Origin of the sequence: Halosolutus halophilus (genome assembly GCF_022869805.1) — an archaeon.
Classification (GTDB): Archaea; Halobacteriota; Halobacteria; order Halobacteriales; family Natrialbaceae; genus Halosolutus; species Halosolutus halophilus.
This window is the reverse complement of record NZ_CP094974.1, coordinates 2,485,442-2,600,784: the sequence shown is the minus strand read 5'-3', so window position 1 is coordinate 2,600,784 and position 115,343 is coordinate 2,485,442. Positions and strand designations below refer to the sequence as shown.

The 115,343-nt window shown below is 63.6% G+C and carries 96 protein-coding genes, 2 tRNA genes and 1 pseudogene (2 of these 99 running past the window's edge); 48 read left to right on the top strand and 51 right to left on the bottom strand.

The genetic code is table 11. The annotated features are described in order from the left end of the window. Nucleotides 1-70 carry the 3' end of a prenyltransferase/squalene oxidase repeat-containing protein gene (locus MUG98_RS12720; protein WP_265107821.1) on the top strand. It extends 1,229 nt beyond the left edge of the window, so only the last 70 of its 1,299 coding nucleotides appear in the window; its start codon lies beyond the left edge, outside the window; its stop codon occupies nucleotides 68-70. Further along, complete coding sequence (locus tag MUG98_RS12715; RefSeq protein WP_265107820.1) at nucleotides 63-1,307, top strand: glycosyltransferase family 4 protein; 1,245 nt, start codon at nucleotides 63-65, stop codon at nucleotides 1,305-1,307. The genes MUG98_RS12720 and MUG98_RS12715 overlap by 8 nt, the downstream gene beginning before the upstream one ends. Before the next feature lie 70 nt (nucleotides 1,308-1,377). On the opposite strand, the gene MUG98_RS12710 is transcribed toward MUG98_RS12715, so the two are convergent. Then, the gene (locus MUG98_RS12710) at nucleotides 1,378-2,967 is read right to left on the bottom strand and encodes an alkaline phosphatase family protein (RefSeq protein WP_265107819.1); all 1,590 of its coding nucleotides are present in this window, start codon (nucleotides 2,965-2,967) and stop codon (nucleotides 1,378-1,380) included. 124 nt (nucleotides 2,968-3,091) lie between these two features. Then, on the bottom strand, nucleotides 3,092-4,066 hold the full coding sequence (locus tag MUG98_RS12705) for a nucleotidyltransferase family protein (protein ID WP_265107818.1): 975 nt from the start codon (nucleotides 4,064-4,066) through the stop codon (nucleotides 3,092-3,094). 484 nt (nucleotides 4,067-4,550) lie between these two features. On the opposite strand from MUG98_RS12705, the gene MUG98_RS12700 reads away from it, so the two are divergent. Beyond that, entirely contained in the window at nucleotides 4,551-5,474 is a 924-nt protein-coding gene (locus tag MUG98_RS12700) for a glycosyltransferase family 61 protein (protein ID WP_265107817.1), read from the top strand. A gap of 123 nt (nucleotides 5,475-5,597) precedes the next feature. Here MUG98_RS12700 and MUG98_RS12695 read toward each other — a convergent pair whose 3' ends face one another. The 5 genes from MUG98_RS12695 to MUG98_RS12675 all read right to left on the bottom strand — a co-directional run bounded on the left by MUG98_RS12695 (nucleotide 5,598) and on the right by MUG98_RS12675 (nucleotide 14,009). Further along, the gene (locus MUG98_RS12695) at nucleotides 5,598-7,178 is read right to left on the bottom strand and encodes a right-handed parallel beta-helix repeat-containing protein (protein ID WP_265107816.1); all 1,581 of its coding nucleotides are present in this window, start codon (nucleotides 7,176-7,178) and stop codon (nucleotides 5,598-5,600) included. 575 nt (nucleotides 7,179-7,753) lie between these two features. Continuing rightward, nucleotides 7,754-8,956 carry a sulfatase-like hydrolase/transferase gene (locus MUG98_RS12690; protein WP_265107815.1) on the bottom strand — a complete coding sequence of 401 codons (1,203 nt, stop codon included), beginning with the start codon at nucleotides 8,954-8,956 and terminating at the stop codon, nucleotides 7,754-7,756. Nucleotides 8,957-9,397: 441 nt separating this feature from the next. Beyond that, nucleotides 9,398-10,951, bottom strand: a complete 1,554-nt coding sequence (locus MUG98_RS12685; RefSeq protein ID WP_265107814.1) for an oligosaccharide flippase family protein — start codon at nucleotides 10,949-10,951, stop codon at nucleotides 9,398-9,400. A 787-nt stretch (nucleotides 10,952-11,738) separates the two neighbouring features. After that, a complete protein-coding gene (locus MUG98_RS12680; protein WP_265107813.1) occupies nucleotides 11,739-13,535 on the bottom strand; it encodes an MFS transporter in 1,797 nt (598 codons plus the stop codon). 216 nt (nucleotides 13,536-13,751) lie between these two features. Beyond that, a complete protein-coding gene (locus MUG98_RS12675; RefSeq protein ID WP_265107812.1) occupies nucleotides 13,752-14,009 on the bottom strand; it encodes a DUF1616 domain-containing protein in 258 nt (85 codons plus the stop codon). A 309-nt stretch (nucleotides 14,010-14,318) separates the two neighbouring features. Here MUG98_RS12675 and MUG98_RS12670 point away from each other — a divergent pair, with 309 nt between their 5' ends. Next, the gene (locus MUG98_RS12670; RefSeq protein WP_265107811.1) at nucleotides 14,319-15,329 is read left to right on the top strand and encodes a lipid II:glycine glycyltransferase FemX; all 1,011 of its coding nucleotides are present in this window, start codon (nucleotides 14,319-14,321) and stop codon (nucleotides 15,327-15,329) included. Nucleotides 15,330-15,430: 101 nt separating this feature from the next. Continuing rightward, entirely contained in the window at nucleotides 15,431-17,038 is a 1,608-nt protein-coding gene (locus MUG98_RS12665) for an alkaline phosphatase family protein (RefSeq protein ID WP_265112454.1), read from the top strand. Between the two features lie 35 nt (nucleotides 17,039-17,073). Here MUG98_RS12665 and MUG98_RS12660 read toward each other — a convergent pair whose 3' ends face one another. The 7 genes from MUG98_RS12660 to MUG98_RS12630 form a co-directional block, all read right to left on the bottom strand. Beyond that, nucleotides 17,074-17,871: a formyltransferase family protein gene (locus tag MUG98_RS12660; protein WP_265107810.1), complete on the bottom strand. Its 798-nt coding sequence runs from the start codon at nucleotides 17,869-17,871 to the stop codon at nucleotides 17,074-17,076. 326 nt (nucleotides 17,872-18,197) lie between these two features. Further along, entirely contained in the window at nucleotides 18,198-19,016 is an 819-nt protein-coding gene (locus MUG98_RS12655; RefSeq protein WP_265107809.1) for a formyltransferase family protein, read from the bottom strand. A 146-nt stretch (nucleotides 19,017-19,162) separates the two neighbouring features. Then, entirely contained in the window at nucleotides 19,163-20,263 is a 1,101-nt protein-coding gene (locus MUG98_RS12650) for a DUF354 domain-containing protein (protein WP_265107808.1), read from the bottom strand. Nucleotides 20,264-20,359: 96 nt separating this feature from the next. Continuing rightward, nucleotides 20,360-21,334: an NAD-dependent epimerase/dehydratase family protein gene (locus MUG98_RS12645; RefSeq protein ID WP_265107807.1), complete on the bottom strand. Its 975-nt coding sequence runs from the start codon at nucleotides 21,332-21,334 to the stop codon at nucleotides 20,360-20,362. Then, on the bottom strand, nucleotides 21,331-22,248 hold the full coding sequence (locus MUG98_RS12640; RefSeq protein ID WP_265107806.1) for a hypothetical protein: 918 nt from the start codon (nucleotides 22,246-22,248) through the stop codon (nucleotides 21,331-21,333). The genes MUG98_RS12645 and MUG98_RS12640 overlap by 4 nt, the downstream gene beginning before the upstream one ends. Next, entirely contained in the window at nucleotides 22,245-23,348 is a 1,104-nt protein-coding gene (locus MUG98_RS12635; RefSeq protein ID WP_265107805.1) for a Gfo/Idh/MocA family protein, read from the bottom strand. The genes MUG98_RS12640 and MUG98_RS12635 overlap by 4 nt, the downstream gene beginning before the upstream one ends. An 89-nt stretch (nucleotides 23,349-23,437) precedes the next feature. Further along, nucleotides 23,438-24,388: a polysaccharide deacetylase family protein gene (locus tag MUG98_RS12630; RefSeq protein ID WP_265107804.1), complete on the bottom strand. Its 951-nt coding sequence runs from the start codon at nucleotides 24,386-24,388 to the stop codon at nucleotides 23,438-23,440. A 278-nt stretch (nucleotides 24,389-24,666) separates the two neighbouring features. On the opposite strand from MUG98_RS12630, the gene MUG98_RS12625 reads away from it, so the two are divergent. Further along, nucleotides 24,667-26,259, top strand: coding sequence for an alkaline phosphatase family protein (locus MUG98_RS12625; protein ID WP_265107803.1), 1,593 nt, complete (start codon nucleotides 24,667-24,669; stop codon nucleotides 26,257-26,259). 374 nt (nucleotides 26,260-26,633) lie between these two features. Here the strand turns inward: MUG98_RS12625 and MUG98_RS12620 are convergent, their stop codons facing one another. Continuing rightward, nucleotides 26,634-27,974, bottom strand: coding sequence for a hypothetical protein (locus tag MUG98_RS12620; protein WP_265107802.1), 1,341 nt, complete (start codon nucleotides 27,972-27,974; stop codon nucleotides 26,634-26,636). Between the two features lie 296 nt (nucleotides 27,975-28,270). On the opposite strand from MUG98_RS12620, the gene MUG98_RS12615 reads away from it, so the two are divergent. From MUG98_RS12615 to MUG98_RS12600, 4 genes are all read left to right on the top strand, one after another. After that, nucleotides 28,271-30,073, top strand: a complete 1,803-nt coding sequence (locus MUG98_RS12615; RefSeq protein ID WP_265107801.1) for a hypothetical protein — start codon at nucleotides 28,271-28,273, stop codon at nucleotides 30,071-30,073. A 61-nt stretch (nucleotides 30,074-30,134) separates the two neighbouring features. After that, on the top strand, nucleotides 30,135-31,325 hold the full coding sequence (locus tag MUG98_RS12610) for a GNAT family N-acetyltransferase (protein WP_265107800.1): 1,191 nt from the start codon (nucleotides 30,135-30,137) through the stop codon (nucleotides 31,323-31,325). A gap of 312 nt (nucleotides 31,326-31,637) precedes the next feature. Continuing rightward, nucleotides 31,638-32,585: a hypothetical protein gene (locus MUG98_RS12605; RefSeq protein WP_265107799.1), complete on the top strand. Its 948-nt coding sequence runs from the start codon at nucleotides 31,638-31,640 to the stop codon at nucleotides 32,583-32,585. A gap of 605 nt (nucleotides 32,586-33,190) precedes the next feature. Beyond that, nucleotides 33,191-35,275 carry a hypothetical protein gene (locus tag MUG98_RS12600; RefSeq protein ID WP_265107798.1) on the top strand — a complete coding sequence of 695 codons (2,085 nt, stop codon included), beginning with the start codon at nucleotides 33,191-33,193 and terminating at the stop codon, nucleotides 35,273-35,275. Nucleotides 35,276-35,549: 274 nt separating this feature from the next. Here MUG98_RS12600 and MUG98_RS12595 read toward each other — a convergent pair whose 3' ends face one another. Continuing rightward, nucleotides 35,550-36,146, bottom strand: coding sequence for a DUF7344 domain-containing protein (locus MUG98_RS12595; protein WP_265107797.1), 597 nt, complete (start codon nucleotides 36,144-36,146; stop codon nucleotides 35,550-35,552). Nucleotides 36,147-36,879: 733 nt separating this feature from the next. Between MUG98_RS12595 and MUG98_RS12590 the strand changes: the two genes are divergently transcribed. Next, the gene (locus tag MUG98_RS12590; RefSeq protein ID WP_265107796.1) at nucleotides 36,880-37,830 is read left to right on the top strand and encodes a transcription initiation factor IIB; all 951 of its coding nucleotides are present in this window, start codon (nucleotides 36,880-36,882) and stop codon (nucleotides 37,828-37,830) included. Here the strand turns inward: MUG98_RS12590 and MUG98_RS12585 are convergent. Then, nucleotides 37,823-37,999 (bottom strand): hypothetical protein, encoded by a 177-nt coding sequence (locus MUG98_RS12585; RefSeq protein WP_265107795.1) that lies wholly within the window; start codon nucleotides 37,997-37,999, stop codon nucleotides 37,823-37,825. The two genes, MUG98_RS12590 and MUG98_RS12585, sit on opposite strands and share 8 nt — an antisense overlap. 413 nt (nucleotides 38,000-38,412) lie before the next feature. On the opposite strand from MUG98_RS12585, the gene MUG98_RS12580 reads away from it, so the two are divergent. Next, nucleotides 38,413-40,332 carry a DEAD/DEAH box helicase gene (locus MUG98_RS12580; RefSeq protein ID WP_265107794.1) on the top strand — a complete coding sequence of 640 codons (1,920 nt, stop codon included), beginning with the start codon at nucleotides 38,413-38,415 and terminating at the stop codon, nucleotides 40,330-40,332. Nucleotides 40,333-40,351: 19 nt separating this feature from the next. On the opposite strand, the gene MUG98_RS12575 is transcribed toward MUG98_RS12580, so the two are convergent. Further along, nucleotides 40,352-41,032, bottom strand: a complete 681-nt coding sequence (locus tag MUG98_RS12575) for a DUF4336 domain-containing protein (RefSeq protein WP_265107793.1) — start codon at nucleotides 41,030-41,032, stop codon at nucleotides 40,352-40,354. Nucleotides 41,033-41,129: 97 nt separating this feature from the next. Then, nucleotides 41,130-41,459 (bottom strand): hypothetical protein, encoded by a 330-nt coding sequence (locus MUG98_RS12570; protein ID WP_265107792.1) that lies wholly within the window; start codon nucleotides 41,457-41,459, stop codon nucleotides 41,130-41,132. A 634-nt stretch (nucleotides 41,460-42,093) separates the two neighbouring features. Between MUG98_RS12570 and MUG98_RS12565 the strand changes: the two genes are divergently transcribed. Further along, complete coding sequence (locus tag MUG98_RS12565; protein WP_265107791.1) at nucleotides 42,094-43,008, top strand: DNA-3-methyladenine glycosylase family protein; 915 nt, start codon at nucleotides 42,094-42,096, stop codon at nucleotides 43,006-43,008. 531 nt (nucleotides 43,009-43,539) lie between these two features. Here MUG98_RS12565 and MUG98_RS12560 read toward each other — a convergent pair. The 3 genes from MUG98_RS12560 to MUG98_RS12550 form a co-directional block, all read right to left on the bottom strand. Next, nucleotides 43,540-43,692, bottom strand: coding sequence for a phage terminase large subunit family protein (locus MUG98_RS12560; RefSeq protein ID WP_265107790.1), 153 nt, complete (start codon nucleotides 43,690-43,692; stop codon nucleotides 43,540-43,542). A 407-nt stretch (nucleotides 43,693-44,099) separates the two neighbouring features. Next, a complete protein-coding gene (locus MUG98_RS12555) occupies nucleotides 44,100-44,348 on the bottom strand; it encodes a hypothetical protein (RefSeq protein WP_265107789.1) in 249 nt (82 codons plus the stop codon). Next, nucleotides 44,348-45,340 (bottom strand): MBL fold metallo-hydrolase, encoded by a 993-nt coding sequence (locus MUG98_RS12550; RefSeq protein WP_265107788.1) that lies wholly within the window; start codon nucleotides 45,338-45,340, stop codon nucleotides 44,348-44,350. The genes MUG98_RS12555 and MUG98_RS12550 overlap by 1 nt, the downstream gene beginning before the upstream one ends. 464 nt (nucleotides 45,341-45,804) lie before the next feature. On the opposite strand from MUG98_RS12550, the gene MUG98_RS12545 reads away from it, so the two are divergent. Next, on the top strand, nucleotides 45,805-46,860 hold the full coding sequence (locus tag MUG98_RS12545; protein WP_265107787.1) for an enolase-like domain-containing protein: 1,056 nt from the start codon (nucleotides 45,805-45,807) through the stop codon (nucleotides 46,858-46,860). Between the two features lie 82 nt (nucleotides 46,861-46,942). After that, nucleotides 46,943-47,221 (top strand): acylphosphatase, encoded by a 279-nt coding sequence (locus MUG98_RS12540; protein WP_265107786.1) that lies wholly within the window; start codon nucleotides 46,943-46,945, stop codon nucleotides 47,219-47,221. A 56-nt stretch (nucleotides 47,222-47,277) separates the two neighbouring features. On the opposite strand, the gene MUG98_RS12535 is transcribed toward MUG98_RS12540, so the two are convergent. Beyond that, on the bottom strand, nucleotides 47,278-48,054 hold the full coding sequence (locus tag MUG98_RS12535) for an SDR family NAD(P)-dependent oxidoreductase (RefSeq protein ID WP_265107785.1): 777 nt from the start codon (nucleotides 48,052-48,054) through the stop codon (nucleotides 47,278-47,280). A 111-nt stretch (nucleotides 48,055-48,165) separates the two neighbouring features. Here MUG98_RS12535 and MUG98_RS12530 point away from each other — a divergent pair, with 111 nt between their 5' ends. Further along, a complete protein-coding gene (locus MUG98_RS12530; protein ID WP_265107784.1) occupies nucleotides 48,166-49,386 on the top strand; it encodes an acyl-CoA dehydrogenase family protein in 1,221 nt (406 codons plus the stop codon). 32 nt (nucleotides 49,387-49,418) lie between these two features. Here MUG98_RS12530 and MUG98_RS12525 read toward each other — a convergent pair whose 3' ends face one another. Then, nucleotides 49,419-50,570: a thiolase family protein gene (locus MUG98_RS12525; RefSeq protein ID WP_265107783.1), complete on the bottom strand. Its 1,152-nt coding sequence runs from the start codon at nucleotides 50,568-50,570 to the stop codon at nucleotides 49,419-49,421. Between the two features lie 140 nt (nucleotides 50,571-50,710). On the opposite strand from MUG98_RS12525, the gene MUG98_RS12520 reads away from it, so the two are divergent. The 3 genes from MUG98_RS12520 (at nucleotide 50,711) to MUG98_RS12510 (ending at nucleotide 53,824) form a co-directional block, all read left to right on the top strand. Continuing rightward, nucleotides 50,711-52,138, top strand: coding sequence for an NAD(P)H-hydrate dehydratase (locus MUG98_RS12520; protein ID WP_265107782.1), 1,428 nt, complete (start codon nucleotides 50,711-50,713; stop codon nucleotides 52,136-52,138). Beyond that, on the top strand, nucleotides 52,131-52,682 hold the full coding sequence (gene moaC / locus MUG98_RS12515; RefSeq protein WP_265107781.1) for a cyclic pyranopterin monophosphate synthase MoaC: 552 nt from the start codon (nucleotides 52,131-52,133) through the stop codon (nucleotides 52,680-52,682). Before MUG98_RS12520 ends, moaC begins: the two co-directional genes overlap by 8 nt. A 149-nt stretch (nucleotides 52,683-52,831) precedes the next feature. Beyond that, nucleotides 52,832-53,824 (top strand): DUF7351 domain-containing protein, encoded by a 993-nt coding sequence (locus MUG98_RS12510; protein WP_265107780.1) that lies wholly within the window; start codon nucleotides 52,832-52,834, stop codon nucleotides 53,822-53,824. A gap of 67 nt (nucleotides 53,825-53,891) precedes the next feature. Here MUG98_RS12510 and MUG98_RS12505 read toward each other — a convergent pair whose 3' ends face one another. From MUG98_RS12505 to MUG98_RS12475, 7 genes are all read right to left on the bottom strand, one after another. Further along, nucleotides 53,892-54,644, bottom strand: a complete 753-nt coding sequence (locus MUG98_RS12505) for an archaeal proteasome endopeptidase complex subunit alpha (protein ID WP_265107779.1) — start codon at nucleotides 54,642-54,644, stop codon at nucleotides 53,892-53,894. 1 nt (nucleotide 54,645) lies between these two features. Then, nucleotides 54,646-55,278, bottom strand: coding sequence for a proteasome subunit alpha (locus MUG98_RS12500; protein ID WP_265112453.1), 633 nt, complete (start codon nucleotides 55,276-55,278; stop codon nucleotides 54,646-54,648). A 289-nt stretch (nucleotides 55,279-55,567) separates the two neighbouring features. Beyond that, nucleotides 55,568-56,311 (bottom strand): beta-ketoacyl-ACP reductase, encoded by a 744-nt coding sequence (locus tag MUG98_RS12495; protein WP_265107778.1) that lies wholly within the window; start codon nucleotides 56,309-56,311, stop codon nucleotides 55,568-55,570. A 265-nt stretch (nucleotides 56,312-56,576) separates the two neighbouring features. Beyond that, on the bottom strand, nucleotides 56,577-58,145 hold the full coding sequence (phaC, locus tag MUG98_RS12490) for a class III poly(R)-hydroxyalkanoic acid synthase subunit PhaC (protein WP_265107777.1): 1,569 nt from the start codon (nucleotides 58,143-58,145) through the stop codon (nucleotides 56,577-56,579). Next, complete coding sequence (locus MUG98_RS12485; protein WP_265107776.1) at nucleotides 58,142-58,693, bottom strand: poly(R)-hydroxyalkanoic acid synthase subunit PhaE; 552 nt, start codon at nucleotides 58,691-58,693, stop codon at nucleotides 58,142-58,144. The genes phaC and MUG98_RS12485 overlap by 4 nt, the downstream gene beginning before the upstream one ends. Before the next feature lie 42 nt (nucleotides 58,694-58,735). Continuing rightward, on the bottom strand, nucleotides 58,736-59,221 hold the full coding sequence (locus MUG98_RS12480) for a hypothetical protein (protein ID WP_265107775.1): 486 nt from the start codon (nucleotides 59,219-59,221) through the stop codon (nucleotides 58,736-58,738). After that, a complete protein-coding gene (locus MUG98_RS12475; RefSeq protein ID WP_265107774.1) occupies nucleotides 59,218-59,538 on the bottom strand; it encodes an AbrB/MazE/SpoVT family DNA-binding domain-containing protein in 321 nt (106 codons plus the stop codon). Before MUG98_RS12475 ends, MUG98_RS12480 begins: the two co-directional genes overlap by 4 nt. Before the next feature lie 515 nt (nucleotides 59,539-60,053). Between MUG98_RS12475 and MUG98_RS12470 the strand changes: the two genes are divergently transcribed. The 8 genes from MUG98_RS12470 to cdd all read left to right on the top strand — a co-directional run bounded on the left by MUG98_RS12470 (nucleotide 60,054) and on the right by cdd (nucleotide 69,164). Then, complete coding sequence (locus MUG98_RS12470; RefSeq protein WP_265107773.1) at nucleotides 60,054-60,689, top strand: MaoC family dehydratase; 636 nt, start codon at nucleotides 60,054-60,056, stop codon at nucleotides 60,687-60,689. 101 nt (nucleotides 60,690-60,790) lie between these two features. Further along, complete coding sequence (locus MUG98_RS12465) at nucleotides 60,791-62,182, top strand: phosphohexomutase domain-containing protein (RefSeq protein WP_265107772.1); 1,392 nt, start codon at nucleotides 60,791-60,793, stop codon at nucleotides 62,180-62,182. 170 nt (nucleotides 62,183-62,352) lie between these two features. Beyond that, on the top strand, nucleotides 62,353-63,405 hold the full coding sequence (locus MUG98_RS12460; protein WP_265107771.1) for a BMP family lipoprotein: 1,053 nt from the start codon (nucleotides 62,353-62,355) through the stop codon (nucleotides 63,403-63,405). 6 nt (nucleotides 63,406-63,411) lie between these two features. Then, nucleotides 63,412-65,052: an ABC transporter ATP-binding protein gene (locus MUG98_RS12455; RefSeq protein ID WP_265107770.1), complete on the top strand. Its 1,641-nt coding sequence runs from the start codon at nucleotides 63,412-63,414 to the stop codon at nucleotides 65,050-65,052. Further along, nucleotides 65,049-66,293: an ABC transporter permease gene (locus tag MUG98_RS12450; RefSeq protein ID WP_265107769.1), complete on the top strand. Its 1,245-nt coding sequence runs from the start codon at nucleotides 65,049-65,051 to the stop codon at nucleotides 66,291-66,293. The genes MUG98_RS12455 and MUG98_RS12450 overlap by 4 nt, the downstream gene beginning before the upstream one ends. Further along, nucleotides 66,286-67,383, top strand: a complete 1,098-nt coding sequence (locus MUG98_RS12445; RefSeq protein ID WP_265107768.1) for an ABC transporter permease — start codon at nucleotides 66,286-66,288, stop codon at nucleotides 67,381-67,383. The genes MUG98_RS12450 and MUG98_RS12445 overlap by 8 nt, the downstream gene beginning before the upstream one ends. A gap of 142 nt (nucleotides 67,384-67,525) precedes the next feature. Continuing rightward, on the top strand, nucleotides 67,526-68,668 hold the full coding sequence (locus MUG98_RS12440) for a CaiB/BaiF CoA transferase family protein (protein ID WP_265107767.1): 1,143 nt from the start codon (nucleotides 67,526-67,528) through the stop codon (nucleotides 68,666-68,668). Nucleotides 68,669-68,774: 106 nt separating this feature from the next. Further along, nucleotides 68,775-69,164, top strand: coding sequence for a cytidine deaminase (gene cdd / locus MUG98_RS12435; RefSeq protein WP_265107766.1), 390 nt, complete (start codon nucleotides 68,775-68,777; stop codon nucleotides 69,162-69,164). 22 nt (nucleotides 69,165-69,186) lie between these two features. Here the strand turns inward: cdd and MUG98_RS12430 are convergent, their stop codons facing one another. Then, entirely contained in the window at nucleotides 69,187-70,365 is a 1,179-nt protein-coding gene (locus MUG98_RS12430; RefSeq protein ID WP_265107765.1) for a hypothetical protein, read from the bottom strand. 132 nt (nucleotides 70,366-70,497) lie between these two features. Further along, the gene (locus MUG98_RS12425; RefSeq protein WP_265107764.1) at nucleotides 70,498-70,929 is read right to left on the bottom strand and encodes a DUF488 domain-containing protein; all 432 of its coding nucleotides are present in this window, start codon (nucleotides 70,927-70,929) and stop codon (nucleotides 70,498-70,500) included. A gap of 59 nt (nucleotides 70,930-70,988) precedes the next feature. On the opposite strand from MUG98_RS12425, the gene MUG98_RS12420 reads away from it, so the two are divergent. Continuing rightward, entirely contained in the window at nucleotides 70,989-71,813 is an 825-nt protein-coding gene (locus MUG98_RS12420; protein WP_265112420.1) for a nucleoside phosphorylase, read from the top strand. A 26-nt stretch (nucleotides 71,814-71,839) separates the two neighbouring features. Here MUG98_RS12420 and MUG98_RS12415 read toward each other — a convergent pair whose 3' ends face one another. From MUG98_RS12415 to MUG98_RS12400, 4 genes are all read right to left on the bottom strand, one after another. Then, a complete protein-coding gene (locus MUG98_RS12415; protein ID WP_265112419.1) occupies nucleotides 71,840-72,607 on the bottom strand; it encodes a mechanosensitive ion channel family protein in 768 nt (255 codons plus the stop codon). Nucleotide 72,608: 1 nt separating this feature from the next. Next, nucleotides 72,609-73,421 (bottom strand): diadenylate cyclase DacZ, encoded by an 813-nt coding sequence (dacZ, locus tag MUG98_RS12410; RefSeq protein WP_265112418.1) that lies wholly within the window; start codon nucleotides 73,419-73,421, stop codon nucleotides 72,609-72,611. Between the two features lie 443 nt (nucleotides 73,422-73,864). Next, a tRNA-Leu gene (locus MUG98_RS12405) sits at nucleotides 73,865-73,949 on the bottom strand. Between the two features lie 53 nt (nucleotides 73,950-74,002). Next, complete coding sequence (locus MUG98_RS12400) at nucleotides 74,003-74,176, bottom strand: hypothetical protein (RefSeq protein ID WP_165874869.1); 174 nt, start codon at nucleotides 74,174-74,176, stop codon at nucleotides 74,003-74,005. Between the two features lie 255 nt (nucleotides 74,177-74,431). Here MUG98_RS12400 and MUG98_RS12395 point away from each other — a divergent pair, with 255 nt between their 5' ends. Then, the gene (locus tag MUG98_RS12395; protein WP_265112417.1) at nucleotides 74,432-74,740 is read left to right on the top strand and encodes a transcription initiation factor IIB family protein; all 309 of its coding nucleotides are present in this window, start codon (nucleotides 74,432-74,434) and stop codon (nucleotides 74,738-74,740) included. 164 nt (nucleotides 74,741-74,904) lie between these two features. On the opposite strand, the gene MUG98_RS12390 is transcribed toward MUG98_RS12395, so the two are convergent. Further along, nucleotides 74,905-75,375 carry a phosphopantetheine adenylyltransferase gene (locus tag MUG98_RS12390; RefSeq protein ID WP_265112416.1) on the bottom strand — a complete coding sequence of 157 codons (471 nt, stop codon included), beginning with the start codon at nucleotides 75,373-75,375 and terminating at the stop codon, nucleotides 74,905-74,907. A 151-nt stretch (nucleotides 75,376-75,526) separates the two neighbouring features. On the opposite strand from MUG98_RS12390, the gene MUG98_RS12385 reads away from it, so the two are divergent. From MUG98_RS12385 to MUG98_RS12375, 3 genes are all read left to right on the top strand, one after another. After that, nucleotides 75,527-77,782 (top strand): NADP-dependent malic enzyme, encoded by a 2,256-nt coding sequence (locus MUG98_RS12385; protein ID WP_265112415.1) that lies wholly within the window; start codon nucleotides 75,527-75,529, stop codon nucleotides 77,780-77,782. Nucleotides 77,783-78,176: 394 nt separating this feature from the next. Continuing rightward, the gene (hmgB, locus tag MUG98_RS12380; RefSeq protein ID WP_265112414.1) at nucleotides 78,177-79,514 is read left to right on the top strand and encodes a hydroxymethylglutaryl-CoA synthase; all 1,338 of its coding nucleotides are present in this window, start codon (nucleotides 78,177-78,179) and stop codon (nucleotides 79,512-79,514) included. Between the two features lie 79 nt (nucleotides 79,515-79,593). Continuing rightward, nucleotides 79,594-80,850, top strand: a complete 1,257-nt coding sequence (locus MUG98_RS12375; protein WP_265112413.1) for an AI-2E family transporter — start codon at nucleotides 79,594-79,596, stop codon at nucleotides 80,848-80,850. Nucleotides 80,851-80,863: 13 nt separating this feature from the next. On the opposite strand, the pseudogene MUG98_RS12370 reads toward MUG98_RS12375, so the two are convergent. After that, nucleotides 80,864-81,564: pseudogene (locus tag MUG98_RS12370) on the bottom strand (DUF2270 domain-containing protein). Between the two features lie 260 nt (nucleotides 81,565-81,824). Here MUG98_RS12370 and gcvPA point away from each other — a divergent pair. Continuing rightward, nucleotides 81,825-83,162, top strand: coding sequence for an aminomethyl-transferring glycine dehydrogenase subunit GcvPA (gene gcvPA, locus MUG98_RS12365; protein ID WP_265112412.1), 1,338 nt, complete (start codon nucleotides 81,825-81,827; stop codon nucleotides 83,160-83,162). After that, nucleotides 83,159-84,670, top strand: a complete 1,512-nt coding sequence (gene gcvPB, locus MUG98_RS12360) for an aminomethyl-transferring glycine dehydrogenase subunit GcvPB (protein ID WP_265112411.1) — start codon at nucleotides 83,159-83,161, stop codon at nucleotides 84,668-84,670. The genes gcvPA and gcvPB overlap by 4 nt, the downstream gene beginning before the upstream one ends. A 12-nt stretch (nucleotides 84,671-84,682) precedes the next feature. On the opposite strand, the gene MUG98_RS12355 is transcribed toward gcvPB, so the two are convergent. After that, the gene (locus tag MUG98_RS12355; protein WP_265112410.1) at nucleotides 84,683-86,473 is read right to left on the bottom strand and encodes an NAD(+)/NADH kinase; all 1,791 of its coding nucleotides are present in this window, start codon (nucleotides 86,471-86,473) and stop codon (nucleotides 84,683-84,685) included. A gap of 285 nt (nucleotides 86,474-86,758) precedes the next feature. Next, nucleotides 86,759-86,926 carry a DUF7838 family putative zinc beta-ribbon protein gene (locus MUG98_RS12350; protein WP_265112409.1) on the bottom strand — a complete coding sequence of 56 codons (168 nt, stop codon included), beginning with the start codon at nucleotides 86,924-86,926 and terminating at the stop codon, nucleotides 86,759-86,761. A gap of 100 nt (nucleotides 86,927-87,026) precedes the next feature. Between MUG98_RS12350 and MUG98_RS12345 the strand changes: the two genes are divergently transcribed. Further along, complete coding sequence (locus MUG98_RS12345) at nucleotides 87,027-87,560, top strand: cob(I)yrinic acid a,c-diamide adenosyltransferase (RefSeq protein WP_265112408.1); 534 nt, start codon at nucleotides 87,027-87,029, stop codon at nucleotides 87,558-87,560. Between the two features lie 131 nt (nucleotides 87,561-87,691). Here the strand turns inward: MUG98_RS12345 and MUG98_RS12340 are convergent, their stop codons facing one another. Then, a complete protein-coding gene (locus MUG98_RS12340) occupies nucleotides 87,692-89,467 on the bottom strand; it encodes an adenine deaminase C-terminal domain-containing protein (protein ID WP_265112407.1) in 1,776 nt (591 codons plus the stop codon). Nucleotides 89,468-89,479: 12 nt separating this feature from the next. Then, nucleotides 89,480-90,493, bottom strand: coding sequence for an MBL fold metallo-hydrolase (locus MUG98_RS12335; RefSeq protein WP_265112406.1), 1,014 nt, complete (start codon nucleotides 90,491-90,493; stop codon nucleotides 89,480-89,482). A 180-nt stretch (nucleotides 90,494-90,673) separates the two neighbouring features. On the opposite strand from MUG98_RS12335, the gene MUG98_RS12330 reads away from it, so the two are divergent. Together MUG98_RS12330 and MUG98_RS12325 are read left to right on the top strand one after the other, a co-directional pair. Next, entirely contained in the window at nucleotides 90,674-90,925 is a 252-nt protein-coding gene (locus MUG98_RS12330; protein WP_265112405.1) for a DUF7553 family protein, read from the top strand. Between the two features lie 55 nt (nucleotides 90,926-90,980). Next, nucleotides 90,981-91,055 (top strand) — tRNA-Val (locus MUG98_RS12325). A 98-nt stretch (nucleotides 91,056-91,153) separates the two neighbouring features. Here MUG98_RS12325 and MUG98_RS12320 read toward each other — a convergent pair. Beyond that, nucleotides 91,154-92,827, bottom strand: a complete 1,674-nt coding sequence (locus MUG98_RS12320) for an MFS transporter (RefSeq protein WP_265112404.1) — start codon at nucleotides 92,825-92,827, stop codon at nucleotides 91,154-91,156. A 349-nt stretch (nucleotides 92,828-93,176) separates the two neighbouring features. Between MUG98_RS12320 and MUG98_RS12315 the strand changes: the two genes are divergently transcribed. Beyond that, the gene (locus MUG98_RS12315; protein WP_265112403.1) at nucleotides 93,177-93,506 is read left to right on the top strand and encodes a hypothetical protein; all 330 of its coding nucleotides are present in this window, start codon (nucleotides 93,177-93,179) and stop codon (nucleotides 93,504-93,506) included. Nucleotides 93,507-93,704: 198 nt separating this feature from the next. Next, nucleotides 93,705-95,825 (top strand): ATP-binding protein, encoded by a 2,121-nt coding sequence (locus tag MUG98_RS12310; protein ID WP_425601091.1) that lies wholly within the window; start codon nucleotides 93,705-93,707, stop codon nucleotides 95,823-95,825. Between the two features lie 102 nt (nucleotides 95,826-95,927). Here MUG98_RS12310 and MUG98_RS12305 read toward each other — a convergent pair whose 3' ends face one another. The 4 genes from MUG98_RS12305 to MUG98_RS12290 all read right to left on the bottom strand — a co-directional run bounded on the left by MUG98_RS12305 (nucleotide 95,928) and on the right by MUG98_RS12290 (nucleotide 99,069). Beyond that, a complete protein-coding gene (locus MUG98_RS12305; RefSeq protein WP_265112402.1) occupies nucleotides 95,928-96,662 on the bottom strand; it encodes a hypothetical protein in 735 nt (244 codons plus the stop codon). A 272-nt stretch (nucleotides 96,663-96,934) separates the two neighbouring features. Further along, complete coding sequence (locus MUG98_RS12300; protein ID WP_265112401.1) at nucleotides 96,935-97,747, bottom strand: YihY/virulence factor BrkB family protein; 813 nt, start codon at nucleotides 97,745-97,747, stop codon at nucleotides 96,935-96,937. A 122-nt stretch (nucleotides 97,748-97,869) separates the two neighbouring features. Next, on the bottom strand, nucleotides 97,870-98,625 hold the full coding sequence (locus tag MUG98_RS12295; protein WP_265112400.1) for a CAP domain-containing protein: 756 nt from the start codon (nucleotides 98,623-98,625) through the stop codon (nucleotides 97,870-97,872). Nucleotides 98,626-98,760: 135 nt separating this feature from the next. Beyond that, on the bottom strand, nucleotides 98,761-99,069 hold the full coding sequence (locus tag MUG98_RS12290; RefSeq protein ID WP_265112399.1) for a lycopene cyclase domain-containing protein: 309 nt from the start codon (nucleotides 99,067-99,069) through the stop codon (nucleotides 98,761-98,763). 232 nt (nucleotides 99,070-99,301) lie between these two features. Here MUG98_RS12290 and MUG98_RS12285 point away from each other — a divergent pair, with 232 nt between their 5' ends. Then, the gene (locus tag MUG98_RS12285; RefSeq protein WP_265112398.1) at nucleotides 99,302-100,459 is read left to right on the top strand and encodes a CBS domain-containing protein; all 1,158 of its coding nucleotides are present in this window, start codon (nucleotides 99,302-99,304) and stop codon (nucleotides 100,457-100,459) included. Between the two features lie 199 nt (nucleotides 100,460-100,658). Here the strand turns inward: MUG98_RS12285 and MUG98_RS12280 are convergent, their stop codons facing one another. Continuing rightward, a complete protein-coding gene (locus MUG98_RS12280; RefSeq protein ID WP_265112397.1) occupies nucleotides 100,659-101,417 on the bottom strand; it encodes an AAA family ATPase in 759 nt (252 codons plus the stop codon). A gap of 184 nt (nucleotides 101,418-101,601) precedes the next feature. Between MUG98_RS12280 and MUG98_RS12275 the strand changes: the two genes are divergently transcribed. Then, complete coding sequence (locus MUG98_RS12275; protein WP_265112396.1) at nucleotides 101,602-102,366, top strand: hypothetical protein; 765 nt, start codon at nucleotides 101,602-101,604, stop codon at nucleotides 102,364-102,366. Nucleotides 102,367-102,467: 101 nt separating this feature from the next. On the opposite strand, the gene MUG98_RS12270 is transcribed toward MUG98_RS12275, so the two are convergent. Then, nucleotides 102,468-103,127, bottom strand: coding sequence for a hypothetical protein (locus MUG98_RS12270; RefSeq protein WP_265112395.1), 660 nt, complete (start codon nucleotides 103,125-103,127; stop codon nucleotides 102,468-102,470). A 410-nt stretch (nucleotides 103,128-103,537) separates the two neighbouring features. Here MUG98_RS12270 and MUG98_RS12265 point away from each other — a divergent pair, with 410 nt between their 5' ends. The 7 genes from MUG98_RS12265 (at nucleotide 103,538) to MUG98_RS12235 (ending at nucleotide 113,767) form a co-directional block, all read left to right on the top strand. Beyond that, nucleotides 103,538-104,521, top strand: a complete 984-nt coding sequence (locus MUG98_RS12265) for a glycosyltransferase family 2 protein (RefSeq protein WP_265112394.1) — start codon at nucleotides 103,538-103,540, stop codon at nucleotides 104,519-104,521. Then, the gene (locus MUG98_RS12260) at nucleotides 104,514-105,641 is read left to right on the top strand and encodes a glycosyltransferase family 4 protein (protein ID WP_265112393.1); all 1,128 of its coding nucleotides are present in this window, start codon (nucleotides 104,514-104,516) and stop codon (nucleotides 105,639-105,641) included. The genes MUG98_RS12265 and MUG98_RS12260 overlap by 8 nt, the downstream gene beginning before the upstream one ends. Nucleotides 105,642-106,006: 365 nt before the next feature. Further along, the gene (locus MUG98_RS12255; RefSeq protein WP_265112392.1) at nucleotides 106,007-106,963 is read left to right on the top strand and encodes a lysylphosphatidylglycerol synthase transmembrane domain-containing protein; all 957 of its coding nucleotides are present in this window, start codon (nucleotides 106,007-106,009) and stop codon (nucleotides 106,961-106,963) included. Further along, nucleotides 106,960-108,048 (top strand): Gfo/Idh/MocA family oxidoreductase, encoded by a 1,089-nt coding sequence (locus MUG98_RS12250; RefSeq protein ID WP_265112391.1) that lies wholly within the window; start codon nucleotides 106,960-106,962, stop codon nucleotides 108,046-108,048. Before MUG98_RS12255 ends, MUG98_RS12250 begins: the two co-directional genes overlap by 4 nt. A 695-nt stretch (nucleotides 108,049-108,743) precedes the next feature. Beyond that, the gene (locus MUG98_RS12245) at nucleotides 108,744-110,036 is read left to right on the top strand and encodes a phenylacetate--CoA ligase family protein (RefSeq protein ID WP_265112390.1); all 1,293 of its coding nucleotides are present in this window, start codon (nucleotides 108,744-108,746) and stop codon (nucleotides 110,034-110,036) included. A gap of 853 nt (nucleotides 110,037-110,889) precedes the next feature. After that, nucleotides 110,890-111,663 (top strand): LamG domain-containing protein, encoded by a 774-nt coding sequence (locus MUG98_RS12240; RefSeq protein WP_265112389.1) that lies wholly within the window; start codon nucleotides 110,890-110,892, stop codon nucleotides 111,661-111,663. Next, nucleotides 111,656-113,767 carry a glycosyltransferase family 39 protein gene (locus MUG98_RS12235; RefSeq protein ID WP_265112388.1) on the top strand — a complete coding sequence of 704 codons (2,112 nt, stop codon included), beginning with the start codon at nucleotides 111,656-111,658 and terminating at the stop codon, nucleotides 113,765-113,767. Before MUG98_RS12240 ends, MUG98_RS12235 begins: the two co-directional genes overlap by 8 nt. Nucleotides 113,768-113,776: 9 nt before the next feature. Here MUG98_RS12235 and MUG98_RS12230 read toward each other — a convergent pair whose 3' ends face one another. Then, a protein-coding gene (locus tag MUG98_RS12230) for a glycosyltransferase family 39 protein (RefSeq protein WP_265112387.1) crosses the window boundary here: on the bottom strand, nucleotides 113,777-115,343 show its 3' portion. It continues 158 nt past the right edge of the window; 1,567 of the gene's 1,725 nt are visible here — the last part of the coding sequence; its start codon lies off the right edge, out of view — the gene reads right to left on this strand; the stop codon is at nucleotides 113,777-113,779.

The window sequence follows — 115,343 nt, the reverse complement described above, 5'->3', positions numbered from 1 at the left end:
AGAGGCCGAACTCGACCGAAGCGGCCGCTCACGAGTCGACATCGGTCGATCGGCACCCGACGATGACTAGTTCCGAATCGATCGCCGACCCGACGACGGACGAGTCCGGCGGAACTGCCTCGACCAGCAGGAGCGATCGGTCGTCGATACCGTTCGGGTCTCGGCGGCGTCGGACGGAACGGGCCGAAGCCAGGGTGGCCGACGAGCAGCGAGTGCTCGTCCTGACGGGGCTGGGTCACAAAAACGAACAACACTACGGCCCACTCGCCGAGGTCGCCGGGGAAACGACCCTGGTTTGTCTCGATCCGGCGTACAAGATCGAATCGGCGACCTACGTCCGAGTACCGGACGTCGGGCCGCGACTCCTTCGAATCGTCCTCCTGTTTTTCCTCGCCCTCTACGAGGGGTACCGGAACGAGTACGACGCGGTTGTCTCTATTTCGCTCGTTCCCTACGGGTTCTACGCGCTCGCACTGAAACTGCTCTGTGGCTACCCCGCCCACCTGGGGATCATCGGTATCGACCTCGACCACCACGCACGACAGTGGTACGGTGCGGTGCCCCGGTGGGCGTTCGGGCAGTTCGACGTCGTCTCCGTGCCCGGCAGCGCCCACGCCGAAGCACTCGCCCGGTACGGCGTCTCCGAGCGTCGGATCGAGATCCTGACGAACGCGATCGATACCGACCGGTACCGCCCTCGGGAGGAGCACGCGGAGGCCGAGTACGACTTCGTGTGGATCGGTCGATTCAGTGACGAGAAAGATCCCGTTCGATTCGTCGAGTCACTGGCGATGCTCGACGACGCAGGGCACGAGATCCGGGCAGTCATGGTCGGCGATGGGCCGCTTCGTTCGACCGTCAGGACGACGCTCGACGACTACGGCCTGACCGATCGGGTCGACCTTCCGGGCTGGGTCGACGACCCGGCAGACTACTATCATCGGTCTCGAACGTTCGTGCTCACGTCCCGCCGGGACGCGCTCCCGCTGGTGCTGATCGAAGCGATGGCGACCCGACTGGCCCCGATCGTGCCGGCGGTCGGCTCGATCCCGGACGTCGTCGACGACGGCGAGAACGGGGTGGTCGTCGGAGATCGCGATCCGGCGTCGTTCGCCGACGCGATGGAACGCTGTCTGGACGACCCCGAGAACCGACGATCGATCGCAGCCGCCGCGACGGCGGTGCGTTCGTTGTTCTCGATGGACCAGGCGCGCGCCGACTGGCGGCGCATCCTCGCGACGATGACGGCGGAGGGACAGCCGGCACGGCCGACTGCGGTGTCACACGCCGATCGAACGAGCGGCTAATCGCGCCGGACGGAGAAGGCGGATCGACTCTCGGAGCCGTCCGCAGTCGGCCGGCAGCGACGTCGCGAACTCAACCCATGTATCCGAGTCCGCGGAGTCGCTCCTCCACGTCGTCGAAGTCGTCGTCCGCAACGTCGTCGCCGTCGTCGCCGTCGCGGTCCGCGAGAGATCGCGTCGTCGGCGATGCGTCGACGGCGAGCCGATCCGTTCGAACGGTTCCGTCGACGGCTTCCGGAACCGGCTCGCCGATGCTGTGCAGGAGTGTCGGTGCCACGTCCACGACGGACAGCTCCGTAGCGGAGTCTGACGTCGCTATTCCCGGTCCTCGAGCGAAGAACACGCCTCGACTCCGGTGCCCCGCCGCTTTTGCGCCGGCGGCGGTGAACACGTCGGCGGCGAGTTTCGTCTTTTCTTCATAGCCGTCCCGACCGAGGACGACGAGGTCGGGAGACGACTCGTCCGTCGGGAACAGGTCGTCCCCGTCGGAGACGGTCAGTACACGCTCCCCGGTTTCCGGATCGGTGACGGTCGAAAACAGCGATCGTAGCTCCCGTCTGACCGACGGCACGTCGGCCGGCGCCACGATCCCCCGATCGAATCGGTCGCTATCGTTAATGTACACGTGACCCGGTCCGTGTGCGAACGCGACCGTCTCCGAAAAGTCGACGTCGTAGAGTCCGTGGTCGCCAGGAACGTTCGTCGCGACCCGGTCGACGAGTGATTTCGGGAGGGCGTTGACCACCCGTCCGTTGTCGATACCGAGCGTTTTGATCGTCTCTAGCAGGGCGGACTTCGTGATCCCGAGTCGCTCGAGCGAGTGCTGCGCGGCGGTTCGACGCCGTCGCGAGAGGTGTCCGTTGTTCGAGAGGATGGTGTTGAGATTGACGAACGTCGAAATCGGACCGAAGCCGTGATCGGAGACGACGAAGAGGTTCGCGTCCCGACGATCAGTGTACTCGATCACGTCCCCGAGGATGTCGTCGAGGTGTTTGTAGTGTTCGAGCATGACCTCGTCGTCCCAGATCAGGTGCTGCAGTCTGTCCGGGGCCGTGTAGACGAAAAAGAACAACCGCCATTCTTCCGTCTTCATCAGCCTGTTCATCAGCGTTCGCCGAGCGTCGACGAGCGCGGCGAGGTCGTTCCTGAACGCCGTTTCCGCGCCGGAGTAGCGCTGCCAGTTCAATCCGATCTCGTACTCGGGGACGTGAGCGTCGATCTCGTCGGCGAGGGTCGCGGGATGCGTACTCCGTTCGTCGACTCGGGGGGACAGCATTCCCGAGACCATCGAGCCGTCGATCTCGCTAGCCGGGAACGTCATCGGGACGTTCCCGACGATCGCCGGCGAGAGCAGGTCCCACAGCGCCGGCTGCGTCCGATCGTCGCCCGTGTACATGCGCTGCGTGTAGTCGGACTCCAGCCGCTGGAACCCGTATATCCCGTGTTTGTCCGGCCAGACGCCGGTCGCGATGGACGGCCACGCGAGGGGAGTCGTCGGCGGGGTCGTGCTTCGGAGCGGCGAGCCGACGCCCTCGTCGACGAGCGTCCCGAAGTTGGGCAACTCTCCGGCCTCAATCCAGGTCTGCAGTCGATCCCAGGGGACTCCGTCGATCCCGAGAACGAACGCGCGGTCTGCCGCAGTTGGGGGCTCCGTACCTGACATTTGTGTGGTATTCTAACACGCTGTTTCAGTGCCGCTTCGTGTATTGTTATGCGATCGATTCTGTCGTCCAGTCACGACTTTCGCGAGCCGCTGTGAGACGGCTCCCACGGATCCGGCGGGTGGATCACCTCTCCCCTCCCGTGAGGATCCGCGTGTGAGCGCCGATGAGCGCATCCTGGAGGTCCAGCCCCACGAGCGTGTTCTCGCGGTCGACGATCGACGACCGGATCTCACAGTCGCGGATCGTCGTCTCCGGGAAGACGACCGAGTTGCGAAGGTTCGCGTCGACGATCTCGGCCCCCGCCATGATCTGGACGTTCTCCCCGAGCGTCGACCGTTCGACAGTCGCGCTTTCCGCGACGTGCGTCCGCCCGTCGAGGTACCAGGCGAGGGCGTCCAGATAGCTCCCCGGCGTGCCGATGTCGAACCACGCCCCTTCGAACGTGAACGCGTGGACGTCGGTCCGGTCGTGGAGCCATCTGACGAACCAGCCCGGCTCGTCGGGATTGTGTCCTCGCTCGAGGTACGTCCGGAGCTCGGAGAGGGTCTCCGCGGGGAACCCGTAACAGGCGATCGAGACCAACGTGCTCGACGGATCGTCCGGTTTTTCCTGGAACTCTGTGAGAACGGTCCCGTCGAGTTCGATGACGCCGTAGGACGTCGCTCGATCGACGCTGCCCACGTCGTACGCCGCGATCGTCGGTCCACCGGCCGACTGGAAGAAATCGACGAACTCACCGACGTCGAAGCTGAGCAGGTTGTCTCCGGCGACGACGATCGTGTCCTCGTCGATGCCCTCGCGATCGACGAGCTGTGCCAGCGCACCGACGACGCCGAGTTTCTCGTCCTCGCCAGTCGTCTCCTCGACGGTGAGCGTGAGTTTCTCGTACCGACTCGACTCGATGTACGCCTCGAATTCGTCCGCGAACCGCCGGTTCGTGCTCACGAACACGTCCGAAATCCTGTCGTCGGCCTCGAGCTCCGTGAAAGTCCGATCAATCACGGTCGTGTCCCCGATCGGGAGCAACATTTTCGGTCGGTGCTTCGTGACTGGCCACAATCGGGTCGCGTATCCGCCCGCCAGGACGATCGCGTTCATGTGTTCACCTTCAGGAATAGTTGGCATTGTTATTGGTATTCTACCGAGAAGGTGCGGTCGGGGATCGATCTGAGCGCCACTACGGGGCGCTCGGGCGGTTTCGAGACCGGGGGAACGGCAGCCTACCGAACGGACTCCCCCGGTCGTGTAGCAGTGTCGTTCCGCCGCGATCGTCTCGGGGGAGTCACCCTCCTGTAAGTCGGTATATAATTAAGTCCGAATGTATGGGTCGTGTGACTAAATGGCCCTCGAAGCGCTCGCGAATACGATCGAAGCACGTGGATTTTCGTGTGCCGTGAAAGTAACCACGCTCGAACGAAACCGAATAACGCGCGACGAGTTATTCGACCGGTGTTCGAAAAACGGCTCGTTGATCGAGTACGGCGAACCTGAATCGGTCACCGTTCCTGCCCCTGACGCGTATGCCAACGAAATTCCGGAGATGGAACGATGGGAGGGAACGTACTCGATTTCTAGACCGTTCGTGGGCAGTTTCAGCGACGCGCGTCTCGTCGGGTCGCCGCCGCTCGCGGTGACGGGGTCGAAGTACGTTGCCGACGCGTCCGTCAGTCCGAACGTCCAAACGCTCAACGTGATACGGTCGCTTCGGGAATCACCCAAGCGAATCGTCGCGGGAAACGGGCGCCGAGACGACATCGAGGAAGCGGTGTTACTACACAACAGTTGGGACGACGGCTACTTTCACTGGGTCGCCGAGACGCTTACTCGGCTGGAGGGCGTCGAACAGTACACGAACGAAACGGGTCGAACGCCGAAGCTGATCGTCGGCCCCTCGCTCAACTCCTTCCAGCGGGAAACACTCGAACTACTCGGCTACGACGACGATCTGGTTCACTGGGACGCCGCGTACTGCGAGGTCGAGCGACTCGTGGTGCCGTCGATGCGACGGGAAATCAACCCACCCGAGCCGTCCCCGTTTTCGTACCAGTGGCTTCGCGAGTCCCTCCGCGACCGGGCGCTTCGCGCGGTCGACACGAGCCGGTTTTCGAATCGCGTGTACATCAGCCGGGACGACGCGACGAGTCGACGGGTCCTGAACGAACAGGCGGTGCTCGAGCGCCTCGACGTGTACGGCTTCGAACGATACGAACTCTCGTCGATGTCGGTCCTCGAAACGATCGCGCTGTTCGCGCAGGCGGACTGCGTCGTCACGCCACACGGTGCCGGACTGACCGATCTCATCTACACTGACGGTGTATCCGTGGTCGAACTGATGCCGATCGATCGAGTCAACGGGATCTACTACATGCTCACGAAGCACGTCGGCGGGTGGTACGGATACGTCGGCTGCGAAACGAAAGATACCGATCTCGCGGTCGACCTTGGCCGACTCGACACTATTGTCCAATCTGCACTAGCACGAGAGGCGATTGGACAGCTGGCGTAGGCGGCAGTTCTGCAATCGATCACTGGAACAGTTTTTGGTCGATTGGTCCGCTAGCAGTCAAGAGTGAGCACCGGCCTGGATCGTCGATCAGTCGATTCTCACCGGTGTATTGATCGATGCGAACTATTGCTCTTGTGCTTCGTACTCGAGGGTGACGTCGGCTTCCCCTTTGAGCCAGAAGTCCGTAATGTCGCCGCTGAACAAGTACGCGTCGCGCCAGTTGGCAACGGTGCCACTGACCGACTGGCCGTCGATCACGTCGCCGTCGTCAATCGACGCGTCCCTGTGGTTGGCCTTGACGACCTCACCGCTAACCGAGAACGAGTAGGACGTCAGACCGGAAGCGTCGGTTCCGTCGATGACCAGCGCGTGAGATGGCATCGATTCTTCACTTCCGTCTTCTTTTCCACCGAACTCAGACGGGTCAATCTCTTCACCGTTCAGGTAGACGATTGCGGGGCCGTCCACCTCGAGTTCGAGAAGGTCGCCATCAAACGTGAATGCGTCCTTCCAGTTGGCAACGGTATGGTCGACGCTATTCGCACCGTCGTCGAGTTCGAGTTCGGGGTCGATCGCTGCACCGTCGTGTTCAGACGGTTCGATTCCTCCTTCCACTGCGAATCGATAGTCGGTTGCTTCCCAGTCATCGCCCTGGTTGCTACCGTCAAATACTAGAACGTTCTCCTGGGTTTTATCTTCGCTCTCGGACGGACCATCCGAAGCCGGCGCTGATGAAGTAGCTGATCCAGATGCAGCCTCTTCAGGCGACAACGGGACGCCGTCAACTTCACTCGGTTTGGTTCGAGGTGTTCGGTCGACAGGCATTCCATGGATGTTACTCGTGGATGCACCACCATGTGCAGCCTCGGTTTCCCAGTAGGAGTTTTTCGCTGTAACCTCAGCCCGGTTGCTCTTTTCCCATGAACTATCCCCGAGTACGATATCGCCGACACCGCTACGGTTGCTAATGTCTCCAGTCCCATCGGCGTTGCTTAGATCGCAGTCAATAACGTCGGTATGTTCGTAGAATGCCCAGTAGTTCCGGTAATTCCGGTACATGACACAGTTCTCGAGATACGAACCGCTGGTACCAAGTCGAAATCCGGTTGGTGTACAGTGTGAAACATACGAATTGCGGATGATCACCTTACCACCACCGCCTGGCGCCGGGTGAGCGTTCGAATTTCCAGGACTCGCCGCATAGACCCCGTTGTCGCCGAAGTCCTGTAAGTTCAGATTCTCCATCACGATCCGTCCGGAATGGCCAGCGGGGACGAAGATGCCAGTTGCGGCACCGCCGCGTGCAGTCCAGTTCGTTCCGTCAGCCCAGTAGAAATTCTCGATCTGACCGTTGCCCGATGCTATGAACGGTTCGTCCTTGGAAGGATCGTCCCAGATCCCTCGGATGCCGACGTTTTGGACTGTCCAGTCGTCACCCATCGCGTAAATTCTAAACTTCGCACCGGTTGCTGTGATGTCAATGACTACATTTCCCCACGTTTCACCGTCTTTGAGACGCTTCGTGTACGTCTCATTAGGCGAAACGATAATTTCGTCGTAATCATCGCTACTGTCCGCGCCGACGGCAGTCGAACTAGCAGCAATTGGAATAACGGCGCTTGTCGCAATACCTTTCAGGTAGGCCCGGCGATCGAACAATTGGTTCTTATCTGTATCGCCATCGCTTGGCTTTCTGTTGACCATACTATTCTGTTGGAGATAGTCTACTCCCAAAGAATATCCTATTAATCAGTGCATCCTTTATCACCACTATTGAGATTCTCGAAAACGTGTGATAGTAATATCAGCTACAGTTGTTCGCAGGAGAAGATCTCTGGTAGCGAATCGTTACCAGCCACCAATAACACTACTGTCCGCATCTCGTTCATTACCACTTATCCGTTCGACGTTACCTACCGCGTCCGTGATTCGATCCTATAGAATCTACAATCCTGTAGCGACCTCCACTGAGACTGCATTCCACTCACACAGTATCTAATCTTTCGAAAACTGCATCCGAATACCAAGCGGCTTTCCCTGAAGGAGCATCCCGTACGTGCACCTCCAGTTTCGTTTACTAGATATCGTTCAATAAAACCGATCTGATTTTATCTCTAGTGCAACAATTATGCGATCATTTTCCCACAATGCGGACGATCAATGATGTCTCTCCCCTACCGCTTCGTCTCTGTCGTCCTTTCTAGACGCAACTCTCAGGCCAACTTGTTTCTCGGTTTTCTCGGTTCGTACAACCTCCTGTCGTGTCATATCCACATCATCTACCGATAGCCGAGCATCTCTAAATGGTCTTTCGTCTCTTCGTCGAGCGATCTACTCTCCGTTTCAACCGAGATACTCGCGATTTGATCGACCATTCGTCGAGCTTCCGTTTTTGAAATTGATGGAGCGCCGAACATCTGCTCCGAGGAAAAATAATGTCTAAAGGAGTTCAGTAGTCTCGTGGAAATATGTTTATCGGAGTTGAACGAACCAGTGTATCCTGAGAAGAGTGCATCATACGTAGCCGTCATGGTTGTGATCAGTTTGTTTGTGTTGTTAAACACGTATCCACCGTTTTTCGTCCAGACGCTAGGTGCATCGTAATTCGGGTCAACGATCGTATCACGGTATTTGGCCTGTGGACGCATAATTCCCTGCGTGTACGCAGGTCTATTCGGATCGATTTCAGCGAGAAGCGACTCCCCATCGGAATCGATACGGGTGCCTGTATCGCCAACTATCGATTTTATCGTCGGGAGTAAATCAACGTGCTGTAGAAACGCATCTGCCGAGTCATTTGGTAGCGAATGGTGAATGAACACTGCGGGAACATAGGCGACTTCGGGGGTAGACGGTAGTCCATGCCCAACAAAGCCACCATGTTCCCCGAGCAGCTCACCATGATCTGCGAGATAGATTACGAGCGTATTTTTTAGCAATCCACGCTCCTCGAGGAGGCGAAGACGCTCTTCGAAACGAGCGGTACTCTCGTCAATCGTTTTCCGGTAGAGATTCCGGAGTTCTCTCTCATCTGAAATTTGTGAAAACATTTCTGCAGTAGATTGGTGTTTAAAACCGACGTATGGAGAATGACCTCCGTTATCGTGTTCGAGAACAACAAATGGCTCTTCGACTGTTTCAAGATTGGGTTCTCTCCGTGTCTTGATTACGTCCTGTATCGCTCGCCCCCTCCAGACGACCTCGTTGTAACCTGACGTCACGTCGAGATCGAAAAGCGTCGTCGTCGAATCATTGAGCGAGTCGTTAAACCACGTTACGCCGTGTCGTGGCGCGTACTGGCCAGTAGCGATGCTTGACATCGACTGTGGCGTACACAGTGCGGCTGCGGCCATTTTGAATAGTCGACCACGACTCGCTACCCGTTCGGGGACGAAATCATATCGTACTGCATCTGCTATGAAGAGATAGACGTTATCCACCGAACTAATGTTCAACTCGCCAAGGGGCACATCACCTGTCATTTATCAACCACTCCCGGACGTGTTTGGTGAACTCTCGATGGGGACTGACACCTCTTGTCCAAATTCTATCGTTGACCTTCTGAGCCAGACTGATCGGATCGCTATCTGTTGTGTTATCGACTGAAAACGATATTTCCAGTCGATAATTCGCCATCAAATACCGCATAGGCGCCACTCCACCTGTTGAGTTGACTGTATGCATGTTCTCGTATCGTATCTACGGAAGATCAGGTATAGTTATGAATTTTATAACGGCTATTCACTTTTGTCCGACGACCGAAAGCGGGGTTTTAGGAAGGCGGCGTAAGCACGTTGTCACCAGTACGACTATTGGTCACCGAGACGGCATACTATCGTACAATGACCTACAGCTATATTATTTCTGAACGATACAGTGATACTAGTCTCACTCGGGAGCCCGTACAGAAATTGTCCTTTCTGTCAATTTGCATAGAACGAATCGGTCGCCTCCTTATCCGAATTCGGTATCCACCGGCGAACCAGTGGAAGGGATACGCCTGTTTTGTCCTCTATGAGATTGATTACGACAGCGTCGTCGGGTTCAAGTCCACCAACAAGTCCGACGACGATGAGAGAAATGATTCCAGCGGTCACGAGAAACGGGAACAGCGTCACGATGGAAATTGAAATCCACGGCGAAAGAACGAATGCGAGCGGGAGCAATACGATTGGGAGGAATACGTAACAGCGAACTGCTTCCGGAGAGAGGGGCGTGATATTGTACTTAGCTGCAAGTATTCCGCAGATGACTGTGTGAACGATAAACAGTGATATAACGGAAGCAACACCGGCACCCATGTATCCGTATCGTGGAATAAGGACAATATTCAACAGTATATTGGCTATAATTCCCGTACCATTCCCAACGGCAATCCAGGTAGTCGCACCGACCGCAGACAACGTCTCACGGTCTCGACCGGCGGTCGCGCTCAGAAAGAAGCCAACAGCGAGGATAGGTAAAACTGCGGATGCATTCGTATAGGATGGTCCAAAAATAAGCATGATCACATCTTGTGGGAAGACCACGAGTAGAAGAAATGCAGGAAACGTAAGAATATATACCCACTTCGTCGACGTCGAGTAAATGTCGTTAACCACGTCCCGTTCACCATCGGCATCGAGCCGTGAGGCGATCGGAAGATAGAGAAAACCGAACGCAGAGAGAACGACGGTCAGTCCGGCAGCAATCGGATAAGCAGCATCGTACATGCCGACTTCGTAGGAACTGCGGAAGTACCCAAGCATTAGTGTATCCGTTCGAGAAAGCATGATGCCGATGACGGTCGAGACGACAAGCGGCATCGAGAAAGTAAGAAGTTCTCCTGTGTGCGTCCGATATCTCCCGCGCAAGTTCATGATTTGGTTGAGGAGTACGTGTGCAACGAGGGACGTCAGAATTGCAGCGAGAAAGTAGGCGATTCCCACTGCGATAATTCCGATTCCGGAAAGTAATAACAGCGCGATCAAGCCGGTGCGAAGGAATGGATCCAAGAAGCTTTGAATAGCGGTCTTGTAGATCGTGTTCTCGTATCCTCGGATACCAGCAACGGCAATCCGAAAGCTAACGATAAACGGTAGTGAGACTGCAAGAAACCGCACGAAAATTACCGCTTCGTCAGTCTCGAATAGTCGAGCAGCGATTGGTTCAGCGACGAGAAACATTGTTACTCCAAGAATCAGGGACAACGTCGTCGTGACGAGTAATCCGCTCACCCAGACCCCACGGCGATCTTCGACAGCCTCGTACCTTGGTATGAATCGTGATACGCCCTGCGTGCAGCCGGCAAGAGCGATCATCAAAATAAACATCAGTAGCGCGATACCGATACTCACCTCGCCGTAAGCAGCGGGTGAAAGCAAGCGTCCGATTACGACTCGTTCAGCCAGGTTCGCCGCTGAACTCATAATCCCGCCGAGCATCACTAAAGTGGCGCTCGAAAGCAAGGCCGATAGCTCGCGTTCTCGTTCTGCCATTAGCAGTTGTATTTATATATTTGTTGATTGATTACATTACTATCATTACTCAGACTTTTAGAAATGTCACCACACAAGCGGTGAGTCCGTACGGCTGGTTCGGTAGTACAGTCGCGATCCTCTTCGTCTGAGTAGCTTTGGTGCAGCTTAGCGGCCGCCTTCGTCCGCTTGTTGTGTCCTTCTGTGTGAGGCCTGCAGTCGTCTTCGATAACACGGTATCTCAAGAGTTGTTTCTTGTAATCACATATCGTGTTATTAATAATTTGTTCACCACTCATGAACGACGACTCCCTATCGAGAGGGATGTCAAGATGATTCATTGATTAAAGTTCCCAGTGACGGCGATCAATCGCACTTTTAGGCCACGTAAAAACGACCGACTCAATCTTTACCGGCTTTTCCCAATCCATCGCTCCGTCAAATCATGTTTTCTAACTTTGTTATGGAACGACTTCTGATCCGTTTACACAATTTTGGTTATATAATGTCGAATATAATTATAAATATTCTGGTATATGGTTCTTTGATAGGAATTCGGGTCGTGTATTCACATTCTACAAATCCATCACAATATCCTGCGGTCACTACCATTGTGCTATACAGGGACGGTGATATCGTGTCGGACAAAAGCAGTAAACACTCAACCACATCTCACGGCCTGTTACCCGCGATGACGACCACTCGAGTGCGAACAGTGTGGCGCATTTTGTCCGACGCTAAACTCAATAAACATAATCAGTATTTTGGGGGAGGAATATAAATTTTTAAAATAGTATGTGTCCGTATATTACGCGGTGGAATTTTCTGAATTGATATAATACATTTCAAATTCTCCATTTGATTGAACACGATACACTCTAGGCTCAGTCGTTATAGAACGCAGATCTTCTTGTGCGTATCGAAGTCCCCGATAGGCTCGCTGCTCTCGTTGGTAATCCGCAGATGTGAGTATAAGATACCGATCCGATTCATAATATGTAGTGAGCTCATCGTCGAACGCTGTTTCAGATGCGCTCTCGTGTAGCCGCATCCGGTCTGCGTTCCCATTTACCGCATCGTCGTACCGGTTGGCAGTGCCCCGTAATCCGACGATCCCGACATCTTCGTCTTGGTTCGTGAAAGCCGTTTCATACCCGCTAATCGCCCCTTCGGAGACGTGGGGTGATGCGTTATAGATATACGGCGAGGGGAATACGGCTGCAAGCGACAGAATCACTAGGAAACTAAAGCCCACAGTGAACAGCGCGTGGCCGGATCGGCCCACAGCGCTGGAACTGCGCCGACGAAGTTCTGTTAGAATCACAAAGAGGGAAATCGAACCGAGGATCGTGACGAACAGCATCACCAGCCCGAACGCGCGGAAGTACATCTTCGAACCCGGCGTGAGGAAGTAGACGACGAACAGACAGCCGAGACCGGACAGCCCAGCGACGAAGTACGTCGTCTCGGCGCGAACGCTCTCGAGTCGGTTCCAGTGGACGAGGGCGCCGAGACCGAGCAGACCGGCAAGCAGCGTGAACACGAGTTGCGGGAAGAAGAGCTTGAAGAAGATCTCGATCAGACTGCCGCCGATCGCCTGGAGCGATGCACCTTGCGTGGTGACGGATGACCCCGCGCCCATGCCGTCTCCGAAGACGACCTCGACGACGGAAATGAAGAAGTAGGCGATCGTATCGGAAACGAATCCGTGGTTCGAGATCCATAGCACGAAGACCGCGATCAGGAATAGCGTCTGACCGTACACGGGCGTCTGGCCGGCGATCCGATCGGCACTCGCCACGCGCCGAGCAAGGTACTGGACGGCGGCGATCCCGAGTAAGACGACGATCAGGTGGGCGGCGAGCTGTGGGTGGTACGTGACGATCGCGATCGACACGAGGGCGAACAAAATGCCGACGGCGGAGACCGTCGTCACGTCCCGACCGGCGTCGACGTACTTCGCGAACAGGTACACGAACAGCGCGGAGAACAACACGGCCTGTGACATCGCGTGGGCGGACATGTACATTGAGATCGTCGTGATCGGCAACAGCAGGAACGCGGAGAACGTGGCGACGACGACCGCCAGTCGTTTCGGAACGATCGCGCCGACACAGAGTGGCACGAACGCGAAGAACACGAGCGAAGCCAGCAACACGACGAACAGCATCGATCGCGAGAGCGAAATCCCGAGCGCGGAGTTGATCACGACCGTTACCGTGTGGATCCCGGGGTAGAATAGATCGAACGGCGTGATCGTTCCCTCGCTGATCGCTCGAGCCCATCCAAGGTGGGTCAGCGCGTCGTGCTGCCCGTAGAAGTGATAGCCACGGACGATCGGTAAGCCAACGAAGACGGTCGCTACCGTGCCTCCCAGCACGAGTGCGACGGAACGCAATCCGCGATCTCGGTGGGTCGTCGAGGCGAGCGCGACGAACAGCGAGACGACGAACGCGACGGTCAACCCCGCCCAGACCAGGTCGGGCGTCATCGAGTAGATCGAGATCTCGTACCCCGTAGCTGGATTCGCGTGTGCCACGAGCGCGGCGATTGCGACCGAGAGAAAGCCGACGGAGAGCGCGATCTTCAGTCGAAGTCGTCTCATTGATACTAATTGCTGTGACATTCCACTCGACTTTGAGGATCGGAAAATGCCGGATTGTTATTTCCTCTGTGACGCCAGTTAGCGCTCTACTACCTCGGCGGGATGGCGATGTGACTGACTGAAACTCGGGTCGGATCGATCGCTCGTCGTCCGCGCTGTCGTCACCGTCGCTATCCATGGCTTCCTCGCTTCCCACGTCACTCTCCTTGAGCACGTCTAGAGGTACGCGTTCTCGTTGGTCGGGGTCTCGGGGATGCCGGTGGCGTACAGCAACACGGAATGCGAACGGTTCCGTCCTCGGCCGTGGGCGTGACGTTCCGTTCGTCGCGTGCCGACGCCGAGCGTGTACTCGAGTCGCGGTCGCTCGGTCCGTTCGACCACCTCGACGTACTCGAGACGATCTTCGCGCTCGAGCCGATGCCGTCCCTGCTCGTCCGGGTCGGTGTTCTCGTGCGGACGGCGGTCCTCTGGCACGACGACGGCCGTACCGGCATGTGACTGTTTCGGATGGTGGTGGCCACGACGTACGCGATACTCGAACAGTACGGACCGCTTGAGCCCGGTTCACGTGAGTAACCAAAACGTCAGTAGTTGGTGACTACCCGGTCGTTCTTCGTCGGTGTGCCGACGCCCGATGTTGTCCCGTGACAGAAACAGGGAGATTACAAAGAGTACGTCGGCCGATCCGTGACCTATGATAGATCGGCCGAGTTTTCGCAACCGGGAGACGGCGAGCGCCAGCGACCGCCGACGATCGGCAGACGCGGAGGTCTGGAAGAGCGCATGAGCGTTGAAATTCGGATCGCGACGGACGACGACATAGAGCGATGGAACGGCTACGTCGATCGATCGCCCCAGGGAACGCTGTGTCACGAGTACGAGGCGCTCCAGGTGCAGGCCGAGCACGCCGACGCGACCCTGCATCCGCTGATCGGGTTCAAAGGACAGGAACCGGTCGGCCTCTTCCCGATTTTCGAAATCGAGAAAGGGTTCGTCACGACGGCGTTCTCGCCGCCGCCGCATCTCCGGGTGCCGTACCTCGGCCCCGCGTTCCTGAACATGGGGAAACTGAAACAGCGCAAGCGGGACAAGCGACAGGAACGGTTCGTGGAGGGCTGTTTCGACTGGATCGAGTCGGAACTCGCGCCGCGGTACGCGCACCTGCGGACCAGCACGGCGTTCGAGGATTCGCGTCCGTTCAAGTGGAACGGGTACGACGTAACCCCCGAGTACACGTACGCCGTCGATCTCTCACCTGACGAGGACGACCTCCTGATGTCGTTCAGTAGCGACGCCCGGAGCAACATCCGGAACGCCGACGATGACGCCTACGAGATCGAGGTCGGCGGCGACGAGGAGATCCGGCTCATCGTCGAACAGGTCCGCCACCGCTACGAATCCCAGGGGATCAGCTTCGGCGTCACCGAGGAATTCGTACTGGATCTGGCCGATCGATCCGCGACCGGAGCGGTGCGACCGTACGCGCTCCGGGTCGACGGCGAGTTCGTCGGCGGCATCCTGGCGCTGGAGTACGGTGACACGATCGGCCGGTGGCTCGGCGGCGTCCGCACCGACGCGGACGTCGACCTGCCGACCAACGACCTGCTCGACTGGGCGGTCATGAGCGACGCGCTCGATCGCGGACTGGCCGCCTACGACCTGATCGGTGCGGATACGCCCCGGATCAACCGGTACAAGGCGAAGTTTAACCCCGAACTGCGAACCTACTACAGCATCGAGTACGGGACGTGGGGGATGCAGACGATCGCGTCGCTGTACAACTCAGTCAAGTGACGCCACGGGACCCCGCGACGCGTGGGCGACGGCCGCCGAACGGACGGCCCTGCGCGTAATTCTCACCATAACGAAGGTACGACGTGGCGGAACTGTCGGCGATGGGTGACTTCTCCCTCCGGACGTTGCTGGTTGGAATCGACGCGGCCTGTGACCGGGTGCTCGATCCGTTTTTCGAAGCCGGCGACCTCCCGACGCTCGCATCGATCTACGAGCACGGCACGGGCGGCCCGCTCGAGTCCCAGATTCCACCGTGGACGGCCTCGGCGTGGCCGTCGCTGTACACGGGGACGAATCCCGGCAAACACGGCGTCTTCAGCTTCCTCACGTTCGAGGGATACGACTGGGACGTGGTCAACGCGACCGACGTGCGCGAGCGCACGCTGTGGGGACTGCTCGATCGACACGGGTTCACGAGCGTCGTCGTCAACGCCCCGGTGACGCACCCGCCGCGATCGTTCGACGGGGCGCTGATTCCGGGGTACACCGCCCCCGAGGACCCGGCGTGCCATCCCGACGGACTGCTCGACGACGTGCGGGACGCCGTCGGCGAGTACCGCGTCTACCCCGACGAGAACGAAGACCTCGGAACAGCCTACACCGACTGCGTGCGGATGCGCGGCGAGGCGTTTCGCTACCTCGCCGATCGGTTCGATCCCGAGTTCGGGTTCGTCCAGTTCCAGGCGACCGACTCGATCTTCCACGAGGACCCGGACGACGACGACGCGATCGCGTCGATCTACCGCGAGGTCGACCGCCAACTCGCCGAGACTCTCGAGACGTGCGATCCGGACACGGTGATCGTCGCCAGCGACCACGGGATGGGGCCGTACGACGGCTACGAGTTCCGCGCGAACCAGTTCCTCCGGGAACGGGGAGACGTCGAGACCGTAAACGGCGGCGACGGGATGCCGAACTGGGCGACGATTCGCGACGGAAACCTCAAGCAGGGGCGAGACGCCACCGATCGCGACCCGGGGATCACCGAGCGCGCGATGGCGGCTGCCGCCAGCGTCGGGCTCACGAGCCAGCGGATCGGGGCCGCCCTCGAACGGCTCGGAATCGACGATATCGTCGCGAGGCACGTCCCTGCGGGGCTGGTCAGCGCGGGCGCGACGCAGGTCGACTTCCCCGCTTCGCGGGCGTACGTGCGATCGCGAATCGAACTCGGAATCCGCATCAACCTCGCGGGGCGCGACCCCGAAGGCGTCGTCCCACCCGAGGAGTACGAGGCCGCCCGCGATCGGCTGATCGAGGACCTGCGACGCGTCAGGACGCCCGACGGAGATCCCGTCTTCGAGACGGTCACCCGCCGCGAGGAGTACTTCGACGGGCCGGAGAGCGATCGGGCCGTCGACGTCGTCACCGTTCCCGCCGACTTCGATCACTTCCTCTCGGCGACGCTGCGCGACGAGCAGTTCGGTCCGCCGGCGGAACCCTGGAACCACAAGCGCGATGGGACGATCGCGGCCCGGGGTGAGGCGATCGATCCCGACGCGAGCGTCGAGAACGCCCACCTCTTCGACGTCGCACCGACCGTGCTGTCGACGCTCGACGTCCCGTTCGACGAGCGGATGGACGGAACGCCGCTCCCCGTCGTCGACTCGCCCGGTTCGAGGGAGTACCCACGGTTCGACGGCCGCGAGTCGATCGAGACGGCGGACGAAGATGTCGAAAAACGACTCGCCGATCTCGGCTACCTCGAGTGATCGATCGACGAGCGCGTCTCACGCGGGAGCGGGTATCAATCGACGTCGAGTCGACGCGAAAATCCGTGTCGGATCTTGTTCGCGCCGTTCTTTCGGACGTACCGGAGGACTTCGAGAACGGTCGGTGCGGACCGGTACGTACCCAGTTCGTCCGGCGCAGTCGGTTCGAAGTCGTCGTCGCTCAGGTTTCTGATTCCCTCGACCAGCAACTCGCCCATCAGCGTCGTACGCTGTCGGCGTTTGATCCTGCCGTACGTATCGCGATCGTAGATCGGGACGTCGTCTGCGGCGACGATTCGTCCCCCGTCGACCTGCCGCGTGAGTTGCTGTAGGGTGACCCCGACCGAATCTTCGTCGTCGATGAACTCCCAGAGGGCACCGATTCGGCCTCTGTACTCCCTGATATCGCTGAAGTGGAAGGATAGGACGCCGTGTTCCGGCGCGTCGAGAATTCGCCCCGTGAGGAGACCGAAACCGAACCGCACGACGACGTCGGATCTGTCCGCAATCTCGTCGACGACCGGGTCCGGAATCGATCGCCAAACATCGCCCTCCCAGTTCGGGGAACACCGCACGACGTCTGCGTCGGCGAGCGCATCGACCGACGAGAAGGGGCGCGGGGTGTCGTAGGCGGGTGGACCGCGGACGGCACGCGTCAGTACGATGGCGGCCCCCACTGGGAGCCACGCCCCCCAGGTTCTGGCTCGACCGAACAGGTCGAACGGCGATCGGTCCCTGAGCCGATGCGTCTCGTCGTTGATGACGACGAGAGAGATATCGACGTCGGTCCGATCGACCAGTTCCTGGAGTACCATCGTCTGATAGGCGGGCACGAAATCGTCCTCGAAGAGTACGCAGATGGACTCACAACCCATTTCCGTTACCGTATACTGAGGTCCACCGTTAACGTTAGCCGTGGAGTGACTGCGTGTGACTGATGTGGGGGTTTAAGTAGAAGGATGATATTATCAAATACCTTTTTTCGCTGCGAGAGCCGATCGCGATAGGAAAACTCGGCCGGCACCGACGTCGTCTGTTCGTCGGCCGACACTCGATAGTCCGGTCCCGGTCGACGATCGATCTGCGTCTGGGAACGGTTCCAGTAGAACGTGGCGAGATGAGCCAGCGAAAAGTCTCGCGGCCCACGTCGTGGGACCCGTCAGGACCTGATGCGATCGAGCACGGTTCCCGTCGCGGTTTTGAACTCGATCCGCACCGTCTCGACCACTCCTGGCTCCGTGTACAACGGACCCAGTTCGTCCGGCGGCCGTGGTTCGAACGCGGGGTCCGCAAGTCGCGTGCACGCGGTTGCCAGCATGTCGGTCGACGCTTCGAACAGCGCTCGTTCGACGGCCTGCCAGGTCGGGTGGTCGGCGATGTCGATTTCCCGTTCGACGACGATTTCGCCTCCGTCGAGCGTCGGCGTCAGTCGCTGGAGCGTGATCCCGGCAGTTCGCTCGTCGTGTGCGAATTCCCAGACTGCGGGCGGGCGACCCCGATATTCCCTGACGTTTCCGTGGTGATAACTGAGCACGCCGTGGGTCGGCGTCCGGAGGACGTCCCCCTCGAGAATCCCGAACCCGCGGCGAAAGAGCACGTCGAGGTCCGCGGCCGCGATCCGATCGACGGTCGAGTCCGGGAACCGCCGGCCGATCCCGTCGGCGGGCTCGGTCCGCGTACGAACGCGATCGGCATCGTCGAGCCACGCGAGGTTCTCGATCGGGACCTTCTCGAGGTAGTCGGGCGCGGTCACGAGCCGGTGCCAGGCGAGCACGGGGGTCCACGCCCCGTACTCGAACACGGACGTCGCGTACCGTTTCCAGCGGTTCGAGGCGGCCGACTCCGACTCGATCGGGAGGATCACCTGTTCGACCGAGACGTCGGCGGTTCGGATCGCCGTCTCGACGGCCTCGACGGCCCACCGCTCCATCGCCGGTTCGGCCAGCAAGATTCCGAGAGCGAGTCCGTCGTCGCTCATCGATATCGTCGCTGAGTTACGCACCGCCGTAAGTATGAACGATATGAGAGCGGTAGACACTCCCTGTCGAGCGACAGCATCCAGCAGTTGTACTCGAAGGGCCCGAGGTCCCCGGAACGAGTCGACCCTGGAACGAATCGATCGTGTTACGGAGACGTCGATCGAGCCCGCAGCGATCCTCGCGTCGCCGAACTGAGCCGATCGATCGCGCCGCGGGATTCGGCGACGTCGACGAGCACGTCGGTCAGGTTCACCAGGCCGCCGACGTAGGCCAGTCGTCGCCGCTGCCAGCGGCGTTCGGCGTCGTCGTCCGCGAGGATCTCGAGCGATCGATCGCGGACGCGAGCGTAGGAATCGAACTGCTCGGCGAGGCCGGCGCGTTCGAGTTCTCGAAACTCGCCGTACTCGTGGTCGTCGGTGCCGCGATAGCGGTACGCCGGCGTGCCGAGCAGTGCTGCCTCGGTGACCATCGTCCCGGTGTCGGAGACGACGAGCGAGGCCTCGGCCATCGCGTCGTGGATCCGCGCCGGGTGGAGATCGTACGGCCGGGCCGGCAGTCCGTCGAAGTCCATCTCGTCGCCCTCGTCGGAGACGAAGACGGTCGCGCGATCGGCGAGCCGTTCGATCAGGTCCCGGCGCTGGCGAGGGGTGAAGCCCTCGAGATCGGCGTCGTGGAGGGCGTCGAGCGCGTTGAACCGGACGAGAGCGTACCGTTCGTCCGGGCCGACGCCGAGAGCGCCGCGGACGCTTTCGTCCCGTTCGAAGACGTCGGGGTGGAGATACGCACACTCTTTGAAGCCGTCGAACGTGTAGTGGGCGTCGCCGAGGTCCCGGCGGGTGACCGCGGGCGAGAGGATACAGTCGGCGAAGGGTCGGGAGACGGTGTGGTTGAAATCGAACGGTTCGTCGTCGAGGACGAGCACGACGGGGGTGCGGGAGATGGTTCCGGCGGCCGCCGCGTAGGGGCCGCGGCCGAAGACGACGTCCGGTCGAAATCGGATCGTCTCGGTGACGATCGAGCGCAGTTGGCTCCCCAGTTCCGTCGCGAACCCGAGCTTCGAGTAGCGGGCCGTTTCGTGGGTTCCGTACACCCGGTAGGGAAGTTCGAAGTACTCGAGTAACGCCGTCGTACAGGCGTACTCTCGGGTCAGGACGAGCACGTCGTGGCCGGCGTCCGTGAGCCGGGCGACAGCGTTGCGATACAGATGCACGTGGGCGGGCGTATTGGCGAAAACGAGAATCCGCATCGAGTGGGAGTATCCGTCGTCGACCCATTGTAATAGTACACGTACACCGGAACGAGGGCGTTCCAGAGAGAGCTCCGGTCCGACCGGCCGATCCTGCTACCGCAACTCCGATCGGTACCACGCCATCGTCTCGGGGAGGTGCGCCTCGATCGGCCGGTAGGTATAGCCTAGTTCCTCGTGGGCCTTCCGCGAGGTGTAAAAGAGCCGTCGCGTTGCGAGCCGTGCCATCTGCCGATCGAACGGGAACACGTGACGATCGGCGACGGCGCGTACGGCCTCTGCCACCGGGCCGGCGGCGTGGATCGCCGTCGCGGGAACCCGAACCCGGGCGGGAGAGCCGCCGGTGTACTCGGCGATGCGCGAAACGGCCCGATCGTAGGTGAGGTTCTCGCCGCCGAGAATGTAGTGCTCGCCGGTCGTGCCGTGCTCCGCGGCCGCCAGCAGTCCACCGACGACGTCGTCGACCCCGACGATGCTCAGGCCGCCCGGCAGGTGGGCGGGCATCGTCGGTTCGACCCCCATCGCGATCAGCTGCGCCGTGAACGCGTCGTCGCCGGGGCCGAAGATCGAGGTCGGATGGACGGTCACGGCGTCGCCGGTCGCGGCGTACTCGTCGACGAGTTCCTCCGCCGCCGCCTTCGCGGACTGGTAGGCCCCGATCGGGTCGGCGACGTCGCTCTCGTCGGCGACCGCACCCTCGGTCGGAGGGCGGCGCGTCCCGGCGGTGCTCGTGAAGACGAGTCGGCCGGTATCGCGCCCCCTGCAGGCCTCGATAACGGCCCGCGTGCCGTCCCGGTTGACGCGCGCGACCGTCTCGGGGCCGGCGCTCCAGAGCCCGACGCCCGCGAGGTGAAAGACGACGTAGGCCCCGTCCACGAGCGATCGTACCGCGTCGTCGTCGAAGAGATCGCCGACGTAACACTCGACGTCGTCGCGTCCGTTCCGGTCCGACGTCGGCCGGCTGAGCCCCCGAACCGTCCAGCCGTCCGCGAGCAGTCGATCGCAGAGGTGGGTGCCGAGAAAGCCGGTCGCGCCGGTGACGGCCGCGATCTTCGTCTCCACCGTGGTCACCTCCCGTCGAGTTGTGGCGGCACGGCGTCGCCGCTAACCGCCGCGTAAGTCCGGTAGGCGATCGACACGGCCGGATGGGGGTCGGTCGGCGGCGGTAACTCGCCGGACGGGCACCGATCGCGAAGCGACGCCACGTCGACGCCGTCGACCCGGATCGCGTCGGGGGCCGTCCGGAGCGCGTACTCGAGGGCCTCGTCGTCGGCGGGCGATCGATCGAGCAACCCGGCACCGACGGCGTCCACGGCCGCGATCGGCCCAACGAACAGCGTCTCCGCCGCGTAGGGCTCGCCTGCGTACGCGATCGTCGCGTCGAGCACGGCGAGTTCGGGATCGACGACGGCCGCAGCCGCGGCCCCGGCGACGCCTCCGTCGATCGAGCAGTCGACGTGGCGAGCGAGCGTCCGCAACCCGCCGGCGATCGGCCCGTCCCGGGTCGGTCGCAGCGTCGGGACCGGGATCACGGCCCCCGATGCCAGCCGTTCCGGGACCGCGAGCGCGACCGACTGGTCGCCGAGCCGAACGGTCTCGCCGGTCCGGGCAGCGTCAGCGGAGTCGAACAGCGACGCGTCGAACCGTTCGAGGACGTCGTCGTAGCCGAGATACTCGCTCGTGCGCTCCGCGGACAGGTACTCGCTCGATCCGGCGACGGCGACGTCGGCGCTCGTTTCGCGTTCGAGATAGGCGACGACCGCGCCGGTGACGGCCGGATCGGTGATCACGCCGGACGAGGGGTGAAACGGGTAGTGCGCGTCGGGAACGACCGTAATCTCGTCGGCGTCCGCGAGCGTCGCGGCACGCGGCTCGAGCAGGCGGCGAATCGGCGTCTCGAGGGCCGCCATTCGCGCGTCGACCGCGGGCGTCCAGCCGCCGCTACGCTCGGCTTCGCCGATCGTCACAGCGCGGACGGTGCTCACGGCATCACCTCCGACAGTTCCGTTTCCGTCCCGTCGTCCGTCCGCACGCGGTCGTAGGCCGTCTCTGCCAGTTCGAGGGCCCGCCGTCCGTCGGCACCGTCGATCGGCGGCGTCTCGTTCTCGCGGATCGCGTCACAGAAGTCGGCCAGCGCGTCGTAGTGGGCCTCGAGGTAGAACGTCGGGGCGTATACGTCCGGTCCGCTCCCGGTGAATCGCTTCGCGACGTTCTCGAGGGCGGCGCGAGCGGCACTCGCGTAGAAGTTCCCGGGGAGGAACTGGTCGTTGCTGATCGTCCCAGTAACCCCCTCGAGTCGGAGCCGGGTGTTCACTTCGGGGAGTTCCTCCCACTGGTAGGAGCCACAGTGCAGGGTGATCGTGGTCTCGGTCTCCGGCGATCGGAGGAGGACCGTGGCCGCGTCCTCGACCGGGACGTCGAGCGAGTGGCCGGTCGCCGCGTCGCGGATCTCGAGGTCGCCGAAGATCCACTCGAGGAGATCGAAGCAGTGGATCCCGAGTTCGTACAGCGAACCGCCGCCCGCGGCGGCGGGATCGTGCGGCCAGGCGGGCGGGTCGTCCTCGGCGGGCGGCCGACCGAGCGGGCTGTCGTTGAGCCGGGTCATCGAGACGTAGGGAACGTGGCCGACGCGTCCCTCCTCGTAGGCCCGCCTGACGCCGCGCATGTCCGACTGGTAGCGGAGCGTGTGATCGACGCCGACCGCGATCCCCCCACGATCGGCGACCGAGAGCAACTCGTCCGCCTCCTCGGTCGATCGAGCCAGCGGCTTCTCGACGAAGACGTCGACGCCGGCGTCGGCAGCGTGGCTGACGGCGTCGGCGTGGAGGAACGGCGGGAGGGCCACGATCGCCGCGTCGAGGGTCTCGGCTTCGAGGAGTTCGACGTAGTCGTCGTACGTTCGCGGCACACCGGCTCGTTCGGCCCGTTCCCGGTTCTCCGGCACGGTGTCGGCGGCCGCCTGGACCGCCACGTTCGGCATCGCGAGTGCCGACTGCAGGTGAACCATGCCGATGTTCCCGACCCCCAGCACGCCGACCGTGAGCGCGCTGGAGTCGGTCAACCGGCCGAAAAGTCGTGATGACATCTGGACGAGAACGGGGCGTCCGCGGGCTTTGTTATCATCGGCGTACAGCCAGCGTCGTCCCTGTAGCCCACCGTTCCCGTCTCAGGCGATCAATAACCGCTCATCGGCTGTCTGTTGACCGGACTTACGGTTCCGTCGGCCCCACGGGCGACGTTGATTCGATTCGCGATGCTGCCGATCGTTTCGACGGCGAGGTCGGTCTCGGCGCGCTTCCGATCGAGATACGAGAGGATCGTCCGCATCCGTCGATCGTCCCGCTCGTGCGTGAGATTGTTAGGATGGAGCCACATGTGGAAGATCCCGTCCGATCGCGCCGCCTCGTCGATCCCTCGTCGTGCGACCATCACCATCGGATCCGTCCAGATCGACTCGGCCACCGTCCGCGCCGTTCCCTCGAACCCGAAGAGGAACAGCGAGGCCGGCACGTTCACCAGCCCGTACTCGTCGACGATCGGTTCGACGAGGAACGATCGGTCGCGGACCGTCGAATCGAAGACGGCACGGGCACCGTGCCGGTTCGGCGTCCGGCCGCGGTACGCGGTGACCCCCTGTTCCACCAGGACGTCGCGGTGGCCGATATCGTTGCGCGGATAGATGAACGAGTCGATCGTCTGGTCCCACTCGGCCGCAATCTCGCGGCTCCGCTCGAGTTCGGCGTCCGCGAGTTCGCGGTCCGTCTTCGGGTGTCCGAACAGGACGTGGGAGAACGAGTGGCTGGCGAACTCGTGGTCGACGTCGGACTCGAGCAGTTCCTCGACGAGATCGGGACCGAACCGGAGGTCCTCCCGATCGCGCCAGTCGGTCCGTTCGCGCTCGAACCACCCCTCGGGAGCGGGGTGGTCGGCGTGGCGACGATCACAGGATGCCAGCATCAGGTGGCCGACGACGCCCCAGGTCGCGGGAATATCGAACTCTCCCAGCAACTCCAGCATGGTCGACCAGCCGCGACGACCCGCCTCGACCCGTCGTGGCGGTGGCGACGTGAAATCGTGAAACCCCCACCCGAGTTCGGCATCGAGCGAAATCACGACGCTACCCACAGCACCCACCCTGGTTACGGTGTGTCATACCCGTGTCGAATTCGGTTCGGTCGTTTTGTTATTGATCACTTTTCGATCCTGACGGCGAACGGAACTGTTCCAGTAAGGAGAAACAGATCCAGAAACGTACAGAAGACTAATATACACCGATCGGTAGGGTGACCGAACACGCCGACCCGGTGTGTCGCAGGGTGCTGTTACGTCTCTATAACAAAGCGCTCGTCTCGCCACCTGCTTTCCAGCAGGCAGTCTCCCGACTCGATACTCACTACTCAAACATGAGCGGATCTTCACAGACGACCGAGCGCGCGTTCGTGCTCGGTCTCGACGGCGTGCCGTGGCGACTCATCGAACAGTGGAGCGACGGCGGCGACCTGCCCAACTTCGCTCGGATGCGCGAGGAAGGGGCGTCCGGGACGCTAGAGAGTACCCGCCCACCGACGACCCCGCTGGCGTGGCCGTCGATCGCGACCGGCGTGTGGCCCGACAAACACGGCATCTACGGGTTCCAGAACCTCTCTCCGGAGTACTCCCACGAGATGTACACGAGTTACGACGTCCGGCAACCGACCCTCTGGGAGCGGGTCGGCCCCGCCCACGTCGGAAACGTCCCGATGACCTACCCCGCACGGGAGATCGACGGGACCGTGGTGACGGGGATGATGACGCCGTCTACGGATCGGGAGTTCACGCATCCGCCCGCCCTCCGCGACGAAATCGCCGACCGGATTCCCGACTACGAGATCAGTCTGGACTACCCCGACTACGCCGATCGACTCGACGAGTTCCGGGACGCCGTCGAGGAACTGCTCGCGAAGCGCCGGGAACTCCTCCGGCTACAGATGGAGGGCGCCGGCGACGACTGGCGACTGTTCTTCTTCGTCTTCACGGCCCCCGATCGCTTCCAGCACCTCGTCTGGGACGAGGAACTGCTGCTCAAACACTACAAACTACTGGACGACCTGCTGGGCGAGGTCATGGCCTACGCGGACGACCACGACGCAGACCTCTACGTGGTCTCCGATCACGGGTTCGGGCCGATCCACGAACTGGTCTACGTCAATCACTTCCTCGAGCGGGACGGCTACCTGTTCCGGGAGGAAGACGACGGCACGCGGGGGGCACTCGCGAGTCTCGGCATCTCGCGCGACCGGATCACCGATGCGCTCGATCGGGTGGGGATCTCCGAAGAACTGATCGTCTCGACGCTCCCGCGGCGACTGGTCGACTCGGTCGCCGAACAGATCCCGGGCGATCACGCGCTTTACGACGTCGACTACGATCGGACCACGGCGTTCGTTCACGACGCCGGCAACGTCTACATCAACGATACGGATCGCTTCGACGACGGGGTCGTCGACCCGGGCGACGTCCCGGAACTCAAGCGCGAACTCGTCGCCCTCTTCGAATCGGTCACCGACGATGACGGGACGGCCCTGCTCGAGGTCTTCGACGGCGACGAGCTGTTCCCCACCGACGACGCCTCTCCCGATCTCATCGTCAACGCCATCGACGGCTACGAGGCACGCAACTCGATCACGGACGAACCGTTCGGCGATACGGGATCGACCACGGCGAGCCACCGCATGGAAGGGATCGTCCTCTGTCGCGGACCGTCGATCGACCAGGGGGCGACGTTGCGCGGCGCACGCGTCGTCGACGTCGCCCCGACCCTGCTGCACGGAATCGGCGAACCGGTCCCGAAGAACGCCGACGGACGGGTGCTGTTCGACGCCTTCGACCCGGACGCGCCCCCGTCGACGACGAAAGTCGAACGCGTCGACGTTTCCCAGCGCGAGCAAGGCGATACGGTCGACGACGACTTTGCCGACGTCGAGGACCGGTTGAAGGGACTCGGCTACATGGAGTAGACGGAGTATCGTTCCGGCGCGATCGCACCGAATCGGATCGTGAACGGCCTCGACGGTCTGCCGATACAGTGTCCCACGGTTACACGTTCTACCCGCTCGGGGAGAGCGGCGGTCCGCCCGGCGGTGCTCGTGGTGTATCCGGACGGAGTCGTCCGTCAGGGCGCGGTTGATCGGTGCCGGGTTCGATCGAACCGGTGAGAAGACAGCGCCACCACGGGACGAACTCTCGAGTTCCGAAATCGTAACGCCCGTATCGATCGGTCGTAGAGAACGGCCGGGGAGTCGGTCCCGCTATCTTCACACTGTGTCACCGTTCAGTGTGGTGAACGAAACCAGGATCGCCCGCGACTACTGGAGGGCGACGCCGACGACGATCAGCGCGATCGAACGCGGTCGAACCCGGACTTCGCCGTCGAGTAAGCGGGATAGAGCGCGTTGTAGGCGCTATTCGGGGCGTTCCGCGCGCCCGCTCGGAGGAGTCGATCGAGAAGCGGCGGCGCAGACTCCGCGACGAGATCCTCGAGGTCGGCGTCGGCGAGCCACTCGAAGAACGCGCGTTCGGGCGGCGAGGTTGGCTCGGTCTCCCGGACTCGATCGCGGATGTCTTCCCACATGTACCGTTCGTCCTGGCCGAGCACCCACTCGCCGCGTTCGAGCGATCGGCGCAGGTCGTGGTAGTCCGCGTCGTCGAAGGGGTAGCCGTGATCGGTCGGATCGAGCCCCGAGAGCCGAAGCCCGACTGCGGTCCGGTAACACTTCTCGCACGCGCCGCAGTTGCCGTCCATGCGATCGTTGCAGGTCTGCAACTGGAGGTCGGGATCCGCGTCGCGAACGTAGTCCGCGATCACGTCCACCCGTTGTTGCCGGGTGAGGCCGTAGCCGTCGTGGTGGCACTGCGTGCCGGTCCACCGGACGTAGTCGTCGATGTCGGGCCGGGACCCCCACTCGAGGTCGATTCCCTCCCAGTGGGTCGCGGCGACGTAGATGTCGTCCATCGCGCGCGCGTAGGCCAGCGGCGCACAGAGGCCCAGCAGGCCGAGTCCGTGGCCGACGGAACTGTACCACGCGCCGTCGACGAACCGCTTGTAGTGGGCCAGCAACATCGGGTGATCGAGCGCGGCGAGTACGTTCGACTCGACGAACGCCGTATCGAGGCCGTGATCGTCGGCGAATCGCGTGACGCGCGCGCGCAACTGGTCCCACTTCTCGTCGTCGTCGCGATCGGGCGTGATCGTCCAGCCGCGAATACTGATCAGGGTCGGAGACTCCTCGCGGTGGCGAACGTACGAACACGTCGAGTCGACGCCGCCGGTGAACAGCAGACCGCTCTCGCCGTCCGCGTCCCCGGCACGGTCTGAATCGGGCGCGTCGGTCCCGTGAGCAGGTTCGGGATCGATCGTCCGACGGACAAAGAGTCGCCCGCCCTCCATGAAGTCGTACATCGAGAGCAGCGTGGCCTTGACGTCTTCGAGCGCGCGGGCGAACGTCGCGTCTACCTCGTCGACGTAGACGTCGGCCCCGTTGGCCCACGCGACGGGACAGAGCTGTGCGAGCGCGGGAACGGCGAGCACGCCTTCGGGAACGTCCTCGATCGGGACGTCGTAGCTGGTCCTGAACGGTTCGTCAGTGAGAAACCGCTGGAGATCGGGTGACGCCCGAACCGTACACTCGAGGGTCGTCCCGTCGGCGGTGAGATCGGTGATGGTAAAGGCCATAACTGGGGGTTCGCGTTCGCCCTGGACGGATCACGAACGCGTACAAAAATCGCCACCACCGTTGAACTGTCGGCGACGAAGAAACCGACTCGTAGCCACGCGCGCCTGACCGTCAGGGGTACCGTACAGTCGGTACCCGTCCGATCGGCGGGAGCGGTCGGTTGGGTGGCCAGGACCGTCGGATTCTGGCCCCTATCGTAGGAGCAATATAACAAACCGCACGATAGCCGTGGCTCTTCTCGACACATGCGTATGCGTATCGATTACCCATCGCAACGCGTCGGGAGGGAGACGAGATGAGGCGGGCGACGGTCGACGGAACCTTCGCCGTGGGGTTCGCCGCCGTCGCGATCGGGATTCTCGTCGCGCGGGCGAATCCGGCGACGGCCTACGAGGCGTCGCTGTACACTGCGACACCGACGGTGACGTGGGCCGCGTTCGCGATCGCACTGGCGATTGCCGTCAGTACGGCCCTGGCCTACCGGGGCCGCCCGCAGGCGATCGGGATCGGACTGGGTGCGCTGACGACGACGGCGATCGTGAGCCTGCCGCTGATCCGGAACTACCGCTTTTCCGGCATGGGTGACGCGCTGACGCATCTGGGCTGGACGCGCGACATCGTCGAGGGGCAGATCGCTCCCCACGAACTGTTCTATCCGGGGCTGCACTCGCTCGCGTCGATCTTCCACTTCGTCGGCGGCGTTCCGATCGAACGCGGCTTGCTCCTGTCCGTGGTCGCGCTGTTCGTCCCCTTCCTGCTGTTCGTCCCCCTCGTCGTTCGAGACGTGACCGGCGACGAACTGGCGATCGGCGTCGCGGCGATCGTCTCCTGGATGGTGTTGCCGATCAACAACATCGCGACGCACATGGGGGTACACACGAACTCGAACGCGCTCTTCCTGGCCCCCGTCGTCATCTTTGCGTTCGTCGCGTACCTCCGGCGGCGGGCGACGATCGAACGGCTGCCGTTCGGGCTGTCCCCCTTTAGCGTCCTCATCTACGTGACCGGGATCACGCTCCTGCTCGTCCACCCCCAGCAGATGCTCAACGTGGTCGTCCTGCTCGGAGCGATCGCCGGGGTCCAGTTCCTCGCTCGCAGACGGTACGACGACCACCCGATCGTGGAGCATCCGACGACCTACGCCCACACGGTCGTCCTCGGGTCGCTCTTCACCCTCTGGGTGATGAGCAGCGAGACGTTCAGACGCGCCGTCCGAGGCCTCATCTACGGACTGTTCGTGGCGGACATCGGCGCCGGCGCCGAGGTTGACCAGGCCGAGTCGTCGCTGACGGATATCGGTGCCAGTCTCGGCGAACTGTTCGTCAAACTGTTCCTCGAGATGGCGCTGATCGCCCTCGTCGTCGGCCTGTTCGTCCTCGCGACGTGGATTGGGCGGACGAAACTCGATCGGGAGACGAAGTCGTTCGTCACCTACTTCGGCCTCGCGCTGGTGCCGCTCGGCGGGATCTTCCTGGTCTACATCCTCGGCACGCCGACGATGGCGTTTCGCCAGGTCGGGTTCATCTTCGTCCTCGTGACGATCCTCGCGGGGATCGCCATCGCACAGGTGATCGGCGGCCTCTCGTCGCTCGTCTCGCGACCCGGTGCGAACGCGATCGCCGCGGTGGTACTCGGGGCCTGTCTCGTCCTCGGTCTGATGACGGTCTTCTCGTCGCCACTTATCTACGATCCCAACCAGCACGTGACCGACGAGAAGTACAGCGGCTACGAATCCGCGTTCGACCACGCCGCCGAGGAACGCCCACACGTCGGACTCGGCTACGATCCGTACCGGTACGATCACGGGATCAACGGCGTCGAACGCGAGGGAGTGCTGAGCGGCGCATCGGCCGCGAGCGGCGAGGTCAACGCCACCGAGTTCGAAGCCGGGAACTACAGCGGTGCGTACCACGGCACCGACTACTATCTCACCATCACCGAGTGGGACGAAACCCGCGAGGTCGGGGTCTATCAGGAACTCGACTACAGCGAGGACGCGATCGCCGGCGTCGAGACCGATCCGAGCGCGGACAAGGTGATCTCCAACGACGAGTTCCGGATGTACGCCGTCGACAGCGAACCGCCCGGCGAGTCGTAGTCGCTCCAAAGACGCTCCTAACAAAGCTCGCATCGGTCGTCAGGTCGGCTCACCGATCGCCATGGCACGGGACGAGTCAGCGAGCAGGTCGTCCGGTCGCGAGTCGACGACCGGGTCCTGGAGGAATCGATCGACCGAACGGACACCCGCTTCGAGGGACGACGAAGACGTCGTCGTCAGACCGTACACGACTGCCGATCGAGCGGACGTCCTCGCGCTGTACGAATCGAGCGGGAGACGACAGGTCGACGCGTGGTTCCGGTGGAAGTACGAGGAGAACCCGTACGCCGACGGCGTCCCGATGGTCGTCGCCGAGCGTGGCGGCGATATCGTCGGCGCTGTGCCGTGTTTCACGCTCGCGTTCGCGGCAGGCGATCGGCGAATCAGCGTGGGACAGCCAGCCGACGTCGAGATCCGGCCCGACGACCGCCACCGGGGGCTCGAGTCGCGGTTCCTCGAACGGCTCGAATCGCACTGCCGGAGCCGTGACTTCGCACTCTGTACGAACGTCGCGAGCGGCAGGGACGTCTCGACGCGTCGAGCACTGGGCTGGGAACCCGTCGGAGCGGTCCCGACGTACTATCGACTGCAGCGACCGACCGCGGTGCTCGACGGCGGGGGCGGGCGATCGACGCACCTCTCGCGCGTGGCCCGTCCGCCGGCTTCGATATATCACCGCGCACGCGAGACGCTGGTCGCGAGCCCGGGGGACGTGACCGTCAACCGGTTCGCCGACGTGCCGGTCAAGCAGTTCGTGACGCTCGCGGACCGGGCGACGCCGGGGGCGCTGCACGCTACCCGCGACGAGCGGTTCTACGAGTGGCGGTTCCGGAACCCGCTCTGGTCGATCGACGCGTACCTCGCGACTCGTTGGGGCGAACCGATCGCGGGAGTGATCGCGGGAACGACGACCGAACGTGACGGCACGGTGCTGACCCGTCTCTTCGACGTCGCACCGCTCGCGTCGACGCGACACCGGACCGACGGACTCCGCGCGATACTCGAGCGGGTCGTCGCGGATCGTCGGGACGCGGACCTCCTCTGTGCGAGCGGGAACGGGATGTCGGCCCTGGTGCTGGCCCAGTTCGGGTTCGTCTCGGACGCGTCGCCCCCGCTCTCGTGGGTCGCCTCGCCGACGACCCAACTGGCAGTTCCGCTCGCCACCGACGGCGGTCACGAGTGGACCGTCGCCGGGACGGCCATCGCCGACCCCTCGAACTGGACGCTCACGTTCGCCGATCGAGCCTGGTAACGATCGATTCCGTCGATCGTAATCCGTGACTGCCCGAACTGGTCGACTGTTTCTCGGAGGACCGTGACCCTACCGAGCGGGGTCCCTCAGGCAGTACGACCGCCGAAATCGAGCGGTAGTGGCGTATTTACTCGGGAAACGTGGAGTTTGTCGCGCCAGTCGACCGCTTCAGTTCAGCGTCTACAGTCATAACTTTGGCACTATTTCCCCGTACATTCTGACCGATTCTGTAGTGCGAGGAATACATTCTGTAAATTTAATCCATATTGGCAAGGAAAAGTTTATGAGTGTAAGCCGAAGTTACGGAACTGTATGGCGCAGAATCCCCGTACGTCCGAAGCGGACACCGCTCCGAACAACGGCCGTAACATACGATTAAGTCGCCGGAACTACGTGCGATCGATCGCGACCGCCGCAGCCGCGACGGTCACCGCCGGCGTGGCCGGTTCCGCGACGGCCGACGAGGAGTACGAGGAAATCCCGGCCGAGGGTCAGACCATCAACGTCGACGATGGAGAGACCTGGGAGAACAAACTGATCGACCTCACCACCGGGAAGGACATCGTCATCACCGCCCAGGGAACCGACTGGACGATCAGAAACATCGGGTTCAAGGGCAAGAACACCTCCGGGACCGGCTCCGCGACGTTCGGGGTCGCCGACACGGGTGGGAACACGAGTACCGTCGAGAACGTCTATCTCGGCGACGGTGCCGACGACCGCAACGCGAGTTCGAGCGGCCACGGCCAGACCGCGTTCTGGGTCCACCCGGACCACAGCGGCCACCTCGACATCCAGAACGTCAACATCCAGGGCTACGCGGACAACGCGATCTACGCGTCCGCGCCCGGGACCGGCGGCGGCGGGACGGTCCACATCGACGGCAGTTTCGCCGCCAACTGTTACGTCTCGCACTTCCGCCTCGCGACCGAAGGCAGCAAAGTCACCAACTCCAGCGTCTACGTCGATGACGAGGGGTACGCCGGACGTGGCATCTGGGCGTGGGCACCCGGCACGATCGAAGTCGAGGGCTGCCAGATCGAGATGAACGGACAGAACACGGCGATCGACGCCGGCGCGAACGGGAGCGCGACGACCGTCACCGTTCGCGACTCCGATTACGACGAGCAGGCCGGCATCGCCGAACACGCCGGTTCGACCGTTCAACTCGAGGACGACGTCGGAACCGATCCCGAGGCGTTCATGCCGGACGGCGTCCCGACCTCCGCCGAAGAAGCCGCCAGCGGCTCCAGCGAGTAGCGACGAGCCACTCCCTCCACCGGTCCCCGCTGACGCACCCGCCATCAGAGACCCCCGCTGACGCCGACCGGTCCTCCGGACCTCACCTTCGAACGCCTCCGCCCCGGTTGCCGCTGACGCTTCCCGCCCCGGCCGAAACGGCGTTCCGCTTTCCGTCACCGTCTCGATACTCCCGCTCTTCTCGTCGCCGCCGTTCCACCACTCGTTTTCCGATCCGATCGGTTCTGGCCCGGTATCGGGAGTCGATTGCCGTAGTGACTTCTCCGCGACTTCAGTCGCGGGCGTTCTCTCCGAGTGACGTGTAATAGCTGATCGTCCCCGGACGGACGATCGAGATTCCGGCCTTCGATCGTTCACGGAGCGATCGATGGAGCGGTCACCTCAGCGACAGGAGCCGAGCACCCGCTCCGCTGGTGCTCGATCGGGCCGTCAGGTTCAGGTAACCCGGAGTTACCCGTACGCCGTTCGAAATTTTCCATTCGTATAATTCCAGAGCAGAAAACTCATATAATACGTAACGAACACTACGATATCTATTATAGTCTGTAAAATTTAGGTTAAGTAGATGGGAAAGTTTATGCGGGTAGTCTCGGATTACCGTCTGTATGACACGCGACCCTTCAGTACCGAACGAAGAGCGGACCGTCGATACCGGCGCCGAGTCGGCCGACGAGCGCGGTAATAGCGGATTACTACACCGACGATCGTACATGAAGCTCGCCGGGGCGACGACCGCGGCGGCAGCGTTCACCGGCGCCGCCGGCGCGGACGACGACTACGACGTCGTGAAAGCGCACGGACAGGTCGTCAGGGTCGGTCGCGGCGAGACCTACGAGAACAAACTGATCGACCTCACGACCGGGAACGACTTCCTGATCCTCATCGAGGGGGGCGATTCCGCCGTCCGGAACATCGGATTCGAGGGTCTCTACCGCGGCGGCCAGTTCATGATCTCGATCACCGCCGGCAGCGGAGACATCCTCGTCGAGAACGTCTACCTCGGCGACGGGGCGACGAAAGAGGGCGCGAGTTTCGTCCACGGCCCCGGTGCCGTCTTCATGCACCGGAACAGTAATGCGGACGTGACGTTCCGCCGCTGCAACGTGCAGGGGTACCCGAACAACGGGTTCTACTGTTCCAACACCGCCTACGGCGGCAGCGTTCGTTTCGAGAACTGTTTCGGCAAGAACAACGGCGTCTCGACGTTCCGGTGTGCAGGCGGCAACGACGAGATCGTCAACTGCGTCGCGTACAACGATACCACCGACTACGGCCCGGGCTACGGCGGGTTCATCGAGACGAGCGGCCGCCCGGTCTGGGTCTGGAACGGCGGGACGGTCACGATCCGCGACTCTCACTTCGCCGACGGGCCGTACCCATACGCGATGGTCGCCGGAGCCAACGGATCGCCCGGCCGCGCAACCTTCGAGAGCGGCGGCTACCGCGGAACGATCCAGCGGGCGAGCGGATCGTCCGTGAACGTCGCCAGCGGCGTCTCGCGGGATCCCGACCTCTCGATCCCCGACGGGGTTCCCACGTCCGCAAAAGAAGCCGCATCGGGCGGTAGTTCCGGTTCGAGTGCCGGCTCCGCCGCCGAGGACGAGCCAGCCGACGACGCGGACCACGAACTCCCGAACGTGGTCGTCTTCGACGGCGACGGCACGGGCGACACGACGAGCTACGAGTTCGTCGTCAGCGACGCGGTCGAGCCGAGCACCGACGACGACGCGACGATCGACGACGCAGCCGAGGTCGACGGGACACACGCCAGCGGAACCGTTGCCGACTACCTCGACGCGTGGCGGTTCGCCGGCGAGATCGAACGGCTCAGCGTCGACGGCGACGCGGCCGTCCGCGTCAACGGCACCGAGGTCGACCCCGACGACTTCGACGACGTCCTCGAGAACGTCATCCTGATCGACGGCGACTCGTCGGACGCGACCCGCTACGAGTTCGCTGTCGACGGCGACGTCGAGAAGGCTACCGTCGACGGTGCCTCGATCGACGAGGAAGACACCATCGAGGACGGATTCGTCCACGGCGTGGTCGCCGACTGGAAGGACGCGTTCCGATTCAGCGGCGACCTCGAGCAACTGACCGTCGACGGCCCGGGTACGGCGGTGCAAAACGGTGAGGAACTCGACCCGGCCGAGTACGGGCCCGACCTGCCCCACGTCCTCGAAGTCGAGGGTCGGGGGACGCCGGCGAGCTACGAGATTACCGTCGACGGAACGATCGAACTCGACGCGGACGCGGACCCGGACGACGACGCCACGACGGTTTCGGGGTCGACCGTCCAGAGTTCGATCGCCGACACCACGCAGACGTTCCGGTTCTCGGGTGCGCTGACCGACGTGACGTTCACCGACGGGGAGGCCGACGTCTTCCTCGACGGGGAGGAGATCGACGTCAGCGAGTACGGCGAGCACGAGTTCCTGCCACACGCGCTGGTCATTGACGGCACCGAGTCCGACGACGTCTCGAGTTACGCCTTCGAAGCCAGCGGTTCGGTCGTCGCGTCCGACTACCAGGGCGCGTCGATCGACGACGAAGACGTCGTCGAGGGGGCGGCCGTTCGCGGCGTCGTCGGGGACTGGCTCGACGCCTACTGGTTCGAGGGGAACATCGAGGAGTTCACGCTCCTGGGTGACGCCGCAGTCGACGTCCAGCACAACGCTCGCAACCGGTAGTCTCCGGTTTCGTTTTCTGTGCCGGTCCCGCCGTCACGGATCGGTTCGTCCGTCGATCCGCTCGAGTGGCGACGATCGATCCCGTGGAATCGGTCACGCGGAGACGATTTCGCAGTTGCGTCGTACGACCGCTTCGGATACAGCGGTAACAGTCCTTTCCGGAAAAGATCTCTCAGGTAGAATCGAAGCCGCTCTATCGGCGACGCGGGGAGAGTGGGAGACGCGATCGACACCGGGCCGGCGACCGGTTCGCGAACGCGCCACCGACCGGCGGTCACTCGATCCGCGACAGTTTCCCGTCGACCGACTGTTCGCGTTGCCGGTTCGTCACGACGTGGGCCACGGACAGCAGGAAAAACGCGACGACGACGACGCCTGCGAGCGCGATCGGCGAAATCGCGGACAGCACCGGAACGCCGAGAACCGCGGCGCCGACGAGGGCCGCCCCGATCACGCTGAGCAGGGCGTACCACCGATCCCAGCGGTCCTGTCGGTGGGTATCCGTATCCAGGTACATCATCAGTAGATCGGCGTTGTCCGACAGCGAGATCAGCCCCCGATCCTGGTCGTACTCGACGATTCCGGCGTCGTCCATCTTGGGCAGGTGGGTCTGGTAGAGGGCGACGTACACCCGTTTACGCTGATCCGAACTGAGGGCGTTGACTTCCGTGTCGTTCTCCCAGGCGGCGATCTGTTCGGCGAGTTCACCGAGCGTGACCGTCTCGTCGGCCTCGAGCAAGTACGTGAGGACTTCTCGGCGGCGGCGGTTCTTCAGCAGTTCGAAAATGACGTCCTTCGAGAGTCGCTCTTCTTCGTCGGAATCCGCAACGGAGGCGATTTCGTCAGGTAACGATGTATCGATCGAAGACATTATCGCTGACCTCCGGACGCTGGTCGTCCACGCCAGCACTCCCAGAGTCGACGATCGAGAAGATCACCGGACTGCGGGACCGACAGTGACCGTTGTACGTTCGTTGGGCTCGCAATCACGATTGACACACCAAGTTGTACACCAACAGTGACACTCTTAAGCACGGCCACGTTTTGCACCGGCTGCAAACACGGTACGGATCGTCTTCGCGGCCAGCGTCTCCGCGGATCCCGCAGACTCCAGCGACGTCGCATCACATCGGACGCGACGACTGTTGGTATCGAACGGTTGTGTGGACGTATCGTTGGCGTACGTCGTTGGCGGACGCGGGGACACGGGCGTCGACCACGGTCCGGCGGGCAGATCGGCAACACGGCACTAGTACAGAACGTTCGACTGCAACGACATAAAAGCAAACGTCGGTTCGAACTGGAAACACCCATTTACGCGATGAACACGCGATTTACTTCGTGACCTCACCGAAACGATGGAAACGATTCATGTGGCGTGTTCACGTTGCTCACGCTGGGGCGTCGGATCGTCGATCGGTCCGTCGCGCCCGGACGTAACCGATGGGACACGGTTTCGGCACGAACGTCGTCCGCCCGAACGGGCGGATGGGACGGGAGTGTCGGTCATCTTCCTTCTCTCTTTGGGTTTCACAGTAAGTCGGGGTTTCCCGCGAAACCATGTGAACCCCTTACAGTGTCCGCACGGTTTGCTCCCGGTACTGATGACGCAGTCTATCATCGATACCAGGACCGATTCCCAGGAGGCGGAGCCCGGGCTGTGTCCCGACTGCGAAACCGACACGATCATTCACGACCCGGACCGCAGCGAGCGTGTCTGCGAGGAGTGTGGGCTGGTTCTCACGGAAGATCCGATCGACTACGGTCCGGAGTGGCGTGCCTTCAATGCACAGGAGCACGACGAACTCTCCCGCGTCGGTGCCCCGCTCACCCAGTCGATGCACGACCGGGGACTGACCACGACGATCGACTGGCGAAACCGGGACGCGAACGGTCACTCGATGTCGGCCGACAAACACGGCCAACTCCATCGGCTCCGCGTCTGGCAGGAACGAATCAGAACGAAAAACGCCGGGGAACGGAACCTCAAGTACGCCCTGTCCGAGATCGACCGGATGGTCAGCGCGCTCGGGGTCCCGAAACCCGTCAAAGAGACTGCGAGCGTCATCTATCGACAGGCACTCGAACAGGACCTCATCCGCGGCCGATCGATCGAGGGGGTCGCAACCAGTGCGCTCTACACGGCCTGTCGAAAGGAGGGCATTCCGCGCAGCCTCGAGGAAGTGACCTCCGTCTCCAGGGTCGACCAACGCGAGATCGGCCGCACGTACCGGTACATCGCCGACGAACTCGGCATCAACCTGGAGCCGACGAATCCCCGACAATTCGTGCCTCGGTTCTGCTCCGAACTCGACGTCGACAAGGACGTCGAGACCAAAGCGGTCGAAATCATCGACGAGACGACCGAACAGGGGCTACACTCGGGCAAATCGCCGACCGGGTTCGCCGCCGCCGCGATCTACGCCGCCGGCTTGCTCTGTGACGAGACGATCCCGCAGCGTGCCGTCGCCGACACCGCACAGACGACGGTCGTCACCGTCAGGAACCGGTATCGCGAACAGCTCGAAGCGATCGATCAGTCGCCGGCTACATGATCGATCGATCGTCTCCCAGGTAGGTGTCCTCGTCGACCAGCGCGTGGAGATTGTTGTACGGAACGAACGCGACGAACTGGTCGTTCTCGTCGTACAGTTCGACTCCCTCCTCCACCTGATCGTACCGCTCACAGACGATCTGTCCTTCCGGGAGAATCGCACGAAACATGCGAACACGTACACCGTCCACCGGGATATACTGTTGGGCGAGACGCCAGCAGACGAGGGGGCCGGTTCGTCCCCCGTCGATAGCGGCCGAATCGCGGTCCAGTGCCAGGACCAGGGGGACGGGCGATCGACGGCAGTCGGATCGGTGCTAGACAGTACTCTCGGACGGGTATCCGACAGTACTCGGGCCGGTCCTCGACGGGTCGGCTAGTCCACGCCGGCAGCCGAGTTTCGGACGGATTACCGCAATAGTTATCTAGTTTGCATCGCAACGCCCCCGTGCGGTATCCGCTCACCACTACCGCCTTCGTCCGGCCAACGGCCGGACGACGCGTCCTCGAACCCCGTTCCCGGATCGACACCACCAGCGCGCCGAGCGAAATCGGTTTACCCCCACCGGCGTTAGCCACGTCAGTGACTGACGACTGGTCCTCGCCAGCCGACCCCGACGAATCGATCGACGCCGAGCAGCCAGCGCCGAGCGAAGGCACCACGCCGACCGCGGATCGTGACGAGGACGCGGCCGATCGGTTCTCGCTCGCGGACTTTCACGACGCCTCACAGGAGGTCGGACGGCCGGTGCTGACCGCGGCCGCCGTCGCCCGCGCGCTCGACGTCTCCCACGAGACGGCCAGCGAGGCGCTCGAGGACCTCGCCGACGGCGGCGACCTCCAGCGGCTCTCCGTCGGGACCGATCCGGTCGTCTGGTACCCCAGCGAACTGGAGGACCTGACCGATCGGGAACGCGTGGTCGTGTTCCCGAAACGCCGCGAAATCGTCGTCGATCGTCCCGCCCAGTTCACGCGCGCACAACTCTCCCAGTTCGCCCACCTCGCAGACACCAACGGCGACCAGGGCTATCGCTACGTGGTCAGGCCCGAGGACGTCTGGCAGACGCCCCACGACAGCTTCGACGCCCTCCGTCGAACGATGCGACAGGCGCTCGGTCGTCGATCGGACGCGCTCGAAGACTGGGTCGAGAGCCAGTGGGACCGGGCCCACCAGTTCCGGCTCGCGACCCACGAGGAGGGCTACACCGTCCTCGAAGCCAACAGCGCCGAGATCATGGGGAACGTCGCTCGCCAGAAACTCGACGAAGAGCACGTTCACGCGCCGATCTCCGACACGGAGGACTGGGTTCGCGAGGGATCCGAGGCTGCGATCAAACGGATCCTCTACGAAGCCGGCTACCCGGTACGGGACCACCGCGACCTGGATGCCGGCGAGGCCTTGCCGATCGACCTCCAGGTTCGGCTCCGGGACTACCAGCGGACGTGGGTCGATCGGTTCGCCGAGGCGGGCGAGGGCGTCTTCGTCGGTCCGCCGGGCAGCGGCAAGACCGTCGCAGCCGTGGGCGCGATGGCCCACATCGAGGGCGAGACGCTGGTTCTCGTGCCGAGTCGAGACCTGGCCCGGCAGTGGGCCGATACGATCGTCGACTACACCTCGCTCGAGCCCGGCCAGATCGGCCAGTACCACGGCGGCCGGAAGGAGGTTCGCCCAGTGACGATCGCGACCTACCAGATCGCGGGTATGGACCGCCACCGGTCGCTGTTCGACGACCGCGAGTGGGGGCTCGTGATCTTCGACGAGTGCCAGCACGTTCCCTCGGACGTTTACCGCCGGAGCACCCACCTGCAGTCACGGCACCGACTCGGCCTCTCCGCGAGTCCGATCCGCGAGGACGATCGCCAGACCGAGATCTTCACCCTCGTCGGTCCGCCGATCGGAACCGACTGGGAGGCGCTGTTCGAGTCCGGGTTCGTCGCCGAACCGGAACTCGAGATCCGGTACGTCCCGTGGGGTGACGAGGAACAGGGCAACGCCTACGCGTCGGCGGAGGGCCAGGAGAAGTACCGGATCGCCGCCCGGAACCGGGGCAAGGTCGACGAGGTCAGGTACCTGCTGTCCGCCCACCCCGACTCGAAGGCGCTCGTCTTCGTCGACTACCTCGACCAGGGCCGGGACCTCGCGACCGCCCTCGACGTCCCCTTCCTCAGCGGGGAAACCCCACACCACGAGCGTCGACGATTGCTCGACGAGTTCCGCCGGAACGAACGCGACCTGCTCGTCGTCTCGCGGGTCGGCGACGAAGGGATCGACCTGCCGACCGCGGACCTGGCGATCGTCGCCTCCGGACTCGGCGGGTCGCGCCGACAGGGCACCCAGCGCGCCGGTCGAACGATGCGCCCCGCCGGCGGCGCGCTCGTGTACGTCCTCGCGACGCGTGGCACCCGCGAAGAGGACTTCGCCCGTCGTCAGCTCCAGCACCTCGGCCGCAAGGGGATGACGATCCGCGAAGAGACCGTCGATCGGGACGGAGACGACGAGTAAGGCCCCCCGAAGACGATTTCTACAGTACCCAGTCGAAGCCGTCGATGACAGCCGCTTTTCCACCGGTCTCGACGATCTCCCCGTGCCCCGGAATCACCCGATCGAAATCCCACGCGAGGACGTCCCGGATCGATCGGCGAAACGTCGACTCGTTGGTCACCGTGAGCCGGTACTCGATCGGCGGTGCGACCCGCTCGTAGACGCCGAGTGCCCGTGCGAGGAGTCGCGTTTGCAGCGGGCTCGTCTCATCGACGTGGAAGCCGACGTCCCCGAGAACGACCGTCCCGCTGTGCCGGTGACAGTACGCGATCTCGGTGAGCCATCGGTGGCCGAGGATCGCGACCTGGTCGATATCGGTGGCCCACCGGGGGTCGGGCGTATCGCCGAGAAGGTGGTCGAACGTCAGGTCGGCCCGCCGAACGTCGAGACCGGGCGCGGCGAGCAGTTCGGCTCGCGGGTACGCCGCCCGGTACTGTTCCATGTACAGGTGCCCGTGGAGTTTGCTCGCCGGGGCCACGAACCGGACGGCCCCGAGTTCGTCGAGCGCCTCCCGGAGTTCGACCGTCAACTCGGCCGGCGACTGGACGAAGAGACCGCCGCTCGAGAGACGAACGACCGTCATGATTCGCCCGATATCCACGCCGAAAAACCGGAGCGGCTCTTCGTACGTCCACAGCTGCCGCCCCCGCTCGTCGAGCATCGTACTTCTCATATCCGACGTGGCGCGTAATAAACGATCGCCGCAGCGAGAGGTCGACGGAATGGCGTCGATCGGCCCGCTGGAACGACGACTCGGGTCAGCCGACCTCGGCCTCGAGCGGGGGCGTGTCCGCATCGCCCGCCTCGAGGGCATCGACGCTGACGACGCCGGCACCGCACTCGAGTTCGTCCCGGAGGTCTGCCTCGTCGCCACTCCGATCGACGCCGTCGAGCGCGAGTCGGACGTGGAGGTCGACGGTCGTGTCGTTCAGGCCGGGCGAGATCCCTCGAACGGTCGCTGTCTCGAGTCGATCGACCGCGTCGAGTCGATCGACGACGCGTCGTGCGCCGTCGACGAGATCACCGGTGGCGCGTAGCGGGACGCGAACGGTGACCGTCGCCGCGACGACGGTACTGTGGTCGTTCATGAGGCCCCCGTCGAGAGTCGAACTCGACACCCGGGCCCGCGAACCCGGGAGCAGCGCCTGTTCACTGCGGGAATATCGCGCGCACGATCGACGTAGCCGGACCCGCCGAACACACCAGGCACACGCGTCGAACCGTGTCCGAAAAGGGTGTCGCCGTCCGGCCGGACGCGACGTCACGCGGCGCGGACGGGTGCGATCCCGACCGGCCCCGAAACGGAGCGAGCGAGATCCCGTCCACGACCACCGATCGCGAATCCAGCACCGGTTCGGCTGGACGCGAGACCGCGCGTCCCGGCGTTCGTCCGTGCCGGAGCGCGAGTCGATGGGGTGGTCGGGATCATCGGTCGGAACGTAACTCACACATCCGGCGTGGGTGACATAATACTTTCCGGGGTTTGTTCACAGGACACACACCGGGCGATCGAACCCTGAACGGCAGTCGCTGGATCGCGGACAGCGAACGGGTACTCGTTGCGGCCGCGAGAACCCCTTCGAAGGTATCTCAACCGCCGTCCGACCGGTAATCAGCCGGTAACGACGAGGTAGCGTGTTCGAACGCGGGCCGTTTCGAAGCACTCTCGGCCCGGATACCGGTTCGAAAGGCCCAAGCCATCCCTCGCCAACTCTCCGGCGAATGCAATCGGGTGCGATCCCTGTCGCCGAGCTTTCGGGTGGGTTCGACCTGTACCGAACGCTCGAGAGCGGCCAGAGCTACCTCTGGCGTCGATCGGACGGCGAGATGTACACCGGCGAACCGGCACCCGGGGCGTGGTATTACACCGTCGTCGACGGCTCGGGAGACGGGTCGTCTTCCGGCGGAGTGATACGCGTCCGCCACCGGAACGACGCGCTGGAGTGGCAGTCGTCGACCGACGCCGAGTCGGTCCTGCGGAACCTCCTGCGGCTGGACGACGACCTCGAAGCGATCGCCGCGGCCGCCCCCGACGACCCGCTCGTCCGGGAGGCCTACGATGCCCATCGGGGCATGCGACTCGTCGAGGATCCGCCCTTCGGGACGCTGATCTCCTTTATCTGTTCGGCCCAGATGCGCGTGAGCCGCATCCACGACATGGTCTCGACGCTGGCCCGCGAGTACGGCGACCCGATCGCGTTCGACGGGGAGACGTACCACGCCTTCCCGACGCCGGAACAGCTCGCGGCCGCGACCGAGGCGGAGCTCCGTGACCTCGGGCTGGGCTATCGCGCCCCCTACGTCGTGCGAACGGCCGAGATGGTCGCCTCCGGCGAGGCCCACCCAGCGGAGGCTCGCGACCTCGAGTACGAGGCCGCGCGGGAGTATCTGACCCAGTTCGTCGGCGTCGGCGACAAGGTGGCCGACTGCGTCCTCCTCTTTTCGCTCGGCTTCGACGAGGCCGTACCGCTCGACACCTGGATCCGGTCGGCGATCGAGGAGTACTACCCCGACTGCGATCGGGGCTCGTATGCGGCGACCTCCCGGGCGATACGCGACCGCCTCGGGGGTGAGTACGCGGGCTACGCCCAGACGTACGTGTTCCATTTCCTCAGAACTGGTGGACGAGACCCGTAGGGACACGATACCAGCACGTTCGCCCGTAGAACGAATTCGAGGAAACGGGACACTCCGATCGCGACCCGGGATCGCTCCCGTATCCTCATACGTGCGCTACGCGATCGTCCACGAGGCCGGTGCGCTCGGGGGAAGCGTTGCACGATCGCTACGCTGCAGTGGTCGATTCGACCTCCGGAGAGACAAGGCGAGCGCCTCGGGTCAATCCCGAGGCGGTTCACGAGGTGCCCGATCCCGACATCGAACCAGTCGTCGAGTTGCCGAACATTCCGTCACTCCCGGTAGTGCGATCGACTGCGCGTGTGCCGGATGGCCGCGATCGAGTTCCCGTCGCTCTGTTGTCGTCCTTCAGCTAGAGTAGCAACTGAAAGTCAGTGCACACCTAATCGCAGGACGGCTTTGCGATCAGTGTGTGAATCGTTTCAGTTGCTACTATAGGTATTTCAGTGAAAGAACTGCACGGGACGGATGCGAACTGAACGTATTTCTGTTTGAATTCGAGAGGCGATCAGCACGACCGGATCGCCGGTGTCACTTCGGCGCGACGACCTCGGAACACGATGGACACTCGGCGAAAACGCCGTCCGCTCCGTCCTCGCGTTCGTACTCGATTAGCTGCCAGCCGCTCGGGATCGAACTGCCGCACTCAGGACACCGACCGAGCGTCGACTGATCACCGTTCATAGACGTTGGAAGGGGGTGGGGCGTGTGACAAGAGAGCCCACCGGCTGTAGGTGAGTACTCAACTTATTTAAAAATTTGGTAGGTTAAATATTTAGAAATTGTAGCTATAACTACATCTATCGGCCTGAATCCGATTCACTGCAGAGGGATTTGAGACTATCGGCAGCTTCATAACTTTGACATTATTCGCCAGTTTCGGTTCGAGAGTTCGGAAATGCGAGGGGTTTTAAGCGGTTTTTAGCCAAACCAGCGACCGGTGTGGCGACGACTGACCGTCAACGTCGACATCGACATCGACCTTCGGCCCCGTCTCGGTGCTGGCATGCCCCGAAGCCGCCAGAACAGTTACGGTGGAGTTGACTCCGCGGCGAGTCCGGTGAGGATCCGGTGCGCGAGGCCGAGCACGGCTACTCGTCGTAGTCCCCGCGACCAGCACGGGCCCAGTAGGCCTGCGAAACGAGCATCGTTCCGAACACGACGACGAGCACTGCGGCGACGCCGATCGCGACGGTCTCGCCGAGCAGGTAGTACGCGAGCGCGGTCGCGACGAGAACGAACAGGATCGAACCGAACAGTAGTTCGAGGAGTTCCCGCAGCGTGGCTCGCCGACCCGAGACGTCGAGGAACTCCTCCTCGAATCGATCGATGAGGCCCATCAGCGGAACTCCCCGAGCGTCCGCTGGTCGCGCTTCAGCGGTCGTGCCCGGAAGCCGTACTCGGTCGCGAGCAGGTCCGCGAACTCCTCGTCGAAGCCGTGGTGGGTGTAGACGACCTCGGGGTCGATCTCGCGAACCGTCGCGACGAGTTCGTCGAAGTCGCAGTGGTCGGTCAGCGGGAAGGTGACGTCGTAGCCGCCCCGATAGCGGAACGAGTCGTCGACGGCCCAGCCCGAAAACCCCGCCTTCAGTCCGTCCTCGCGATCGACCACGGTTTCGACCCAGTCCGATCGGGCCTGGTTCGACGGCAGGATCACGATTTCGTCGGTCAGCCCCCGCAGGGAGTCGTACGGCTGGCCGGCGAACGCGAGTTCGGTCGCCGACTCGATCGCTCGCGTGACCTCGTGGATCGTGTCCGAGACGAGGATCTCGCGGTCAGTTGCGTTCTGTGCGATCCACTGGAGTTTCTGTGCGCGGCCGAGCGAGTAGCCGAACAGGAACAGCGGCCGATCGGCGGCGTCGCGTAGCCAGTCCGCGATCGCCGATTCGAGGTCGGACTGGGCGGGAAACCGGTACTCCGGGCTGCCGTAGGTGGTCTCGATCACGAGCACGTCGGCCTCGACGGCCGAGGGATCGAACCCCTCGAGGTAGCACCGATCGCGCGTCGAGACGTCGCCGGTGTAGCAGTAGCGGCGGCTGTCCCCGTCCTCCAGCAGGGCCGCACGGGAACCGACGACGTGGCCCGCCGGGACGAGTTCGATTCCCGCCGCGCGCTCGACGAATTCGAATTCGATCCCGGTCCGGGCCGCCGCGATCGCTGCCGTCTCGGCCGAACAGACGACGGTTTCGGGGGTCGATCGGAACGTGTGATCGGCGTGGGCGTGGCTCACGACGTTGATCTCGCCGACGGCGCTCCGCGCGTCCGCGACGATGCCGGCGTCGTCGGTGCCAGCGAACTCGAAGTGGATGCCGTCTCGATGGCGTACGGTCACTGCAGGCGGATAGGTGCTGGAACACCGTCGGGTTGTCGCTTCCGCGGTCCCGACGTCGCGGACGACCTCACGCCGGCCGGATTTCCGATCGAGACGCGTTATTACGCGACTCGAACAGCGAGGCAAGTACGCTACCGCGGCCTTCGGGCCGCGATACTCAACGTGAATTCTCGTTCTAACCGCTTCGCGTCGTAGGCGAATACTCGTGAGTGATATTCCCACTACTGCTCAATCACAAGGGGACTCCATATGCGATAATTATGCCCGTAATGGGGAACCGATAGGAACTAACGGCGGCCGTTGTAACCCAATAGTTATGTACCATTCGCACCATACTATCGCTCGATGGAACGCCAAGTGCAGCACCGTCGCCCGTCCCGTTCATCCTCGCCCGGGTTCGACCGTATCGACAGCTCCGTGGCCGTTCCGACGCTCGTCTGCGGCCTCGCTCGTCAGCACGCGCAATGACGCTGTACGATCGCGTCGCGGACCTCCCGCTGACGGTAGAGACTGAGGAACGGACCAGCCGTCGCCGGGAGACCTCGAACGGGTCCACCCGCGTCACGTCGACGTTCGTCCTGCTGGCGGGAGACGAGTTCGGCGCTGGCGAGGACGTTACCTACGAGGCCGTCGACCACGAGGCGTTGCCCGATCCGCCGGTGTTCGACTTCGCGGGCGAGTACACGTTCGACGAGTTCTCCCGGTCGCTCGACGACGTGGATCTCTTCCCGACGAAGCCGCCCGAGCGCGAGATATCCCGAAACTACCGGCGCTGGGCCGTCGAGAGCGCCGCGCTCGACCTGGCGCTCAAGCAAAACGACGCGACGCTCGCGTCGCTGCTCGATCGCGAGCGGTCTCCAGTTCGGTTCGTCGCCAGCGCGCGGTTACCGGACGGCGACCCTGCGCGAGTCGAAGAGACGCTCGCGGTCAACCCCGAGTGCGAGTTCAAACTCGATCCGACCGCGGAGTGGACCGAGGAGACGTTCGCGATGCTCGCGGAGACCGGCGCTGTCCGCGCGCTCGACCTGAAGGGCCAGTACGAGGGGACGGAGGTCGATCAGCCGGCAGACCCCGCGCTCTACCGACGGGTCTTCGAATCGTTCCCCGATGCCGTCGTGGAGGACCCGGCGGTCTCCGAGGACGTCCGGGACCTTCTCGCGGCGAACGCGGACCGCCTCTCGTGGGACGCGCCGATCCACGGCGTGGACGACCTGCGCGGGCGGCCGTTCGAACCGACCTGGTGTAACGTCAAACCGTCGCGGTTCGGGACCGTCCGGTCGCTGTTCGAGACGATCGAGTACTGTGAGGACCACGATATCGACATGTACGGTGGCGGGCAGTTCGAACTCTGCGTCGGTCGCGGACACGTACAGCTGCTCGCGTCGTTGTTTTACCCCGACGGCCCGAACGACGTCGCGCCGCGATCGTACAACGAACCGGAGGTCAGATCAGAACTGCGCGGGAGTCCGCTCGAACCGCCCGAAGACCCGGTCGGCATGGAGTGGAAACAACTCGAGTGACACGGGGCGATCGCCGTCCGGACGACACGCGCGATCGGACGGACGAGCATGATTTTTGCCGATCGCGATCGATGGCTCGTACATGACGGATCGAACCCGTGCCCACGTCTTCGTCTCGGGAAAGGTACAGGGCGTCTACTACCGGGCGACGACTCGCGACACGGCCCGCGAGCACGGCGTCGACGGCTGGGTCAAGAACTTAGACGACGGTCGCGTCGAGGCGGTCTTCGAGGGACCCGAGGACGCCGTCGAATCGATGGTCGAGTTCTGTCACGAGGGCAGCCCGGCGGCCGACGTCGACGACGTCGAGGTCGAGTACGACGAGCCACGGGGCGAGGACGGATTCGAGATCCGGTACTGATCGACGTGCTGTACCGTCCGACGTGACCATCGTCCCCGAGAAAACCGATCGCCGCGTCAGTAGGTGAACAGATCGACGCCCCCGGTGACGCCGACGACCTGTCCGGTGACGAACCCCGCCTGCTCGCTGGCGAGGTAGGCGACGAGGTTGGCCACGTCCTCCTCGCGGCCGAGGTGTCCCGCGGGGGTCGCACGGGCGATGTCCGCCCAGTGTGGATTGACGTCCTCGATATCGTCCGGGTCCATCTCCGCGAGTTGGCCGACGACGATCGATGGCGCGATGATATTCGAGGTGACGCCCTCGGGGGCCCCTTCCAGCGCGAGCGTCTTGCCGAAGCCGACGAGTCCGGATTTCGTCGTCGAATAGGATAACTGGCCGAAGCCGCCGTGAGTCCCGGCGACCGAGGACATCGAGATGACCCGGCCCCAGCCGCGATCGCACATCGCCGGGAAAATCCGTTCGGTGATGTTGTAGGTCCCGGTGAGGTTGATCTCCATGTCGCGATCCCAGAGGTCGTCGTCCAGGTCGCCCACTCGGCCGACGGCGTCGACCATCCCCGCGTTGTTGACGAGGACGTCGACGCCGCCGGTTTCCTCCCGCACGGCCTCGACGGTGTCGGCAACCTCGTCCCGATCGGTCAGGTCGCACCCGACGGCCATGGCGTCCCCGCCGTCGGCTTCGATCTCGTCGGCGACCTCCCGTGCGCCCTCCTCGTTCACGTCGAGGACGACGACCTCGGCGCCTTCCTCCGCGAGTACGTGACAGTCCGCGCTCCCGATTCGTCCCGCGCCCCCGGTCACGAGGGCAGTCCTGTCGTCGAGTCCGAACTCCATACCCGGTCCTATTCATGCCGGTGTGTGTTAACGTTTCGTGACCGATCGTCCGTGGTCGGTTCCGTTTTTTCGACCGGTGGATTGATGCGCGATCCGACAGTTCTCTGTGGTATGGTGACACAGGAACAGGTGTCCGGCGTCAGCTTCGGCGTCGACGAGGAGACGCGACTCGTGCTCGACAGCCTCGACGAGTTCGTCGCAAGGGAGGTCGACCCGATCGAGTCGGACCTGGGCGAGACGTGGTCGAATCCCCGGCTTCGCCACCGGCCCGACGGGCGCTACGTCGACGAGGTCGTCGACGCCATCGAACGGATCCGGAAGCGCAGCGCCGACGCGGGGTTCTACGCGATGAACCTCCCCGAGGAGGTCGGCGGCGAGGGCGTCTCGACCGTGACGTGGTATCGCGCCAAGCGCCACGTCGCCAGCCACGGCACGGGACTCACCAAGTTCGTCCTCGCCGGCCCGGAGGGACCGAAGCCGCTGCTCGCGGCCGCCGAGGGTGACCAGGTCGATCGCTACCTTGAACCGGCGATCGCCGGCGAGAAGTCGACCGCCTTCGCGCTGACGGAGCCCGGGGTGGGTTCGGACGCGCCGGACATGGAAACGTCGGCCGAAACGGATGGCGACGAATGGGTGCTGAACGGGCGCAAACAGTGGATCACGAACGCGCCCTACGCCGACTTCGTGCAGGTGTTCGCCCGGACGACGCCCCAGTCGGAGGCGGGTCGGTACGGCGGCATCACCTGCTTTCTCGTCGAGGCCGACGAGTACGACCTGGGCGCGATGAACAACGCGGTCGGGATGGAGGGGATGCAGGCCGAACTCGTCTTCGACGACGTTCGCCTCTCCGAGGATCGGGTGCTCGGCGAGGTCGACGCCGCGTTCTACACCGCCATGGAGTTCCTCTCGCTCGGCCGGCTGGAACTGGCCGCCGAGGCCGTCGGCTTCGCGGAGCACCTGCTCGAACGCGGCGTCGAGTACGCGAACCAGCGCGAGGCGTTCGGCCGATCGATCGGCTCGTTCCAGGGCATCTCGCACAAACTCGCCCGCGGCCGGGCGCGATCGTACGCGGCCGACGCGGCCGGATTACGCGCGGCGTGGGAACTCGAGCGGTCCGGGTCGGCGATCGAGGCGGCGTCGATCTGCAAGTGGTTCGCGACGAACGTGCTCTGGGACGTCGCCGACGACGTCGTCCAGGTCCACGGCAGCAACGGTCTCGCGGAGGAAAACCCCTACGTCGACCACCTGCTGCTCGGTCGCATTCTCCGGATCGTCGAGGGCACCGACGAGATCCAGTTGAACACGATCGCCGACCGACTCGGAATCGACTAAGGGGAACCGTCGTTGCCGGAACGGTCAGCCGGCTAGAGGCGCTCGACGATCGTCGCAATCCCCTGCCCGAACCCGATACACATCGTCGAGAGACCGACGTCGTCCCCGCGGCGCTCCAGTTCGTGGACGAGTTTCGTGAGCAGGGCCGACCCCGTCGCTCCCAGCGGGTGGCCGTGGGCGATCGCGCCGCCGTTGACGTTGGTATCCTCCCACGAAGCTCCGGTTTCCTCGAGCCACGCCGCGACGACGGACGCGAACGCCTCGTTGACCTCGAAGAGGTCGACGTCGTCGATCGTGAATTCGGTCTTCTCGAGGACGCCCTCGGTCGCGGGGATCGGCCCGGTGAGCATCGTAACGGGGTCGACTCCGACCACCTCGGTCTGGACGATCCGGGCCATCGGCTCCCAGCCGTGCTCTTCGGCCGCTTCTCGGCTCGTCACGAGCACCGCGCTCGCGCCGTCGACGATCCCCGACGAGTTGCCCGCGTGGATCACGCCGTCGCCCTCGCTCCTGAACGCGAGCGGGAGATCCCCGAGGTCGTCGACCGTCGACTCCGGTCGGGGGTGGCCGTCCGTGTCGACAACGCGCGTCTCGTCGTCGTCCTCGACCCGGACGGGTACGATCTGAGAGTCGTACCGACCGTCGTCCCACGCCGCCTTCCAACGGTGCTGGGACTCGACGGCGAGTTCGTCGAGTTCGCGCCGATCGAACCCCCACTGCTCGGCGATCCGTTCCGCGCTCTCGCCCTGCTGGACCAGTTCGTCGTAGTGATCGAAGTAGGTCTCCGTCACGCCGCCGAAGTCGCTTCCCATCGGGACGCGGGTCATGTGTTCCACGCCGCCGGCGACGATGACGTCGTGTGCTCCGGTTGCGATCGCGCCCGCGGCGAAGTTGATCGCCTGTTGTCCGGAGCCACACATTCGGTTCAACTGGACGCCCGGCACGTCGTCGCCCCAGCCGGCGACCAGCGGGGCGATCCGCCCGACGTTGCCGCCCTGCTCGTCGATCGGGCTCACGCAGCCGTAGATGACGTCCTCGATGGTCTCCTGCGGGTCGAATCCGAGCCGTTCCTCGAGCGCGATCAGCGGCTCCGCGGCGAGGTCCTGCGGGTGAACGTCCGCGAAAGCCCCGCCTCGCGCCCCGAACGGCGTCCGAACGGCGTCGACGATGACAGCCTCTCGCATACGAGTCCTGTCACCGACCAGCACGAAATATACTGCGACCGAGTCGGCCGCGGTCGGGCCCCGCTCGCGAGGCCGACGGGGCTGGAACCACGGGAGCGACCTCCGCAATCTTGAACGGTCGTCCGGTCGAACCCCTGCGTATGATTACAGGCGAGCGGATGGCCGCAGTCGACGAGAACGCCGCCGCGCTCGGCGTGCCGCGAAAGCAGTTGATGGAGTCGAGCGGGAACGCCGTCGCCCGGCGGATCAGGGAGATCGCCGACCCCGGCGATCGGATCGTCGTCGTCGCGGGGCGCGGGAACAACGGCGGGGACGCGTTCGTCGCCGTCCGTTTTCTCCCCGAGTACGACGTGACGACGCTCTTGCTCGGCCGATCGGCCGCGATCGGGACGGAGATCGCCCGAGAGAACTGGGACGCCCTCCAGCGGGCGGAGTACGACACCCGGGAAGTGACCGACTCGAGCGGGGTCGAACTGCCGGACTGCGACGTCGTGGTGGACGCCATGCTCGGGACCGGGATCACCGGCGAGTTGCGCGAACCCGCCGCCACGGCGGCGCGGGCGATCAACGGGTCCGACGCGACCGTCCTCGCGGTCGACGTCCCCTCCGGGTTCGACGCGGACGGCGGCGACCGCGCCGCAAACGGCGTGGCGGCCGACCACGTCGTCACCTTCCACGACGAGAAGCCGGGCCTCTCCGATCTCGACGCCGAGGTGACCGTCGCTGACATCGGCATTCCGGCGGCGGCGGAACGCTTCGTCGGTCCCGGCGACGTTCGACTCGCCCGGCCCGCGGATCGCGAGGGCCGTCCGTACGTCATCGGCGGCGGTCCCTACACCGGGGCACCGGCGCTGGCCGCACAGGCCGCGCTGCGGGCCGGTGCGGAACTCTCCTTCGTCGCCGCACCCGAGTCGGTCGCGGGCGAGATCCAGGGCTACGCCGAGGACCTGATCGTCCAGTCCTACGAGAACGACGTCCTCACGCCGGACCAGGTCGACGACCTCGTCGACACGGCCGAGCGATACGACGACGTCGTCGTGCTCGGTCCCGGCCTCGGCACCGCGGACGAGACGCTCGAGGCCGCCCGCACGTTCCTCTCGACCTACACGGGACCGGCGGTCGTGGACGCCGACGCGCTGGAAATCGTGCCCGAGATCGAGACCGACGCGACGCTCGTCTGCACCCCGAACCGCCGGGAACTCGCGGGAATGGGCGGTCCCGAGACCGACTCCCTGCGCGAGGCGGTCGACGAAATCGAGTCCTTCGCGGCCGACCTCGGTCACGTCGTCCTCGCGAAGGGGGCCGCGGACGTCGTGACCGACGGCGAGCGAACGCGGATCAGCCGATCGGGCACGCCCGGAATGAAAGTCGGCGGGACCGGCGATACGCTCGCCGGCATCGTCGCCGCGCTGCTCGAGCACGCCGATCCGCTCGACGCCGCGGCGGCGGCCGCCCGCGTGAACGGCCGCGCGGGCGAACGACTGGCCGAGCGGGACGCGCACGGCTTCCTCGCGTCGGATCTGCTCGCGGAACTTCCCGCGGTCCTGTGGGGTGAGACGGATGAGTGACGACCGATCGGAGCCGACGGCGGACGCGACCGACGACGGTCCCGAACGCGGTACCGCGGCCGACGACCTCACCCACACCACCGACGAGGGCGACGTCCAGATGGTCGACGTCGGCGACAAACCCGACAGCGAGCGCCGGGCCGTCGCGGCCGGCGAAATCCACCTCCAGCCGTCGACGATCGAGGCGATCAGGGAAGACCGGATCGGGAAGGGTGACGTGCTCGCGACCGCTCGCGTCGGGGCGATCCAGGCCGTCAAACACACCTGGGAGACGATTCCGATGTGCCACCAGATCCCGATCACGAACGTCGACACCGCGTTCGAGTTGCGAGACGATCGGGTCGAACTCGAGGTAGCGGTCGAGACCACGGGGAAGACGGGCTGCGAGATGGAGGCCCTCGAGGGCGTCACGACGGGGCTGAACGTCGTCTGGGACATGGTCAAGGCCGTCGAGAAGGACGACGACGGCCAGTACCCCGATACCGGGATCGAGAACGTGCGGGTCCTAGAGAAGGAGAAACGTCGCCGAGAACGATCGGGATGAACGACGCTGGAGACGCCACTCCGTACCGCGCTCGACGCCGCGTCCCCCGCCCGAGAGCCGATCGGTCGGGACCGGCCACCGTCTGACGCGGGACGCTCTCGATTGCTGCTGCCGGCACCTACTTTTGTTCGACCCTGAAAGACTGACCCATGTCGTTCGAGGACGTGGACGAGCCGACGATCGGATCTGGGGACGCCGGCGGTCCCGACTCGGGCGCGACGGTGCAGGGCCCGCTCGACGCGAACCCCGATCGAGCCGAGCGCGTCTCGGCACCCAGCGACGCCTTTCAGGCGCTCGGTAACGAGATCCGGCTAGAAATTCTCGAGACGGTGCTGGCGGAGACCCGGGGCACCGACGCGGAACGCGTCCAGTTCTCGACGCTGTTCGAGGAAACGGACGTCGACACGTCCGCCGGATTCGCCTACCACCTCGAGCAACTCGTCGGTCCCTACCTTCGAAAGCACGACGACGGGTACGAACTCACCTACGCCGGCCTGCAGGTCGCGAGAGCGATCGCGACCGGTGCGTACACGCACCGCGTCGATCATCCGCCCGTCCCCCTTTCGGACGCCTGTCCGTTCTGTGACCGGGAGGCCCTCGCCGCACGATCGACCGACAACGTCGTGACGATCGCCTGTCGCGAGTGTGAACGATCGCTGCTCCGACTCGGCTTTCCGCCGTCCGGACTCGATGCTCACGGCGAGACGTTTCCCGAGGCGTTCGATCGTCACCACCGGCATCGGCTCTCGCTCATGCACGACGGCGTCTGTCCGGAGTGTAGCGGCGACGTGACCGCCCGGCTGGTCACGCCCGCGACCGCCGTCGCCGACGAACTTCCGGCCGAACTCACGGATCACGTCCAGGCCGAATTCGAGTGTGGCTGCTGTGGCACCGAGGTCCGCTGTCCGGTGACGCTCGCGTTGCTCGACCATCCGGCGATCGTGTCGTTCTACCACGAACACGGGCAGGACGTCCGGAACCGGCCGATCTGGAACGTCGGTCACGAGTGGTCGGAAACGATCCTCTCGGAGGAGCCACTCGCAGTTCGCGTCACCGCAACGCTCGGGGACGACGTCCTCGCACTCTACGTCGGTGCGGGAGTGGACGTCGTCGACGTACAGCGATCGGCGGCCGACGCGTAGGTTCGAACGGGTCGATCGTCGGTAGCCGATCGCGCCGGACCGGAGCGATTCCCGTCGGTCGATGCGACTACGAGGCGATTTCCTCGAGGTGGCCCTCGATCTCGGCATCCGAAATTCTCTCGACCGTTGCCGATTCGGGATCGATCGAGCGGACGTCGAGCGCGGCCGGGTCGAGCGTGTCCTCGACCGTCGCCTGGAGCGCCTCGAGCGCCGTGTGGGTCCCCCACCGGCGATCGGCGCGTTCCGATCCCGCCGCGTCGCCGATCCGGTCCTCGAAGAACCGGGTTCGCTCGTCCCCGTCGGTCCCGATCGCGACCGCGTCCCAGCCGTAGGCGGTTCCGCTGGGATCGACCTCGAACAGACGCGGTCGGCTGCCATCAGTCCGCCGCTCGACGCCACCGACGAGCAACGCCGCACCGTACGGACGCGAGCCACCGCGCTGGGTGTTCGTCTGGATCCGATCGGCGAGCTGGTTCGCGAGCGCCTCGATCCCGATCGGCTCCCCGTATCGCACCCGGTGTTGCTGGCCCGTCCGGCGAGCGACGTCGACGAGCTGTCGAGCGTCGGCGGCGTGTCCCGCCGACGCGATCGCGACGTGATCGTCGACCAGGTGAATCTTCTCGACGGACGACGACTCGAGTAACGGCGATCGGAGTCGCTTTCGGGCCGCGAGGACGACCCCCGCGTCGGTCGTCACACCGACGCTCGGTGACCCCCGTTCGACGGCTTCCCGTGCGTACTCGACCTGGTAGAGCCGTCCGTCGGGCGAAAAGAGGGTACTGCCCCGATCGTATGCCTGCTGGTGACTGCTCGGCTCCATCTCAGGCTCCCTCCGCGCTCGAAACGGTCGTCGCCGCGACGGCGTCCCCTGGGGCGTCGAAGACCTCGATTTCGAGGTCGTCGCCGGTGATCGTCGCGATCGTCATCCCGTCACCGCTGGCGGTATCCCGTTCGGTCGCGCTGTAAACGGCTCTGGCAGCGGTCTCCCGGAGGTCGGCCAGCGGGAGGTCGGACTCGTAGGCACCTTCGAGGGCGCCGTACGCCAGTTGCATTCCGCTGCCACTCGCCGCGTACTCGGTGCGCATGACACCGCCGCCGGGGCCGATCTGGTACACCGCCGGTTCGTCGTCGACCCCGCCGAGGACGAGATCGAGGATCCGGTAGGTCCCCCGTCGAACCAGATCGCCGGCGACCGTCGCCGCCGTCTCGATCGACGCCGACCCGTCGTGGCGTAACGCGTACAGCCGGAGTTCGGCGCGCAACCCCCGAACGAACGACTGCGCGTCGCTGACGCTCCCCGCGAACGCGACGGCCGTCCGATCGTCGACGGGCGCGATCTTTCGAGCCGTTCGATTCGTCACGAACTGGCCGCCCAGGCTCGCTCGCGTGTCGGCGGCGAGGACGACCCCGTCCGCACCGACGGCGCCGAGCGTCGTGGTTCCGGTCGTGACGATTTCGCTCGTGTCGGCCGTACTGGCGTGTCCGTCCGTCCGTCCGGGAGCGAACGGTGGTTCGATTTGACTCCGTACCGTCGATCGATTCGAATCCTGGCCCGCTGACGGGCACGCCGTGGTCTGTCTGGTGCATCACCGGACAGGAGGGGGCTCGCGGGATTAACTGTTAGCTAAAATATATTTTAGCCGGGCGGGCGTACGAACCCGTTTCGACGGATCGTGTCCACCAGTCCCGCCTACACGTTCGGACCGAACTGCGCGGGTCGAGGGGACAGCGACGCTCTCTCCCCTAAAGGTCCATGCCGCCGTTGACGTCGATCACTTCGCCGGTGACGTACGAGGAGTCCTCGCTCGCGAGGAACTGGACGACCGCCGCGATGTCCTCGACCTCGGCGAGTCGCTCGAGCGGAATCCCGGCGATGATCCGATCGAGGACCTTGTCCGGGACGGATTCGAGCATGTCCGTGCGCGTGAAGCCGGGGGCGACGCAGTTGGCGGTCGACCCCCCTTTCGCGAGTTCGAGCGCGATCGTTCGGGTGAAGCCGAACATGCCGCTCTTGGCGGCGGCGTAGTTCGCCTGGCCGAAGTTGCCCTGCTTGCCGACGACGCTGGAGATGTTGATCAATCGCCCCTCGTGGGCGTTCCAGATGTCGTCGTAGAACACCTGGGTACAGTTGAACATCCCGCCGAGGTTGACGTCCATCACGCGATCCCACTCCTCGCGGGTCATATCCGTGAACTGCTCGTCCGCGGTGATGCCGGCGTTGTTCACCAGTACGTCGGCGGGCCCGAACGCCTCGTGGCAGACCTCGTGCATGTGTTCGACCTCATCGCGTACGGAGACGTCGGCCTGCGCCGCGACTGCCTGTCCTCCCGCCGACTCGATCGCGTCGACGGCTTCGTGGGCGGGCCCCTCAGACGATCGGTAGTTGACGACCACGTTCGCCCCCTCTTCGCCGAGGTACTCCGCGATACCCCGTCCGATGCCACGTGCCGAACCTGTGATGACACAGGTGCGTCCCTCCATAGACATGGTCGGAACGTTCCACGTCCGATGCTAAATAACGACCTGTGGGATAACAGAACATACAGCAAATCGAACGTGTTTTCCGCTCGGCCTCACCGGTTGCCAGCCGCCGACTCCAGTCTCGCCGGTGATCGTTCCCGGGGCCTGCCGCCGATCGGCGATATCACCGGCTGACGGGATTGTTCCGGAGAGCCGTGTCAAAAACCGACGTGACCACGACCGTGACCCTGATCCGAAGCCCGATCCCGATCGGACTCAGCCACCGAATCGGCTATCGGTTCGTCGCCTGCTCGATCCAGTCCTCGATCCGGCTCGGCGAGATTCCCGTTTCGGTCGCGAGTTCGGCGACGTCGGCGGCTGCGAGGTCGTCGAACGTCTCGATACCGGCCTCGGTGAGATCCTCCGCGTAGGCCTGGCCGACGCCGGTGAGGTCGGTGAGGTCGTCCGCGGACTCCTCGGTGATCTCCTCGTCGGTGACGTCCTCGGCGATGGCCTCGTCGACGGCCATCTCGCCCGGTTCCGCGGGCGCTTCCTGGACGTCGTCTTCCGCGCGTTCGGCGATCTCCTCGTCGGACCGCGCTTCACCGGGGAGGTCGTCGGCCTTCCGATCGACGGTCGCGCTGCCGTCGGTCAGGCCCTCGGCACCGCTCTCGTCGCCCGCGACGTCTTCGGCGAGGGCTGCGTCGGCCGTTTTGGGCTCCGACGTCTCCGGCGCGGCGTCGGATTCACGTGGCTCCGCCGGTGTTTCGCCGTCCCCGCTCGATCGGGCCTCGAACCAGTCACAGACGTCGGGCCAGAGTTCGGCGTGGCTCCGCGAGGAGACGGACATGCCGATGTGACCCGTCGCGAACTCCATGATCTCGGTGTCGTCGGAGGTGATCTTCTCGTTGAACGGCTTGGAGGCCTCCGGCGGGATGAGGTGGTCGTACTCCGCGACGATCTGGAGGACGGGCATGTCGATGTTGGTGATGTCGACGTGCTTGCCGTTCAGGTGGAGTTCGTTCTCGTACAGCTTGTTGTCCTGGTAGATGTCCTCGATGAACTCCTCGTAGGCGGCGCCGGCGACGTCGATCCCCTCGCCGAGCCAGCGCTCCATCCGGGCGAAGTTCTCGACGAAGTCCTCGTCCTCCACGTTGTCGTAGAAGCGGACGTACTTCGTCAGGTTGTTCGCGATCGGATCCATCAGCGCGAACCCGATGTCGAGGAACTCCGCGGGGACGTTGTCGAAGGTTTCGGTCACCTTCTCCGGGTCGTAGTAGTTCTCGGCCCCCCAGAGTTCGAGGACGCCGCCGTCGCCGGCGAAGCACAGCCCGGCGGCCATCAGGGCGAGATTCTCGACCTTCTCGGGGTTGAGCGCGGCGTACATGGCCGACTTGGTGCCGCCCATACAGTAGCCGAGGACGTTGATCGCATCCTGGCCTGAGCGCTCGCGCACGACGTCGACGCAGTTGTCGATGTACCGGGTAACGTAGTCGTCGAGGGTGAGCGATCGATCGAGCTTGGACGGCTCGCCCCAGTCGATCAGGTAGACGTCGAAGCCGGCCTCGAGCAGCGTCTGGACGACCGATCGGTCCGGCTGCAGGTCGAGGATGTACGGCTTGTTGATCAGCGCGTAGACGACGAGAATCGGGATGTCGTGTTGCTCCTCGGTCATCGGCTCGTAGTGGAGGAGCCGGAGCTTGTTCTCCTCGTAGACGACCTCGCTCGGGGTCTGGCCGACCTCGACGTTCTCGAGCGTTTCGGTTCGCTCGGGTGCGACGCGGCTCTTGTCGGCCAGGTCGGCCGCACCTTCCCAGGCCTGCCGCTGGATGTCCAGAACGGTTGCGTATGGGTTGTTCATTGCTCGTCTTCGATGTGTTCGAGGACGCGGTCGAGTTTTTGCTCGACGGCGTGTTGGCGACGCTCGAGTTCGACGAGACGATCGCCGACCTCCACGACGTCGCCCTCGGTCGCGAAGCCGAGGTTGTGCAGCGTCTCTTCGGCGGCTTCGTCGGCCTGCTGCTGGAGTTCGAGGACGTCGCCGACGGTTTCACCGGTCATCTTGGCGAAGGCCGTCGTCGACATGATCTCCTTGAACGCCTCGTTGGCCGTGTTGAGCCAGACGTCACGGAACTCCTCGATCTCGACGTCTTCGCCCTCGAGGGCGTCGTTCATTCGCTCGACCATCTGCTGGGAGGCGTTCATCCACGTCTCGTAGGCGCGGGCGTAGCCCTCGACGCCGTCCGAAATCTCGGTGTCCTCGCTGACCTCGCCGACGGCTTCCGACCAGCTCTCGACGAACCGGGCCTGGGCCTCCATGTTGTCCTCGAGCGTCTCGAGGAACTGTTCGTTCCACTGTTCGACGAATGCGTTCCAGTTCTGCGCCTGGGGCTGCTGTGAGTCTGCCATTGGCTAAAATTGGGGTGCTAGTGTGAAAAGACTGAGGGCTCTCTACGCCGAGACGTCGAACTCGTCGGCGGCCTCTTCGACGTTTTCGGCGACGGCCGTCACGTTCTGCTCGACCTGCTCGTGGGCCTCGAGGAAGGCGTCGAACGAGGAGTCGACGACTTCTGAGTAGTTGCCGGCGAACTCGTCGTAGGCGGCTTCGGATTCCTCGATCGCCTCGACGACGGCCTCGAGGGACTGCGACTGGGCCTCGGTGGCGGCGTCGAAGCCTTCGTCGACGAGTTCACGGGCCTCGTCGAAGTCGGCTGCCTCTTCGGGGAGCGAGGCTTCCATGGCGTCGAAGTAGGCGTGAATCGCGCCCTTCGTGAGTTCGGCGTTGGACTCGAACATCGCGCCCGACGTCTGAACGACGTCGGCGACGGCGCTGATCGAGGTCTTCTGGGCCTCGAGAGCGTCGTGGGTGAGGTTCTGGGACTGTTCAACTGCGGTGCGCTGTGCGTCGAAGATTTGCGTCATAGGGTTCTGAGTCATGATTGATCCTCTCGGTTGCGTTTGACGGGCACGACAATCGTCTGGACGATATCTCCCTCTTCGATGTCGAGGGCTTCCCGTTCCGGGCCGGGAATGCTGATCCGACCGCCGCTCTGGACGCGAGCCTTGAACGTCGCCGTTCCCATGTTCATCGGGCCGAGTGCCGACGTGCTCTCGAACGGGTTCGAGGAACTCGCCTGCATCAGCTTCCGCATCATCTCCTGCTGGGATTCGGCGACCTGCTCGCCTGCCTCCTGCATCTGTTCGGTGAACATCGCAGGCGGGAACCAGAGCGATCGGTCGGAGTCGTCCGTCATCAACTGTACGGAGGGCCCCGATCGTAATAAAGCTTGCCCTCAGATACCATCTGATACCATGAAATGGTGTACGTGGTATCTGGTAGTTCAGATAGCATCGGATGGCGTGTCCTGTACCGGGAGTATCGGATAGTGTCCCCGTACCGGATCACGAGGGCATCGCACGCCGGGGCGCGTTACGATAACGTCGACGCTGTATACGTCGACGATCGGCGGGATTCGCCGCTGATCGACGGAATCTCCGTGGGCCCGCGAGAGTGAATGCTCTATCCTGGCAACGTACAAGCGATGCACGCCGGCGAAATCAAGGTCGAGGGCTGGTAGGCGCGCGATCGCAACCGGCCGATCCGGAATCGGGACGACCTCGACCGCTCGACGAATCCATCTCGACCGTCCCACCGATCGAACGGCCCCACAGATTCGATCCGAAAGTCAGTAATACCCGATTTCGGACAGTAAGTGTGGATTGCTTCGGCCAAAGAAGTCATAACCCCCACACGCTTATGCGCGGGTAGATGTCACACCAGAACTCTGGGGGGAGTAACTTCGCTGCCATGACGAACGCGTGGACGGCGATGACCCGGACCCTCCTGCAGAGTGCGACGGCTGCGAACCGTGCTGCAGTCTCTGCCATGCTCCCCGCCTCCGAGGACACGAACTGTGCGGACAGCGACAGCGTTCCTGCGTCCATTCCCTCGATCGATCACTCGAGTCTCGACTGGCAGTTCGATCGGACCGTCGACGATCCGGATCAGATCAGCGTCGGCGACACCGTGACCTTCGAGAAGGTCCTTTCCGACGAGGACGTTCGCGCCTTCGCCCACGTCAGCGGCGACACGAATCGCCTCCACCTCGACGAGGGGTTCGCCGCCGACACGCGCTTCGGCGAGCGCATCGTCCACGGGACGCTCGTCTCCGGGTTGATCAGTGCGGCGCTGGCCCGACTCCCCGGACTCACGATCTACCTCTCGCAGGACCTCGAGTTCAGCGGGCCGGTCGGCATCGGCGATCGCGTCTCCGCACGCGTAGAAATCGTCGAGGACCTCGGCAACGACCAGTACCGTCTCGAGACGGTCATCCGCAACGAGGACGACGACGCGACGGTGATCAACGGCGAGGCCGTCGTGCTGATCGACGACCTGCCCGAGTAACTCGAGACGCCACCCCCCACTCTTCTCACTCTCGCCACGTCCCGGTTCTCGGCGACGATCCTTCTCGGACATATAAGTAGTTGCTTGCGGAACGGGCCACCATGACACTGTTCGGGACAGCAGGGATCCGGGGGCCAGTCGAGGAGGTTACACCGTCGCTCGCACTCGCGGTCGGGCAGGCGGCGGGCGACCCCGGAACGACGTTCGTCGTCGGCCGTGACGGCCGGGAGACGGGCCCAGCGCTCGCGGCTGCGATGGAAGCCGGCCTCGAGAGCGCCGGTGCGGACGTCCGCCGCGTCGGCGTCGTCCCGACGCCCGCACTCGCGTTCGCCTCGCGCGGTCGCCGGGGCGTGATGCTCACCGCGAGTCACAACCCGCCGACCGACAACGGGATCAAACTCTTCGCCGACGGCGTCGAGTACGACAGCGACGCCGAGCGGGCGATCGACGACCGCGTCACCGGCGAGGCCCGCGGACTCGCGCCGTGGGACGAGTGGGGCGAGGCACACCGGCTCGAAATCCTCGATCGATACCGCGACGCCGTCGTCGCGTATGTCCGCGATCGGTTCGGCGACGGGAGCGAGGCGGGGTCCCCGAACGAACGACCGCTCGCGGGGCTCTCGATCGCCGTCGACTGCGGGAACGGTGTGGGGTCGCTCGCAACGCCACAGGTCCTCGATCGGCTGGGAGCGAACGTGGTCGGCGTCAACGCGTCCGTCGACGGCCACTTCTCCGCCCGGCCGAGCAAACCGACTCCCGAGACGCTCGCCGAGTTCTCCGACTTCCTCGCGGCCGGCGCGTTCGACCTCGGACTGGCTCACGACGGGGACGCCGATCGGCTCGTCGTCCTCGGTCCCGACGGCGACGTGATCCACGAGGACACCGTCCTCGCCGCGGTGGCGGCCCACTACACGGCCGAGAGCGACGTCGACGATCCCGTCGTCGTCACCACCCCCAACGCCTCGGCCCGCATCGACGAGCAGGTCCGCGAGGCGGGCGGCCGCGTCGAGCGGGTGCGACTCGGGGCGCTCCACGAGGGGATCGCCAGAGAGCGCGGCGGCGTTGACACCGAGGTCGTCTTCGCCGCGGAGCCGTGGAAACACATTCACACCGCGTTCGGGGGTTGGATCGACGGCGTCGCGAGCGCCGCCACAGTCGCCGCGCTCGTCGCCGACGCGGGGGACACGGCGGCGCTCCGGGAACCGGTCACCGAACGTCCCTACCGGAAGGTTAGCGTCGACTGTCCGGACGCGGCCAAGACCGACGTCATGGCCACGCTCGAGACCGACCTGCCCGATCGGTTCCCCGAGGCGGCCGTCGACACCGACTACGGCGTTCGACTGGAGTTCGACGACGCGTCCTGGCTCCTCGTGCGCCCGAGCGGGACCGAACCGTACGTTCGGCTCTACGCCGAGAGCGACGATGTCGACGAACTGGTCGACCAGGCCCGTTCGGTCGTCGAGTCGGTGGTGACAGACGCCGATCCGCAGTGAGGTGATCCGTCAACGCCCCCGGATTCCCCGGATTCGCTCGGTCCGAACCGAACCGGAAATCGATCGTACCGGCCGTGAACGGAACAGATGTCGGATAGATCACCTGTTTCGTCGACGCACCATCGAGGATTCCGACGGGTATAAATCGATGGTGTACGCTAGTCGTGCCCATGTCACGAAATCGACGGACGTTTTTGAAAGGGGGAACGGTTGCTGGACTCGCGGCGATGGCCGGTTGCGTCGGCGGGTTCGGTGACGAATCGGGGGCGGACGTTAAGGTCGGAATGGTGTACGCAACTGGTGGACTCGGCGACAACTCGTTCAACGACATGGCACAGCGGGGCGTACAGGACGCCCAGGACGAGTACAACGTGGCCGTCGACGAAACCGAACCCGAGTCAGCGGGCGAGTTCGACGGCGCACAGCGCGACTTCGCCGAGTCCGGCGAGTACGACCTGATCAGTTGTATCGGGTTCGCACAGGAGGACGCGTTGTCCGGAAACGCGCCCGAGTACCCGGACCAGAATTTCATGATCATCGACGCCGTCGTCGAGGCGGACAACGTCCGGAGCTTCGTCTTCGGCGAGCCACAGGGGTCGTTCCAGGTCGGTCACCTCGCCGGACTGCTGACCGACATGGAGTTTGCGGCCGGCGACGGTGAAACGAATCCCGACGAGAACGTGGTCGGCTTCGTCGGGGGCGTCGAATCGCCGCTGATCGAATCGTTCGAGGCCGGCTTCACGGCCGGCGTCGAGTACGCGAACGAGGACGCCGAGGTCGTCTCGAGTTACGTCGGCGACTTCAACGACACCGCGGGCGGACAGGAGGCCGCGCGATCGATGTACCAGAATCAGGGTGCCGACATCATCTTCCACGCGGCGGGCGCGACCGGCGTCGGCGTCTTCCAGGCGGCCGAATCCGAGGGCCGGTTCGCGATCGGCGTCGACGCCGACCAGTCCCAGAGCGAATCCGACTACGCCGACGTCATCCTCGCGAGCATGGTCAAGCGCGTCGATACCGCCGTCTTCACCGCGGTCGAATCCGTCGTCAACGACGAGTTCACCGGCGGCGAGGTCGAACAACTCGGCCTCGAAGCGGACGGCGTCGAGGCGGTCTACGGGCAGACCCTCGGGGACGAAATCCCCGACGATGTCAAAAGCGCCCTCGACGACTCCAGGCAGGCGATCATCGACGGCGAGATCGACGTCCCAGACGAACTGTAATCGCTCATGAGCCAGCCGGGAGCGCCACCCGACGGTGGAACCGACGAGACGGCCGCGACGAGCGACGACGTCGCCGTTCACCTCGACGGAATCACGAAGCGGTTCCCGGGCGTCGTCGCCAACGACGACGTCGACCTCGTCGTCGAGCGCGGCACCGTTCACGCACTACTCGGCGAGAACGGTGCCGGAAAGACGACCCTGATGAACGTCCTCTACGGACTCTACCGGCCGGAGGAGGGCCGAATCGTCGTCGCCGGTGAGAGCCGATCGTTCGAGACGCCCCGGGACGCGATCGACGCCGGTGTCGGGATGATCCACCAGCACTTCATGCTGGTCGATCCGATGACCGTCGCCGAGAATATCGCGCTCGGGAACGAGCCCCGGAAGTGGTTCGGACTCGCGGTCGATCGGGAGCGGATCGATCGGGAGATCCGCGACCTCTGTGACCGCTACGGCTTCGACGTCGACCCCGGAGCCACCGTCGAGGACGTCAGCGTCGGCGTCCAGCAGCGGGTCGAGATCCTCAAGACGCTCTACCGGGGCGCGGACGTCCTCATCCTCGACGAGCCCACGGCGGTCCTCACGCCACAGGAGGTCGAGGGCCTCTACGACGTCCTCGAGGAACTCACCGCCCAGGGGAAGACGATCATCTTCATCACCCACAAACTCGGTGAGGCGATGCACGCCGCGGACGCCATCACCGTCCTCCGGGACGGCGAGTCCGTCGGCACGGTAGATCCCGCCACGACCAGTCGCGGGGACCTGGCGGAACTGATGGTCGGTCGTGAGGTCCTGCTCGAGGTCGACCCCGATCCGAGCGAGACCGGTGACGTCGTCCTCTCGACGTCCGATCTCACCGTCGAGAACGGTCACGGCGTCACCGACGTCTCCGGCATCGACCTCGAGGTTCGAGCGGGCGAAATCTTCGGGATCGCCGGCGTCGACGGAAACGGGCAGTCGGAACTGATCGAGGCGATCACCGGCCTTCGAACGCCGGACGACGGATCGATCGGGTTCGACGGCACCGACATCACCGAGTGGTCTCGCCGACGTCGAATCGAGGCCGGAATGGCGTACGTTCCGGAGGATCGACACGAACAGGGACTGGTGATGCCGTTCGATCTCGTCGAGAACGGCGTGCTCGGCAGCCAGCGGTCGCCGACGTTCACCGATTCGGGACGGATCGACTGGCCCGACGTGCGCGACCACACGGACGCGATCATCGACACCTACGACGTCCGGCCGCCGGACGCCGACGCCGACGCTCGATCGCTGTCGGGCGGTAACCAGCAGAAGTTCATCGTCGGTCGGGAGTTCGAACGGGACCCCGACCTCGTCGTGGCGACCCACCCGACGCGCGGCGTCGACATCGGGTCGACGGAGTTCATCCACGATCGACTGCTCGAACTCCGGCGCGAGGGCGTCGCGATACTCCTCGTCTCGTCGAACCTGGAGGAGGTCCGGGGGCTGTCGGACCGACTGGCCGTCATCTACGAGGGCGAGTTCATGGACGTCACCGATCCGGACGACCTCACCGAGGAAGAACTCGGGCTGTTGATGGCCGGCGAACGGCCCGGCACTGACACGGCCGCGCCGTCGGAGATAGACGGCATGGCCCGCAGCGAACGCGGAGGTGACGAGCGATGAGAGCGCGGATCGAACGCCTTTTCGATCGACTCGTTCGCGCATCGGTGTTCGAACGCGCCGTTATCAGCGTCGCCGCACTGATCGTCTCGATACTCATCGGCGGCGTCCTCGTGTTCGTCTCCGGTGCCTTCGCCTCCTGTCGAACCGGCCTCGACCTGGCCGGCGTCACCTTCTGTTACAACCCCATGCAGGTCTACTACGAACTGTTCTTCGGCGCGCTCGGGCATCCGCTGGAGGGCGGGTGGACCCCGCTGAATTTCAGCCTCGCGACGACGCTCCAGCAGACGACGCTGCTGATATTCACGGGCCTCTCGGTCGCAGTCGCCTTTCGCGCGGGACTGTTCAACATCGGCACGCAGGGGCAACTCGTCGTCGGTGGTCTCGCAACGGCGGTGGCGGTCCTCGCCGTCGCGGCGGTCGTCCCCGCCGGATTCGTCGGGACGATACTGCTCGTTCCCGTCGGCGTTCTCGCGGGCGCCGTCGCCGGTGGCCTCTACGGCGCGATCCCCGGTGCGCTGAAAGCGTACGGCGACGCCAACGAGGTGATCACGACGATCATGCTCAACTTCATCGCGGTCGGCGTCACCTCGACGCTGTTGTCCTGGCAGTTCCAGGATCCCGACAGCGCGAACCCGCAGACGGCCGCGGTCCCGGAGTACGCACAGATTCCGACGATTCCGTTCGTCGGCTTCAGCGGCCGGATGCGGTTCTCGCTGCTCGCGCTCGCGTTCGCCGTCCTCCTGATGGTCGGGATCGCCTGGCTGCTGGCCCGGACGAGTTTCGGCTACGAACTGCGCACGAGCGGCGTCCAGCCCGAAGCCGCCGCGTACGGCGGCGTCGACGACAAGCGGATGACCGTCGCCAGCATGACGCTCTCGGGCGCGCTCGGCGGCATCGGCGGCGCCTTCTGGGTACTGATGGTCCACGGCCGCTGGCTCGAGAACGTGCCGTCGCTGGGCTTCGACGGCATCGCGGTGTCGATCCTCGCTGGGAACAACCCGCTCGGCGTCGGCCTCGCGGCGTTTCTGTTCGGCGTCCTCCAGGGCGGTTCCCGATCGATCAGTACCGCGACCGACGTGCCGCCGGAACTGGTCGGCATCCTGAGCGGACTGCTCATCCTCTTCGTCGCGATGCCGGAGTTCTTCCGGATGATCGGCCAGCGCTACGTCGCGGTCGACGCGAACCGCCCGGTTCGCGCCGACGGTGAGGGCGAGCGGTCGGGAGGTGAGTCCGATGACTGAACGCCGCGACCGCCTGGAGGACCTCTCCGCGTCCCTCTCTACGCGTGCGATCGTCGGCGTCCTGCTCGCACTCGCGGCCACCTGGGTCGTGATCGGGGTCGTCTATCCCGACTCGTGGCTCGGCGTGCTCCTCTCGGTAGTGATCAGTCCGAGTACACACACGGCGACGCTCCGACTCGCGGTCCCGATCGCGCTGGCGGCGATCGGCGGCATCTTCGCGGAGAAGAGCGGTGTCATCAACATCGGGATCGAGGGACTGCTCATCGTCTCGGCGTTCGGCGGTATTCTCGTGACCCACTGGCTCGGCTCCGGCGAGTCGACGGCGTTCGTCTCGAATCACTGGTGGGGACTGCTGGCCGGCGTGCTCGTGAGCACGGCCTTCGCGCTGGTGTTCGCGATCGTCTGCATCGAGTTCAAGGCCGACCAGATCATCGCCGGACTGGCGGTCTGGCTCATCGCGCTCGGCCTCGCGCCGTTCGTCTCGCGCATCGTCTTCAACAGCCCGAACTCGGCCCGCGTCGGCACGTTCGACAAGGTGACGGTCCCGCTGCTCGCCGAGATTCCGATCGTCGGGTACTTGCTGTTCGACACGCCGCCGCAGGTCTGGATCATGCTGCTCGCGGCAGCTGCGGGCTGGTATCTGCTCACCCAGACGCGGTTCGGCCGATGGGTCGTCGCCAGCGGCGAGAACCCGAAAGCGCTGGACACCGCCGGCGTCGACGTCCGCAAGGTCCGATACGCCGCAGTCCTCCTTTCGGGCGTCTTCGCCGGGCTCGGCGGCGCGGGGTTCGCCCTGGGTCAACTCGGGACGTTCGCCGGCGGCGGCGAGACGGATATCGGGGGCCGCGGGTTCATCGCGATCGCAACTTACCTGTTCGCGAACTACAACCCGATCGGGGCCCTGGCCGGTTCGTTCCTCTTTGCGGGCCTCGACGCGCTGCAGATCCGTCTGCAGGCGGCCGGCTATGCCGTTCCGACGGAACTCATCCGTACCATCCCGTACGCGACGGTGATCGTCGTCCTCGTCTTCGTCGGCCGAACCCGCCTCCCCGAGGCCGCCGGCGAGAACTACGAATCCGGCGAGGACTGATCGCGACGCTCGGATCGCCGCGCATTCGTCCCTCCCGGTTGGCCACCGCAGCGGCGTCTTACTGTAGCCACCTCTTTCCACGGCGGTAACCGCGGGTTTCCACTCGCTAACTGTCAAGTGTCCAGCCGCCGTGGCCGCGTGTATGCATCTCGACGACGTACGCGTGCTCGACCTGACGCGGCTCCTGCCCGGTCCGTACGCGACCCAGTTGCTCGCGGATCTCGGCGCGGACGTGATCAAGATCGAGGATCCCGACGCGGGTGATTACGCCCGACACCTCCCGCCACGGACCCCGGACGGCACCGGTGCCGTCTTCGAAGCGGTCAACCGCGGGAAACGCAGCGTCACCCTCGACCTGAAGACCGACGACGGACGCGACGCGTTTCTGCGACTCGTCGAGGATGCGGACGTCCTGATCGAGAGCTTCCGGCCCGGCGTCGTCGATCGACTCGGCATCGACTACGAGACGGTCAGCGACCGCAATCCAGACCTGGTTTACTGCTCGATCTCCGGCTACGGGCAGGACGGCCCCTACCGCGACCACGCCGGCCACGATCTCGGCTACGTCGGCCTGGCGGGCCTGCTCGACGTGACTCGATCGGATACCGACGAACGGCCCCGGATTCCGGGCTACCCCGTGGCCGACATGGCCGGCGGGCTGTCCGCCGCGTTCGCGATCGTCTCGGCTCTGCTCTCGCGGGAACTCGGCGGCAGGGGCGGCACCTACCTCGACTGCTCGCTTTCCGACGCGGTGCTGTCGTTCTCGCAGGCGGTCGCCACGCCCGCCCTGTACGGCGACGAGCCGCGGCCGGGCGACGGGTTTTTCACCGGCGGTCACCCGTGGTACAACGTCTACGAAACCGCCGACGACCGGTACGTCACGCTCTCGGCGCTCGAACCCAAGTTCTGGCAGGCGTTCTGTGACGCCGTCGATCGACCCGACCTCGCGTCCGTCCACGGGACCCGCGACGAGACCGAGCAGGCGGCACTCCGGGCCGAACTCGAGGCCGTGTTCGCCGATCGGACGCGCGAGGAGTGGGTCGAGTTCGCGACCCCGCAGATCCCCATCGCGCCCGTGTTGACGCCGGCGGAGGCGCTCGACCACCCCCAGTTCGCGGACCGCGGGATGGTCAGGCGGGGCGACGATCCGGCGATCCTCTCGCCGATCAGGGGCGCGTCGCCCGCGCCGTCGGAGACGCCGGCCCACGGCGAACACACGCGAGCGGTCCTCGAGGCGATCGGCTGCGACGAGGCCGAGATCGAGGGCCTACTGGAGGGCGACTAGCGACGGTCGAGGCGCTGCGTGAGCGACTCGCGGCGCGAGCCGTCGATCGGGTCTGCTCGGCCGGTCGGTCGGTACTTTCTTCCCCGAACCGCGGATAGCCCATCTCATGACGGAGGAACTCGTCGCCGCCGCCCGGGAGATCCAGTCACAGTCACACGTCCCGTACTCCGAGTACCGCGTCGGGGCCGCCCTCGAGACGGCCGACGGCGAGGTGTTCGTCGGCTGCAACCTCGAGAACGCGAACTTCAGCAACAGCCTCCACGCCGAGGAGGTCGCGATCGCGGAGGCGGTCAAGAACGGCCACCGGGAGTTCACCAGACTCGCGGTCAGCTCCAGCCGCCGGGACGGCGTCACGCCCTGTGGCATGTGTCGCCAGACGCTGACCGAGTTCTGCGACGCGAACCTCCTCGTGCTCTGTGACGAGGGCGATTCAGTCAGCGAGTACACGCTCGGCGAACTGCTACCGAACACGATCTCAGAAGAGATGCTCGAGTGACGCGACGGCAGGACGTTCGTCGCTACTCGCTATCGGTCTCGGGTAGCGTCACGGTCTCCGTCGTGACGACTTCGCCGTCGAAGATGACTTCCACCTCGAGTTCCCCGTCGCTCTCCCGGTGGACCCGCTCGACGTCCTCGTCGGACAGGCCGACGACGTTCACACCGGACTGATCGGGTTCGATCACGATGTCCTGGACCGTAACGTACTCGCCGTCTCCGGTCATGAGTCTGGTGGCGAACCTGCCGGGGGCGTCGCCCTCGTTGGCGATCACGGTGACGATCCTGACCGCATCCGTGCCTGTTGGGTCTCTCACCGTCGCGTCGGCGGGAACGTCGACGTCGAATTCGTCGTCCGCCGGTACGACCTCGACCTGCCGAAGCGACGGCGTGGGCTCGGTCTCGATCGTGTACGTCGTCCGATCGACGGTTACCCCCGTCAGTGCCGACAACTCCACCTCGTACGTCCCGGCCCGCAGGGGTGCGTCGAATCGCCAGTACTCGAGTTCGACCGTGATCCTTCCGTCCTGCAGATCCTCGGCAGAGAGCCGCTCGATCGCCGTCGTCCCGTCGGGTGCGGTCACCACCAGTCGAAGCTCCGTTGGCTCGCCCTCGACGACGACGACCAGCCCCGTCCCGTCGGTTTCGTAGTTCGATCGTCGATCGATGACGTCGGCCTCGACATCCGAGATCGAGGCGGAACTCGCGGCGATAGTCACGTACGCGCCGCTCGCGGCCGACCCGAGCACGAGGACGGCGACGAGGCCGACGGCGACGGTCAGCGGTGCGGGACTCCAGCCGTCCCGCCGTGCGAACCGTTCGACTCCTCGCAGGAGTCCCACGGCCACGACGCCGGCGATCGTGTAGAACGCTGCGTACGCTCCGAGATCCTCGAACTCCCCGAAGAGGTACTGAAAACCGACGGGGTGTTCTCCCAGCGTGAGCGCCACGAATAGCACCCCGACGACACCGATCCACGGGAGGACGAGCGACGCGACCAGGAAGTTCGCGCGGTCTATATCCCGTGCTTCGAGGAGTACCCACGCGAGGAGGGCGAACGCGGCCGCACCGAGGGACGCGAACTGTCGGCCAGTCAGGTAGAGAGAGAGAACGTCGTGTACCGACAGCGCAACCACGATCGGGGGCGCCATACCGGCGACGAAGATAGCGCCGATCGCGGGCAAGTCCTCGTTCGTTATCATGGCACAATATTTTTCATTCTCCACTTCAGCCAAAAATCTATCTGATCGAGCCGCCTCGATCTGTGTACCCGACCTACCCCCGCTCACACGGGTTCTCAACTCGAGTCGCGCGTCCGCGCCGGAACGGTCCGTCTACGGGTCTCCCTCGAGGACGTCCCGTAGAATCGTCCGGTGACACTGCTTCTTGTCGGTGTTCTCGTAGCAGACCAGCGCCAGCGACTCGCCCGCCTCGAGCCGTTCTTCGAGGTCCGCGAGCGCCGCCGTCGCCTCGCTCGATTCCGCGAGGTGGTCGCGGTACCGATCGTCGAACTCGACCCGATCCCACGCGGCGTTGTGCGCGCCTTCCTCGCAGAGCCCTTGCATCTTGAACTCCTCCTCGACGTCTTTGATCGCGTCGAGCAGTTCGGCCGGCGGCCCGAGTTCGGGCACGTTCTCGTCGACGGCCGCGTGGAACCACCGCGTCGGACTCCGGACGACGCCGACGAGCGTCGCGTCGGGCGGTACGTCGGCCCGATCGTGCTGGATGGCGGCGACGTAGGTGTCGGAGAGCGTCGCGTCTCCCATACGCGGCCTACGCGCGCCCCGCATTTATATACAGTGTCGGTGCGAAACGCCGCTATTCCATGCCTGGGGACAGCGAAGATCCGAACGCCGACGTGCAGTATCACCTGGAGGTCGGTCCGGCGGACGTCGCCGATACCGTGCTCCTGCCGGGTAACCCCGAACGCCTCGAAAAGATCGTCGCCCACTGGGACGACCACGACGTCGTCGCCCACCACCGCGAGTACCGGACCGCCACCGGGACCGCCGAGGGGACGCCGATCTCCGTCACTTCGACCGGGATCGGCAGCCCCTCAGCCGCGATCGCCGTCGAGGAACTCGCCCGCGTCGGCTCCGACACGTTCATCCGGGTCGGCTCCTGTGGCGCGCTCCAGCCCGAGATGGCGGTTGGCGACCTCGTGATCACCACCGGTGCCGTCCGTCAGGAGGGGACGAGCGACGAATACGTCCGAGAGGACTACCCCGCCGCCGCTGACCACGAGGTCGTCTCGGCGCTCGTCGCTGCCGCCGAACGGCTCGGGTACGACTACCACACCGGCGTGACGATGAGCGCCGATTCGTTCTACGCCGGCCAGGGTCGGCCCGGTTTCGACGGGTTCGAGGCCGCGGGTGCGGACGACCTCGTCGACCAGCTCGCCGAAGCCAACGTCAAGAACATCGAGATGGAAGCCAGCGCAATCCTCACGCTCGCGAACGTCTACGGACTCCGGGCCGGCGCCGTCTGTTCCGTCTACGCCAACCGCGAAACGGGCGAATTCAGAACCGAAGGCGAGTCACGCGCGGCCGAAACCGCGACGCTCGCGACGCACCTGCTGGCGAAGATGGACGCGGTCAAACGCGAGGCCGGCGTCGATCGCTGGCACGCCGGCCTCTCGATCGAAGACTAGCGGCCGATCGGTCCGCAGCGGCCGTCCTACTCTCGCATTCGCACGACCCCGTCCTCGAGCACTTTCCGGTTGGGAACGATGTACTCCTCGGAGTCGTCCTCGATCTTGGTCACGAACAGGTCGACCTCCTGGACGATGCCGGACTGGTCGCCGATCCTGACCTCGTCGCCGATACTGTAGGGCTGGTTGAGCAGCAGGTAGATCCCCGCTGCGCTCGAGACGAGGAAGTCCTTGAACGCGAAGGCACCGACGAGCACGATCCCGGCCGCGTAGACCGTCAGCAGAACCATCAGCGCGATGACGTGGACGCCGATCTGTCCCAGCGCGATGATGAACGCCACGTAGAGCACGGAGTACTTGACGACCTTCGGTATCACCGACACCTCCGGGAGTTTGACCCCGCGGAGGTACTCGCTGACCAGTAACTCCGATTTGTCCGCGATGATGAAGCCGAGAATGAGCACGAGCACGGCGATGAACACCTGCGGGATGAACTCCGTCACGCGCAGCCAGAATGCGTTGGTGTCCAGCAACTGGGCGATGTGGATCGCCGTCAGGACGGCGATCCCGTAGATGAACCACGAACTCAACCGCGCGACGATCTCGACCGTCGAGGTCCCGATCGACTGGGCAGTCCGCTCGAACGGCGTCCCCTCGACGGCCTCGGGAACGCCGGAGGCGGTGAGCAACTCCTTGTTGAGTCGCCCGACCAGATAGCCGATGACCAGTCCGAGCGCCAGCACCGCCGCCGCTATGACGGCCGGTTCGTCGATGAGCGTCTGCCAGTCCACCATATCAGTACGCCTCCGGATCGACCTCCAGAATGAGTTCTCCTGCTTTGAACGCCCGGACGAGTCCGTCACTCTCCGAGAGCACGATCGCGATCGCGTTCGTATCGCGAGTGATGGCTCCACCGGCCATGTGCCGCGCACCGAGCCCCTTCGGGATGTCGACCCCTTCCGCCGACGGTTCGAGATACCGGTACGCCGAGACGATCTTGCCCGCGTCGGAGATCACGAACGCACCGTCGAGTCGCGAGAACTCCTTCAGCATCACGTTCACGATCGGATCGCCGACGTGGACGTGGGATTTCTCGAACGGGTTGTACGATAGCGGCCGGGACTTGTTCATGACCTTGCCCGCGTCCCCGACGACGAACAGCGCCCCGACCGGCTTTCCCTTCTGGCCCTTCTTGCCGAGTTCGATCGCCAGTTCCAGTACCGACTTGATGACGTCCGGGTCCGCTCGCGACTTCGAGAAGAGGTCGTAGATGCCGGTGTGCTGGTCCGCGCTTGCACGCACGCGAGAGATGGTGTCGATCTCGTCGCCGAAGACGCTCGTCGCACAGGCCAGCACGTCGCCGTCCTCGATCAGGTCCTGTTCGAACGACCCTTCGATACCGAAGCGGATCCGTTCGGACATCTCGTCGAACGCGAGGGGGAGTTCGACGAACGTGTCGGCTCCCACGGCGTTTTCCGTGCCGACGACGATCAGGTCGAGATCGTCGACTTCGGTGAAGCGTTCGTAGTACGACCCACTCGGCGAGAAAAGGACGACCGCGTCCACACTCGAGAAGATGTCCCCGAACACGTCGTCAAGTCCGGCCATTGCTCATACAACCCGGTCGCGCGCGAATAAGCGTTGTGGACCGTCAGACGCGCGTCTGTCGCTCGGCACAGGCGCTCGTTCAGGAGATTTCTGCAGTCTGGACGGTCTGGCTGGCTTGAATCTGGCCGATCCGGCCGCTCCGATCGACACCGGGTAGCTCCCGATCGCGATCCGACACGGCAGTTCGGACGCGATGGAAGGCGAACACGATCGCTGGCGGACTGTCACGAGTCGCGATCGGACTCGAACGAAAACCAGCCCGGTTCGATCGCGATTCGGCTCTCGATCGGCCGCGTTCCGGTGAACTGGCGGGAGAAACTGGCGCGGGACCGGATTCGAACGGCGGAAGCAATGCTCGCGTCCGGTGGTCGCTGCGCGTTCCTCGCAGGGTGCGAATCCGACCGACCGATCGCTGTCGCTCACGATACTGTTCGCGACAGCGATGCGCGGGACCGGATTCGAACCGGCGGACCCCTACGGGACAGCGTCCTAAGCGCTGCGCCGTTGGCCTGGCTTGGCTACCCGCGCTCACGTCCCGCTTTTTCCGAATCGAGTAAGAAGCTGTCGATCCGCACTACTCGCTACTCGTGTTTGACCGGCTCCTCCGGTGACCAGTCCGGGGGGACGATGAACGTCACGTGCTCCGGATCACGAAGCTGATGGAGTTCTGCCGCCTGTTCGGCCAGCGATCGGTCCCGGTACGGCATCTCGAGACCACAGCCGGTACAGACGAGTTTACACGTTGGTTCTTTCATGGCGGAACGCGAGCCGCGCACCGGGATCGAGCGACAGGCGTCGTCTCGACGTTGGCTCTACCCGTGCTTTAGTAGTCGTCTCCTAGTGAAATCGGCAGTGAACGGCCGGTTCACTGAGGCGTTCGTAGCTGAACGTTGCCCCGCGTAGCTCCGTATTGGGCACCGTTTCACCGACTCTCACCGCGACCGGTTCGACGGCTGTACCCGGTCGACCCGGACCGTGGGTTTATTCCGGATGCCGCGATAGGTCGTCGTATGTACAGCGCCCGGGATCGGATCGAGTACGAACCGTGGCTCGACGAACTCGAGACCGTCGCCGATCGCCTCGAACTCTCCGACGAGGCACGGTCGTGTGCGATCGATCTCTTTCTCGCGGACGTCCCCGAGACCGATCGGTCGAAACGGGCCGTCCTGGCGGCCAGTCTCTACGCCGGGGCGCTCGTCGCTGGGGACGGGCGGACCCAGGGGACGGTCGCCGAGGCTGCCGACGTCTCTCGGCTCTCGATTCAGTCGCGCTGGAAGGACCTCCTCGAATCGGCCGGACTCGAGCCGCCGCGCTGGTAGCGACCGTTTCACCGGTCAGCCGATCGCTTATCCACGTAAGTGTACGATACACTGAGAAAACCGCGTGAACGACTCGACGAACTGACTGTCCGCGAACGCGAAATCAGTCGGCCGACCGTGGTGGCAGATCGGCGCAGTCGCGACCGGGGACTTCCGGTCGTGACTCAGGCGTCGTCCGAGATCAGGTTCCCGTGTTCGTCGATTTCCCCGTTGACGATTCGGGTACTCGAGATGATGTCCCCGTCCTCGGCAAGAACGTGTGGCACGACGACGACCTCGAGCGGATCGTGACCGCGTTCGAGTCGGATCTCGTTGATTCGCTCGCCGCCGTCGCGGGTCTCCGGCGAGACGACCAGGTAATCGAACTGAGGCTCGGTCGCGATACCGGTCGGCTCCGTCAGGGTCCGGATCTCGAATTCGCGATCGTACTCCGTCGCGAAGGAGTCGAGTTCCGACGCGAGTCGCCGCTCTCGTTCGTCGTACGGCCTGACCCGCCGCTCGACGTGTCGTGTCTTCGGTGCGAGCTCGTCGCTGGTCAGCCCGACAGTCACGTCTCCGAGTTCGAACGCCCGTTCGAACAGCCGCCGGTGGCCATCGTGGACGGGGTCGAACGTCCCACCAAGCGCGACGTCCATACCCAATCCCAGTTGGGCGGCGCGTATAAAACGGTCGAATCCCCGTCTCCCGGTCGACTGAACCGCCGTCGACCGGAACTGACTGGCTATTACGACAGCTGTCGAATCTCCCCTTCGATTGTTTTTAGTTCTGCCCCGCAGTGTCACCGGTATGGGACTAGACGAGGACGCACTCGAGTACCACCGGACGGATCCACCCGGAAAGATCGAGATTTCGACCACGAAATCGACAAATACACAGCGTGACCTCTCGCTCGCCTACTCGCCCGGCGTCGCGGCCCCGTGTATGGAGATCGACGCGGACCCGACGGAGGCATACACCTACACGGCAAAGGGCAACCTCGTGGGCGTCGTCTCGAACGGCTCGGCCGTGCTGGGGCTCGGCGACATCGGCGCACAGGCGTCCAAGCCCGTCATGGAGGGGAAAGGCGTCCTGTTCAAGCGCTTCGCCGACATCGACGTCTTCGACATCGAACTCGACGAGGCCGACCCCGACAAGATCGTCGAAGCGGTGAAGATGATGGAGCCGACCTTCGGCGGGATCAACCTGGAGGATATCAAGGCCCCCGAGTGTTTCACCGTCGAGGAACGGCTCCGCGAGGAGATCGACATCCCGGTCTTCCACGACGACCAGCACGGTACCGCCATCATCTCCGGTGCCGCCCTGCTCAACGCCGCCGATATCGCCGGCAAGGACCTCGAAGACCTCGAGATCGTCTTCTCGGGTGCCGGCGCGAGCGCGATCGCGACGGCGCGGTTCTACGTCTCGCTCGGCTGCAAGAAGGAGCACATCACCATGTGTGACTCTACGGGGATCATCACCCAGCGGCGCGCGGAGCGGGGCGAGGTCAACGAGTACAAGCAGCAGTTCGCCCGTGACGTGCCCGAGGGCGACCTCGCGGACGCGATGGAGGGTGCGGACGTCTTCGTCGGACTCTCGATCGGGGGGATCGTCAGTCAGGCGATGATCCGGTCCATGGCCGACGATCCGATCGTCTTCGCGATGGCCAACCCCGATCCCGAGATCGGGTACGAGGAGGCCAAGGCGGCCCGCGACGACGACGTCATCATGGCGACGGGTCGCTCCGACTACCCGAACCAGGTCAACAACGTCCTCGGGTTTCCGTTCATCTTCCGCGGCGCGCTCGACGTCCGGGCGACCGAGATCAACGAGCGGATGAAGGTCGCCTGTGCGGAGGCGCTCGCCGAACTCGCCCGCGAAGACGTTCCGGACGCGGTCGTCAAGGCCTACGGCGACGAACCGCTCCAGTTCGGCCCCGACTACATCATTCCGAAGCCGGTCGATCCCCGCGTGCTCTTCCGCGTCGCGCCGTCGATCGCCGAGGCCGCGATGGAGTCCGGTGCCGCCCGCACCGAGATCGACCTCGACGAGTACGAGGAGGAACTCGAGGCGCGCCTCGGCAAGTCCCGCGAGATGATGCGGGTCGTCCTCAACAAGGCCAAGAGCGATCCCAAGACGGTCGCACTCGCGGAGGGCGAGAACGAGAAGATGATCCGGGCGGCCTACCAGATCCAGGAGCAGGGCATCGCGCTCCCGGTCCTCATCGGCGACGAGAGCGAGATCCGCCGGACGTCCGCGAACCTCGGACTCGACTTCGATCCGCAGGTCGCCGATCCGTCCGTGGGCGACTACGAGGAGTACGCCGAACGGCTCCACGAACTGCGCCAGCGGAAGGGGATCACGCGGTCCGAAGCGGGCGAACTCATCGAGCGCGACTCGAACTACTTCGGGAGCGTGATGGTCGAACAGGACGACGCCGACGCGTTGCTGACCGGTCTCTCCCATCACTATCCCTCGGCGCTCCGACCCCCGTTGCAGGTGGTCGGGACCGACGAGGACGTCGATTACGCGGCGGGTGTCTACATGCTCACGTTCAAGAACCGCGTCATCTTCGTCGCCGACGCGACGGTCAATCAGGATCCCGACGAGGAGGTCCTCGCGGAAGTGACCAAACAGACCGGGAAACTCGCCCGCCGGTTCAACATCGAACCCCGCGCCGCGCTGCTGTCGTACTCGAACTTCGGGAGCGTGAACAACGAGGGGACCCGTAAACCGCGCCGGGCAGCGAGCATGCTCCAGAACGATCCCGACGTCGACTTTCCGGTGGACGGCGAGATGCAGGCCGATACGGCAGTCGTCGAAGATATCCTCGAGGGAACGTACGGGTTCTCGGAACTCGAGGAACCTGCGAACGTGCTCGTCTTCCCGAACCTCGAGTCGGGCAACATCGGCTACAAACTCCTCCAGCGCCTCGGCGGCGCGGACGCGATCGGACCGATGCTCGTCGGTATGGACAAACCGGTCCACGTCCTCCAGCGCGGCGACGAGGTCAAGGACATCGTGAACCTGGCCGGCGTCGCAGTCGTCGACGCACAGCAGGAGTAGCAGCCGCGTGGCGAAGCGACGCGGACGACGGGAGAATCGCCTCACAGGGCCGTTCGATCGCCGTTTTCGTGGCCAACGACCGCTCGAACTGCCAGAACTATCCTCGCGTGTGTGTCTGGACGGAACACGCAGAATGCGGCGATTACCCGACCGGACGGAACGGTCCCGTCGACGTGCGTACAGTCGACGACCCGATCGACGACGGCGGTAGCAATCTCCAGCGGCTGATCGATTCTGAGGACGGGCCGTCGCGACGGACGATCCGGTGTGAGCGACGGTCCCGAACGGGCGTTCTACTTCGCACGGGCCGCACCCGGATCGCGTTCCTCGACGAACGTCGATCGTCGAAACAGTAAACGACAATATCATATAGCCTCGTCAATATTCACCACCTATGACAGCAGTCGGTATCGACGCGATCGAGATCTGGACGGGAAATCTCAAACTCGACTTACCCGGCACATTCGCCCCCGAAAAGGGCGAAGACCCCGAAAAGTATACGAAGGGGCTCGGCCTCACGGCCAGTTCGTTTCCCGACAGCTACGAGGACATCGTCACGATGGCGGCCAACGCCGCTCACCGGTTGATGGAACGCAAGGGGCTCGAACCCGAGGATATCGGCCGGATCGACGTCGCGACGGAGAGCGCGTTCGACAACTCGAAGCCGGTTTCGACGTACGTCGCTGGCTGTCTCGAACAGGTCTACGATGGTGACTTCCACCACGCGAACAAGGGCGAGCGGAAGTTCGCCTGTATCGCGGGCACCCAGAGTCTCGACGACGCGTACAACTGGATCCGTGCGGGCCGCAATCGCGGCCGTTCGGCGCTGGTCATCGCGACCGATACGGCGCTGTACGCTCGCGGTGACGCCGGCGAAGCGACCCAGGGTGCCGGTGCCGTCGCGATGCTCATCGGCGAGGACCCGGCTCTCGTCGAACTCTCCGCCGAGCAGGGATACGGCTCGGCCGACGAGACCGACTTCCTCAAACCGAACCAGCAGTTCCCCTCCGTCGACGGCAAGCGCTCCGTCCAGGTGTATCTGGCACGCATGCGCGAGGCGCTCGAGGATTACGAGAGGGTCGCGGGCGACACCCACCCGGATCAGTTCGCCTACATCCCGTTCCACACCCCGTTTCCGGGGATGGTCCGCAAAGCGGGAATGCTCGCGTATCGCCACATGATCCGCGACACCAGCATCGAGGACGAACTGGCCGACGAGATCGGTCGCCAGCCCCGGGCCGAAGCGTTCGACGACGACGAGGCGTTCCACGACGCGCTCCGGGTGTACATGGACGCGCTCAAGGAGACGGACCGGTATCAGGAGTGGTACGCCAACACGATCGATCCGACCCTCACGATCTCCCGTGAAGTCGGCAACTGGTACACCGGCTCCGTCCACGTCGCCCGCGTCAGCGCGCTGAAACACGGCCTCGAGAACGATCTCGATCTCGCCGGGAGCAAACTGCTCGTGGGGTCGTACGGCTCCGGTGCCCAGGCTGAGGGCCACGCGGAGACGATCCAGGACGGCTGGCAGGACGAGATTGCCGCTCTGAACGTCGACGAACAGCTCGAGGACCGGTACGACATGAGCTGGGACGACTACGAGGAGATCCACGACGTCCACAACCACGAGATGGACGTCGACGTCGAGGAGTTCACGACCCCCGAGTCGGAGTTCGTCTTCGACGGCTGGGGTCGTATGGGCGAGCGAAAGTACCGTTACGTCGAGTAGCACGATCCTCACGCTGTCGCTCGCCGATCGTCGCCGTACGGTCCCCGAAATAATTTAGTGTGGGTCCCCAACTGACGCTATGGCCGAGGATGCCGATACGCCGGGGTGGCTCTCCGAACGGACGGGGTTGACCGCGCTCGCCCTGCTCAGCGTCGTCCTCGCGACGCTCATCATCCTGCCGTACCTCCAGTACATTCTCCTCGGCGTGGTCCTGGCGTACATCCTCACGCCCGCACAGCGGCGTCTCGAAGCGTTCGTACGGCCGCTGGTCGCAGCACTCGTGCTCGTCGCCGTCGCGATTCTCGCGATCCTGCTGCCGACGATGTACATTCTCGCGATCGCGCTCCGGCAGGCGCTCCAGGTGATTACGGCCATACAGGAGGGGACGCTCGACGTCGCCGACGTCGAACGGCGACTCGAATCGAGCGGGCTAACCGTCGACCTCGCCGAGATGTACGAGACCTATCAGGAGCCGATCGGAACGACGCTGCAGGGGTTCGCGTCGTCCGGGATCGGATTTCTCGGGGGGTTGCCCGGCATCCTCATCGGGTTGACGGTAACGCTGTTCGTCCTCTTCGCGCTATTGCGCGACGGCGAGCGACTCGTCGCGTGGTCGCGTCGGGTCATCCCGATCGAGGACGACGTACACCGGGAACTGATCGCCGAACTGGACCAGTTGATGTGGGCGTCTCTCGTCGGGAACGTCGCGGTGGCGGCGATCCAGGCGATTTCGCTCGGAATCGGGCTGGCGCTGCTCGGCGTCCCTGCCATCGCGTTTCTCGCCGTTGCGACGTTCGTCCTGACGTTGCTCCCGCTCGTCGGCGCGTTCGGGGTCTGGATCCCGGTCACACTGTACCTCTTCGCGACCGGCCAGTACCTCTCGGCCGGCGTGCTCGTCGTCTACGGCTCGCTCGTAAGCGCCTCGGACACGTACCTGCGCCCGGCGCTCATCGGCAAGACGGGGGCGTTCAACTCCGCGATCATCGTCGTCGGCATCTTCGGCGGCATCGTCGTCTTCGGTGCCGTCGGCCTCTTCGTCGGGCCGGTCGTTCTCGGCGGGGCCAAGGTCACGCTGGACCTGTTCGCCCGGGAACGATCGGCGAGTCCGGACGAGTCCATCGCACCCGATGCGGACGTCGACGTTCCCCCCGCCACTGACCCATCCGACGACGCAGCGGTCGATACAGACACCGGTACCGGAATTCGACCCGGGGAGGGTGGCGCGTCCGATCGAGACCCGGACGACGATCGGTCGGATTCGGAGGTGGACGCCGAGATCACAGACGCCGGCGCTACAGGGCCAAACGGCGAGACCGACGCCGATATCGACGAGTAGGATCGTAACACGGTCAGTCGTTCTTCCAGTCGCCTGGTTCCACGCCGTGGATTTCGCCTTTCGCTCGTCGTCGGCCGGAAAGCAACGCGAGTGCGCCCACGACGAGAAAGAAGACGCCGAGACCGGCGGCGACGTAATACCCGTGAATTCCGGGTAACTCGGCTGCCTCCGTCCAGCGCTGTTCCGGCGTGAACAGGGTGACCTTGAACGCCCACGCGATCCCGGTCACCGCGAACAGCAACCCGTAGACGCGCCGGAGCCGGCGCGATAGCGCTTCCCGAACCGAGACTTTGAACGTCGGATTTCTGAGGTCGTCGCTCAGTTCCTCGCGCCAGTAGGCGTGCTCGACGCCGGCCGGCTTGAGGGCGTTTGCGAAGACGTTCTCCTGGAGGAATCGAACGCGCGCCCGCCAGTGATCGTAGAATACCGTCGAACCTCGTAGAACAGGAAGATACACAGGGCAAACAGGCCGATCAACAGTAAGAACGCTGGCATCCGGGGACTCGAGAAGACCAGCGACAGCAGCGCCGCCAGCAACGCGATCGCCCAGTCGGTCGTCCGATCGATCCGGTCCTGTGCGTTGTTTGCCTGGCTGACCTCGCCGCGATAGAAGTGTGGGAGGATAGCCAGAAACTCTTCGCGCTCGGTCGCGATATCGGCTCCGATCTCCTGGTCGTCTCGATCGAGCGGCGAATCACGGTCGTCGGCGGTCATAACGGGGACCCGACACCAGCCATCCGTATCGTGGTTCGTGTAGCACCTGCAGGCCGGGATCGTCGTCGACGAGCTCGCCGCTCCTCGTTGTCGTCGGTCGATCGTACGTCGGAACGCTCGATCGGACGCGTCAGAAGAGGTGCGTTCATTATCCCGTGACCGTAAGAGGGGGATATCGTGTCTCGAATCGAACCTGGCCGTCGACGGTCTCGGTGTGGGAGGGGAGTGACAAGCGCGTTCGATCGGGACCCAGTTTAACTATGCACGGGACAGACACCACGGGGAGTCCGTACGCTCCCCACACGGACGAGGAACGGGCGGCGATGCTCGAGGCGATCGGCGTCGACGCGGTCGACGACCTCTTCGACATCCCCGCGGACGTAGGGTTCGACGAGGAGTTCGGTATCGAATCGCGAACGGAACGCCAGACGCGGCGGCTGGTCCGGTCGATCCTCGGGCGCAACGACGACCTCACGGAGTTGCTCGGGCGGGGTCACTACGGCTACTACGTCCCGTCGCTCGTCGATCACCTCGCGGATCGATCGGAGTTTCTCACGTCGTACACCCAGTACCAGCCCGAAGCGTCGCAGGGGTTCCTGCAGGCGCTGTTCGAGTACCAGTCGCTGCTGGTCGAGTTGACCGGCCTGGAAATCGCGAACTGCTCGATGTACGACGCCGCGACGGCGCTCGGCGAAGCCGCGACGCTCGCCGATCGCGTCCGCGACACGAGCGGCCAGCGGGTCCTCGTGCCGGACCTCCTGCTCGAGGGGCGCCGGAGCACGCTCGCGAACTACGTGGCCGGCACCGACCTCGCGATCGAGGAGTATCCGACGGCGGACGGCGCCGTCGACCTCGACGCCCTCCGGGCCGCGGTCGACGATGACGTCGTCATGGTCTACGCCGAGAACCCCACCGTCCGCGGGACGATCGAGGAGGAACTCGACGCGATCGGCGACCTGGTCGACGACAACGACGCCCTGTTCGTGCTCGGCTCCGATCCGATCGCGCTCTCCTTGCTCCAGCGGCCGGCCGACGTCGGTGCCGACGTCGTCGTCGGCGACGCGAGCGTACTCGGCCTGCCGACCAGCTACGGGATGGGGCTCGGCCTGTTCGCCTGTCGCGAGGACTACCTCCGGCAGGTTCCCGGCCGACTCGTCGGCGCGAGCGAGGACGCGACCGATCGCCGGGCGTACACGCTCACGCTACAGACCCGCGAACAGCACATCCGCCGGGAGCGTGCGACGAGCAACATCTGTACGAACCAGGCGTGGGTCGCGCTGCGAACCGCGATGCACGCCGCGTACCTGGGCCCGGACGGGATGGTCGACCTCGCCAAACGGGGCGTCACCCGCGCCGAGACGCTCGCCGATCGACTCGACGACTTCGTCGGAGTCACGGCGCCGGTCCACGACCGACGGCACTTCCGGGAGTTCGTCGCCCACGTCGACCAGCCAGCGCGGGCGATCGCCGACGACCTCGAGACGCGCGGGTTCGCGGTCCACGTGGTCGGCGACCACGAGATCCAGGTCTGCGTCGCCGGCGTGCCCGACGACCGGATCGACGCCTTCGTCGACGCCTTCACGGAGGTGGTCCGATGACGGCCGACGACGGACGGACGATCGAGCACGAGACCGACGAGCGGGCCGACCAGGTCCGATACGACCAGGCCCGGTACGTCGAGGACGGCCAGTACGAACCCCTCCTCTGCGAGAAAGACCGGACCGAGGTCGAGATCGGTGACGGGGACGACTCTCCGCTCCCGGACGACCTCACGCGGGACTCGATCGAACTTCCGGAACTCTCCGAACCCGAACTGGCCCGCCACTACACGCGGCTCTCCCAGATGATCTACGGCATCGACAGCGGTCCGTACCCGCTGGGCTCGTGTACGATGAAGTACAACCCGAAGTTCACCGAGGACGTGGCGGCCCTGCCGGACGCGGCGGTCCACCCCGATCGGTCCGCGGAGTCGATCCAGGGCACCCTCGAACTCTGCTATCGGCTGCAGGACTACCTCGGTCGGATCGGCGGGATGGACGCCGTGACGCTCCAGCCGCCCGCGGGTGCGGCCGGCGAGTTCGTCGGCATTCGAGTCGCCGCGGCCTACCACGAGCACAACGGCGAGGGACATCGCGACGAGGTGATCGTCCCCGAGAGCGCCCACGGGACGAACTTCGCGACCGCCGCGCTCGGCGGCTACGACGTCGTCTCGCTCCCGAGCGACGACGCGGGTCGGGTCGACCTCGAGGCGCTCGACGCCGCGCTCTCGGAGAATACGGCCGCGCTGATGCTCACGAACCCGAACACGCTCGGCCTGTTCGAGCGCGACATCACCGAAATCGCCGACATGGTCCACGACGTCGGCGGCTTGCTCTACTACGACGGGGCGAACCTCAACGCGCTGCTCGGTCGCGCCCGGCCGGGCGACATGGGCTTCGACGTGATGCACTACAACGTCCACAAGACCTTCGCGACCCCCCACGGCGGCGGTGGGCCCGGTGCCGGCCCGGTCGGCGTGGTCGAGGACCTCGCGCCGTTCCTGCCGGCGCCACGAGTCCGCGAGTCTCGAGACGGGACCGACACGGGAAGCGAGCAGACCTACGAACTGTTCGATCCCGAGCACACGATCGGCCGGGTTCACGGGTACCAGGGCAACTGGCTCGTGCTCGTCAAGACCTTCGCCTACATCGCCCGGCTGGGCGACGAGGGCCTCACCGACGCCAGCGCGAAGGCAGTGCTCAACGCCAACTACCTCGCGAGCCGGATCGAGTACGACGTCCCGTACGAACCGTTCCACCACGAGTTCGTCGCCAGCGCCGGCGATCAGGACGCCGCCGACGTCGCAAAGCGGATGCTCGACTACGGCGTCCACCCGCCGACGACCAAGTGGCCCGAAATCGTTCCCGAGGCGCTGATGACCGAACCGACCGAGGTCGAAAGCAAATCGACCCTCGATCGGCTGGCCGCGGCGTTCAACGCCGTCGCCGAGGAGGACGACGCGACGATCGAGGCCGCACCCGATCGGACCACGGCTCGCCGGATCGACCAGACCAGCGCTGCGCGAAACCCGCGGCTGTCCTGGCAGGCGCTCGCGGACGACGAGTGATCTCCCCGTCGCTCACCCCGACGGCGTCGCGAGCCCGGTATCGCGTTCCAGGTGTTCGAGGAGCGCGGGATGGAGCGAGCCGTTCGATCCCAGCAGGGCCGTCCGATCGTCGGTCTCGAGGTCGAACTCGAACGGCTGGCCGGTCTCGTCGGTGATCTCGGCTCCGGCGGCGCGGGCGATCACGAGGCCGGCGGCGACGTCCCACGGGTAGGTGTCGTACTCCCACGTGGCGTCGGCGCTGCCGCTGGCGAGGTAACAGCAGTTGAGCGCGGCCGAGCCGAGTCGGCGGACTCCGCGCGACTCCTGGTAGAAGTGCGAGAGGAAGGACCCGTCGGGATCGTACCCCGAGATGAGCATGCTCTCGTCGAGGCGGTCCCGGTCGGTCGTCTCGATCCGAGCCCCGTCTTTCCTGGCGTCGCCGCCCGCGACGGCGCTGAACAGTTCGTCGGTTTCGGGGACGTAGACGACGCCCAGCACCGGCTCGCCGTCCTCGACGAGCGCGATCGAGATGGAGTAGTTGGGGTTGCCGTGGGCGAAGTTGCCCGTCCCGTCGAGGGGATCGACGACCCACGTGTACGCCGAGTCGGGGCCGGTCTGACGGGTGCTCTCCTCGGAGAAGATCGCGTGGTCGGGGAACTCGTTGCCGACGACCGTCGTGATGATCCGATCGGCCTGGTGATCGGCCTCGGTGACGATGTCGGACTTGTCGCTCTTGACGTCGACCGACTCGACCTGTCCGTGGAGTTCCCGGAGCGGGTCGCCGGCGGCCTGTGCGGCCTCTTTGGCGATCGTGAGCGCACGGTCGACGGTGTCGGCGTCGGGATCGGCCGTCCCGGACGCGGTGGTAGGCCCGGAGAACGTCGTGGTACCGCGATCGGACCGGCCGTCGGCCGTCGTAGCTGCCCCGTCGGCTCCCGGGGCCGCTCCGTCGCCCGATGCGCCCGTCCCGTCGGCGTCGCGGACGTCCCAGCCCAGTTTCTTCGAGATCGCGGTGAAGAAGTGGTCGTCGTAGCTGGTCCGGACGACGTGCGCGAGTTGCTCGGCTCCCGTGACGATGATTTCGTCGTCTTCGTCGAGGATCGCGTTCGCCCGACCGCCGTCGACCTGCAGGCTCGCCTGTCCCCGGGTGGTGATCCGGAGTTCGGTTTCCGGCGAGAAGACGACCGGTCGAACGCCGATCTGGTGGGTGTGCAACGGGACCAGCTGGAGGGTGTGGTTGTTCACAGGATAGTGGACGGGACCGTCGGCTGACAGCGAGACGCCGGTCGACCCGGTCGGCGTCGAGACGGCGACGCCGGTCCCCTCGAATTCGCCGACGTACTCGTCGTCGGCGTGGACGTCCAGCCGCGTGATCTTCCGATCGATCGGGTTCTCCGGCGGCACGTGCTGGACCATGACGTCGTTGATCCCGGTCGCGTCGATCCCCGGGCCGGCGACGGAGACCTGCTGGCGGCTGTCGACCGCCGCCCGGCCGCGGATCGTTTCGTCGAGCGCCGCCCCGATGTCTTCCGGCTCGACCCTGGCCAGGAAAGCGAGCGTCCCCGTGTTGACGCCGAGCTGTGGAATGTTTCGGGGCGCGAACGACTTGATGCCCTCGAGGAAGGTGCCGTCGCCGCCGAGGGTGACGCCGAGCGTCGCCCGGTTCTCGTCGTAGACGTCGTCGACGTTCTCCCCGACGTCGACGGTCGCCAGGTCGATACCGCGGTCGTCGGTCCAGTCCGCGAGTCGGTCGAGCGCCTCGTCGCTGTCGGGACTGACGATCGCGATGATTTCGTCCGTCGTTGCCAGCCTGCGTCCTTGCATCGTATACCGTGCTCACAGCAGACCACGGCTATTTACGTATCGACTCGCGAACTGGCCGTCGTTTCCCCAAGACGAGTTGCTATGTCTGTACTAATAAACTGAGTAAAACTATCGTCCGGTCGAACGAAACACATCGATCGGTGACGGCCGTCGTCGATCGTGGCTACCGGTCGCCGATTTCGCACGCGAACCGTTCGGTCCCGGCGCGATGGAGACGACGATCGAGAATCGAGGTGACGGAAGTGACGATCGAGAACGGACGTGTCGGCGATCGATGCAGACGAGTCAGGCCTCTATGGCGTTCGTGTCGATGCCGTCGATCTGGACGAAGCCGTAGTCGCAGTTCGGACAGTGCCACTTGACCTTCTCACCGAGGTGGAGCGTCGTACTCGCCGCACGGTAGAACGTTACCTCCCCGCAGTTCGGACACTCGTCGTCGCGTTCCATGGACATACCGAAGGCTACCGACCGAAGCGAGTTTAACGTACTGATTTTCACGCGGCACACCCGATACGACAGCGGAGTTAAGTGATCCCCTGCCCTCGTTCCGCGTATGTCGATCTACACCGGTCGCGGCGACGAGGGGAAGACCGATCTCCGGGATATGACGCGGGTCTCGAAGGCGAGCGCGCGGATCGAGGCCTACGGGACCGTCGACGAACTCAACGCGCTCGTCGGCACGATTCGCCCGACCGGCCACGACGACGTCGACGATCGACTGCGGACGGTCCAGAACCACCTCCACGTCGTGCAGGCGGACTTCGCGAACCCCGATCCCGACGAGGACGATCCGGCGATCCGTGCCGACCACGTCGAGACGATCGAGGACTGGATCGACGAGTACGACGAGGAACTGGAGCCCCTGACCTCCTTTATCCTCCCGACGGGCAGCGAGCACGGTGCGCAACTCCACCACGCCCGGACGGTCTGTCGCCGCGCGGAACGGCGAGCGGTCGCCCTCGCGAGCGAGGAACAGATCAACGAACAGGCAGTTCAGTACCTGAACCGGCTCTCGGACGGCCTGTTCACGTTCGGTCGCGTCGTCAACAAGCGGGACGGGGAACCCGAGGAGTCGCCGGAGTACTGAGCGGCCGAGAACGCGGTCGACTCCCGGTCAGCACAGCGCCATCCGATCGCTTCAGTCGAATCGCCTTCTCCGATACCCTTTCCCGTCCGATCGAGGCGATCGTTTCGGTCGATCCGATCGCTTTGCGGGAGCTACGGGTCTGCGGGTGCGTCGTCGCCGTCCGGATCCAGTCCGACCAGCGATCGGTCCAGCACGTCGGCGTACCCCGAGGGCGTGAGTTTGAGCACCGGGACGCCGGGGAACGTGAGCGTCTGCAGGGTCAACAGCGGTCGATCGACCGTCACGCCGAGGCCGTCGACGGCACGCTCGAGGGCCCCGAAGCCCGCCGCGACGTCCTCGAGCGGCGCTTCCGCTGCGGTCGCGGCGACCGGCATCGCGAGGTCGGCGACGACCTCGCCGTTCCCGACGACGGCGACGCCGCCACCCATCGCACGCACGCGCTCGGCGGCCGCGAGCGCGTCGTCGGCGTCGGCGGCGACGGTCACGAGGCCGGTCGTCTCCCACGTTCCGCTGGCGGCGACGGCACCCGTCTCGAGGCCGAAGCCGGTGAGAAAGCCCGTGAATCCGCGGTCCTCGGTCGCCGGATCCCGATCGAGCAGCGTGGCCGTGAGGACGTCCGCGGCGGGATCCGGACCGAACCGGTCTGCCTCCCCGTCGGCCTCCACGACCGCTGGCTCGACCGTCGTCTCGGTCGTCACGAGCCCCTGCTCGACGGCCATCGCGCGAACGGTTCCCTCGGGAGTCGCCGATCGCGGGGCCGTGAACCGCTCGCGATCGAGGTCGACGGCGATGGTATCGTAGGCGAAGTCGGGGTAGGGATCGGCCGTGGGGTCGACCGTCGGCGCACCGTCGTCGACGACGATCGAGCCGTCCGCGAGTACCGTCTCGACGGCCATCGATTCGAGGTCCTCGACGAGTACGAGATCGGCGATCGCACCCGGTGCGATCACGCCGCGGTCCCCGAGCCCGAAGTGTTCGGCTGGATTCCGGGTGGCGGCGTCGATCGCGTCCGCGGCGGGGATGTCGTCCTCGATCGCGCGCCGGACCACCTCGCCCATGCCGAAGCCGTCGACGAGGTCCGGCGGCCAGACGCCGTCGGTCGAGAGCGAGACGCTGCCCCGATCGACGTCCGGGAACGCCTCGACGAAGGGGTCGAGGTCGTCCCGGATCGTGCCGCAGCGGCCGACCACGTGGAGGCCGTGTTCCGCACGCTGGCGTACCCCCTCGTCCGAGATCGCCTCGTGGTCGTTGTCCACGACCGTCGCGAACGCCCGGAGTGCGGCCCCGCGACAGCCCGCCCCGTGGCCGACGATCGTCGCGTCGGCTTCGCGTGCACGGTCGTAGAGCCGTTCGACCGGGGAGTGCCGGCCGACGACGTGGATCCAGTCGATTTCGCCGACGCCGACGACCCGATCGTGGTCGAGCAAGTCCGCGAGCGCCTCGAGTTCGGAATCGTCGGCCGTCGCCGGTTCGAAGGTGTCGACTACTCCCTGCGGCGGCAGGGTACAAAAGACCGAGAGCGGGAGGTCGGCGGTCCGGTCGAGCGTCGTCTCGACGCCGCGGCTCCCGAAGAGCAGCCCCAGCCCGGACGTTTCGGTGACGATCGCCGTCGTGCCGGTCGCGAGCAGCGCCGGGACGGCCCGCTCCGGCGTCAACTGGATGTCCGCGTGCGTGTGTGCGTCGACGAACCCGGGGAGGACGACGCGATCGGCCGCCGAGACGACGGTAGTCTCCGGACCGACGACGGCCGTGGCGTCCTCGAGCAAGGCGGCGATTCGATCGCCGACGACGGCGATATCGCGGTCGAGAAACTCCCGACGGTTCGAACAGTAGACGCGTCCACTCCGGACGACCAGGTCGGCAGTCGCGCCCTCGCGTTCGAGCGCGATCGGCTGGTACTCGTTCATGGAGTCGGATTCTCACGCAGGCTCGTATGTGATGCGGTCTCCGCCGTCGTTTTGCCGCGCGCGACCGCGGTCCACGAGGACGTCCAGGTGGCCGATCGCCTCGCTCATGCCGGTGTACTGGTCGGCCAGCGAGAGGTCGCCGAACAGGTCCGTCATGACCTCGTAGGCGGTCGCCTCCCCCCGTTCCTCGAGGATTCCGCCGACGTTCTCGGTCCGGTCCTCGTGACAGGCGAAAATTTCGTCGATTCGACCCGCGGGATCGTCGACGATCCCGCCGTGGCCCGGCAGCAACCGATCGAACCCCTGGTCGCGCAGGCGTGGCAGCGACGCGTTGAACTCCAGCAGCGGTTTCGGTCGCTCCGCGTCGTCGTCCAACGGGGGCCTGAGGAGGGGATTCGGCGTGATGTGATCGAGGACGTGATCGCCGACGATGGCCGTCTTGCCGCCGGAGCGATCGGGTGCAGGGTCGGTACGGGTTTCGCCACGAGCGACGGACTCGGACCCCGCTCTGCCGTCGGAGGACAGGATCAGTTCGCCGGCCGCGTGGCCGGAGACCTGCTGTACCGACAGCGTCGCCGACCCGACCTCGACCGTGTCGCCGTCGGTGAGGCGCCGATCGACCGCACAGTCCGGGGCGTACGATCGGTAGGCGCCCGAGAGATCGGTGATCGTCGCCGCAGCGCCGGGGTCCATTCCGTGGGCCGGGAACAGCCGGCGGAAGAAGGACCCTTCGGCGTCGAGTCTGGCACCGAACTCCTCGACGATTTCGGCCGCGATCGGACTCGCGGCGACCGTCGCCCCGCGATCGCGGAATCGCTTCGCGAGGCCGAAGTGGTCCGGGTGTGAGTGAGTCAGGAGCACCTGCTCGATATCGTCCGGCTGGAGGTCGTGGGCGGCGAGAAACGACTGGACCTCGGCCCACGCCTCGTCGGTGTCGGGGCCGGGATCGACGATCGTGCGGGCTGTGAGATAGGTATTGACGTCGCCGACGGGAAACGGCGTCGGGATCGAACGACGATCGAACATCGTCGGTTCCTTCCCGCGGGGCGTGTTAAGAATTCGGAACCACGGAGCCCCCTCAACTGTGCTCCCGATCCCGTGTTCTCTCGACTGATCGGCGATCGAATCCGCAATCGTCACGGAGAGATTGTGTTGCCTGCGAAAGGTCTATATCTATCCGCTCCGTATCGTGTGCTAGAGCCACCCATGAACAAGCACTTCCACGACAGCCTGTACTACCTCAAGCGCGCCGGCGAACACGCCATCCTCGGCCTCCGCGACGTGGTCGACGCCACCGAAACCCGCGTTCGAAAACTGACCGGTCGGGAGGAGGAACCGGACCGTCGGGTCGATCGCGTCCGCGACGAACTGGCAGCGGTCGAAGGGCAGGCCCGCGAGGCGATCGTGGAGGCCCGATCGTCGCTCTCGGGTCGGGACCGATCGGGTGAGACGGAGTAACCCACCCGGTGGTGAAAGGAAGTCTTAAGTCGAACGCACTGATACGTTCCCGTGCGGGTTGGTGATCTAGTCCGGTTATGATACCTCCTTCACACGGAGGAAGTCGGCAGTTCAAATCTGCCCCAACCCACTCGTTCATTTACTGAAGTCAAAGGACCGGACTCCGGTGCGGTCACAGCCGGCATGGATGACGGCTCGCATCCGAGGTGTCCGGTTTGGTGTTTTCGGTTAGTCCTCCACGGCTGTTTCAGAAGTCTCCCGTGTTGAGCCCTGGGGTGATTCGGGGTAGTCGGATCCTTCGTCGGCTTCCGGTATCTGCCGTGGCAAGAACGTCGATGCGATAAGCAGGAGCAGCACGATCAGTACGAGGAGGAGCAGCGCTGCCCGCTGAGCGTCGAACATCGCAGCCTCGAAGATACCCTCGAGCAACTGTCGTTGCGTCGGAGTGAGTTGGTTCAGGAACTGTTGCTGAGTGGCTTCGGTCGCTGTCTCTGCTGCATCCTCGAGAGCGATCACCAGATCAGTTCGTTGCTCCGCTGAAACGGTCACGTGTTCTGCTCGGAGCACTCTATCGACGACACCACCATAGAAGTGTCCGAGAAAATACGAGCCAACGACTGCTGTCCCCAGGGAAAATCCGATCGAATAGCTCACGTTCAGGACTCCGGATGCCTCGGCGGAGTACGCGGTCGGGACAGCAGACATCGTCATATTGGTGATCTGTGCCAGTATGAGTCCGACACCGGCTCCGTAAAGCGCCACCGGGATAACCATCCTGCCGATCGTCTGACCGGGGCCCGTCTGCTCGTACAACAGCACCAGTGCAGCGCCCATACACACGATACCGACCTGGATAAGCGTCTTCGGCGAGATGTACTTCCGCCAGTTGGGCGTAAACGTCGAAAAAGCGATCGACGCGAGTGAATACGGTAACAGCGCGAGCCCCGTTTCAAAGGCGGTGTATCCGAGTACCGCCTGGAGATAGACCGGGAAGATAAAAAAGAAGCCAGCCGAGACTATCGAGCGAATGTTGTACGTGAGAACACCGGCTAAAAAAGGGCGGTTCGTCAGTACGTGCAGCGGAACGAGCGGCGACTTCCCAGCACGTTCCATTCGGCGTTCGTACTGAACGAACGCAGCGAACGCGAGAAGCCCGATCCCGAGAAGCCAGATCGCCGGCGACGTCCCAAGCGGATTGAACTGCATCCCGCCGACGAAAAACGGCCGCCGTTCGACTAACCACCCATACTTCCCGCTGAGAAGGAATCCAGTGACGAGCGACGTCGAACCGACGATGGACAGCACTGTCCCACCTTTATCCAGTGAACTGCGCGTTTCTGACAGTGGATTCGGACTCACATACTGAGCGAAGAAGAGAATAACCCCCACACCGATGAGTTGGAGCGTAAATCCCCACCGCCAACTCGCGTACGTGGTTAGTGCGCCACCGATGATCGGTCCAATAGTTGATCCAACCCCACTCACGCCAGCCAACAGTCCGAACGCCTTCGCCCGGTCATCGTCTTCGTAACTGACTATCAATACAGTGAACGTCAGAGGAAATATCACAGCGGCCGCGGAACCCTGGATGAGTGACCAGCCGAGATAGAGAATCGTCGTATTCCAGCTAATCGACGCCACCAGCGTCCCACCGGCATAGACGATCAGTGCGACTGCCAGTACACGCCGAATACTATGCCGAGACGGCAGCGTACCGGCTGGGAGAACCAGCGCAGCTGTCACCAGCGAGTAGAGTGCAACCGCTCCTTGAATCACGGTGACCGTGGTATCAAACTCGTCCACCATCGTGGGGATCGCCACGTTCATCAGGGATGCATTGAGGACCACGATGAACGTCGTCAGACTCACGGCGATTGCTGGGCCCCAGTATTGTACTCCCATCTTCAGGTCCGTAGAGAGACGAGTACTCCCGTTAGAAGTGGTCCTATCTGGGGGCATACAGTGGTCTAACGCGCATGGACATATTTACTCGCCGAAAGTCAAAAATAATGCCGGCCCTTCGGGGCAGGGAGGATGTCAGTTCGGTTCGTCAGAGACTGATGGTCGCCAGGTCCTCACTCCTGATGGAAGTAGTTGTCTACCAGGCGACGGTATATTCGGTGATGAATCCGTCGAAAAGTACCCTGACTACCAACACCGATTCCGAACCGGGTTTCCCTATAGCCACGTATACGCCAGTGAACAACTGTTCCCACCGTTGAGACCCCACCCTCGTCGGGCAGTCAGACCGATGACGGCCACCCAAACGACCAGAATAGCTCACATGCCGATCCGAGAGCCGATGGGACGCGTTGGTTATTCCGAAGCTACCGCCGCTGCTACAACTGCGCTGGACAACATAGTTGTTGAGGCGTACAACAAATCGATAAAACATATATGGGGTGGTGGGATGGCTGTTGACATTGAGCGCCGCTACGACAAACCGAGTCCCGTCGAGGAGATGGAGAAGCGGCGGACGCCGCACCTGGATCGACTCGATAGTGACGACACGGACGGTGATGGCGAACAATTCAAAAATCGGCAGTTCAAATCTGTCCCCGACCCACTACTTCTGTCGTGAGCAAATCTGCGAGCGACGGGATCGTGACCCAGCCTACTGATTTTGCACCGACGACTCCCGCGAGCAGCACCGTCGCCCACGAGCAGCAAATTCGTCTCCGCTCGTGAGTCGGTGTCGAGGATGCGAAATCGCCTCGCTACGTGGAGACGTACCAGGCAACGCAACGTCCATAAACTCGATCCACTAGAAGGGAGTATAGTGGTCTGGAACCGCCACCTGTCCGCGGTTGGCGCGAGGCGCGTCATCGAAGCGATCGGTGGGCTGTACGTTGCGCTTGCCGCAGGACGGGCACTCGTACAGATCGATCGCGGCGTCCCGCTCGGGAACGTCCTCATCGTCACACTGCTGATCGCCGTCCCCGGGTTCGTCCTCATCTACGGTGGCTATTGGATATCTCGGGTCGATATCGACGCCGAGTTCTACCCCGACATCGTTGGCTGGTGTCTCGCCGGCTTCGGCGCAATGGCAAGTGTACTCGTCCTCTATCACCTGCAACCCGACGGGAGCGTTACCAATCCAGCGACGGCGCCGCCGATCCTGACGGCGCTCAGCAGCGTCGCGGGCTTCGCGGTGGGCGTCTACGACGGACAGGCCAAAACGCGAACGCGGCAACTCGAACAGCGCAACCGGAAACTCGAACGAACGCAGGCGGAACTCGAAGAAACGGTGCAGCGATTCGAGGAGGCGAATAGCCGACTCGAAGAGTCAAACGAGCGCCTCGAGCGCTACAGGCAGTACACCGATCACGTGCTGGATGCCATTCACGACGTCTTCTACGTGCTCGAGGAGGACGGTAGTCTTCAGCGGTGGAACGAAAGTCTCTGTGAGGTAACGGGCTATTCGAACGCGGAAGTCGCGTCGATGAACGCAGTGGAATTCGTCGCGGAAGGCGATCGCGAGACGATCGCGAACGCGATCGCAGAGGGGTTCGAAACCGGGAGCGTCCAGATCGAGGGGGATCTGCTCACGAAGGCCGGCGAACACGTTCCCTACGAGTTCGCCGCGTCGACGCTCGAGACGCCCGACGGCAAGTCGGTACTGGCGGGAATCGGGCGTGACATTTCCGATCGCAAGGAGCGCGAACGGGTGCTCGAACATCGGGCCCGTCAGCAACAGGTCGTGGCCGACCTCGGGCAGTTCGCCCTCGAGACCGACGACATCGACGACCTCATGCGCGAAGCGACCCGTCAGGTGGCGTCCGTCCTCGACACCGAGTTCTGCAAAGTGCTCGATCTCGACGAGCGCGGCGATGCCCTCCTGCTTCGCCAGGGCGTCGGGTGGCAGGACGGCCTCGTCGGTTCGGAGATGGTCTCTGCCATCGAAGCGGACTCCCAGGCCGCGTACACCCTGGCGAACGATCACCCGATCGTGGTCGAGAATCTCGAGGAAGAAACGCGGTTCAGCGGCCCCGAACTGCTGACGAGTCACGACGTCAGCAGCGGTATCAGTACCATTATCGGCCCCTTCGACGAGCCGTGGGGCATCCTGGGGTCGCACGACACCGACAGCCGGACGTTCACCGACGAGGACGTCACCTTCGTCCAGAGCGTCGCCAACGTCCTCGCCGAAGCGATCGAGCGCCAGCAGTACCGGACGGAACTCGAGGAGTTGGTGGCCGACCTCGAGGTGTCGAACGAGCGCCTGGAGCAGTTCGCCTACGCGGCCTCGCACGACCTGCAGGAACCGCTGCGAATGGTTTCCACCTACCTGCAACTGATCGAGCGCCGGTACGGCGACGAACTCGACGCGGACGGCGAGGAGTTCCTGGCCTACGCCGTCGACGGGGCCGATCGAATGCGCGAGATGATCGAGGGGCTGCTCCAGTACTCGCGCGTCGAGACGCGGGGCGACGAGTTCGAACCCGTCGATCTGAACGCCGTCCTCGAAAGCGTTCGAGAGAACCTTCAGGTGACGATCGAGCGGAGTGATGCCGAGATCACGGCGGAGTCGCTCCCTCGCGTCGTGGGCGACGAGGGGCAGTTACAGCAGGTATTCCAGAATCTCCTGTCCAACGCGATCGAGTACAGCGGTGCGGAGCCACCACGGATACGGGTCTCCGCCGAACGAAACGGGACGAAATGGACGGTGTCCGTCGCCGACGAGGGGATCGGCATCGGGCCCGACGATCAGGAGCGCATCTTCGAGGTGTTCCAGCGGCTCCACGGTCGCGAGGAGCACACCGGTACTGGAATCGGCCTCGCCCTCTGTGAGCGGATCGTCGAACGACACGACGGAGACATCTGGGTCGAATCCGACCTCGGCGAGGGAGCGACCTTCTCGTTCACCTTGCCGGCGGTCACGAGTCGAACCGAGGACTGAGCGTCGGACCGCAACCTGGCGGTCGGCCCGTCAGATACCGGCTCGTCCGGTCGCCAACCGGCGGCCGTGTTGCGCGAGATCGAACCGCCCGCAACTGGTGCCCTACCGCGAGAAAAGCCGTACGAGTCGTCCCAGAATCCCGGTCGACTCGTCCTGCTCAGTCGGTTCGCCGGGGTCGCCACCGCTCGCGTCCGGGCGGCCGTCCGCGTCGATCGATCCCGCGAGCGGGCCGGCGTCGTCGGCGGGTTCGTCACCCCCACCTCCGGTCCCGGACCCGATCGACGGTCTCGTCTCCTCGAGGTCGTCCACCGTGAGTTCCACGTCGTCGATCGCGGGCGTCGCCTCGCGACCCTCGCCCGCCTCGGCAGCGCGGACGTCCGCGCCGGTGACGGTCCCGCGCTCGACTCGATCGGCGAGTTCGTCGAGCGCGTCGTCGCTGGCGACGGAGCCGTCGTCGGCACTCTCCTCGGCGGCAGATTCGCCTCTCGTATCCTCATCACCGCCCTCGCCGTCCTCGTCGGCCGATCGGTCGGCCGGATCGGTCGCGTCTGCCGTCGGCTCGGACGCGGCCGGTGGCGAACTGGCGACGGTGGTCTCGTCGGGAGCGGACTCGACGTAGTCGCCCTCCAGCCGCGTCCTGGTGGCTGCCTCGTCACTCTCGTTCGCGTCCGTCGCGTCCGTCGCGTCCGTCTCGTTCAGGGAGTCGAGGATGTCGTCGACGCTCTCGTCCGAGACGACGCGCTGCGGTCCGCCGCCCGGCTCGGAACTGTCCCCATCGTCGACCGACGACTCCGACTCGGGTCCGGAATCGGCCGCGGATGATCGTCCGTCGCTCATTGTCGTGGTGTGTCGACCGCGTGATCATAACGTTTCCCCTGTGGTGTCGGTTCACGTATCGGACACGTTCCGCCCTGAATCGATCGGTCGCGGACGATTCGGACCGGGTGTGGGGCGGTCGCCAGCGATCGATCCACCCCGAGTCGACCGTAGCGCCGGAATCGGGACGTACGACGGGTCGTGCCTCGTCTACAGTAACCACTGAAACGGTTTACACCGATCGCACGACGGCTGTGCGATCGGGTGTGCACTGGCTTTCAGTGGCTACTGTATCAGTCTCCGGCAACCGACTCCGCGGACGCGTCCTCGGCGAGTGCCGGCCGCGCGAGGACGACGTTGATAACCGCCCCGACGAGGATGAGGATGCCGGCGAAGTAGAGCCAGGTGACGAAGAGGATGACGACGCCGACGGCGCCGTAGGCCGCGTAACGGCCGGCGTTGGCTGCATAGATCTGGAACCCGGCCTGAAGGATCGTCCAGCCGACGGCGGCGAAGACCGCACCCGGGAGGATCTCGCTCACCGCGACCGGGATCGGCGGGAGGACGTAGTAGATCGGGAGGAAGACGAGCACGAGGCCGAACAGTAGCGTGACCCAGCTCACGAGCCCCGCGAAAGGGATCGCGTCGGCGGCGACGCCGATAACCGCCCCGACGACGACCATCAGTACGAGTGCGCCGGTACCCGCGAGGATGACGGTGAGGCCGTCGCGGATCTCGTCGACCAGCGAATCCTCGCCGACCTCGTCGTAGACCTTGTCGAACGCGAGGCTGAGTCCGCGAAAGACCTTCAGTGCACCCCACGCGGCGACGACGAGTGCGGCGACGGTCGCCTCGGTTCGCCCGGATTCCGTCGTGAGCGCGTCGGTGACGAGTTCTCCCCCGGCCGGCGGGAGGAAGTCACCGGCGATCACGATGAGTCGCTCGGCGGCGGCTTCGCCACCGAGCAGGGAGCCGACGACGAGCGCGAGCAACACCAGTGGGATCAACGAGACGAACGCGTAGTAGGCGAAGCCGGCCGCCAGGAACGTGACGTCACGATCGCTCGCCGTCCTGTAAATCGCAGTGAGCGTCTCCGGAACCTCCATAGGACCACTACGGCGCCCACTGCCAAGAACCTGAAACATCCCCGCACTGCGCGGAAGCGGCGACGTCACGGACGTCGCATCGGCATCAGCATCGGCGTCGCCGAGACGATCGGCGGGACGAACTACCACTCGAGACAGAAGTTCTGGCTCGCGTAGACGGCACCGTCGTCCGCGATGTAGACTCCGACGCCGCCACGATCCCAGCCGTGGGACGCGTGTTCCTCGAGAATCGCCTCCCGGTGGTCCGTGGAGTTCATCCACTGGTTGACCAGTCCGGTCGCGACGCCCTCGGCGGTCTGGTACTCCGTGACGTCGTCTTCGTCTCCGGGCTCCTCGACGGGTCGATCGAGCCACGTCAGGGCGATGTTCTCGCCGTAGCCCTGGCAGTAGTCGTCGACGGCGGTGAACCGATCGTAGGGGCCCTCGCCATCGGGATTCGTGTGCGCGAAGTAGTCGCGATCGGCCATGTCGCTGCTGTGGGCACGGGAGACGGAGGCGACGGTGCCGTCCCACTCGAGCGGCTCGAGGCCGTGTTCGGCGCGTCTATCGTTCACTTCGGCGTGAACGAAGTCCTCGACGGTGTCCGAGGAGACGGTTTCGACGTCGGTCTCGTAGGTCGAGACGCCGGGATCGGCGGGGTCGGTGACGTCGGGATTGCGCTCGCCGGCCGGCGGCGGCTCCGAACTGGGCTGGGGCTGGGAATCGATCTCGACGTCGCCGATCTCGACGTCGTCGACGAACTGGGGTGCGATCAGGAGCGATCCGACGACGATCGCACAGAAGAGCAGGACGCCGACGAGAAACCGGACCAGCGATCCCACGAGGGCACGGTCGTCGCGATCGTCGCCGTCAGACGGGGCGTTGGGACGGCCAGCCATCGTACCTGAAACTTCGTCGCGACGAAATAAGGTTGCCGTGATGGCTCGCAGTCGCTGACACATCCATCGCCGCTGAAATAACGCGGTCCCGTGATCGTTCGTTCGTTCGCCCGTTCGTCCTTCGTTCGCCCGTAATCACGCCGGGTCCGACCCGAAGATCGTCTCGTGGATGCCGATGACGAGGCCGGGGACGACGGCCATGAAGAGGTGCTCCTCGATCGGGATGCCGGCGACGTCGACTCCCGTCCGGAGGTTGATCTCGAAGACGCCGACTGCCAGCGTGTACCGGTCCCAGACGTAGGCGATCGGGTACAGCGCGGCGATCGTGACGGCCGCCTTCCGAAGGGCATCGGCGCGCCACAGCAGGAGGGCGGCGACGGCGCCCCAGAACAGTTCGGTGGCGAGATACGTATATCGGCCGAGCACGCTGATGTCCGATGCCATATCTCCGGTACGATGACACGATAGAAAAACACTCCGTCGGTCACGATCGATTCCACGGGCGACGCGCCGAAGTTCCGTGGGTCCCACGGTTGCAGTTGCCTTCAACGGGAGGCGTTCACCGGATGGGACTCGTGGGGCCGTCTCCGGCCCACAGTGCGTTCAGGGGGGTATGAGTTGGCGGCCCATGCTTGCCAAGGTTAAATACCTCCGCGGGCAAACACCCGACAGAAGGATGAATATCGCTGATATCGCCACCCAGGATTACATCGAAGTCGACGTCGGAACGCGCATGGGGAAGGTCCGTTCGACCTTCGAGAACGGCAACCCCAAGGGGATCATCGTCACGGACGATGGGGAGTACGAGGGCGTCATCAGCGAGCGGGAGGTCCTCCAGTCTCACGTCGAGGACGACGCCAAGGTCGCGGCGCTGATCAAACCCAGTCGGAACTCACCGGCCCCCAAGGTCGATCGACAGGAGGACGTCAGGGAGACGGCACGGGTCCTGATCGAATCCAACTCGAAGGTCGCGCCGGTCTTCGAACACGACGACCTCTGGGGCGTCATCAGCGACGACGCGATTCTCGAAGCGGTACTCGACAACCTGGACACGCTCGACGTCGAGGACATCTACACCGACGATCCGGTGACCCTCCAGGAGGACGACGGGGTCGGGAAGGCGATCAACCACCTCCGGGAACACGGCATCTCTCGGCTCCCGGTACTCAACGAGAACGGCTTTCTCACCGGGGTCGTGACGACCCACGACATCGCCGACTTCGTCATCCGCGAGAACCACTCGACGACGACCGGCGATCGAGTCGGCGACTCGCAGCGTCTGCTCGACGTCCCGGTCTACGACATCATGAACAGCCCCGTCGAGACGACCACGCTCGATACCAGCGTGAAGGTGGCCGTCGAGACGATGCTCGAGCAGGATTACGCGGGACTGATGGTCACCCCCGAGGACGACGATCGGATCGTGATCGGCGTCCTCACCAAGACGGACGTCCTGCGGGCGCTGACCTACACCGAAGAGGACCGCATGGACGTCCAGATCACGAACATCTCGCTGCTCGACACCATCTCCCGCGAGTCGATCGTCGAGAGCATCCAGGACGTCGCCGACAAGTACCAGGACATGCAGGTGATGCACGCCCACGTCCGATTCAACGAACACAACGAGAAACTCCGCGGGACGCCCCTGGTCCTCTGCCAGATTCGCCTCCGGACCAACAAGGGACAGGTCGCCGGCACCGGCGAAGGCTACGGTGCCGAGAACTCGTTCCGGGTGGCGCTCGACAAACTCGAACGCAACGTCCTCGAGGTGAAAGGCGTCACGAGCGACGAGGAGTACCGCGGGCAACTCCTCCGCAAACTCAACGAACTGTAGTCACGATCCGGTACCGAGGGCGTTCTTTTCCGATTCCGATCTCGATCGGTGTTCTGCTGCCGATCCAGCACCGATTCGAAGCCGGACGGGCGATCCGTTACCGCCGGTAGCCGATCCGTTACCACCATTACTGTCGACGCGCGCGGCCCGCGGTCGTGTACGACGGCCAGTTCCCAGTGTGCGTTCGTCTCTCGGGCCCCTACAGTCGACCGCCGTCCTCGCTTCCCTCGAGTCCGGACTCGGTGATCCGGAACTGGACCGAGTCGCCGGCCGCCTTCGATCGGTGTTTCTCGAGGGACGCGCGCCGGTTTCCGCCGCGGAAGCGTTCGACGCGGACCACGGCACCGGTCCAGTGCTCCAGCGTGTTCCCGCCGAGGGGGCGGGTCCGATCGGCGTCGGGATCCGTGAACACCTGGTTCGTCACCACGACCGCGAGGTCGTGTTTGCGCGCGAGCGAGAGGAGGTGTGTCACCTGCCGCGCGACGCGACGGAGGGCCTCGCCGTCGTCCCCTTCGCCGGTGCGTTCGAGGCGGTAGAAGCCGGTCGCGCTGTCGAGGACGATCAGATCGGCGCGGTCGGCGAACTCCTCGGCGTCCCGGACGGCCTCGGCCTGTTCCTCGAAATCGAGCGCCTCCTCGATGACGATGCTGGAGGCGACCGCCTCGACGTCGTCTCCACCGTCTCCGTCGCCCGACGCGTCTGTCTCGCCGAGCGTCCCGACCGCGTCGTCGACGCGGGCCGAGAGCAACTGCTCGAACCGATCGATCGAGACCCCTTCGGTGTCGATGTAGACGGCGGTACCGCCGGCGGCGGCGGTCTCGACCGCGGCCGAGAGCGCGATGTTCGTCTTGCCCGCCGCTGGCGGACCGTACAACTGCGTGACGGTTCCGCGTTCGAACCCCCCACCGAGTAACTCGTCGACCGGGCCACAGCCGGTCTGGATCGCCTCGTCGGTCACGGTTCGAGTTAGTGAGTGGCGGGCAAAAAGGCCCCGAATGCGGATCACGACCGGTTCGATCGACCGGGAGACGATCGGAGCGCCCGGGTGAGGATCGGATCGAACTCGTCGACACGGCCGCGCCGCAGGGATGGTTCGGGGTGGTTCGCGTACGTTTATTCGGACCGGGCCCGAAGGACCAGCCGTGATCGTCGTCGCAACCGAAGATTTCGAAGTCTACCACGGCGTCGTCAACGAGCTTCGCGACCGCGGGACCACGTTTACGACCGTCGAACCCGGCGAGGGGTTGCCGGACGAGACCGCGGTGGTCGTGACGGACGCGGACCACGCCGACGACTTCACCGGCGTGACGACGATCGTCGCGGATCCGGACGCGCCGCGACGGGCGGTCGACCAGGCGTTGACCGCCGTACGGGGCGACGGCGGCCGAACGATCATCGGCGTCGACCCCGGTCGGAAACCCGGCATCGCCGTGCTGGCGGGCGAGATGGTCGTCGCCGCATTCCAGGTCCCGCTGTCGGACGCCGTCGACGTCATCCAGCGCGAGGCGAGCGACGCACCGTCTCCGATCGTCCGAGTCGGTGACGGCTCCCGGCTCGAGGGGGCGACGCTGGTCAACGACCTGGAGGACGTCCGGGTCGAACTCGTCGACGAGACGGGAACCACGCCCTACCTCGGCACCGGATCCCGGGGGATGGGCGACGTCCTCGCCGCGGTCAACATCGCACGACTCGAGGGCGAGGTCGTCGACGCCCGGGAGATCGAACCGACGGACGGCGAACTCCAGGTCATCAGGGACCGATCGCGCGAGCAGAGCGAGGAGAACCGGGCGATCGACGAACTGCTCGCGAGGCGGGTTGCGGCCGGCGAGTTGACGATCGATGAAGCGCTGGCCGAGCACCGCGGCGAGAGCGGGGAGCAGGACGAGTCGGACGACGCGATCGATTGACGGTTTTCCGGAATCGGTTCGATCGCGTGATCAGGTAGCGCGACCTTCGGCGGCCACCGTCGGAAAAACGAACTGGAAACAATGAACGAGTGCTCGGAAATTTACTTGTCTGAGTCTTCAACTTCGTTCGAATCGTCTCGCTTGTCCGAGTCCTCAACGGTGTCGATTACTGCAAAGGTGTGAACGTTCGAGGCGTGATCCGTCTCGAGATCGTCAGAGGGTAGCGTGTCTTCGGGTGGCTCGTACGTTTCGTCGATCTCCTCCGTAATAATCTCAACCTGGGCATCGTACTCGTTCACGTCGAACGCCTGCGCGTTCAGCGTGATAATGATCGTTTCAGAGTCGTCTCTATCGGTTTCGACTTGTTCGTAGCCGTATCCTTTGGTTTTGTCATCTCCGGTGCCAACGGCTTCAGCTTCAGCCTCTCTCTCGAGCGTTGGATCTACTTCTCTCTCAGATATTTTCTCGGAATCTGAAACATTCGTGACAGGAGTTCCATCAGCCGTGAACACTTGCTCGAAGCCGTTCCCTTCCTGATCGGTGATGTTCAATAGGAAGCCGTTCGCGCTGATGCGTTCGTCGTCTTCGGATTCGATCGTCAATTCGAGCGTTATGACGTCATCCTGTTCGACTTCCTCGTCGCCGGCGAGTGTAGTCGTGACACCTCCAGCAGATGCGCTGACGAACGTTAATCCGAGAACAACGATCGTTGTGAGCACCAGTGCGATCGCCCTCGTCCGGATCCCCTCACGGTCAGACAAACTTCGTAGTGGCCGTATCACGCTCGCTTGGAGTTGATTTCGTAGTACCACTATGCGACTGGCTAGTTTCTCCCTTGTAGAGTCGGTTCCCGGAGTCATTGTTAGTGGATCGCCCCTAGAGGGGGGGGCAACAGATTGTGTATTGAAAAAGGAGGAATGTATCATGGGGTAAAAGATTTTTATCGAGTCGGATCCGTTTCCTGGACGCGCATTTTGATGGTTCACATCGTACTGATACAACATAGCAATTCGAGCCTGCAAGTGGGATATGTGGAATGTTACCTCCCCACGTACTCTGATTAACGAACGAAACGTTCTGGTCCCTATCTGTACTCCCTGCCCGGTTAATCAGTAGTATGGCTCTGTCAGTAGTGTCACCGGTCTATAACGAGCGGGGAAATCTACAGGGCGTGTACGAGGAAACGCGGGGCGTTCTAGAGGAGATGTCTGAGCAATGGGAGTTGATCTTCGTCGACGACGGCTCGAACGACGGGAGCGACGACGTCCTCCGGTCAATACATGAGCAGGACGAACGCGTCACGGTAGTAGAATTCGGAGCCAACTTCGGACAGAGCGCTGCACTCGATGCGGGATTACGATACGCGCGAGGGGACGTGGTCGTCACGATGGATTCGGACGGGCAAAACGACCCTACAGATATTCCGCGTCTGGTCGAGGCTCTCGACCGGGAGGGGCTGGATTGCGTTGTCGGCTGGCGTCGGAACCGTGAGGATCCGATCGGAAAGACCCTTGCCTCAAACGTCGCACGCGTGATGCGGCGGATATTTCTCGATACGGACCTGCACGATTTCGGGTGTACATTGAAGGCGTTTCGTCGGGAAGCAGCCGAGTCCGTTCGCTTGAACGGTGAAATGCACCGGTACATCCCGCCGCTGTTGATCTGGCGCGGGTTCGACGTCGGCGAGATCGAGGTCAACCATCGCGAACGGGAGAACGGCGAGACGAAGTACGGCTGGCGACGACTTCCCAAGGGGTTCATTGACATGCTAAACGTGTGGTTCTGGCAGAAGTACTCCGGCCGACCACTGCACGTGTTCGGCGGACTTGGCATTCTCGCCGGCGCGATCGGTTTGGCCGGCGGTTTCTACTCAGTGTACCTGAAGACCGTCCACGCAGTGAGTCTCTCGGACACGGCACTGCCGCTGTTCGCGGTGTTCATGTGTCTGCTCGGGATCCAGTTCTTCATTTCGGGGATCCTGGCCGACATCGGGATCAAGAACTATTTCGCCGTGCGACAAGAGGATACGTACCGTGTCGCGAGGGTGTTGGATGGCAGGGATGTTGTAGAAGAACCCGAAGCCCGTCCGACAGACAGGGCTACGAAACTGTTCGAAATTTCGGAGGTGGACGACGGTGCGCGTCTTGATGCTTAACTACGAGTTCCCGCCGCTGGGCGGCGGGGCCGCGAACGCGAATCGATACCTGCTCGATGAGTATGCCGGACGGGACGACCTCGAGGTAGATCTCGTCACGTCTTCATCCGACGGCTACCGTGAGGAGTCGTTCGCCGAAAACGTCACACTCTATCGACTCGACGTCCACAAGGACGAGATCCACTACTGGACTCAGACCGAAATCGTGCGGTACAGCTGGAAAGGTTACCGGAAGGCCCACGAGCTAATGGCCGAAAGCGACTACGACCTTGTTCACGCCTGGTTCGGCGTCCCGAGTGGTGTGGTCGCACGGATGCTGGGACTGCCCTACATCGTCGCGTTGCGCGGAAGCGACGTTCCGGGCTACAACGAGCGCTTCTCCTGGCAGTACGTCGTGTTGAAACCGCTCGTTCGGAAGGTGTGGCGGGACGCCGAGGCGGTCGTCGCAAACTCCGCGGGCCTTCGGCAACTGGCGCGAGTGACGGCCGATATCCCGATCGAGGTCATCCCGAACGGCGTTGCAGTCGACGAGTTCAACCCAGTATACCACGATCGCGATCGATTGCAGGTACTCTGTGTCTCGCGGTTGATCGAGCGAAAGGGGATCCGGTTTCTCGTCGAGGCGGTCGCCGAGCTCGATGTCGAACTGACGGTCGTCGGCGAGGGGGGTCGGGAGGCGGTGCTGAAGTCCCGGGCGAGGCAGCTGGGGATCGAGGACAAAGTGACGTTCATTGGCTACGTCCCCCACGACGAGATCCACAGCTACTACGAGCACGCAGACGTCTTCGTCCTGCCATCGTTCAATGAGGGGATGAGCAACACTGTCCTTGAGGCGATGGCGGCGGGACTTCCTATCGTCACGACGGATACCGGCGGCACAGCGGAGTTGATAGAGGACAACGGATACGTCGTCCCAGCCGGACATGCGGAGTCGATCGCCGAGGTGCTCTCGGAATACAGTCGGAACCACGACAAAATACGCCGCCACGGGCAGAATTCACGCGCAATCGCGGAGACGATGAGCTGGACTCAAGTTGCCGAGCAGTACCGAGACGCGTACGAGAGCGTATCCGTTCCCACCCGGACTCCCCCGAACGAGCGGGTTAAGAGGGAATTATGATCACCAGGCACAAGCCGATAATTTACGCTGCGCTGCGTATGACAGGCAGTGACATTACTCGTAACCTGCAGACGTTCCGAAAGCTGGATCTCTCGCGTCCGGAGACGGTAGAACAGTACCAGATTGAGGCGTTAAAGCGACTGTGTCGTCCCACCTACCGAACCGTACCGTATTACACTGACACTCTCGACGACGCCGACGTTGTCCGGAAAGTACCCATATGTCATCTTCGAGGTCGATCGGTGATCTCATGGTAGTCGCTGTCCACTTCCGACTGGTCGATCCTCCATCGATTATCTTCGAGAGCAATGCACTGATTACGATTATGCTCCGAATCCGAAACGGCCGTGCCCGGGAGGTACAACGTGGTCAGTGACAGTGCGAAGACGGCGGTCAGGATTGTCGTGAGCGTAACGCTGGTAGCCGGGATCTTCTATTCTGCTGGCCCCGGACGAATCCTCTCAGTCGTACTCGACGTTCGCCCCGAATATTATACTCTCGCCGTCGCCCTCGTCTTCGTGGGAATCGTTGTGAGTACGATCCGATGGCGACTGCTTCTCGGCGCAAAGCGGGAGAACGTGGCACTGTATTCCGTGTTCAAGATTTACTACATCGGTGGATTCTCGAATCTCTTTCTTCCAAGCACGATAGGCGGTGACGTCGTCAAATCGGTAGCCATATCCCGGAGCCTGGACGAACGAATGGAGGCGTATTCATCTGTTGTAGTCAACCGCTTTTGTGGACTTCTTGCGCTCGGAGCGATTGCGCTCGTGGCTGTCTTGCTCAGTCCCGACCTCCTGAACCGACGAATTTGGGAAGCTGTGGTACTCCTGATTACTGGGATACTCATGTTTCCGATTTTCGTCGTCGGTTTATCAATGCTTCCCGATCGAATCGACCGACTCGGAGACCTGATCGGGATCGATCCGCTGAGAACGTTCAACAGTTTTCTCGCGTCGATTGCCGAGTACCGAACCAAACCGAAGACGCTCGTGATGGTCATCTCACTCGCCTTGTTCTTTCAAGTACTAGGCGTCTTCGCTAATTACGCGGTTGCTCAAGGGCTCAATCTCCCTGTACCGCTTGCGTATCTCTTCATCACCGTACCGATTACGCAAGTGTTACTCCTCGTCCCCGTCTCGATTCATGGCCACGGCGTTCGGGAGGGATTGTTCGTGTTTTTCTACACCCAGGTGGGGTTAACGGTTCCAGAAGCTGTCGGATTTTCCGTTACGATATTCACCGTGATATTGATTACCTACTCATTCGGAGCCGTATTCTTGCTTACAGGCCGCCAACGAAACACAGCAAGCGTTAAATGAGTGAGACCAATCCCGATCCCAACAGAAGTAACGAGGCGCTTGATCAGAAGAATAACGGTGAAATGATGGACGTGCTGATCGCTGGTGCAGGCAGTATCGGACGGAAAGAAGTGTCCGAATTATGTGAACATCCGAACGTCCGCATTATCGGGATTATCGACGTAAATAGAACCCAACGGACAGCTGTTTCTTCGGAGGTTCCGAACACGTACGCCGATCTGACGGACGCACTCGCCGAGACGAACCCCGAACTCGTGCGAATCGCGACTCCTCCGCAGACACATTATGAGTTGGCCATGACTGCATTAGAGGGCGGAAGTGACGTCTACCTCGAGAAAATAATGACTCTGGATTCAGAACGGGCCCGAGAGATCGTCGAAACGGCCAACCGACTTGACCGATCCGTATTCGTGAGACGCAATGCGATATACACACCGGTCTACCAGCGGGCATGGGCTCAGTTAAAGAATATCGGCGAACTCAGACACGTTCACTGGATAGAGTCAGTCGGTCAGTATTCCGAATGGAGTCACTCGAAACGGGAATGGCTGCGGAACCTGCCAGGGGGAATAATCTCCGAACACCTCCCTCACGCGTTGTATATAGTACGATGGTTTCTGCAAGCGGAACCAGTGGTCGAAGACGTCGTGTACGAAGGAACCGAACTACACGTGTCGTTGGCGGCCGGACAAAAGAGTGCTAGAATCTCGTACGTCACTCCGACGGATATACCGACAATACTTGACATCGTCGGCTCGAGGGGAACGATCAGAGTCGATCACAGTACCATGCGAATACACGAACCGCGGGGGTTCGAAGATTCGAGCAGCGTCGAGTGGCGCACAGCGAAAGCGAATCTACACGACCTGTTCGGCAGTGTGAAAAACGCGTTGCGGCTATCACAGCACTACGTCCGCAGGGAACTTCAGTGGAAACCCGATCCATTCTACTCGCAATCGGATAATTACCGACAGTTCAGTGACATCGCAAACGGTGGTGAAACCGGCGGGGACTTCCGAATAGATGGGGAGGAGGGCGTTCGAAACGTCGAACTATTCGAGGCAATCTGGGATCAAGCTAGGTGACGAATAGCTAGGTCGAATGCCTTCCATCCGCCGCAAAACTATGTCTGTTCACGTTTTGGAGCTAGTGTAAAGAAATCTATAGTAAATAAACGCCGTTTGCCACTGTGGAAGCAGTTGCAATTACACAAACCTGTGTTACTCACCCGAAGAGAAGCGTCAGCATCCGAACAGCTGTCGCTCGAACAGACGTTTACCGTGGATCGACTTTACAAACCTGCTCTTTAGAAGACACATTTGTGAAGTGCTGAGATCTACCCGGCTGCATTTTCGTCGAAGAGCAAGACGAGCAACTGGTACGCGGTTGGCCTCCACATCCGGCACCTGAATGTATTTCACATTAATCCGTGAAACATTTGTGCCCTATCTATACGCTACTATCCGTCTGACAACCCCGTATAGCATTTAGACATTTCGTATATCTAACGCACAGGTCAATATGGCTAAGAATTCGAGGTGGGAAAGACGGTTCGAACCCGAGGTGCGAACGGGAAAATGAGGGGATCGAGTTGTAGATTGGAGGGATTTGGACCGATATCTCGTTTCGACCCGTGGGAAAGACGATACCGAGTCGCGAATCGCGGAACCGTAACTCACCGGTTCGTGCTAGTAAGGCAGGCCAGTAAATCACTCACTCGAACATGATCAACTGGCGTAAACCCGTTATCCACGCCGGACTCCGGTTACTTCGAAGCGAGGTGCCGGAGAATCTGCAGACGATTCGGCGTTTGAACCTAGCAGATTCTGAAGAAATCGAACAGTATCAACGTCGGAGATTGACCGACCTCTTGTACCACGCCCACCAAACGGTGCCGTACTACGCCGAAATACTGACGGAGGCCGGCGTCGTTGTCGACGGGGACGTTCACCTCGAGAATTTTACCGAAATCCCACTCCTGACCAAGGAGACACTCCGAAGGCAACAGGACAGGCTCGTCTCCCGAGATCACGGCCCTAATCCGTACACCAACACTTCTGGCGGGACCACGGGAGAGCCGGTCGAGTTCGTTCAGGATCAACGCTACTGGGAGTGGAACGTCGCGACCAAGATCTTCTATCAGGAACTCGCTGGCAAACCACTAGGCGGGCGCGAAATAAAACTCTGGGGGAGCGAACGCGACCTGCTAGAGGGAACGGAGTCGCTGAAGACGCAGGTGAGAAACTTTCTGTACAACCGGCGGCTGCTGAATAGTTTTCGGATGAGCGAGGAGGACATGTATGAGTACGTTGAGATCATCAACTCGTTCCAACCCCTGACTATCTGGGCGTACGTGGAGTCAATCTACCAGCTCGCGCGGTTCGTCGAGCGCAACGATCTTGAAGTCTACGCTCCAGAAGGGATCGTAACGACGGCGGGAACACTTCACGAGCCGGTTCGGGAACGAGTCGAAGAGACCTTTGATACGAGAGTTCACAACCAATACGGATCCAGGGAAGTCGGTGACGTGGCCTGTGAGTGTTCGAAACAGGACGGACTGCACGCCTTTCCGTATAGCCATTATGTGGAAGTACTCGACGAGGACGGACAACAGGCACCAGCGGGCGAGATCGGCCGAATCGTGATTACGAATCTGACTAACTACTCCATGCCGCTCATCCGCTACGAGATCGGTGACATGGGCGTTGCGTCGGCCGACCAGTGCCAGTGTGGGAGTCCGTTTCCGCTGCTTGAGTCCATCACCGGCCGCGTTAGCGACCACTTAGTTTCCGTTGACGGTGAGCTCGTCCACGGGGAGTTTTTCACTCACCTTTTCTACGGTCGGACGTGGATTCAGAAGTTTCAGGTTCGACAGGTGGCCCCTGAGAAGGTGGTCATACGGATCGTCGAACGCGACGACGAGGTAAAACAAGACGGACAGTTGACTGAGATTGTCGAAAAGATACGAATGGTGATGGGCGAATCGGTCACGGTCAAGGTTGAGTTTACGGAGGAAATCACTCCGAGCAGCTCGGGCAAGTATAGGTACGTCATTTCGGAAGTAACTGAGTGAGTGAGCCCTCACCTTTGTTTCTGACTCTGGAGCGATCGTCGGGAACTTCAACCCGTCAAACGACGGTAAAATGGAGTGAAAGGCAGATTAAACGATGGTTCGTGCGAAGGAGATCGGAAAATACGTACGCATCCGACGATCTTGCAACGTGTGATGGTATTTCGACATTAGGCGAAGAAACGTTCCTTACGAAATAGGAAGCGTACGTAAATATTTTTACGAGATCGTCAGCCGGCAACGACAAATGGCAATTCCGTCCATCACGTATGAGTTTCAGGGTCGATTTCAGGTACTCACTTCGAAGCGTCCTCTCGAACGCTACACGAGATTAGATGACTAAGAGGTGCCCCATTGTACTGTCTCTCATCTCCTAGGCAGGATTCACCTGTTCCCATTTCTGGAGTATCAGGAGTATTTACTCCATCATTTCGCGAATCTGCCAACGACCCGCTGAGGTAGTGGTGAGAGATGTGTGACAAAAACGTAACGATCGGATTCAAGACGTTCCTGCGGCCGAACAGACTCCAAACGTGTCTAGAACATATTCGGCGAATGTCACCACTGCTGGGCCGCATACTCGTGGCTGACGATAGCCCACGAAAAGACCTCAACGAAAGCGTATACCGGGGAATTCAGTAACGAGCATCCACTGGAGGTAATTGGCCTCGAACCCGGTGGCGGATCTCGGTCACGATCTATCACACGACGTCCACTACCGTAAAACTCACACGGGAAGTCTACGGGAGCTTACGAACTCTCACCACGGTTTCGAATTTGATCTTTCGAGTAGTCTGTTCCGTCCGGATATCGAGTGGCCAAGCTTTATATTCTTCATCGGTGGCGAGGAAAAGGAATGAGCCGATACTGGCTGCTCTCGGTTCTATTATTTGCCGTGGTCGCTACGGCCGGCTACGTAGCTTCCCCCGTCTCGAGCCTCTCCGATGATCAAGTCATCCATTACGACTTCGGCGAGGATGCGGTAACCGACGAGACGGTCAGGGACGTCTCCGGCGAACGTAACCATGGTGAGATTGTTACCGATGACGATCATCACCCCGACGTTTCCGACGGGGCAATGCTCTTCAAAAAGGGTTCACACTACGTCGTCCTCGAGCTCGAGGAACGACCACTCAAAGACGACTTCACGGTTGTCGTCGAGGTGAGAAACGGTTTCCAAGAGTACTTCGCCGGAGTCGTCGCGAGCAATTCGTGGCGAATCGTCGCACCGTACGATAGGTATGGATTTTATACCACTGAAGAGGGAATCGACTCCGATGACTACGAGGATCGGGAGTGGAAGCACTTGACTGCGATCCACCGCGATGGGACGTTCGAGTTGTACGTGGACGGCGAATTCGTCGACGAGTTCGAGATCTCGGAAGACGTTGAGACGGAGACGATATATGTGGGACGGCGACCGGGCGGGTACTCGTTCGACGGGGAGATCGCAGAGGTGCGTATCTACGACCGTGCGGTTTCACCCGCAGAAGTGAACGCGCTGTATGCTGATCGTCTGTGGCTACCGGCGGCATTCTTCACCGAGGAATTCAGGCTCGGGGCCACCATCGCGGTCGCATTGCTCGCGTTCGGAACGGCTGGATACGAGGTGAGACGAACCGATGGGTGAACGGTCAGCGGTCGTGGAAGTCGATGCAATGGGGTTGGTCGGCCGTTTCTTGGTTATCGTACTCATCGCCGGCTTCCTCCTTGACGTCGGTGACGTCCTCGAGGTGTCGTCTCACCTTTCGACCGACCGGCTGATCGCACTCTCGTTCGTCGGCGGCGCCCTCGCCGTAACGTGGCTGTACGGCGATCGATTTCCGTACTCGAATCGACTCTCGCAACCGTTCGATAGAATCGACCCGTCGGACATTGAGATGATCGTCCGTCTCACTACGCGAAACCTGATTGTTCTGTACGTCCTGCTAGTGGGTCTGGCTTACAGTCGACTCGAGATCCACCACCACGTGAACCTCACCGCTCTGTTCTCCCTCACCGTGTTTCTGCTGACGCTCTCGCTCGCGTTAGACGACAGCGAACGTGCGATCCTCGCGACGAAAATCGGTGCCGTGCTTGTTACCGTCGTTGCCCTCTCGTCGGTTTTCTCCGATTCGATCGACGAGTACGTCACTTCGGGAACATACCTGTTGGCGCTCGTTCTCGTCGGGCTCGTTCTCTGGAAGGAGGACATTCGAAACCGTCCGGACACACACCAAGAGCCCCTGACTGTCGCCGGTGTGAGCGTCTTCGTCCTGGGCATCGGAGCGGCGACGGTGCTGGCAGCGATCCTCTACATCTATCGACTGGGTGCGTTCCACCTGCAGGGCGACGAGTACCTGGTAGCCGACGCGGCCGCCAGCTACTACTACACCGGCGAACTGTACCTGTGGGACTGGATCAGGGACGGGCATGCGGACCGGTACTACGATCGTGCGTGGCCACATACTCTGCTCGTCGCGGCGTCGTACGCAATATTCGGGGTTTCCGAGTGGTCGGCACGGCTGATCTCCGCCCTCTTCGGCGTCGCGTTCATCCCCATCTGCTACCTCGTCGTCTGGCACTTCACCGAACATAGGACGGTCGCACTCGCGACCAGCGCGGGAGCCGCCGTCTACCCACGCCTACTCTTTTACTTCCGCTGGGCGCGTATGTACGCATTGTTGCTCCCGCTGTTTCTCGTGCTCACGTATCTCGTCTTTCGGGCCACGACGGAAGGGAATTCCCTCGACTTACGGAACGATCGGCTCAACGCCGCCGTCGAGCAGTACTTCGACTTCAATCTCACGCTGGGGTTCGTGACCGTTCCGGTCCTCTACGTCGCGTACCAGATCCACTACAACGCTCTGATCGTGCTGGCCGCGACGTACGTCTACGTCGTCTATCGGGCGATGACGACGGGCGAACGAAAGTACTGGACTGCATGGGGACTTGGACTCGTCGGGATAATCGCCCTGGCACTTCTCGCCCAGTGGACACCTTATGCGCAGTTTCTCGAGCAGTTCCTGTCCTTCTTCGAACGGAATAACACAGTCTACGTCGAATATCTCCTTCAGTTCCCATTCGAATCAGCGCTCGGTATCGTGTTCTTCGTCGCTGGACTCGTAACGCTCCAGCGGATCGAGAACGGGCCGCGTAGACAGAAGCTGATCTTTCTTTACGTCCTCTGTCTGTTCTCGCTCGTCTTCTACCTCTACGTCGGTGATCGGTACGCCAGTTTTGCGTACATCGTCCACGTCGTTCCGTTCGGTCTCGCACTCGTCCTGTTCGCGTACGCTGAATTCGTGCGAGCCATTGACGTCCCGATTCTCCAGGTCATGCTGGTACTCCTGCTCGTGACCAGTATAGTCTACCCGATCGCGACCGACTACGAGGACTACTACTACGAAGACAGCGAGGACTTTACGACTGCCTACGGGACAATCGTTGAAGAGTTCAACTCCGACGGGGAAGTTCTGTTCGCCCAGTATCCACGCGATTACTACTTGCGGGAACTGCCGAGCGACACCACAGTGATAGACATGGAGAACAACCAGGAGTACAAACCCGACGAGTTCTACGACGACCTCGAACGGCACGGATCGGGGTGGATAACGTGGGAGACGGACAAGTCGTATCACGTCCACCCGGAAATCCGGGAGTACGCCGACGAACACTTCGAGAAACGCCACGGTAGCGGCGTCGACAACACCAACGTAGAGGTGTACTACTTCAACGAGAGCATGATCGAGTAAGATCGATGCTCAGTCGTCACCATCCCAGTGGAAGACGTAGACCGAGTCCGACCGATAATTCGGCATCGCCTCGAGCTCCGAGCGCAGTTCATGAGGCTGTCGTGCCAATGCCATCTCGTCCACCACAATCCAGCCGCGCTCGTTGTCGTCCATCACGGCCTCAAGATCGTCCGCGCTTCGGATCGGTTCCGCGCCCGCATACTGATCCACGCCGTCGACTGTCCAGTTCCCTCCAGAGCCCGTCAGATCGTGTGCCAGCCAGTAGTCGACACCGCCGGCGTAGTACACACCCGTCGCTGTCCAGCCCGCTACGATCACATCCCCTGATTCTCGATGCTCGTTCACGTACTCGTACGCATCTGCGAACTCGGGCTGTGGGGCGTTCGGCCCCAACTCGTACTCCGCGTGTGGCGTAACGGTGAACCCGCCGCCGAACCCCAATAGGACGACGGACGCGATCGCCACGGAACAAGCGACACATGCCGTCGCCGTCCCGCCGTCGGCTCGAGAGACGGACGAATCCGCGTCCAGAAGACGATCACCGATCGCCCGTCCCCGATCGGCCACGCCGACGGCCACGAAGTCGACCGTCACCGCGGCCCACAGAAACAAGACGGGGACGACGAAGTAGAGGTACCGACTGGCGAACAGTTCCGTGTGGAAACTGAGTATCCAGGCCGCAGGAGCGACCGCAAGTACGAGCAACGTCCCGGATCGATATCGGCCACGGTAGAACGTCAGTGCCGAACCCACAACTGCGAGATAGACGAACGCGTGAAACTCCTCTACCAGCCAGTCAGTGTACGCCTCCTGGTAGTCCACGTCAGTGGTCGACACACTCTCGATCGCGCCCGTAAATCCCGACGTGACGAACTCGACTGCGAACAGGAGAACCAGCGACCCGACGAGAAGACTACCGACGATGCGTCCGGAGAGTCGCCCGTCGATCAGACCTGTGAGTCCGAGATACGCGACGGCGATCGGCAACAGCACGTACCCGATCTGGTGTGTCAACGCGGCCAGGACGCTGACGGCTGCGAGGGCAACGACCGACCGTTTATCGCCGAACCACGTTCGTTCGACTCGCAATAGAAGTACGAGTGCGAGAACGTACGACAACTGAAACAGCTGGTACATGCGTGCCTGCCTGCTCCAGGCGATTTCCCAGGTCGCAAACGTGACGAGCGCAGCCGCGAGCAACCCGACGCGCGGCCCGCCGACCTCGCGTCCGAGCCAGTAGGTCACGCCGATCGTCGCGACGCCGAAGACGACCGACGGTGCTCGCGCAGCCGCTTCTCCGGTTCCGAACACCGCCATCGATCCCGCCATCACGAGCGTCTGTGGAAACGCCCGCCAGTACGTGTACCCCGACGGAAACGTCGGTCGGCCGGTCTCGAGAACGGCGATCGCGGCGTTCGTCGAAATCGCCTCGTCGAACCAGAAACTCTGAGCGCCCAGCGCGTACGCACGGAGCATGCCGCCGGCGACGAGCAACCCGAGCAGAATTATCGCGACGGTTCGATCCGAAGGCTGTCGAACCGACGGCGAGAGCGCTCTCGCCCCGATTTCAGACTCG

Excerpts from the sequence above, each read along its gene's own strand:
- MUG98_RS12715 (WP_265107820.1), top strand. The coding sequence starts at position 63 with ATGACTAGTTCCGAATCGATCGCCGACCCGACGACGGACGAGTCCGGC.
- MUG98_RS12710 (WP_265107819.1), bottom strand. The coding sequence starts at position 2,967 with ATGTCAGGTACGGAGCCCCCAACTGCGGCAGACCGCGCGTTCGTTCTC.
- MUG98_RS12705 (WP_265107818.1), bottom strand. The coding sequence starts at position 4,066 with ATGAACGCGATCGTCCTGGCGGGCGGATACGCGACCCGATTGTGGCCA.
- MUG98_RS12695 (WP_265107816.1), bottom strand. The coding sequence starts at position 7,178 with ATGGTCAACAGAAAGCCAAGCGATGGCGATACAGATAAGAACCAATTG.
- MUG98_RS12690 (WP_265107815.1), bottom strand. The coding sequence starts at position 8,956 with ATGACAGGTGATGTGCCCCTTGGCGAGTTGAACATTAGTTCGGTGGAT.
- MUG98_RS12685 (WP_265107814.1), bottom strand. The coding sequence starts at position 10,951 with ATGGCAGAACGAGAACGCGAGCTATCGGCCTTGCTTTCGAGCGCCACT.
- MUG98_RS12680 (WP_265107813.1), bottom strand. The coding sequence starts at position 13,535 with ATGAGACGACTTCGACTGAAGATCGCGCTCTCCGTCGGCTTTCTCTCG.
- MUG98_RS12670 (WP_265107811.1), top strand. The coding sequence starts at position 14,319 with ATGAGCGTTGAAATTCGGATCGCGACGGACGACGACATAGAGCGATGG.
- MUG98_RS12665 (WP_265112454.1), top strand. The coding sequence starts at position 15,431 with ATGGGTGACTTCTCCCTCCGGACGTTGCTGGTTGGAATCGACGCGGCC.
- MUG98_RS12655 (WP_265107809.1), bottom strand. The coding sequence starts at position 19,016 with ATGAGCGACGACGGACTCGCTCTCGGAATCTTGCTGGCCGAACCGGCG.
- MUG98_RS12650 (WP_265107808.1), bottom strand. The coding sequence starts at position 20,263 with ATGCGGATTCTCGTTTTCGCCAATACGCCCGCCCACGTGCATCTGTAT.
- MUG98_RS12635 (WP_265107805.1), bottom strand. The coding sequence starts at position 23,348 with ATGTCATCACGACTTTTCGGCCGGTTGACCGACTCCAGCGCGCTCACG.
- MUG98_RS12625 (WP_265107803.1), top strand. The coding sequence starts at position 24,667 with ATGAGCGGATCTTCACAGACGACCGAGCGCGCGTTCGTGCTCGGTCTC.
- MUG98_RS12620 (WP_265107802.1), bottom strand. The coding sequence starts at position 27,974 with ATGGCCTTTACCATCACCGATCTCACCGCCGACGGGACGACCCTCGAG.
- MUG98_RS12615 (WP_265107801.1), top strand. The coding sequence starts at position 28,271 with ATGAGGCGGGCGACGGTCGACGGAACCTTCGCCGTGGGGTTCGCCGCC.
- MUG98_RS12610 (WP_265107800.1), top strand. The coding sequence starts at position 30,135 with ATGGCACGGGACGAGTCAGCGAGCAGGTCGTCCGGTCGCGAGTCGACG.
- MUG98_RS12605 (WP_265107799.1), top strand. The coding sequence starts at position 31,638 with ATGGCGCAGAATCCCCGTACGTCCGAAGCGGACACCGCTCCGAACAAC.
- MUG98_RS12600 (WP_265107798.1), top strand. The coding sequence starts at position 33,191 with ATGACACGCGACCCTTCAGTACCGAACGAAGAGCGGACCGTCGATACC.
- MUG98_RS12595 (WP_265107797.1), bottom strand. The coding sequence starts at position 36,146 with ATGTCTTCGATCGATACATCGTTACCTGACGAAATCGCCTCCGTTGCG.
- MUG98_RS12590 (WP_265107796.1), top strand. The coding sequence starts at position 36,880 with ATGACGCAGTCTATCATCGATACCAGGACCGATTCCCAGGAGGCGGAG.
- MUG98_RS12585 (WP_265107795.1), bottom strand. The coding sequence starts at position 37,999 with ATGTTTCGTGCGATTCTCCCGGAAGGACAGATCGTCTGTGAGCGGTAC.
- MUG98_RS12575 (WP_265107793.1), bottom strand. The coding sequence starts at position 41,032 with ATGCTCGACGAGCGGGGGCGGCAGCTGTGGACGTACGAAGAGCCGCTC.
- MUG98_RS12570 (WP_265107792.1), bottom strand. The coding sequence starts at position 41,459 with ATGAACGACCACAGTACCGTCGTCGCGGCGACGGTCACCGTTCGCGTC.
- MUG98_RS12565 (WP_265107791.1), top strand. The coding sequence starts at position 42,094 with ATGCAATCGGGTGCGATCCCTGTCGCCGAGCTTTCGGGTGGGTTCGAC.
- MUG98_RS12560 (WP_265107790.1), bottom strand. The coding sequence starts at position 43,692 with ATGAACGGTGATCAGTCGACGCTCGGTCGGTGTCCTGAGTGCGGCAGT.
- MUG98_RS12555 (WP_265107789.1), bottom strand. The coding sequence starts at position 44,348 with ATGGGCCTCATCGATCGATTCGAGGAGGAGTTCCTCGACGTCTCGGGT.
- MUG98_RS12545 (WP_265107787.1), top strand. The coding sequence starts at position 45,805 with ATGACGCTGTACGATCGCGTCGCGGACCTCCCGCTGACGGTAGAGACT.
- MUG98_RS12540 (WP_265107786.1), top strand. The coding sequence starts at position 46,943 with ATGACGGATCGAACCCGTGCCCACGTCTTCGTCTCGGGAAAGGTACAG.
- MUG98_RS12535 (WP_265107785.1), bottom strand. The coding sequence starts at position 48,054 with ATGGAGTTCGGACTCGACGACAGGACTGCCCTCGTGACCGGGGGCGCG.
- MUG98_RS12530 (WP_265107784.1), top strand. The coding sequence starts at position 48,166 with ATGGTGACACAGGAACAGGTGTCCGGCGTCAGCTTCGGCGTCGACGAG.
- MUG98_RS12525 (WP_265107783.1), bottom strand. The coding sequence starts at position 50,570 with ATGCGAGAGGCTGTCATCGTCGACGCCGTTCGGACGCCGTTCGGGGCG.
- MUG98_RS12520 (WP_265107782.1), top strand. The coding sequence starts at position 50,711 with ATGATTACAGGCGAGCGGATGGCCGCAGTCGACGAGAACGCCGCCGCG.
- moaC (WP_265107781.1), top strand. The coding sequence starts at position 52,131 with ATGAGTGACGACCGATCGGAGCCGACGGCGGACGCGACCGACGACGGT.
- MUG98_RS12510 (WP_265107780.1), top strand. The coding sequence starts at position 52,832 with ATGTCGTTCGAGGACGTGGACGAGCCGACGATCGGATCTGGGGACGCC.
- MUG98_RS12505 (WP_265107779.1), bottom strand. The coding sequence starts at position 54,644 with ATGGAGCCGAGCAGTCACCAGCAGGCATACGATCGGGGCAGTACCCTC.
- MUG98_RS12495 (WP_265107778.1), bottom strand. The coding sequence starts at position 56,311 with ATGTCTATGGAGGGACGCACCTGTGTCATCACAGGTTCGGCACGTGGC.
- phaC (WP_265107777.1), bottom strand. The coding sequence starts at position 58,145 with ATGAACAACCCATACGCAACCGTTCTGGACATCCAGCGGCAGGCCTGG.
- MUG98_RS12485 (WP_265107776.1), bottom strand. The coding sequence starts at position 58,693 with ATGGCAGACTCACAGCAGCCCCAGGCGCAGAACTGGAACGCATTCGTC.
- MUG98_RS12480 (WP_265107775.1), bottom strand. The coding sequence starts at position 59,221 with ATGACTCAGAACCCTATGACGCAAATCTTCGACGCACAGCGCACCGCA.
- MUG98_RS12475 (WP_265107774.1), bottom strand. The coding sequence starts at position 59,538 with ATGACGGACGACTCCGACCGATCGCTCTGGTTCCCGCCTGCGATGTTC.
- MUG98_RS12470 (WP_265107773.1), top strand. The coding sequence starts at position 60,054 with ATGTCACACCAGAACTCTGGGGGGAGTAACTTCGCTGCCATGACGAAC.
- MUG98_RS12465 (WP_265107772.1), top strand. The coding sequence starts at position 60,791 with ATGACACTGTTCGGGACAGCAGGGATCCGGGGGCCAGTCGAGGAGGTT.
- MUG98_RS12460 (WP_265107771.1), top strand. The coding sequence starts at position 62,353 with ATGTCACGAAATCGACGGACGTTTTTGAAAGGGGGAACGGTTGCTGGA.
- MUG98_RS12455 (WP_265107770.1), top strand. The coding sequence starts at position 63,412 with ATGAGCCAGCCGGGAGCGCCACCCGACGGTGGAACCGACGAGACGGCC.
- MUG98_RS12450 (WP_265107769.1), top strand. The coding sequence starts at position 65,049 with ATGAGAGCGCGGATCGAACGCCTTTTCGATCGACTCGTTCGCGCATCG.
- MUG98_RS12445 (WP_265107768.1), top strand. The coding sequence starts at position 66,286 with ATGACTGAACGCCGCGACCGCCTGGAGGACCTCTCCGCGTCCCTCTCT.
- MUG98_RS12440 (WP_265107767.1), top strand. The coding sequence starts at position 67,526 with ATGCATCTCGACGACGTACGCGTGCTCGACCTGACGCGGCTCCTGCCC.
- cdd (WP_265107766.1), top strand. The coding sequence starts at position 68,775 with ATGACGGAGGAACTCGTCGCCGCCGCCCGGGAGATCCAGTCACAGTCA.
- MUG98_RS12430 (WP_265107765.1), bottom strand. The coding sequence starts at position 70,365 with ATGATAACGAACGAGGACTTGCCCGCGATCGGCGCTATCTTCGTCGCC.
- MUG98_RS12425 (WP_265107764.1), bottom strand. The coding sequence starts at position 70,929 with ATGGGAGACGCGACGCTCTCCGACACCTACGTCGCCGCCATCCAGCAC.
- MUG98_RS12420 (WP_265112420.1), top strand. The coding sequence starts at position 70,989 with ATGCCTGGGGACAGCGAAGATCCGAACGCCGACGTGCAGTATCACCTG.
- MUG98_RS12415 (WP_265112419.1), bottom strand. The coding sequence starts at position 72,607 with ATGGTGGACTGGCAGACGCTCATCGACGAACCGGCCGTCATAGCGGCG.
- dacZ (WP_265112418.1), bottom strand. The coding sequence starts at position 73,421 with ATGGCCGGACTTGACGACGTGTTCGGGGACATCTTCTCGAGTGTGGAC.
- MUG98_RS12400 (WP_165874869.1), bottom strand. The coding sequence starts at position 74,176 with ATGAAAGAACCAACGTGTAAACTCGTCTGTACCGGCTGTGGTCTCGAG.
- MUG98_RS12395 (WP_265112417.1), top strand. The coding sequence starts at position 74,432 with ATGTACAGCGCCCGGGATCGGATCGAGTACGAACCGTGGCTCGACGAA.
- MUG98_RS12390 (WP_265112416.1), bottom strand. The coding sequence starts at position 75,375 with ATGGACGTCGCGCTTGGTGGGACGTTCGACCCCGTCCACGATGGCCAC.
- MUG98_RS12385 (WP_265112415.1), top strand. The coding sequence starts at position 75,527 with ATGGGACTAGACGAGGACGCACTCGAGTACCACCGGACGGATCCACCC.
- hmgB (WP_265112414.1), top strand. The coding sequence starts at position 78,177 with ATGACAGCAGTCGGTATCGACGCGATCGAGATCTGGACGGGAAATCTC.
- MUG98_RS12375 (WP_265112413.1), top strand. The coding sequence starts at position 79,594 with ATGGCCGAGGATGCCGATACGCCGGGGTGGCTCTCCGAACGGACGGGG.
- gcvPA (WP_265112412.1), top strand. The coding sequence starts at position 81,825 with ATGCACGGGACAGACACCACGGGGAGTCCGTACGCTCCCCACACGGAC.
- gcvPB (WP_265112411.1), top strand. The coding sequence starts at position 83,159 with ATGACGGCCGACGACGGACGGACGATCGAGCACGAGACCGACGAGCGG.
- MUG98_RS12355 (WP_265112410.1), bottom strand. The coding sequence starts at position 86,473 with ATGCAAGGACGCAGGCTGGCAACGACGGACGAAATCATCGCGATCGTC.
- MUG98_RS12350 (WP_265112409.1), bottom strand. The coding sequence starts at position 86,926 with ATGTCCATGGAACGCGACGACGAGTGTCCGAACTGCGGGGAGGTAACG.
- MUG98_RS12345 (WP_265112408.1), top strand. The coding sequence starts at position 87,027 with ATGTCGATCTACACCGGTCGCGGCGACGAGGGGAAGACCGATCTCCGG.
- MUG98_RS12340 (WP_265112407.1), bottom strand. The coding sequence starts at position 89,467 with ATGAACGAGTACCAGCCGATCGCGCTCGAACGCGAGGGCGCGACTGCC.
- MUG98_RS12335 (WP_265112406.1), bottom strand. The coding sequence starts at position 90,493 with ATGTTCGATCGTCGTTCGATCCCGACGCCGTTTCCCGTCGGCGACGTC.
- MUG98_RS12330 (WP_265112405.1), top strand. The coding sequence starts at position 90,674 with ATGAACAAGCACTTCCACGACAGCCTGTACTACCTCAAGCGCGCCGGC.
- MUG98_RS12320 (WP_265112404.1), bottom strand. The coding sequence starts at position 92,827 with ATGGGAGTACAATACTGGGGCCCAGCAATCGCCGTGAGTCTGACGACG.
- MUG98_RS12315 (WP_265112403.1), top strand. The coding sequence starts at position 93,177 with ATGACGGCCACCCAAACGACCAGAATAGCTCACATGCCGATCCGAGAG.
- MUG98_RS12305 (WP_265112402.1), bottom strand. The coding sequence starts at position 96,662 with ATGAGCGACGGACGATCATCCGCGGCCGATTCCGGACCCGAGTCGGAG.
- MUG98_RS12300 (WP_265112401.1), bottom strand. The coding sequence starts at position 97,747 with ATGGAGGTTCCGGAGACGCTCACTGCGATTTACAGGACGGCGAGCGAT.
- MUG98_RS12295 (WP_265112400.1), bottom strand. The coding sequence starts at position 98,625 with ATGGCTGGCCGTCCCAACGCCCCGTCTGACGGCGACGATCGCGACGAC.
- MUG98_RS12290 (WP_265112399.1), bottom strand. The coding sequence starts at position 99,069 with ATGGCATCGGACATCAGCGTGCTCGGCCGATATACGTATCTCGCCACC.
- MUG98_RS12285 (WP_265112398.1), top strand. The coding sequence starts at position 99,302 with ATGAATATCGCTGATATCGCCACCCAGGATTACATCGAAGTCGACGTC.
- MUG98_RS12260 (WP_265112393.1), top strand. The coding sequence starts at position 104,514 with ATGCTTAACTACGAGTTCCCGCCGCTGGGCGGCGGGGCCGCGAACGCG.
- MUG98_RS12250 (WP_265112391.1), top strand. The coding sequence starts at position 106,960 with ATGAGTGAGACCAATCCCGATCCCAACAGAAGTAACGAGGCGCTTGAT.
- MUG98_RS12240 (WP_265112389.1), top strand. The coding sequence starts at position 110,890 with ATGAGCCGATACTGGCTGCTCTCGGTTCTATTATTTGCCGTGGTCGCT.
- MUG98_RS12235 (WP_265112388.1), top strand. The coding sequence starts at position 111,656 with ATGGGTGAACGGTCAGCGGTCGTGGAAGTCGATGCAATGGGGTTGGTC.